Source organism: Mycobacterium palustre (genome assembly GCF_002101785.1).
In the GTDB taxonomy this organism is placed as follows: domain Bacteria; phylum Actinomycetota; class Actinomycetes; order Mycobacteriales; family Mycobacteriaceae; genus Mycobacterium; species Mycobacterium palustre.
This window is the reverse complement of the sequence record NZ_LQPJ01000130.1, coordinates 55823-171056: the sequence shown is the minus strand read 5'-3', so window position 1 is coordinate 171056 and position 115234 is coordinate 55823. Positions and strand designations below refer to the sequence as shown.

General features: G+C 70.6%; 98 protein-coding genes, 9 pseudogenes and 2 riboswitches (1 of these 109 only partly in view). Of the genes and pseudogenes, 48 read left to right on the top strand and 59 right to left on the bottom strand.

Annotation, left to right across the window (positions count from 1 at the left end):
• The 3 genes from AWC19_RS22490 to AWC19_RS22480 form a co-directional block, all read right to left on the bottom strand.
• Positions 1-408, bottom strand: a 408-nt coding sequence (locus AWC19_RS22490; RefSeq protein ID WP_142281353.1) for an FHA domain-containing protein, incomplete at its 3' end; no start/stop codon positions are given.
• A gap of 19 nt (positions 409-427) precedes the next feature.
• Positions 428-2965 (bottom strand): FHA domain-containing protein, encoded by a 2538-nt coding sequence (locus AWC19_RS22485; RefSeq protein ID WP_085080296.1) that lies wholly within the window; start codon positions 2963-2965, stop codon positions 428-430.
• 29 nt (positions 2966-2994) lie between these two features.
• A complete protein-coding gene (locus tag AWC19_RS22480; RefSeq protein WP_085080295.1) occupies positions 2995-4209 on the bottom strand; it encodes an NADH:flavin oxidoreductase in 1215 nt (404 codons plus the stop codon).
• 85 nt (positions 4210-4294) lie between these two features.
• Between AWC19_RS22480 and AWC19_RS22475 the strand changes: the two genes are divergently transcribed.
• Both AWC19_RS22475 and AWC19_RS22470 read left to right on the top strand, forming a co-directional pair.
• Positions 4295-5140 (top strand): bifunctional methylenetetrahydrofolate dehydrogenase/methenyltetrahydrofolate cyclohydrolase, encoded by an 846-nt coding sequence (locus AWC19_RS22475; protein WP_085080294.1) that lies wholly within the window; start codon positions 4295-4297, stop codon positions 5138-5140.
• Complete coding sequence (locus AWC19_RS22470) at positions 5137-5418, top strand: DUF3017 domain-containing protein (protein WP_085080293.1); 282 nt, start codon at positions 5137-5139, stop codon at positions 5416-5418. The genes AWC19_RS22475 and AWC19_RS22470 overlap by 4 nt, the downstream gene beginning before the upstream one ends.
• A 48-nt stretch (positions 5419-5466) precedes the next feature.
• Here AWC19_RS22470 and AWC19_RS22465 read toward each other — a convergent pair whose 3' ends face one another.
• Entirely contained in the window at positions 5467-5958 is a 492-nt protein-coding gene (locus AWC19_RS22465; RefSeq protein WP_085080292.1) for a DUF732 domain-containing protein, read from the bottom strand.
• Positions 5959-6229: 271 nt separating this feature from the next.
• Between AWC19_RS22465 and AWC19_RS22460 the strand changes: the two genes are divergently transcribed.
• Both AWC19_RS22460 and AWC19_RS22455 read left to right on the top strand, forming a co-directional pair.
• Positions 6230-7702 carry an FAD-dependent oxidoreductase gene (locus AWC19_RS22460; protein WP_085080291.1) on the top strand — a complete coding sequence of 491 codons (1473 nt, stop codon included), beginning with the start codon at positions 6230-6232 and terminating at the stop codon, positions 7700-7702.
• 78 nt (positions 7703-7780) lie between these two features.
• Positions 7781-8119, top strand: a pseudogene (locus tag AWC19_RS22455) (HNH endonuclease signature motif containing protein); the annotation flags it as partial.
• Positions 8120-8128: 9 nt separating this feature from the next.
• On the opposite strand, the gene AWC19_RS22450 reads toward AWC19_RS22455, so the two are convergent.
• Genes AWC19_RS22450 through AWC19_RS22440 form a run of 3 tightly spaced genes read right to left on the bottom strand, consistent with a single transcriptional unit; the run spans position 8129 to position 11398 of the window.
• Positions 8129-8863: a class I SAM-dependent methyltransferase gene (locus AWC19_RS22450; protein WP_085080323.1), complete on the bottom strand. Its 735-nt coding sequence runs from the start codon at positions 8861-8863 to the stop codon at positions 8129-8131.
• A complete protein-coding gene (gene metX, locus AWC19_RS22445; protein ID WP_085080290.1) occupies positions 8860-10026 on the bottom strand; it encodes a homoserine O-acetyltransferase MetX in 1167 nt (388 codons plus the stop codon). The genes AWC19_RS22450 and metX overlap by 4 nt, the downstream gene beginning before the upstream one ends.
• A 10-nt stretch (positions 10027-10036) precedes the next feature.
• Complete coding sequence (locus tag AWC19_RS22440) at positions 10037-11398, bottom strand: bifunctional o-acetylhomoserine/o-acetylserine sulfhydrylase (RefSeq protein ID WP_085080289.1); 1362 nt, start codon at positions 11396-11398, stop codon at positions 10037-10039.
• 190 nt (positions 11399-11588) lie between these two features.
• A riboswitch (SAM riboswitch) is annotated at positions 11589-11708 on the bottom strand.
• A gap of 193 nt (positions 11709-11901) precedes the next feature.
• On the opposite strand from AWC19_RS22440, the gene AWC19_RS22435 reads away from it, so the two are divergent.
• Together AWC19_RS22435 and AWC19_RS22430 are read left to right on the top strand one after the other, a co-directional pair.
• Positions 11902-14142, top strand: a complete 2241-nt coding sequence (locus tag AWC19_RS22435) for an NADP-dependent isocitrate dehydrogenase (protein ID WP_085080288.1) — start codon at positions 11902-11904, stop codon at positions 14140-14142.
• 33 nt (positions 14143-14175) lie between these two features.
• Entirely contained in the window at positions 14176-15402 is a 1227-nt protein-coding gene (locus AWC19_RS22430; RefSeq protein ID WP_085080287.1) for an NADP-dependent isocitrate dehydrogenase, read from the top strand.
• On the opposite strand, the gene AWC19_RS22425 is transcribed toward AWC19_RS22430, so the two are convergent.
• Positions 15399-16196: an alpha/beta fold hydrolase gene (locus AWC19_RS22425; RefSeq protein WP_085080322.1), complete on the bottom strand. Its 798-nt coding sequence runs from the start codon at positions 16194-16196 to the stop codon at positions 15399-15401. The genes AWC19_RS22430 and AWC19_RS22425 overlap by 4 nt on opposite strands.
• A gap of 138 nt (positions 16197-16334) precedes the next feature.
• Between AWC19_RS22425 and trpS the strand changes: the two genes are divergently transcribed.
• On the top strand, positions 16335-17366 hold the full coding sequence (gene trpS / locus AWC19_RS22420; protein ID WP_085080321.1) for a tryptophan--tRNA ligase: 1032 nt from the start codon (positions 16335-16337) through the stop codon (positions 17364-17366).
• Positions 17367-17374: 8 nt separating this feature from the next.
• Positions 17375-18403, top strand: coding sequence for an inner membrane protein YhjD (yhjD, locus tag AWC19_RS22415; RefSeq protein ID WP_085080286.1), 1029 nt, complete (start codon positions 17375-17377; stop codon positions 18401-18403).
• On the opposite strand, the gene nagA is transcribed toward yhjD, so the two are convergent.
• From nagA to dacB1, 3 genes are read right to left on the bottom strand one after another with little or no spacing between them, the layout of a single operon-like run.
• The gene (nagA, locus tag AWC19_RS22410) at positions 18400-19530 is read right to left on the bottom strand and encodes an N-acetylglucosamine-6-phosphate deacetylase (protein ID WP_085080285.1); all 1131 of its coding nucleotides are present in this window, start codon (positions 19528-19530) and stop codon (positions 18400-18402) included. The two genes, yhjD and nagA, sit on opposite strands and share 4 nt — an antisense overlap.
• Complete coding sequence (locus tag AWC19_RS22405; RefSeq protein WP_085080284.1) at positions 19521-20888, bottom strand: sugar porter family MFS transporter; 1368 nt, start codon at positions 20886-20888, stop codon at positions 19521-19523. The genes nagA and AWC19_RS22405 overlap by 10 nt, the downstream gene beginning before the upstream one ends.
• A complete protein-coding gene (dacB1, locus tag AWC19_RS22400; protein WP_085080283.1) occupies positions 20885-22117 on the bottom strand; it encodes a D-alanyl-D-alanine carboxypeptidase DacB1 in 1233 nt (410 codons plus the stop codon). Before dacB1 ends, AWC19_RS22405 begins: the two co-directional genes overlap by 4 nt.
• Positions 22118-22333: 216 nt before the next feature.
• Between dacB1 and AWC19_RS22395 the strand changes: the two genes are divergently transcribed.
• Entirely contained in the window at positions 22334-22585 is a 252-nt protein-coding gene (locus AWC19_RS22395; RefSeq protein WP_085080320.1) for a hypothetical protein, read from the top strand.
• Here AWC19_RS22395 and AWC19_RS22390 read toward each other — a convergent pair.
• Complete coding sequence (locus AWC19_RS22390; RefSeq protein ID WP_085080282.1) at positions 22560-23903, bottom strand: aspartate aminotransferase family protein; 1344 nt, start codon at positions 23901-23903, stop codon at positions 22560-22562. The genes AWC19_RS22395 and AWC19_RS22390 overlap by 26 nt on opposite strands.
• A 68-nt stretch (positions 23904-23971) precedes the next feature.
• Here AWC19_RS22390 and AWC19_RS22385 point away from each other — a divergent pair, with 68 nt between their 5' ends.
• Complete coding sequence (locus tag AWC19_RS22385) at positions 23972-24871, top strand: sigma-70 family RNA polymerase sigma factor (protein ID WP_085080281.1); 900 nt, start codon at positions 23972-23974, stop codon at positions 24869-24871.
• Here the strand turns inward: AWC19_RS22385 and AWC19_RS22380 are convergent.
• A pseudogene (locus tag AWC19_RS22380) lies at positions 24846-25506 on the bottom strand (carboxymuconolactone decarboxylase family protein); the annotation flags it as partial. The gene AWC19_RS22385 and the pseudogene AWC19_RS22380 overlap by 26 nt on opposite strands.
• 67 nt (positions 25507-25573) lie before the next feature.
• Between AWC19_RS22380 and AWC19_RS22375 the strand changes: the two are divergent.
• Positions 25574-26647, top strand: a complete 1074-nt coding sequence (locus AWC19_RS22375; RefSeq protein WP_085080279.1) for a GGDEF domain-containing protein — start codon at positions 25574-25576, stop codon at positions 26645-26647.
• A 47-nt stretch (positions 26648-26694) separates the two neighbouring features.
• On the opposite strand, the gene AWC19_RS22370 is transcribed toward AWC19_RS22375, so the two are convergent.
• From AWC19_RS22370 to sdhC, 4 genes are read right to left on the bottom strand one after another with little or no spacing between them, the layout of a single operon-like run.
• Entirely contained in the window at positions 26695-27486 is a 792-nt protein-coding gene (locus tag AWC19_RS22370; protein ID WP_085080278.1) for a succinate dehydrogenase iron-sulfur subunit, read from the bottom strand.
• A complete protein-coding gene (sdhA, locus tag AWC19_RS22365; protein WP_085080277.1) occupies positions 27486-29240 on the bottom strand; it encodes a succinate dehydrogenase flavoprotein subunit in 1755 nt (584 codons plus the stop codon). The genes AWC19_RS22370 and sdhA overlap by 1 nt, the downstream gene beginning before the upstream one ends.
• A gap of 20 nt (positions 29241-29260) precedes the next feature.
• A complete protein-coding gene (locus AWC19_RS22360) occupies positions 29261-29728 on the bottom strand; it encodes a succinate dehydrogenase hydrophobic membrane anchor subunit (protein ID WP_085080276.1) in 468 nt (155 codons plus the stop codon).
• Complete coding sequence (sdhC, locus tag AWC19_RS22355) at positions 29725-30063, bottom strand: succinate dehydrogenase, cytochrome b556 subunit (RefSeq protein WP_245849241.1); 339 nt, start codon at positions 30061-30063, stop codon at positions 29725-29727. The genes AWC19_RS22360 and sdhC overlap by 4 nt, the downstream gene beginning before the upstream one ends.
• 262 nt (positions 30064-30325) lie before the next feature.
• On the opposite strand from sdhC, the gene AWC19_RS22350 reads away from it, so the two are divergent.
• From AWC19_RS22350 to AWC19_RS22340, 3 genes are read left to right on the top strand one after another with little or no spacing between them, the layout of a single operon-like run.
• Positions 30326-30724: a cytidine deaminase gene (locus tag AWC19_RS22350; protein WP_085080275.1), complete on the top strand. Its 399-nt coding sequence runs from the start codon at positions 30326-30328 to the stop codon at positions 30722-30724.
• On the top strand, positions 30721-32019 hold the full coding sequence (locus AWC19_RS22345; protein ID WP_085080274.1) for a thymidine phosphorylase: 1299 nt from the start codon (positions 30721-30723) through the stop codon (positions 32017-32019). The genes AWC19_RS22350 and AWC19_RS22345 overlap by 4 nt, the downstream gene beginning before the upstream one ends.
• Complete coding sequence (locus tag AWC19_RS22340) at positions 32016-33104, top strand: adenosine deaminase (protein WP_085080273.1); 1089 nt, start codon at positions 32016-32018, stop codon at positions 33102-33104. The genes AWC19_RS22345 and AWC19_RS22340 overlap by 4 nt, the downstream gene beginning before the upstream one ends.
• 67 nt (positions 33105-33171) lie before the next feature.
• On the opposite strand, the gene AWC19_RS22335 is transcribed toward AWC19_RS22340, so the two are convergent.
• The gene (locus AWC19_RS22335) at positions 33172-33456 is read right to left on the bottom strand and encodes a GlsB/YeaQ/YmgE family stress response membrane protein (protein ID WP_085080272.1); all 285 of its coding nucleotides are present in this window, start codon (positions 33454-33456) and stop codon (positions 33172-33174) included.
• 226 nt (positions 33457-33682) lie between these two features.
• On the opposite strand from AWC19_RS22335, the gene AWC19_RS22330 reads away from it, so the two are divergent.
• Both AWC19_RS22330 and AWC19_RS22325 read left to right on the top strand, forming a co-directional pair.
• A complete protein-coding gene (locus AWC19_RS22330; RefSeq protein ID WP_085080271.1) occupies positions 33683-34714 on the top strand; it encodes a cupin domain-containing protein in 1032 nt (343 codons plus the stop codon).
• A gap of 63 nt (positions 34715-34777) precedes the next feature.
• Positions 34778-35785: a VWA domain-containing protein gene (locus AWC19_RS22325; protein WP_085080318.1), complete on the top strand. Its 1008-nt coding sequence runs from the start codon at positions 34778-34780 to the stop codon at positions 35783-35785.
• 4 nt (positions 35786-35789) lie between these two features.
• Here AWC19_RS22325 and AWC19_RS22320 read toward each other — a convergent pair whose 3' ends face one another.
• The 3 genes from AWC19_RS22320 to AWC19_RS22310 form a co-directional block, all read right to left on the bottom strand.
• Positions 35790-36773, bottom strand: a complete 984-nt coding sequence (locus AWC19_RS22320; protein ID WP_085080270.1) for a VWA domain-containing protein — start codon at positions 36771-36773, stop codon at positions 35790-35792.
• Positions 36774-36866: 93 nt separating this feature from the next.
• Positions 36867-38168 carry a protein export chaperone SatS gene (gene satS, locus AWC19_RS22315; RefSeq protein ID WP_085080269.1) on the bottom strand — a complete coding sequence of 434 codons (1302 nt, stop codon included), beginning with the start codon at positions 38166-38168 and terminating at the stop codon, positions 36867-36869.
• Between the two features lie 39 nt (positions 38169-38207).
• Complete coding sequence (locus AWC19_RS22310; protein WP_443677522.1) at positions 38208-39089, bottom strand: alkaline phosphatase family protein; 882 nt, start codon at positions 39087-39089, stop codon at positions 38208-38210.
• Positions 39090-39193: 104 nt separating this feature from the next.
• Between AWC19_RS22310 and upp the strand changes: the two genes are divergently transcribed.
• Positions 39194-39817: a uracil phosphoribosyltransferase gene (gene upp, locus AWC19_RS22305; protein WP_085080268.1), complete on the top strand. Its 624-nt coding sequence runs from the start codon at positions 39194-39196 to the stop codon at positions 39815-39817.
• Between the two features lie 71 nt (positions 39818-39888).
• Here upp and AWC19_RS22300 read toward each other — a convergent pair whose 3' ends face one another.
• From AWC19_RS22300 to AWC19_RS22290, 3 genes are all read right to left on the bottom strand, one after another.
• Entirely contained in the window at positions 39889-41469 is a 1581-nt protein-coding gene (locus AWC19_RS22300; RefSeq protein WP_085080267.1) for a phospho-sugar mutase, read from the bottom strand.
• Positions 41470-41473: 4 nt separating this feature from the next.
• Entirely contained in the window at positions 41474-42280 is an 807-nt protein-coding gene (locus AWC19_RS22295; RefSeq protein WP_085080266.1) for a purine-nucleoside phosphorylase, read from the bottom strand.
• Positions 42281-42341: 61 nt separating this feature from the next.
• Complete coding sequence (locus AWC19_RS22290) at positions 42342-43736, bottom strand: PPE family protein (protein WP_085080265.1); 1395 nt, start codon at positions 43734-43736, stop codon at positions 42342-42344.
• 183 nt (positions 43737-43919) lie between these two features.
• Here AWC19_RS22290 and AWC19_RS22285 point away from each other — a divergent pair, with 183 nt between their 5' ends.
• The 3 genes from AWC19_RS22285 to AWC19_RS22275 all read left to right on the top strand — a co-directional run bounded on the left by AWC19_RS22285 (position 43920) and on the right by AWC19_RS22275 (position 47279).
• Positions 43920-45110, top strand: coding sequence for a M20 family metallopeptidase (locus AWC19_RS22285; RefSeq protein ID WP_085080264.1), 1191 nt, complete (start codon positions 43920-43922; stop codon positions 45108-45110).
• Positions 45107-46276, top strand: coding sequence for a M20 family metallopeptidase (locus AWC19_RS22280; protein ID WP_085080263.1), 1170 nt, complete (start codon positions 45107-45109; stop codon positions 46274-46276). Before AWC19_RS22285 ends, AWC19_RS22280 begins: the two co-directional genes overlap by 4 nt.
• A gap of 121 nt (positions 46277-46397) precedes the next feature.
• On the top strand, positions 46398-47279 hold the full coding sequence (locus AWC19_RS22275) for a PDDEXK family nuclease (RefSeq protein ID WP_085080262.1): 882 nt from the start codon (positions 46398-46400) through the stop codon (positions 47277-47279).
• Between the two features lie 74 nt (positions 47280-47353).
• On the opposite strand, the gene AWC19_RS22270 is transcribed toward AWC19_RS22275, so the two are convergent.
• A complete protein-coding gene (locus tag AWC19_RS22270; RefSeq protein WP_085080316.1) occupies positions 47354-47833 on the bottom strand; it encodes a gamma-glutamylcyclotransferase family protein in 480 nt (159 codons plus the stop codon).
• 107 nt (positions 47834-47940) lie between these two features.
• Between AWC19_RS22270 and AWC19_RS22265 the strand changes: the two are divergent.
• From AWC19_RS22265 to AWC19_RS22245, 5 genes and pseudogenes are all read left to right on the top strand, one after another.
• Positions 47941-49476: pseudogene (locus AWC19_RS22265) on the top strand (NAD(P)H-quinone dehydrogenase).
• Complete coding sequence (locus tag AWC19_RS22260) at positions 49473-51227, top strand: glycerol-3-phosphate dehydrogenase/oxidase (protein WP_085080260.1); 1755 nt, start codon at positions 49473-49475, stop codon at positions 51225-51227. The pseudogene AWC19_RS22265 and the gene AWC19_RS22260 overlap by 4 nt, the downstream one beginning before the upstream one ends.
• Before the next feature lie 7 nt (positions 51228-51234).
• Positions 51235-52092 (top strand): pseudouridine synthase, encoded by an 858-nt coding sequence (locus AWC19_RS22255; protein ID WP_142281352.1) that lies wholly within the window; start codon positions 51235-51237, stop codon positions 52090-52092.
• 427 nt (positions 52093-52519) lie between these two features.
• Positions 52520-53656: a PPE family protein gene (locus AWC19_RS22250; protein WP_085080315.1), complete on the top strand. Its 1137-nt coding sequence runs from the start codon at positions 52520-52522 to the stop codon at positions 53654-53656.
• Positions 53657-53815: 159 nt separating this feature from the next.
• Positions 53816-54946 carry a PPE family protein gene (locus AWC19_RS22245; protein WP_085080258.1) on the top strand — a complete coding sequence of 377 codons (1131 nt, stop codon included), beginning with the start codon at positions 53816-53818 and terminating at the stop codon, positions 54944-54946.
• Here the strand turns inward: AWC19_RS22245 and AWC19_RS22240 are convergent.
• A complete protein-coding gene (locus AWC19_RS22240) occupies positions 54935-57214 on the bottom strand; it encodes a heavy metal translocating P-type ATPase (protein WP_276043095.1) in 2280 nt (759 codons plus the stop codon). The genes AWC19_RS22245 and AWC19_RS22240 overlap by 12 nt on opposite strands.
• Before the next feature lie 457 nt (positions 57215-57671).
• On the opposite strand from AWC19_RS22240, the pseudogene AWC19_RS30830 reads away from it, so the two are divergent.
• The 3 pseudogenes from AWC19_RS30830 to AWC19_RS31665 all read left to right on the top strand — a co-directional run.
• Positions 57672-57761 (top strand): annotated as a pseudogene (locus AWC19_RS30830) (phosphate transport system regulatory protein PhoU); the annotation flags it as partial.
• A 122-nt stretch (positions 57762-57883) separates the two neighbouring features.
• Positions 57884-60352 (top strand): annotated as a pseudogene (gene mgtA, locus AWC19_RS22235) (magnesium-translocating P-type ATPase); the annotation flags it as partial.
• Positions 60353-60520: 168 nt separating this feature from the next.
• Positions 60521-60667 (top strand): annotated as a pseudogene (locus tag AWC19_RS31665) (hypothetical protein); the annotation flags it as partial.
• 248 nt (positions 60668-60915) lie between these two features.
• Here the strand turns inward: AWC19_RS31665 and AWC19_RS22230 are convergent.
• Both AWC19_RS22230 and AWC19_RS22225 read right to left on the bottom strand, forming a co-directional pair.
• Positions 60916-61260: a DUF732 domain-containing protein gene (locus tag AWC19_RS22230; RefSeq protein ID WP_085080256.1), complete on the bottom strand. Its 345-nt coding sequence runs from the start codon at positions 61258-61260 to the stop codon at positions 60916-60918.
• A 105-nt stretch (positions 61261-61365) separates the two neighbouring features.
• Complete coding sequence (locus AWC19_RS22225; RefSeq protein WP_158090924.1) at positions 61366-61719, bottom strand: DUF732 domain-containing protein; 354 nt, start codon at positions 61717-61719, stop codon at positions 61366-61368.
• Positions 61720-61887: 168 nt separating this feature from the next.
• On the opposite strand from AWC19_RS22225, the gene AWC19_RS22220 reads away from it, so the two are divergent.
• Together AWC19_RS22220 and pstS (AWC19_RS22215) are read left to right on the top strand one after the other, a co-directional pair.
• Positions 61888-62805: an extracellular catalytic domain type 1 short-chain-length polyhydroxyalkanoate depolymerase gene (locus AWC19_RS22220; protein WP_085080254.1), complete on the top strand. Its 918-nt coding sequence runs from the start codon at positions 61888-61890 to the stop codon at positions 62803-62805.
• An 81-nt stretch (positions 62806-62886) separates the two neighbouring features.
• Positions 62887-63999: a phosphate ABC transporter substrate-binding protein PstS gene (pstS, locus tag AWC19_RS22215; protein ID WP_085080313.1), complete on the top strand. Its 1113-nt coding sequence runs from the start codon at positions 62887-62889 to the stop codon at positions 63997-63999.
• Here the strand turns inward: pstS (AWC19_RS22215) and AWC19_RS22210 are convergent.
• From AWC19_RS22210 to AWC19_RS22190, 5 genes are all read right to left on the bottom strand, one after another.
• The gene (locus tag AWC19_RS22210; RefSeq protein WP_245849231.1) at positions 63994-64317 is read right to left on the bottom strand and encodes a DUF732 domain-containing protein; all 324 of its coding nucleotides are present in this window, start codon (positions 64315-64317) and stop codon (positions 63994-63996) included. The genes pstS (AWC19_RS22215) and AWC19_RS22210 overlap by 6 nt on opposite strands.
• Before the next feature lie 31 nt (positions 64318-64348).
• On the bottom strand, positions 64349-65104 hold the full coding sequence (gene nei2 / locus AWC19_RS22205) for an endonuclease VIII Nei2 (protein ID WP_085080253.1): 756 nt from the start codon (positions 65102-65104) through the stop codon (positions 64349-64351).
• Positions 65105-65107: 3 nt separating this feature from the next.
• Positions 65108-69685, bottom strand: a complete 4578-nt coding sequence (locus AWC19_RS22200) for an ATP-dependent helicase (RefSeq protein ID WP_085080252.1) — start codon at positions 69683-69685, stop codon at positions 65108-65110.
• 33 nt (positions 69686-69718) lie between these two features.
• Complete coding sequence (locus tag AWC19_RS22195) at positions 69719-70381, bottom strand: TetR/AcrR family transcriptional regulator (protein WP_085080251.1); 663 nt, start codon at positions 70379-70381, stop codon at positions 69719-69721.
• A 94-nt stretch (positions 70382-70475) separates the two neighbouring features.
• Positions 70476-71099: a methyltransferase domain-containing protein gene (locus AWC19_RS22190; RefSeq protein WP_158090923.1), complete on the bottom strand. Its 624-nt coding sequence runs from the start codon at positions 71097-71099 to the stop codon at positions 70476-70478.
• 446 nt (positions 71100-71545) lie between these two features.
• On the opposite strand from AWC19_RS22190, the gene AWC19_RS22185 reads away from it, so the two are divergent.
• Positions 71546-71929 (top strand): hypothetical protein, encoded by a 384-nt coding sequence (locus AWC19_RS22185; RefSeq protein ID WP_085080248.1) that lies wholly within the window; start codon positions 71546-71548, stop codon positions 71927-71929.
• A gap of 26 nt (positions 71930-71955) precedes the next feature.
• On the opposite strand, the gene usfY is transcribed toward AWC19_RS22185, so the two are convergent.
• Both usfY and AWC19_RS22175 read right to left on the bottom strand, forming a co-directional pair.
• Complete coding sequence (gene usfY / locus AWC19_RS22180) at positions 71956-72282, bottom strand: protein UsfY (protein ID WP_085080246.1); 327 nt, start codon at positions 72280-72282, stop codon at positions 71956-71958.
• Between the two features lie 42 nt (positions 72283-72324).
• A complete protein-coding gene (locus AWC19_RS22175; RefSeq protein ID WP_085080244.1) occupies positions 72325-72705 on the bottom strand; it encodes a phage holin family protein in 381 nt (126 codons plus the stop codon).
• 387 nt (positions 72706-73092) lie between these two features.
• Here AWC19_RS22175 and AWC19_RS22170 point away from each other — a divergent pair, with 387 nt between their 5' ends.
• Positions 73093-73530, top strand: coding sequence for an ATP-binding protein (locus tag AWC19_RS22170; RefSeq protein ID WP_085080242.1), 438 nt, complete (start codon positions 73093-73095; stop codon positions 73528-73530).
• Positions 73527-74315, top strand: coding sequence for an RNA polymerase sigma factor SigF (locus AWC19_RS22165; RefSeq protein ID WP_085080241.1), 789 nt, complete (start codon positions 73527-73529; stop codon positions 74313-74315). The genes AWC19_RS22170 and AWC19_RS22165 overlap by 4 nt, the downstream gene beginning before the upstream one ends.
• Here the strand turns inward: AWC19_RS22165 and AWC19_RS30825 are convergent.
• The 7 genes and pseudogenes from AWC19_RS30825 to AWC19_RS22130 all read right to left on the bottom strand — a co-directional run bounded on the left by AWC19_RS30825 (position 74286) and on the right by AWC19_RS22130 (position 80635).
• Positions 74286-74644 (bottom strand): annotated as a pseudogene (locus AWC19_RS30825) (STAS domain-containing protein). The gene AWC19_RS22165 and the pseudogene AWC19_RS30825 sit on opposite strands and share 30 nt — an antisense overlap.
• A 141-nt stretch (positions 74645-74785) precedes the next feature.
• Positions 74786-76579, bottom strand: coding sequence for an acetyl/propionyl/methylcrotonyl-CoA carboxylase subunit alpha (locus AWC19_RS22155; RefSeq protein ID WP_085080239.1), 1794 nt, complete (start codon positions 76577-76579; stop codon positions 74786-74788).
• A 129-nt stretch (positions 76580-76708) separates the two neighbouring features.
• A complete protein-coding gene (locus tag AWC19_RS22150; protein ID WP_085080238.1) occupies positions 76709-77140 on the bottom strand; it encodes a SufE family protein in 432 nt (143 codons plus the stop codon).
• Complete coding sequence (locus tag AWC19_RS22145) at positions 77140-78030, bottom strand: sulfurtransferase (RefSeq protein WP_085080236.1); 891 nt, start codon at positions 78028-78030, stop codon at positions 77140-77142. Before AWC19_RS22145 ends, AWC19_RS22150 begins: the two co-directional genes overlap by 1 nt.
• Positions 78031-78096: 66 nt before the next feature.
• Positions 78097-78741, bottom strand: coding sequence for a Maf family protein (locus AWC19_RS22140; protein ID WP_085080235.1), 645 nt, complete (start codon positions 78739-78741; stop codon positions 78097-78099).
• The gene (locus tag AWC19_RS22135; protein ID WP_085080233.1) at positions 78738-78998 is read right to left on the bottom strand and encodes an acyl-CoA carboxylase subunit epsilon; all 261 of its coding nucleotides are present in this window, start codon (positions 78996-78998) and stop codon (positions 78738-78740) included. The genes AWC19_RS22140 and AWC19_RS22135 overlap by 4 nt, the downstream gene beginning before the upstream one ends.
• Entirely contained in the window at positions 78995-80635 is a 1641-nt protein-coding gene (locus AWC19_RS22130) for an acyl-CoA carboxylase subunit beta (RefSeq protein ID WP_085080231.1), read from the bottom strand. The genes AWC19_RS22135 and AWC19_RS22130 overlap by 4 nt, the downstream gene beginning before the upstream one ends.
• A gap of 195 nt (positions 80636-80830) precedes the next feature.
• Between AWC19_RS22130 and AWC19_RS22125 the strand changes: the two genes are divergently transcribed.
• Genes AWC19_RS22125 through AWC19_RS22115 form a run of 3 tightly spaced genes read left to right on the top strand, consistent with a single transcriptional unit; the run spans position 80831 to position 83775 of the window.
• Positions 80831-82411, top strand: coding sequence for an FAD-binding protein (locus AWC19_RS22125; RefSeq protein ID WP_085080230.1), 1581 nt, complete (start codon positions 80831-80833; stop codon positions 82409-82411).
• Positions 82408-83247, top strand: a complete 840-nt coding sequence (locus AWC19_RS22120; RefSeq protein ID WP_085080229.1) for a biotin--[acetyl-CoA-carboxylase] ligase — start codon at positions 82408-82410, stop codon at positions 83245-83247. Before AWC19_RS22125 ends, AWC19_RS22120 begins: the two co-directional genes overlap by 4 nt.
• A 9-nt stretch (positions 83248-83256) precedes the next feature.
• Complete coding sequence (locus AWC19_RS22115) at positions 83257-83775, top strand: PH domain-containing protein (protein ID WP_085080228.1); 519 nt, start codon at positions 83257-83259, stop codon at positions 83773-83775.
• Here the strand turns inward: AWC19_RS22115 and AWC19_RS22110 are convergent.
• Complete coding sequence (locus tag AWC19_RS22110) at positions 83730-84389, bottom strand: GtrA family protein (protein ID WP_085080226.1); 660 nt, start codon at positions 84387-84389, stop codon at positions 83730-83732. The two genes, AWC19_RS22115 and AWC19_RS22110, sit on opposite strands and share 46 nt — an antisense overlap.
• A 108-nt stretch (positions 84390-84497) precedes the next feature.
• Between AWC19_RS22110 and AWC19_RS22105 the strand changes: the two are divergent.
• The 6 genes and pseudogenes from AWC19_RS22105 to AWC19_RS22080 form a co-directional block, all read left to right on the top strand.
• Positions 84498-85722, top strand: a pseudogene (locus AWC19_RS22105) (5-(carboxyamino)imidazole ribonucleotide synthase); the annotation flags it as partial.
• Between the two features lie 3 nt (positions 85723-85725).
• Positions 85726-86208 (top strand): 5-(carboxyamino)imidazole ribonucleotide mutase, encoded by a 483-nt coding sequence (purE, locus tag AWC19_RS22100; protein ID WP_372508691.1) that lies wholly within the window; start codon positions 85726-85728, stop codon positions 86206-86208.
• An 18-nt stretch (positions 86209-86226) separates the two neighbouring features.
• Positions 86227-87396 (top strand): acyl-CoA dehydrogenase, encoded by a 1170-nt coding sequence (locus AWC19_RS22095; RefSeq protein WP_085080220.1) that lies wholly within the window; start codon positions 86227-86229, stop codon positions 87394-87396.
• A 243-nt stretch (positions 87397-87639) separates the two neighbouring features.
• Positions 87640-88785, top strand: coding sequence for a PP2C family protein-serine/threonine phosphatase (locus tag AWC19_RS22090; protein ID WP_085080312.1), 1146 nt, complete (start codon positions 87640-87642; stop codon positions 88783-88785).
• A complete protein-coding gene (locus AWC19_RS22085) occupies positions 88782-90377 on the top strand; it encodes a sensor histidine kinase (protein ID WP_372508650.1) in 1596 nt (531 codons plus the stop codon). Before AWC19_RS22090 ends, AWC19_RS22085 begins: the two co-directional genes overlap by 4 nt.
• A complete protein-coding gene (locus tag AWC19_RS22080) occupies positions 90374-90814 on the top strand; it encodes a response regulator (protein ID WP_085080219.1) in 441 nt (146 codons plus the stop codon). The genes AWC19_RS22085 and AWC19_RS22080 overlap by 4 nt, the downstream gene beginning before the upstream one ends.
• 5 nt (positions 90815-90819) lie before the next feature.
• Here the strand turns inward: AWC19_RS22080 and pstA are convergent, their stop codons facing one another.
• From pstA to AWC19_RS22055, 5 genes are all read right to left on the bottom strand, one after another.
• Positions 90820-91677, bottom strand: a complete 858-nt coding sequence (pstA, locus tag AWC19_RS22075) for a phosphate ABC transporter permease PstA (RefSeq protein WP_085080217.1) — start codon at positions 91675-91677, stop codon at positions 90820-90822.
• 1 nt (position 91678) lies between these two features.
• Positions 91679-92713 carry a phosphate ABC transporter permease subunit PstC gene (pstC, locus tag AWC19_RS22070; protein WP_085080215.1) on the bottom strand — a complete coding sequence of 345 codons (1035 nt, stop codon included), beginning with the start codon at positions 92711-92713 and terminating at the stop codon, positions 91679-91681.
• A gap of 22 nt (positions 92714-92735) precedes the next feature.
• Positions 92736-93875: a phosphate ABC transporter substrate-binding protein PstS gene (gene pstS / locus AWC19_RS22065; RefSeq protein WP_142281350.1), complete on the bottom strand. Its 1140-nt coding sequence runs from the start codon at positions 93873-93875 to the stop codon at positions 92736-92738.
• A 69-nt stretch (positions 93876-93944) separates the two neighbouring features.
• The gene (gene pstS, locus AWC19_RS22060; RefSeq protein WP_085080213.1) at positions 93945-95075 is read right to left on the bottom strand and encodes a phosphate ABC transporter substrate-binding protein PstS; all 1131 of its coding nucleotides are present in this window, start codon (positions 95073-95075) and stop codon (positions 93945-93947) included.
• A 48-nt stretch (positions 95076-95123) separates the two neighbouring features.
• Entirely contained in the window at positions 95124-95951 is an 828-nt protein-coding gene (locus tag AWC19_RS22055; protein ID WP_142281349.1) for an ATP-binding cassette domain-containing protein, read from the bottom strand.
• 185 nt (positions 95952-96136) lie between these two features.
• Between AWC19_RS22055 and pstS (AWC19_RS22050) the strand changes: the two genes are divergently transcribed.
• Together pstS (AWC19_RS22050) and AWC19_RS22045 are read left to right on the top strand one after the other, a co-directional pair.
• Positions 96137-97246, top strand: coding sequence for a phosphate ABC transporter substrate-binding protein PstS (gene pstS, locus AWC19_RS22050; RefSeq protein WP_085080211.1), 1110 nt, complete (start codon positions 96137-96139; stop codon positions 97244-97246).
• A 56-nt stretch (positions 97247-97302) separates the two neighbouring features.
• On the top strand, positions 97303-99246 hold the full coding sequence (locus AWC19_RS22045) for a serine/threonine-protein kinase PknD (RefSeq protein WP_085080209.1): 1944 nt from the start codon (positions 97303-97305) through the stop codon (positions 99244-99246).
• Here the strand turns inward: AWC19_RS22045 and AWC19_RS22040 are convergent.
• Together AWC19_RS22040 and AWC19_RS22035 are read right to left on the bottom strand one after the other, a co-directional pair.
• The gene (locus AWC19_RS22040) at positions 99230-100417 is read right to left on the bottom strand and encodes a CoA transferase (RefSeq protein ID WP_085080207.1); all 1188 of its coding nucleotides are present in this window, start codon (positions 100415-100417) and stop codon (positions 99230-99232) included. The two genes, AWC19_RS22045 and AWC19_RS22040, sit on opposite strands and share 17 nt — an antisense overlap.
• A 12-nt stretch (positions 100418-100429) precedes the next feature.
• Entirely contained in the window at positions 100430-101344 is a 915-nt protein-coding gene (locus AWC19_RS22035) for an SAM-dependent methyltransferase (RefSeq protein WP_085080205.1), read from the bottom strand.
• A 103-nt stretch (positions 101345-101447) separates the two neighbouring features.
• Here AWC19_RS22035 and AWC19_RS22030 point away from each other — a divergent pair, with 103 nt between their 5' ends.
• Positions 101448-102107 carry a cation diffusion facilitator family transporter gene (locus AWC19_RS22030; RefSeq protein WP_372508649.1) on the top strand — a complete coding sequence of 220 codons (660 nt, stop codon included), beginning with the start codon at positions 101448-101450 and terminating at the stop codon, positions 102105-102107.
• Between the two features lie 10 nt (positions 102108-102117).
• Here AWC19_RS22030 and AWC19_RS31265 read toward each other — a convergent pair.
• The 5 genes and pseudogenes from AWC19_RS31265 to AWC19_RS22005 all read right to left on the bottom strand — a co-directional run bounded on the left by AWC19_RS31265 (position 102118) and on the right by AWC19_RS22005 (position 108580).
• Positions 102118-103613 (bottom strand): annotated as a pseudogene (locus AWC19_RS31265) (PPE domain-containing protein).
• Positions 103614-103702: 89 nt separating this feature from the next.
• Positions 103703-103882, bottom strand: a riboswitch (cobalamin riboswitch).
• Complete coding sequence (gene ctpC / locus AWC19_RS22020) at positions 103882-105978, bottom strand: manganese-exporting P-type ATPase CtpC (RefSeq protein WP_142281354.1); 2097 nt, start codon at positions 105976-105978, stop codon at positions 103882-103884. (Overlaps the previous riboswitch by 1 nt.)
• A gap of 45 nt (positions 105979-106023) precedes the next feature.
• Positions 106024-106305 carry a DUF1490 family protein gene (locus AWC19_RS22015; RefSeq protein ID WP_085080202.1) on the bottom strand — a complete coding sequence of 94 codons (282 nt, stop codon included), beginning with the start codon at positions 106303-106305 and terminating at the stop codon, positions 106024-106026.
• An 80-nt stretch (positions 106306-106385) separates the two neighbouring features.
• Positions 106386-107111, bottom strand: coding sequence for a TIGR03089 family protein (locus tag AWC19_RS22010; RefSeq protein WP_211284977.1), 726 nt, complete (start codon positions 107109-107111; stop codon positions 106386-106388).
• Complete coding sequence (locus AWC19_RS22005; protein ID WP_085080200.1) at positions 107099-108580, bottom strand: LCP family protein; 1482 nt, start codon at positions 108578-108580, stop codon at positions 107099-107101. Before AWC19_RS22005 ends, AWC19_RS22010 begins: the two co-directional genes overlap by 13 nt.
• Positions 108581-108658: 78 nt before the next feature.
• Here AWC19_RS22005 and rfbD point away from each other — a divergent pair, with 78 nt between their 5' ends.
• Genes rfbD through manB form a run of 3 tightly spaced genes read left to right on the top strand, consistent with a single transcriptional unit; the run spans position 108659 to position 111553 of the window.
• Positions 108659-109582 (top strand): dTDP-4-dehydrorhamnose reductase, encoded by a 924-nt coding sequence (gene rfbD, locus AWC19_RS22000; RefSeq protein WP_085080305.1) that lies wholly within the window; start codon positions 108659-108661, stop codon positions 109580-109582.
• Complete coding sequence (locus AWC19_RS21995) at positions 109575-110474, top strand: glycosyltransferase family 2 protein (RefSeq protein ID WP_085080199.1); 900 nt, start codon at positions 109575-109577, stop codon at positions 110472-110474. Before rfbD ends, AWC19_RS21995 begins: the two co-directional genes overlap by 8 nt.
• The gene (manB, locus tag AWC19_RS21990; protein WP_085080197.1) at positions 110474-111553 is read left to right on the top strand and encodes a mannose-1-phosphate guanylyltransferase; all 1080 of its coding nucleotides are present in this window, start codon (positions 110474-110476) and stop codon (positions 111551-111553) included. Before AWC19_RS21995 ends, manB begins: the two co-directional genes overlap by 1 nt.
• On the opposite strand, the gene AWC19_RS21985 is transcribed toward manB, so the two are convergent.
• The 4 genes in view from AWC19_RS21985 to cofD are tightly spaced (at most 11 nt apart) and all read right to left on the bottom strand, a layout consistent with a single transcriptional unit that may run on beyond the window.
• Positions 111535-112104, bottom strand: a complete 570-nt coding sequence (locus AWC19_RS21985; RefSeq protein WP_085080306.1) for an NUDIX hydrolase — start codon at positions 112102-112104, stop codon at positions 111535-111537. The genes manB and AWC19_RS21985 overlap by 19 nt on opposite strands.
• On the bottom strand, positions 112101-113675 hold the full coding sequence (locus AWC19_RS21980) for an Eco57I restriction-modification methylase domain-containing protein (RefSeq protein ID WP_085080196.1): 1575 nt from the start codon (positions 113673-113675) through the stop codon (positions 112101-112103). Before AWC19_RS21980 ends, AWC19_RS21985 begins: the two co-directional genes overlap by 4 nt.
• Positions 113676-113686: 11 nt before the next feature.
• Positions 113687-115027: a coenzyme F420-0:L-glutamate ligase gene (locus AWC19_RS21975; protein WP_085080194.1), complete on the bottom strand. Its 1341-nt coding sequence runs from the start codon at positions 115025-115027 to the stop codon at positions 113687-113689.
• On the bottom strand, positions 115024-115234 hold the end of the coding sequence (gene cofD, locus AWC19_RS21970) for a 2-phospho-L-lactate transferase (RefSeq protein ID WP_085080193.1). The gene runs 785 nt beyond the window's last position; 211 of the gene's 996 nt are visible here — the last part of the coding sequence; its start codon lies beyond the right edge, outside the window — the gene reads right to left on this strand; it ends in the stop codon at positions 115024-115026. The genes AWC19_RS21975 and cofD overlap by 4 nt, the downstream gene beginning before the upstream one ends.

The following is a 115234-nucleotide window of genomic DNA, read 5'->3' as shown; positions in this document are numbered from 1 at the left end:
TGCCCGCGCCGGTCCGGCGGGCCCCGGGGGTGCGGGCTGTTCGGGCACCGGCACCGGGCCGGTGGGCGGCACGATCGTCGGGACCGAGTCCGTGGGCGGCAGCAGGCCGACCGCGCCGCGGTGCTGTCCGACGTGAAAGGTGATCCGGGGCCCGTCGGGCTTGCCGATGTTGAGGCTCCGGCCGTCGTCGATGTCGAGGGCCGCCACCCGCCGGCCGTCGACGAACACGCCGTTCATCGAGTTGTTGTCGACCGCGACCCACCGGCCGCCCTCGAAGCGCAGCAGCAGATGGGCGCGGGCGATCAGCGGGTGCGCCACCCGCAGGTCGGCACGCAGGTCGCTGCCGACGACGACGTCGCGGCCCGGCGCGAAGTTGGCCGTCGACCGGCCGGAGCGAACCGTCAGCACGGGCCGATTCACGGGCGGTTCAGCGGCGCTTGAGGCGGATCTTCCACCAGACGATGGCGGTGTAGGCCACGCACAGCACCCCGAGCATGGCCATGTCGAACAGCCACGCGCTGGCCTTGTGGTCCCAGTGCTGATCCTTCGGGTCGGTCGGGCCGGGGATCAGCCGGTGGGTGTCGATCGTCGACGCCGACGCCGCGAAGCCCCACCGGGCGGGCGTGAGCCACGACAGTTGGTCGAGCAGGATCCGGTCGGTCACCCAGATCATGCCGCCGGAAAACACCAGCTGGCTCATGATCGACACCACCAGCATCGGCATGATCTGGTCCTGCGATTGGGCCAGCGCCGACAGCGCCATGCCGAGCAGCGCCGACGCCACGCACGTCGCGGCGACCGTGACGAACAGCTCCAATCGGACGTCGCCCAGCAGCACGGGCCCGGAAAGCGGCTTGCCCCAGCCGATCACCGAGATGATGGTGGCGATCGCCGCCTGGACGATCGCGAACGCGGAGAACACCACGATCTTGGCGGCGATGTAGGCGGCCGTGGACAGGCCGACCGCCTGTTCGCGGCGGAAGATGGGGCGCTCGCCGACGAGGTCGCGGATGGTCAGCGCGGTCCCCATGAACACCGCCCCGACGTTGAGCATGACCAGGATCTGGTCGGGCTGGGCGGGGTTGTTGCCCAACGGATCCGACATGCCGTACCCGCTCTTGCCGCGGACGGTCAGGGTCAGCACACCGATGAGGAACGGCAACAGCGCCAGGAACACCGTGTACCCGCGGTCGGACACCACGAGGCGGACCTGGCGGCGGGCGACCGTCCAGAACTGGCGCCGCACGTCGGTGTGGGTCGGTTCGCCGAGGTCGGCGGCGGGGCTGTGTTCGGAGGGGGCCGGCGGCGGCCGGTGCTCGGCCAGAAAGCGACGGTTGGCCTCGTCGGGGTCGGCGCCCACCTTGGCGAAGATGTCGGCCCAGTTGGTGGTGCCCATCGCCGCACCGATCTGGCTGGGCGGCCCCAGAAACGCCGTCTTGCCGCCCGGGGCCACCAGCAGCAGCTGGTCGCACACGTCGAGGTAGGACACCGAGTGCGTGACGATCAGCACCACGCGGCCGGCGTCGGCCAGCTGGCGCAGCATCATCATCACCTGCCGGTCCAGCGCCGGGTCCAGGCCGGTGGTCGGCTCGTCGAGGATCAGCAGCGACGGCCCGGTCAGCAGCTCGAGCGCGACCGAGGCGCGCTTGCGCTGCCCGCCGGAGAGCTTGTCGACGCGGGTGTCGGCGTGCTTGGTGAGCTCGAGTTCCTCGAGCACCTGCGCGACGACCTGCTCGCGGTCGGCCTTGCTGGTGTCGGGCGGCAGCCGCAGCTCGGCGGCGTAACCCAGCGCCTGGTTCACGGTCAGCTGCCGGTGCACGACGTCGTCCTGGGGCACCATGCCGATCCTGCTGCGCAGCGAGGCGTACTCGGTGTGGATGTTGTGGCCCTCGAAGGTGACCGAGCCGGAGCTGGGGCTGGTGTAGCCGGCGACCACCCGCGACAGCGTGGTCTTGCCGGCGCCGGATCCGCCGATGATGGCGGTCAGCGTCCCGGGGCGGGCGGTCAGCGAGATGTTGTTGAGCAGCCGCTTGCCGTCGACGTCGAAGCAGACCGAGTTGACCTCCAGCCCGCCGGTGCGCGTCGCCGCCTCCGTGCGGCGCACCAGGGTCTCGCCGTTGAAGACGAGGTCGACGTTGCCGATCGTGACCACGTCGCCGGCGGTCAGCACCGCCGAGCCGACCCGCACGCCGTTGACGAACGTCCCGTTGACGCTGTGCGCGTCCCGGATCTCGGTGCCCAGCGGCGTCTGCGTCAAAAACGCGTGGTGGCGTGACGCCAGCACGTCCTGGATGACGATGTCGTTGTCGGTGGCCCGGCCGATCGTTTGCGCCTCGGCCGGCTTGGGGATGGCCCCGGACCGCGACGACCGCAGCGCCTGGAACATCTTCGTCGCCAGGTTGGCGACCTCGGGTGGCTTGGCCGAGCTGGGCGACATCTGGGTCTCTGGCGCCGCCGGCGAGGCCGCCATCTGCGGTGGTGCCTGGAAGTTAGGCGGTGGCGGCGCGCTGGGCGGATACGCCGGGGGCCGGCCGCCCCCGCTGGTCGGGTACACGGGTTGCCCCGGCGCCTGCGAGGCCGGCCACGCCGTGCCGGAGTGGGCCACCGCCGGGATGCCCATCGACTCGGTGCGCGGCGGCCGCCCGGCCAGCCCCTGGTGGCGGCCCACCTCGAAGGTCAGCTGCGGGCCGTCGGGGTTTCCGATGTTGACTCTCTGGCCGTCGTGGATCTCGACCACCGGCACCCGGCGCCCGTTGACGAAAGTGCCGTTGAGCGAGCCGTTGTCGATCGCCAGCCACCGGCCCTGGTCGTAGCGCAGCAACAGGTGGGCGCGCGAGATCAGCGGGTGCGTGATGCGCATGTCGGCCCGGAGATCGCGGCCGACGACCACGTCGTGACCCGCTGCGAAGGTGCGTTCCGACCCGTCACTACGAACGGTCAACGCCGGTGGGGCTGGTGCACTCATTGGCACAACTGTAGCTTGTAGCGCCGCCGTCACCCGGTGGCGTGGATCGCGTCCGGCGCCCCCGTCACCACGCACCGAGTGCGGCTGTAGATGGTCGCCATGCACCGGTTGCAGTGGGTGCAGGCCGAACGCACGCTGTGCCGCGCGCCGTCGGCGGCGATGCGGTTGATCAGGTCCGGCTCGGCCAGCAGGGCCCGGCCCATCGCGACGAACTCGAATCCCTCCGCCATGGCCAAATCCATCGTTTCCCGGTTGGTGATGCCGCCCAGCAGGATCAGCGGCATCGTCAGCTCGGCGCGAAACAGCTTGGCGTCGCGCAGCAGGTAGGCCTCCCGGTAGGGGTACTCGCGCATGAACTTCTTGCCCGTCATGCGGATGCCCCAGCGCAGCGGCGGGGAGAAGGCGCCGGCGAACTCCTTGACCGGCGCGTCGCCGCGGAACAGATACATCGGGTTGACCAGCGAACTGCCGGCGGTCAGTTCGATCGCGTCCAGGCCGCCGTCGTCCTGCAGCCATTTGGCGGTGGTCAGCGATTCCTCGGTGCTGATGCCGCCGCGGACGCCGTCGGCCATGTTGAGCTTGGCGGTGACCGCGATGGGCGCCCCTTCTTTGTCGACGGCGCGCCGAACGGCCATCACCAGCCCGCGGGCCACCTTGGCGCGGTTTTGCAGCGACCCGCCGAACTCGTCGTCGCGCCGGTTGATCAGCGGCGAGAGGAAGGCGCTGGCCAAATAGTTGTGGCCCAAGTGAATTTCGACCGCGTCGAAGCCGGCTTCGATGGCCAGCCGTGCGGCGTTCGCGTGCGCGGCCAGCACGTCGTCGATGTCGTCGCGGGTGGCCTTCTTGGCGAACCGCATGCCGATCGGGTTGAAGAACCGGACCGGTGCCAGCGCGGTGGCCTTGTTGGAGCGGGCGTTGGCCACCGGGCCCGCGTGCCCGATCTGGGCGCTGACCTTCGCGCCCTCGGCGTGGATGGCGTCGGTCAGCCGGCGGAACCCCGGCACCGCCTCCGGGCGCATCCAGATCCCGTTGCCCTCGGTGCGGCCGCCGGGGGACACCGCGCAGTAGGCGACGGTGGTCATGCCGACGCCGCCGGCGGCGGGGAGCCGGTGGTACTCGATCAGGTCGTCGGTCACCAGCGCATCGGGCGTACGCGCCTCGAACGTCGCCGACTTGATCGTCCGGTTGCGCAGCGTGATCGGCCCCAGCTTGGCCGGGCTGAGCACGTCGGGAGGGCTGGACATATCGGGAGCCTAATGGTGATCGCGAGCGGGCGGCCAAGCCGGGCGCGGTGGGTCACCATCATCGATCTCTGCCAGACTGTCAGCCGTGGGCGCAATCACGCTGGACGGCAAGGCCACCCGGGACGAGATCTTCGTCGACCTCAAAGAAAGGGTGGCCGCCTTGACGGCCGCCGGCCGCACACCCGGGCTGGGCACCATCCTGGTCGGCGACGACCCCGGGTCGCAGGCCTACGTCCGCGGCAAGCACGCCGACTGCGCCAAGGTGGGCATCACCTCGATCCGCCGCGACCTGCCCGCCGACATCGGCACCGAAGAGCTGCACGCCACCATCGACGAGCTGAACGCCAACCCGGAGTGCACCGGTTACATCGTGCAGTTGCCGCTACCCAAGCACCTGGATGAGAACGCGGCGCTGGAGCGCATCGACCCGGCCAAGGACGCCGACGGGCTGCACCCCACCAACCTGGGCCGGCTGGTGCTGTCCAACCCGGCGCCGCTGCCGTGCACCGCGCGCGGCATCGTGCACCTGCTGCGCCGCTACGACGTCGAGATCGCCGGCGCGCACGCCGTAATCATCGGCCGCGGTGTGACGGTGGGCCGCCCGTTGGGGCTGCTGATGACCCGGCGCTCCGAGAACGCCACGGTCACCTTGTGCCACACCGCAACCCGCGACCTCGCGTCCTTCACCAGGCAGGCCGACATCATCGTGGCCGCCGTCGGCGTCCCACACATGCTGACCGCCGACATGGTGCGTCCCGGCGCCGCCGTCGTCGACGTGGGCGTCAGCCGCACCCCGGACGGGCTCGTCGGCGACGTGCATCCCGGCGTGTGGGAGGTGGCCGGGCACGTGTCGCCGAATCCCGGCGGCGTCGGCCCCCTCACCCGCGCCTTCCTGCTGACCAACGTCGTGGAACTGGCCGAGCGGCAATGACGATGGGTGCCGCGATCCGGGCGCAGTGGCCAATCCTGTTGGTGGGGTTGACGTTTGCGGCGGCCTTTGTGCTGGCGGGGGCCAACTTCTGGCGCCGCGGTGCCCTGCTGATCGGGATCGGCGTCGGCGTGGCGGCGGTGCTGCGGTTGGTGTTATCGGACGAGCGGGCCGGGCTGCTGGTGGTCCGCGCCAAGGGCATCGACTTCGTGACCACCGCGACGGTTGCCGCGGCGATGGTCTACATCGCGTGGACCATCGACCCGCTGGGGACGCGCTAGTGGCGATCGCAAGCGCGGCGTAGCGGGGCGCGGGTCGCCACCATTGGACTAAATCCCCGGTATCCCGCCCATTCCCGGGAGCCCCGACGTCCCCGGGAGCCCGTACGTTCCCGGGAGCCCGTTGACGCCAGGCATTCCCGGGATTTGGGGCAGACCGGCGGTGGGGTTGCCGCTGGCTATGTTCGCCATCTCCTGCGGGCAGTACATCTGGATCGCGATGGTGGTGAACATCTGGGCCATCTGCGGGGACAAGCCGCGGTGGGCGACGCTCGCCGCGGCGGCGGCGAAGTTACCGCCCGGCTGGGCGAGCATCGGGCAGATGGACTGACCCACCGACATCGCGTTGCCCGGTTCGCCGAAGTCGATGCCGGCGTGGTTGAGCGCGTCGATGAAATTGTCGTCCGCGGGGTCGGCCTCGGCCGGCGCCGCGAAGGCGGCGGCCACGGTCAGCAGCCCGGCGGCCGCCGCGAGCAGGCGGATGGTCAGCGGCTGCTGGCGAAACGACCAATGCCAACCGTGTGTGCGTGCGAGTGTCTTCATGCCAGCCGCCCCTTCTGTCGAGGAGTGCACTTTTGGCACTCGAATCACGCTAAGAACTCTGATCCATAACTGTCACGTTTACAACACGGTGCGATTAAGGTTTGCGCAATAAGCGTTTCGTAAGACCGCCGCGGCCCGGGTGTCGGTTATTGGGCAACCCGGTTCGGCCACGGCTTGCCCGCGCGATCGCCAACCGATCGAGGCCACACTGTGATCTGACACTCGCGGCGAGGCCGCGCTTTTGGGTGCCGGATGGTTAAGAATCCGGCCCATGACGACGAATCACAGCCGTCCGATGGAGCTTTGCGGGCAGAGGGGGATTTCGCGCCAGGCGTTTCTTCGCGGCGCCGCCGGAATGCTAGCGGCGGGAGCGGTTTTCGGGACAACCCGCGCGGGGGCCGACGCCGGAAGCGGCTGGGCCGGGCTGGCGTCGTCGATCGGCGGTAGCGTGCTGCTTCCGTCCAGCGGTGCCCAATTCGTAAGCGAGAAGCAGGTTTTCAACTCGTTCTACAACAATTCCAATCCGGTGGCGGTGGTTACCGCGTCCTCGCAGTCGGACGTGCAGAAGGCGCTGTCCTTCGCCGCCGCCAACCAGCTCAAGGTCGCCCCGCGCGGCGGCGGGCATTCGTACATCGGGGCATCGAGCGCCAACGGGGTGATGGTGCTGGATCTGCGCCGGATGCCGGGCGGCGCCACCGTCGACGGCGCGGGCAACGTCACGGTCACGCCGGCGAGCACGCTGTACGCGGTGCACCAGGCGCTGGCGAGCGCCGGGCGGGGCGTCCCCGCGGGGAGCTGCCCGACGGTCGGCATCGCGGGCCTGGCGCTCGGCGGCGGCTTGGGGGCCGACTCCCGCCACGCCGGGCTGACGTGCGACGCGCTGCAGTCGGCCACGGTGGTGTTGCCCAGCGGCGAGGTGGTCACCGCGTCGGCCAATGATCATCCGGATCTGTTCTGGGCGCTGCGCGGCGGTGGCGGCGGCAACTTCGGGGTGACAACGTCGATGACGTTCTCCACGTTCGCAATCGGCGACACCGACCTAGTCCGGCTCGACTTCCCGCCGTCCTCGGCGGTGCAGGTGCTCGTCGGCTGGCAGTCGTGGCTGAACGCCGCGGACCGCAACCAGTGGGGCCTGGTGGACCTGTCCTTCGGGGGGAGCCAGCCGAACTGCCACGTGTTGGCCACCGCTCCGGCGGGCGCCGGCACGGCGATGACGGACGCTATCAAGTCCGCGGTTGGCGTGGCGCCCAGCGCCGTTCAGGCCAAGACGTTCGGCCGGATGGACCTGGTGATGTATTTGGCCGGTGGCAGCTCGACGCCGTCGCCGCGCGGATTCGTGGCCGGGTCCGATGTGATCTCGACCGTCAACGCCGCTGCGGCGCATGGGATTGCGACGGCCATCGGGGAATGGCCGTCGACCGCCGGGCAGGCATCGGTGCTCGTCGAGCCGTTGGGCGGTGCGGTGGGGGACATCGGCGCGGGCGACAGCGCGTTCCCGTGGCGCCAGCAGTCGGCGGTGTTGCAGTGGTATGTGGAGCCGGCGAGCAATGAGGTGGCCGCCGCGACGCAGTGGGTGAGCGCGGCACACCAAGCGGTGCAACAGTTTTCGGTCGGCGGCTACGTGAACTATCTTGAGCCCAACACGTCGGCGTCGCGTTACTTCGGTTCCAACCTCGCGCAGCTGACCACCGTGCGGCAAAAATACGACCCCAACCGGGTCATGTTCTCCGGGCTCAACTTCTGAGGCGCACCGCCGTGGAATCCCTTGCGTCACTTTTGTTTCTGTGAATCCTTGGCGGCGGTTTTGTCGGTGGGGGTGCCGCTGTATCACACCAAACGGCTGGCCTCCCCCGCCCAACGAATCGTCTTGTACGCCAAAGACCGCGGCTGCACTGCACCCGGCTGCACCGTGCCCGGCCACTGCAGCCAAGTCCACCACGTCACCGACTACGCCCAACGCGGCCACACCGACATCAACAACCCCACCTTCGCCTGCGGCGCCCAACACCACATCCTCAAACCCAACGGCCGGACCACCCGCAAAAACCCCAACGGCGACACCGAATGGATCCCACCCCCACACCTCGACCACGGCCAACCCCGCGCCAACACCTACTGGCACCCCGAAAAACTCCTCCACCACAAAGACGACGACCCGTAGCGACCCGCACTACTGCGCCAGCGCCGCCCGGATGCATACGGTGACATAGGGCAGCGCCAGGCCGGTCGAATTCGCCAGCGCCGGATGGGTGGCCAGCAACTCGCGCACCCGATCCAGCGTTCGGGTGCGCACCTCGGTCGGCGAGGTGATGCAGTAGCTCCGCGAGGCCACCAGATCGATCAACGCTTGCGGCGTAAGGTAATTCGTCCACTCGACCTGATGCCGTTCGGGTTCGGTGAAGGACGAGGAGAGCTTGACGTCGAAGCGACCGCGGTCCCCGTCCCTACCGATGATTTCGCCCAGCTCGCGCACCCAGCCGAGTCGTTCGTCGCGGGTGTTCCACACCAGGCCCAGCCGCCCGCCGGGCCGCAGCACCCGGGCCACCTCGGGAATCGCGCGCTCGGGATCCACCCAGTGCCATGCCTGCGCGACCAGCACGACGTCAACGCTGTTGTCCTCCAACGGAATTTCTTCCGCGGTGCCCAGCAGCGCGCGCGTCTCAGGCAGCGAGCTGCGCAGCACCTCGAGCATGTCGGGAATGGGGTCGACGGCCACCACATCCAGGCCGCGCTCCACCAGCCGGGTGGTCAGCTTGCCGGTGCCCGCGCCCAAATCGAGCACTTGGCGCGCGCCGCGCGGCAACAGCCAGTCGATGGCCTCCGGCGGATAGGAGGGGCGGCCGCGCTCGTAGGCAGCGGTCGCCGCGCCGAACGACAAGGAGCGGTCGTGCTTGGTGCGCGTCACCTCGGACACCTGCGCCGCGCGCCTTCCCCGCCCGCTGAGCCCGCCAAATCGAGCGTCTCGCGGATCAACTCGCCGACCGCCTCGGACTCGACCAGGAAGCCGTCGTGCCCGCAGATGGACTCGACGACGTGAAGGCCGGCGCACCCGGGCAGCAGCTCGGCCAGCTCCTGCTGCAGGCGCAGCGGATACAGCCGGTCGGAGGTGATGCCACCGACCACCACCGGCACCGGGCAGCCGCGCAGCGCCGCCTCGACCCCGCCGCGGCCGCGGCCGACGTCGTGGCTGTTGAGCGCCTCGGTCAGGATCACATAGCTGCCGGCGTCGAATCGGGACAACAGCTTGTCGCCCTGGTGCTCGAGGTAGCTCTGCACGGCGTAGCGGCCGCCGCCGAACGGGGGGACGGGGTCCTCGCCACCCTGGCGGTCGTTGGCGAAGCGGGTGTCGAGCTCCACCTCGCCCCGGTAGGTCAGGTGGGCGAAGCGGCGCGCGATCGTCAGCCCGGCGTCCGGCGTGCGCCCGGTGCCGTGGTAGTCGCCGCCCTGCCAGTTCGGGTCGGCCTTGATGGCCGCGATTTGGGTGGTCTGGGTGCCGATCTGGTCGCCGGTGGCACGGGCGCCGACCGCCAGCAGCAGCCCGGCCCGGACGCGCTCGGGATGACCGACGATCCACTCCAAAGCCCTTGCGCCGCCCATGGATCCGCCGACGACGGCGGCCACCTGGTCGATGCCAAGGGCGGCCAGCGCGGCGACGTCGGCCTCCACCTGGTCGCGCACGGTGATCAGGGGAAACCTTGAGCCCCAAGGCTTCCCGTCCCGGGCCAGCGAGCTGGGGCCGGTGGAGCCGCGGCAGCCGCCGAGCACGTTGGTGGCCACCGCGCACCAGCGGTCGGTGTCGATCGGGGCGCCCGGGCCGGCCACCCCGTCCCACCAGCCCGGCGTGGGATGCCCCGGCCCGGCCGGGCCGGTGATGTGCGAATCGCCGGTGAGGGCGTGCAGCACCACCACCACGTTGTCGCGCGTAGGCGACAGCTCGCCCCAACGCTGGACGGCGATGCAGACGTCGTCCATCACCGCGCCGCTCTCGGTGGTCAGCGACCCGATGTGCACCAAGCCGACTTCGCCCTCGGCCGGCAGCGTCTGCGTCGGAACGTCGGAGATCGTCATGTCAGCTTCCCTAGACCGCCGCCGGGACGTCAGCGGCGTCGCCGCTGAACTTGCGCGCGGCGGCCAAGCCGAGCTCCAGGTCGGCCAGGATGTCGTCGATGCCTTCGATGCCGACGGCCAGCCGGACCAGCCCCGGGCTGACCCCGGTGCTCAGTTGCTCCTCGGGGGAAAGCTGCGCGTGCGTGGTCGACGCCGGGTGGATCACCAGCGAGCGCACGTCGCCGATGTTGGCGACGTGGCTGTGCAGCTTGAGCGCGTTGACGAACGCCTTGCCGGCCTCGACGCCGCCGGCCAATTCGAACGCCAGCACCGCCCCGGTTCCCTTGGGCGCCAGCTTCTTTGCCCGCTCGTACCACGGCGAGCTGGGCAGCCCCGCGTAGTTGACCGACAGCACCCCTTGCTTGTCGTCCCGGCGTTCGGCCAAAAATTCGGCCACCCGTTGCGCGTTGGCGACGTGGCGCTCCATGCGCAGGCTCAGCGTCTCGATGCCCTGGGCCACCAGGAAGGCGTTGAACGGCGAAGCGGCCGAGCCCAGGTCGCGCAGCAGCTGCACGCGCGCCTTGAGCGCGTACGCCGGCGGCCCCAGCTCGGCGAAGACCACGCCGTGGTAGCTCGGGTCGGGCGTGGTGAACCCGGGGAAGCGGCCCTGCGTCCAGTCGAAGGTGCCGCCGTCGACGATGACGCCCGCGATCGCGGCCCCGTGCCCGCCCAGGTACTTGGTGGCCGAGTGCACGACGATGTCGGCGCGCTGGGTGAACGGCTGGATCAGGTACGGCGTGGCGATGGTGTTGTCGACGATCAGCGGCACGCCGTTGGCGTGGGCGACGCCGGAGACCCCGGGGGTGTCCAAGACGTCGATCTGGGGGTTGGAGATCGTCTCGGCGAAGAAGGCCTTGGTGTTGGGCCGCACCGCCGCCTGCCACGAATCGAGGTCGTCGGGGTCCTCGACGAAGCTGACCTCGATGCCGAGCTTGGCCAGCGAATAGTGGAAGAGGTTGTAGGTGCCGCCGTACAGCCGCGGGCTGGAGACGATGTGATCCCCGGCACTCGCGAGGTTCAATATGGCGAATGTCTCAGCGGCCTGCCCGGACGACAAGAACAGCGCGGCCACGCCGCCCTCGAGCGCGGCGATGCGTTGTTCGACGACGTCGGTGGTGGGGTTGCCGATCCGGGTGTAGATGTTGCCCGGCACCTCGAGCCCGAACAGCGCGGCGGCGTGCGCGGTGTCTTCGAAGACGTAGGAGGTGGTCTGGTAGATCGGCAGGGCGCGGGCGCTGGTGGCCGAATCCGGGCTCTGTCCGGCGTGAACCTGCTTGGTCTCGAACGACCAATGCGCGGTCGGATCGGATTCGGTGCTGTTCTCGGAGGTCACTGGCGGTGCTTTCTGCTAGAGGACGAACTAGAGCGGAAGTAGGCAAAGGGGGTGTTCGCAGCGGTCCGGGACGCCATCGCCGACGACGCCCGCCGCAGGACGGCGGCTAGCACCGGAACACGATGAGGCGCGAATGAGCTGGTTCGATGCACATCACGTTGCCCTGTCTACTCAGGGGCCCGTCATGGCGGACCCGCGCTTGCCGGATAGCCGGTTGGGGCTACTCAACCTGGTCATCACCCGGGGCACCCCACCGCGGTTGGAGGGTTGCCGGCCAGCAAGCCGGGGCTTTGCGCTGGCGCTCATGACCAATACGAAGACTATCTATTGTGCCGACTTCATGCCAACCCCGATGCCAACCCCGATGCGAGCCCCGGTAGAGCGCCCGGGCCCGCCTGCACGCGGACACCTGTCCAAACACCCTTGATAACGTGGCAGCAAGAACGCTGAGCCCCCAGACATCTGACCGATATCCGAAGATTTTCCACGCCGGGAGAGGGACCGTGAGCGCCGAAAAGCCGACCGTCATCTACACGCTGACCGACGAGGCCCCGCTGTTGGCCACCTATGCGTTCCTACCGATCCTGCGTGCCTTCGCCGAGCCGGCAGGCATCGAGATCAAGACCAGCGACATTTCCCTGGCCGCCCGGATCCTCGCCGAGTTCCCCGACCACCTCACCGAAGAGCAGCGGGTCCCGGACAACCTCAGCGAGCTGGGCCGGCTGACGCAGCTGGCCGACACCAACATCATCAAGCTGCCGAACATCAGCGCGTCGGTGCCCCAGCTGGTCGCCGCGGTCAAGGAGCTGCAGGGCAAGGGATACAAGATCCCCGACTATCCGCAGAGCCCGAAGACCGACGAAGACAAGGAGATTCGCGAGCGGTACTCCAAATGCCTTGGTAGCGCGGTCAATCCGGTGCTGCGACAGGGCAACTCGGACCGGCGGGCGCCGAAGGCCGTCAAGGAGTACGCGCGCAAGCACCCCCACAGCATGGGGGAGTGGTCGCCGGCGTCGCGCACCCATGTCGCCACCATGCGGCACGGCGACTTCTACCACGGCGAGAAGTCGATGACGCTGGACCGTGCGCGCAACGTCAAGATGGTGTTGGAGACCAAGAGCGGGCGGACCCTCGAGCTCAAGGAAAAAGTCGAGCTGGGCGACGGCGACGTGATCGACTCCATGTTCATGAGCAAAAAGGCCCTCGTCGAGTTCTACGAGGAGCAGATGCAGGACGCCTACGAGACGGGCGTGATGTTCTCGCTGCACGTCAAGGCGACGATGATGAAGGTGTCCCACCCGATCGTCTTCGGGCACGCGGTGAAGATCTTCTACAAGGACGCCTTCGCCAAACACCAGGAGCTTTTCGACGAGCTCGGCGTCAACGTCAACAACGGACTGGTGGATCTGTACAACAAGATCGAGTCGCTGCCCGCGTCGCAGCACGAGGAGATCATCCGCGACCTGCACGCCTGCCACGAGCACCGCCCCGAGCTGGCCATGGTCGATTCGGCCAAGGGCATCACCAACTTCCACTCGCCCAACGACGTGATCGTGGACGCGTCCATGCCGGCGATGATCCGCGCGGGCGGCAAGATGTGGGGCGCTGACGGGCGGCAGAAGGACACCAAGGCGGTCAACCCGGAGTCGACGTTCTCCCGGATCTACCAAGAGATCATCAACTTCTGCAAGACCCACGGCCAGTTCGATCCGACGACGATGGGCACCGTGCCCAACGTCGGCCTGATGGCCCAGCAGGCCGAGGAATACGGGTCGCACGACAAGACTTTCGAGATCCCCGAGGACGGCGTCGCCAACATCGTCGACCTCGACACCGGGGAAGTCCTGCTGACCCAGAACGTGGAGGAGGGCGACATCTGGCGCATGCCCATCGTCACCGACGCGGCGATCCGCGACTGGGTCAAGCTGGCCGTCACCCGGGCGCGCAACTCCGGCATGACGGTGGTGTTCTGGCTGGACACCGAGCGGCCGCACGAGGTCGAGCTGCGCAAGAAGGTCAAGGCGTACCTCAAGGAGCACGACACCGAGGGCCTAAAGATCCAGATCATGCCGCAGGTGTGGGCCATGAGATACACGATCGAGCGCGCGATGCGCGGTCAGGACACCATCGCCGCGACCGGAAACATCCTGCGCGACTACCTCACCGACCTGTTCCCCATCCTCGAGCTGGGCACCAGCGCCAAGATGCTGTCCATCGTGCCGTTGATGGCCGGCGGCGGCATGTACGAAACCGGCGCGGGCGGTTCGGCGCCCAAGCACGTCCACCAGCTCGTCGAGGAAAACCACTTGCGCTGGGACTCCCTCGGCGAATTTTTGGCCCTGGGCGCGTGTTTCGAAGACGTCGGCATCAAGACCGGCCACGAGCGCGCCAAGATTCTGGGCAAGACGCTGGACGCCGCGATCGGCAGGCTGCTGGAGGAGAACAAGAGCCCGTCGCGCAAGACCGGTGAGCTCGACAACCGCGGCAGCCAGTTCTATCTCGCGCTGTACTGGGCCGCCGAACTCGCCGATCAATCCGACGACGAGGAGTTGCGCAAGCACTTCGCCGCGCTTGCCGATTCGCTGCGCGAGAACGAGGACACCATCGTGGCCGAGCTCGCCGAGGCGCAGGGCCAGACGGTCGACATCGGCGGTTACTACTACCCCGACCCCGAGAAGACGACCGCGGTGATGCGGCCGAGCAAGACGTTCAACGAGGCACTGGCGGCCTCGCTAGGCTCGTGAGGTTCGGGGGCCGCGAGATAGGGAGTTGACCGCATGTCCGACGGCAAGATCAAGGTCAAAGGGCCGGTAGTAGAGCTCGACGGTGACGAGATGACCCGTGTCATCTGGAAGTTCATCAAGGACATGCTGATCCTGCCGCATCTCGACATCAACCTCGAGTACTACGACCTCGGCATCGAGCACCGCGACCGCACCGACGACCAGGTGACGATCGACGCGGCGTATGCCATCAAGAAGCACGGCGTGGGCGTCAAGTGCGCGACCATCACCCCCGACGAGGCGCGTGTCCAGGAGTTCAACCTCAAGAAGATGTGGCTGTCGCCCAACGGCACGATCCGAAACATCTTGGGCGGCACCATCTTCCGCGAGCCGATCGTGATCTCCAACGTGCCGCGGCTGGTTCCGGGCTGGACCAAGCCCATCGTCATCGGCCGTCACGCCTTCGGCGATCAGTACCGGGCGACGAACTTCAAGGTCGAGCAGGCCGGCACGGTGACGTTGACGTTCACGCCCGCCGACGGCAGCGAGCCGATGGTGCACGAGGTGGTGACCATCCCCGAAGACGGCGGCGTCGTGATGGGGATGTACAACTTCAAGGAATCGATCCGCGACTTCGCGCGCGCCTCGTTCGCCTACGGCCTGAACGCCAAGTGGCCGGTGTACCTGTCGACCAAGAACACCATCCTCAAGGCCTACGACGGCATGTTCAAAGACGAGTTCCAGCGCGTCTACGACGAGGAGTTCAAGGAGCAGTTCGAGGCCGAGGGCCTGACCTACGAGCACCGTCTGATCGACGACATGGTCGCGGCCTGCCTCAAGTGGGAGGGCGGTTATGTGTGGGCCTGCAAGAACTACGACGGCGACGTGCAGTCCGACACCGTCGCCCAGGGTTACGGCTCGCTGGGCCTGATGACGTCGGTGCTGATGACGGCCGACGGCAAGACGGTCGAGGCCGAGGCCGCGCACGGCACCGTGACCCGCCACTTCCGCCAGTACCAGGCCGGCAAGCCGACGTCGACGAACCCGATCGCCTCGATCTTCGCTTGGACCCGCGGGTTGCAGCACCGCGGCAAGCTGGACGGCACCCCCGAGGTGATCGAGTTCGCCAAGAAGCTCGAAGAGGTCGTCATCGCCACCGTCGAGGGCGGCAAGATGACCAAGGACCTCGCCATCCTGATCGGCCCCGACCAGGAGTGGCAGAACAGCGAGGAGTTCCTGAACTCCATCGCCGAGAATTTGGAAAAGGCGCTCGCCGGTTAGCCCGTCGGCTGCTCGCGGCCCGGGTCGGCCGCGACGCACTGGTCGAGGAAGCCGGTGATCACCGCGGTGACGCGTTCGGCCGCCTCGAGCATCGGGACGTGTCCGACCCCGTCGAGCGTGGTGACCTTCGTTTCCTCGGGCAAAAAGTCGGTGAAATGCCGGCTGAACCGGCGCGGCGGGAAGATTCGATCCTTGTCGCACAGCACCAGGTGAGTCGGCACGGCCGTCTCGGCCAGCTCCAGCAACCCGGGCTGCAGCAGCGCCTTGACCAGCAGCTGGAAATAGGCCGGGCAGTGTCCGGCATCGTCGACGACGCCGGACAGTTGCTGCTCGCTCAGGCCGTCCGTTGATCCGCTCAGCGGCCGGGTGGCCAGCTGACGGCTGAACGGCAGCCGCAGCGCCCGTTGCCCGAGCAATCGGGCCGCCAACAGCACCGGCATGAGCGCGATGAATTTCCCGATGACCACAAATTTGCCCGGGCTGAAGCGCGTCCATCCGCCCGCGGGTGCGATCCCGGTCACGCTGCGCGCCCGGCCGCGCCGCTCCAGCTCGAACGCGACCCAGCCGCCCAGCGAGTTGCCGACGATGTGGGCCGTCTTCCAGCCCAGCTCGTCCATCTGACGCTCGATGTGGTCGGCCAGCACCGCGGAGCTCAGCAGCCAGGTGCCCGCGTACCGGCCGCCGTTGTGGCCCGCCATCGTCGGGGCGAACACCTCGTAACGGCCGGTATCGGCCAGCCCCCGGGCGACGTCGTCCCACACCGCCTGCGACAGCAGGAACGGATGCAGCAGCAGCACCGGCTCTCCGGAGCCCAGGTGGATCGGCGTACGAGACGTCATACCCCGACACTAAAGGCGGTACCGGCGGTACCGCAAATGGCCCGGCGGGGAGAACGCCGCGAAAAAGAGCGTCGTGAAAAGATTCAGGGCATCATGAGCACCGCTACCGGATCCCGCCGGCTGTTCTCCGGCGTGCAACCCACCTCCGACTCGCTTCACCTGGGTAATGCGTTGGGCGCGGTCAGGCAGTGGGTCGCGCTGCAGGACGATCACCCCGGCGAATACGACGCGTTCTTCTGCGTGGTCGACCTGCACGCCATCACCGTTCCGCAGGACCCCGAGGCGCTGCGCCGGCGCACCCTGATCACCGCCGCGCAATACCTGGCGCTGGGCATCGACCCGGCCCGCAGCACCGTTTTCGTGCAGAGCCACGTGCCCGCGCACACCCAGCTGGCGTGGGTGCTGGGCTGCTTCACCGGCTTCGGCCAGGCGTCGCGCATGACGCAGTTCAAGGACAAGTCGGCGCGCCAGGGCAGCGACTCGGCCACCGTCGGCCTGTTCACCTACCCGGTGCTGCAGGCCGCCGACGTGCTCGCCTACGACACCGAGTTGGTGCCGGTCGGCGAGGACCAGCGCCAGCACCTGGAGCTGGCCCGCGACATCGCGCAGCGATTCAACAGCCGCTTCCCCGACACCTTCGTGGTGCCCGACGTCCTGATCCCGAGAATCACCGCCAAGGTCTACGACCTGGCCGACCCGACGTCGAAGATGAGCAAGTCCGCGGCCTCCGATGCCGGGCTGATCAACCTGCTCGACGACCCGGCGTTGTCCGCCAAGAAGATTCGCTCCGCGGTCACCGACAGCGAGCGCGAGATCCGCTACGACACCGACGCCAAGCCGGGCGTGTCGAACCTGTTGAGCATCCAGTCGGCGGTCACCGGCGTCGGGATCGACAAGCTCGTCGAGGGCTACGCCGGGCGCGGCTATGGAGACCTGAAGAAGGACACCGCCGAGGCCGTCGTCGAGTTCGTGCGGCCGATCAAGGCGCGGGTCGACGAACTGATGGGGGACCGCACCGAATTGGAGTCGGTGCTCGCCGGCGGCGCCGCCCGCGCCGACGAGGTCGCGGGCAAAACCCTTCGGCGGGTTTACGATCGGTTGGGCTTCCTTCCCCAACCGAAATAGGGTTCACCATGAGCGAGCCGGCCAAGCCGGGGATCCTGGATCGGCTGCGGGCCCGCTTTGCGCGGTTCGACCACGTGATGCGCGCTTACCAACGCTTCGATGACCGCAAGGGCGGCTTCCTGGCGGCGGGCCTGACCTACTACACGATCTTCGCGCTATTCCCTTTGCTGATGGTGGGTTTCGCCGTGTTCGGCTTTTTGCTGTCCCGCCGGCCAGACCTGTTGCGCACGATCGACGACCGCATCCGGGCCTCGGTGCCCGGCGCGCTGGGGCAGCAGCTGACGGACCTGATGGGCTCGGCGATCGACGCCCGCACCTCGGTGGGCGTCATCGGGTTGGCCACGGCGGCGTGGGCGGGGCTGGGCTGGATCTCGCACCTGAGGGCGGCGGTGACCGAGATGTGGTGGGAACAGCGCGTCGAGTCGCCGGGCTTCGTGCGCAACAAGCTGTCCGACCTGATCGCCATGCTGTGGACGTTCGCGGTGGCGCTGGCCACCATCGTGCTGTCAACGCTGGCTCAGGCCGCGCCGATGCGTGCGGTGCTGAGATGGCTTGGCGTGCCCGAACTTTCGGTGTTCGACTGGGGGTTCAGGCTGTTGTCCGTGGTGGTTTCGCTGCTGGTGTCGTGGGTGCTGTTCACCTGGCTGATCGCGCGGCTGCCCCGCGAAAAGGTCGACGTGGTCGCCTCGGCGCGGGCCGGGCTGCTCGCGGCGGTGGGGTTCGAGGCGTTCAAGCAGGTGGCGTCGCTCTACCTGCGGACGGTGTTGCGCAGCCCGGCCGGCGCGACGTTCGGGCCGGCGCTGGGGTTGATGGTGTTCTTCTACATCACGGCGTACCTGGTGCTCTTCGCCGCCGCCTGGGCCGCGACCGCGTCCACCGATCCGCGCGCCAAGCCGGTCGACCCGCCGCCGCCGGCGATCATCGCCCCGCGGGTGCGCGTCGACGAGGGGCTCGGCGCGCGCCGGACGCTGACCGCGATGGGCTTGGGCGCCGCCGGGGCGCTTGTGTTTTCGCGGCTGACCCGCCGGCCGCGCTAGTCGGCGACCCAGTCGCCGCGCGCCATGACGGCCGCGACGCGCAGCTCGCCGTCCAGCACAACGAGATTGGCGTCGTAGCCGGCCCGCAGGCTGCCCACCCGGTCGAGGCGGAGCGCCCGGGCCGGCGTCGCCGACGTCAGCCGCACGGCGGCGGCCAGCCCGACGTCGGCCGCCGCGGTGCGGAACAGCGCGTCCATGGTGGCGGTGCTGCCGGCGATCGTCGACGTCCCGCGCACCCGCGCCACGCCGGCGACGACGTCGATCGGCACGCCGCCCAGCCGAAACGCCCCGTCGTCGCGGCCGGCCGCGGCGATGGCGTCGGTGACCACGGCGACGCGCTCGGGTCCAACGGCCCGGATCACCGCGCGCGCCACCTCCGGGTGCACGTGGGCGCCGTCGGCGATCAGTTCGACGGTCACGTCCGTGCTTTGCAGCAGCGCGAGCGCCGGTCCCGGTTCCCGATGGTGCAGCGGCGGCATCGCGTTGAACAGATGGGTGCCCACCGTGGCGCCGGCGGCGACGGCCCTCTTGGTCTGCTCGTAGTTCGCATCGGTATGCCCAACGGCCACAACGACTCCCGCGTCCAGGAACCGCCGAATCGCCGCGTCGCTTCCGGGCAGTTCGGGCGCCAGCGTCACCATGCGGATCGCGCCGTCGCCGGCGGTGAGCACCGCGTCGATTTCGGCCAGGTCCGGGTCGCGCATCAGGGCGGGGTCGTGGGCCCCGCAGCGGGCCCGGCTCAGCCACGGCCCCTCCAGGTGGATGCCGGCAATGGTCGTCTGGGCGGTGCCCCGCGCGGTGGCGGCGGCGAGCGCGCGCACGCCGGCGATCAGTTCCGCCGGAGCGGCGGTGACCAGGCTGGCCAGCGTCGTGGTGGTGCCGTGGGCCAGGTGGAAATCGGCGGCCGCTCTGATGCCGTCGTGCTCGGTGTAGGAGGCGCCGCCCCCGCCGTGCACGTGCATGTCGACAAACCCCGGGACCACGGTGCAATCGGGGAAATCCCGGTCGGCCGGCACGGGCGGCGGGCCGGCGCCGCACGCCGCGATCGTTGCGCCGGACGTGCGTAACCATCCCGGCCGGCTGACCTGCCCGTCGAGGACCATCGTCCCGGCGCAAATCAGGACCATCGGCCGCCGTTTTCCCAGAAGTGCCGGATCTCCTCGAGCTGGCGCCCCTTGGTCTCCGGGGCGTAGCGGTAGACGAAGCCGAAGGCGACCGCGGCGAACACCGCGAAGACCGCGAAAGTCCCTGCGCCGCCGAGCGAGTGCAGCATCGTCAAGAAGACCGCGGCGACGATCGCGTTGGCGACCAGGTTGGAGGTCAGCATCGCGCTCGAGCCGATGGACCGCAGCCGCGACGGGAAGCTCTCGCTGGCGTACACCCAACCCAGGGAGCCGAAGCCCATCGTGTAGCCGATGATGAACACCAGCAGGCCCGCGAACCCGAAGACCAGCCCCGCGCCCCCGAGGCCCCGGTCGAACACCGCCAGCAGCGCCACGTCGGCCGCGACCATCATGGCGATGCCGGTCAACAGGATCGGCCGCCGGCCCACCCGGTCGACCAGGGCCACCGAGATGCCCACGGCGCCAAGGCCGGCCACCTGGACCAGCGCCGGCAACCCCAGCAGCGCGAAGTTGCCGGTGAAGCCCATGGCCTCGAATATCCGCGGGCTGTAGTAGATGATCCCGTTGATGCCGGTGATCTGGATCAGAAAACCCAGGGTGATCACGAAGAAGGTGGCCCGCGCGTACGGGCGACGGAGCATGCCCCGCAGCATTTCGGCGACGGCGCCCCGGAATCCGGGCGAGCCCTCGCTCAACGCGGCGCCGATCTCGGCGAGCTCGGCGTCGACGTCCGCGGTGGGCTCCACCCGCAGCAGCGCCGCCCGGGCGTCGTCGACCCGGCCCTTCAGCAGGTACCACCGGCCCGTGTCGGGCATGCGAAATACCAAGGGCAGCAACAAGATTGCGGGAACCACGGCGAGCCCCAGCATCCACCGCCAGCCGTGCGTGCCGGCCAGGGCGTAGCCGGTGAGGTAGCCGACGATGAGCCCGCTGACGATCATCAGCTGGTAGGCCGTCAGCAGCGACCCGCGCACCGCCGCCGGGGCGGATTCCGCGACGTACACCGGCACCACCACGACCGACACGCCGATCGTCAGGCCCAGCAGGAAGCGCGCCGCCAACAGCATGGGCAGCGACACCGAAAGCGCGCCCAGCAGCGCGAAGGCCGCGTACGCCACGAGGACCAGCAGCACCGACTTCCTGCGGCCGATCGCGTTGGCCAGCGCCCCCGCACCGAGGGCCCCGGGGATCTGGCCGATCACCACCATCGTGGTCAGCAGCTCCTGTTGGCGGGTGGTGAGCCCGAAGTCCTCGGTGACGAACAGCTGCGCGCCGGCGATGATCGACAGGTCGTAGCCGTAGATGAGGCCCACGCTGGCGGCGGTCAGCCCGACCAGCAGGCCCCGCGACCGGGCGGTCAACGGTGCTGCGGTCGGCGGTTCATCGAGCGTGCGACCATGATCAAACTAAACACGATGACCGTGCCGACCACGGCAACGCCCACCCGCACCGGCACCGCGTCCGCCGACGGCATGAACCCGGCGGCCTGCGCGGCGCCCGGCCGGTCGGCGGCGTCACGCTTGCCCGGCAGAAGCGACGGGTCGGGCTCGATCAGCGTGCCCACCTGGGTGCCCTGCGGGGTGGCGAACCCGTAGTCGAGCAGGTGCGCCGCCTGTTCCCACGGGGCGATCGGCTGCCGCGTGCCGTGCAGCAGCACCGCCATCAGCCGCCGGCCGTCGTGGTTGGCCGCGCCCACGAAGGTCTGGCCGGCGTCGTCGGTGTAGCCCGTCTTGCCGCCCAGCGCGCCCGGATACTTGTAGAGCAGCTGGTTGTCGTTTTCCAGCTCGTAGCCGGGGTGGTCGCCGTGGCCGGGGAAATCGAACGTCCGCGTGGCGACGATGTCGGCGAAGGTGGGGTTCTGCCAGGCGTAGCGGTAGAACAACCCGATGTCGTAGGCCGAGGTGCTCATGCCCGGCCCGTCCAGCCCCGACGGCGTGGCCACCCGGGTGTCCTTGCCGCCGAGCTTGGCGGCCAGCACGTTGATCTTCTCCAGCGCCTGCTGCATGCCGCCGAGCTGCATGGCCAGCGCGTGGGCGGCGTCGTTGCCGGAGTGCATCAGCAGGCCGTGCAGCAGCTGGTTGACCGTGAACACGCCGCCCTCCTGGACGCCCACCTTGGTGCCCTCGGCGGCCGCGTCCTCGGCGGTGCCCGGGACGGCCTTGTTGAGCGGCAGCGCGTTGATGGACGCCATCGCGATGAGCACCTTGATGACGCTGGCCGGGCGGTGCCGGCCGTGCGGGTCCTTGGCGGCGATGACGGCGCCGCTGTCCAGGTCGGCCACCAGCCACGCGTCGGCGGACACGTCCCCCGGCGGCGGCGGCGTGTTGGGGGCGGCGACGATGCCGCAGCTGCCCAGCGCCTCGCCGCCGACCGGCTTGGCGGGCACGGCCAGCGGGAGCGGCGGGTCACCGGCCGTGGGCACTTCGGAGGAGTCGACGGCGGGCGGCGTGTTCACCTGGAACGGGCAGTTCGGGGGCCCGGCGTTGGGGCCGGGGGGCGGCTCGGCGATCGCGGGCGCGGCGAGCGCCACCGGCGCGGCCATCACGAATACGGCCGCTGCCAGGCACGACGTGGGGCGGAGGAGGTCCATCGCTTGTGCAGACTAGGCGATCGGCGGCCGGATTCCGGGGAGCCGCGCTGTGACGGATGGGACGGATGTTACGAGCGACCCGGGCGAGCGGGGGTCGCGTCGAGGCACTACGCTGGCAGGCGGTCAGTGCGACACCACCTGCGGTGCAAAGGGCGTGCCATTCCAAACAACGGGTTTTGGTCAAAGCTGCGGCGCGACGGCGACGGTCCGCGCTCGCTGGAACATCTGGTCAGGCAGGTCGAGAAGGGCACCCAGGTGCGCGGCTCGGGGCTCGACCGCGTCCTGACCGAGCTGAAGGCGCATCGCGACGCCACCCCCGACGGCGACCTGCGGTCCGCGCTGACCTGGCTGTGCAACGCGCAGACGCGCATGGCGGCCAGCGCGTCGCCCGCGCACTCGCGGGAGGTGTTGCTGGCCGCCTACGAGGTCAAGCGGGTCCTGGCTACAGCCGGTCCGACTCCTCGCTGAGCACGCCGCGCAGGATCGCCTCGATGGTGTCGAATTCGGCCTGACCGCTGATCAGCGGCGGCGCCAGCTGGATCACCGAATCGCCGCGATCGTCGGTGCGGCAATACAACCCGGCCTCGAACAGCGAAGCGGACACCCGGCCCAGCAGCGCGCGGCGTTCGTCGTCGGTGAAGGTCTGCCTGGTCGCCTGGTCCTTGACCAGTTCGACGCCGTAGAAATAGCCCTCGCCGCGCACGTCGCCGACGATGGGCAGGTCGTACAGCTGCTCCAGGGTGGCGCGGAAGGCGGGGGCGTGCCGTTTGACGCGGTCGCACAGGCCCTCGCGCTCGAAGATGTCGAGGTTGGCCAGCGCGACCGCGGCCGACACCGGGTGGCCGCCGAACGTGTAGCCGTGCGGGAACATCGTTTCGCCGTCGTTGAACGGCTCGAACAGCCGGTCGCTGGCGATCATCGCGCCGATCGGCGAGTAGCCCGACGTCATGCCCTTGGCGCAGGTGATCATGTCGGGCACGTAGCCGAGGTCGCCGATGTCCGACGAGCAGGCGAACATCGACCCGATCCGGCCGAACGCACAGATCACCTCGTCGGAGACCAGCAGCACGTCGTAGGCGTCGCAGATCTCGCGCACCCGCTCGAAATAGCCTGGGGGAGGCGGGATGCTGCCGCCGGCGTTCTGCACCGGCTCGAGGAACACCGCGGCCACGGTGTCGGGGCCCTCGAACTCGATGGCCTCGGCGACCCGGTCGGCGGCCCACCTCCCGAACGCCTTCGGGTCGTCGCGCAAGGGTTCGGGCGCGCGGTAGAAGTTGGTGTTGGGCACGCGGAAGCCGCCCGGGGTCACCGGCTCGAAGGGCGCCTTGTAGCGCGGCAGCCCGGTGATCGCCAGCGCGCCCTGGGTGGTGCCGTGGTAGGCGACCGATCGCGAAATCACCTTGTGCTTACCGGGTTTGCCGGTGAGCTTGAAGTACTGCTTGGCCACCTTCCACGCGGTTTCGACGGCCTCGGTGCCGCCGGTGGTGAAAAACACCCGGTTCAAATCGCCGGGCGCGTAGCCGGCCAGCCGGTCGGCGAGCTCGATCGCGGGCGGGGTGGCGTATCCCCACAGCGGGAAGAACGCCAGGGTGCCCGCCTGCCGGGCGGCGACCTCGGCCAGCTCGGTGCGGCCGTGGCCGACCTGCACGGTGAACAGCCCGGACAGCCCGTCGAGGTAGCTCTTGCCGCGGTCGTCGTAGATGGTCACGCCCTCGCCGCGGGTGATGATCGGCGGCCTGACGCCCGGGCCGTGCCGGGCGAAGTGCAGCCACAAATGTTCGGTCATCTTGCCCGCGAGCGTAGCGCCACCGCGACTTTCGGCGCCGAAAGTGTCGGTGGGGCTACGCTCGGCGTATGACCTCCGCCCAGCAGGTCAGCGAATTCGAGGCGCTGCGGCCACATCTCATGGCGGTCGCCTACCGGCTGACCGGCACGGTGGCCGACGCGGAGGACATCGTCCAGGAGGCGTGGCTGCGCTGGCACGCCCAGCGCCAGGCGATCACCGACCTGCGGGCCTGGCTGACCACCGTGGTGAGCCGGCTGGGCCTGGACCGGCTGCGCTCGGCCGCGCATCGCCGCGAGACCTACACCGGCCACTGGCTGCCCGAGCCGGTGGTCACCGGGTTCGACCGGACCGACCCGCTGTCCGCGGTGGTCGCCAACGAGGACGCCCGGTTCGCGGCGATGGTGGTGCTCGAGCGCCTGTCCCCCGACCAGCGGGTCGCGTTCGTCCTGCACGACGGGTTCGCCGTGCCCTTCGCCGAGGTGGCCGGGGTGCTGGGCACCAGCGAGGCCGCGGCGCGGCAGCTCGCGTCGCGGGCCCGCAAGGCCGTCAGCGCCGAGCCGCCACCCGAACCCGACCCCTCGCACGACGAGGTGGTGGGCCGGCTGCTGGCCGCCATGGCCTCGGGCGACATGGCGGGCGTGGTGGCGCTGCTGCACCCGGACGTGACGTTCACCGGGGATTCGAATGGCAAGGCGCCCACCGCCGTTCAGGTCATCCACGGCCCCGACAGGGTGGTCCGGTTCATCTTCGGGCTGGCGCAGCGGTACGGGCCGGCGATGTTCAGCGCCTATCAGCTGGGGCTGGTCAACGGCGAATTGGGCATCTACACGCCCGGCTGCCCCGCGAGCGACGGGTATCGGGAGCTGATGCCGCGGATCACGGCGATGACGGTGCGCGACAAAAAGGTCTGCGCCCTATGGGATGTCGCCAACCCCGAGAAGTTCACCGGCTCCCCGCTGCGGGGCTAGCGGCCCACGGGATGCGGCACGCGTCGCCGGAATTGAAGCCCTGCTCGGTGATTCCCAGCGCGGAGTTCATCCGCGCCCGCATGTTCTCCACCCCGATCTGATAGGTCAGCTCGAACACGCCGGCGTCGCCGAAGCGGGCCCTAAGGTCGGCGACCTGCTCGTCGGTGACGGTGTGCGGGTCGGTGGTCATCGCGTCGGCGTAGGCGATGGCGGCGCGCTCGTCGTCGGTGAAGGCGGGCGAGGTGGCGTAATCGTCGATGTCCTTCAGGCGCTTGATGTCCAGGCCGTCCAGCCGCTGCAGCATCGACCCGAAGTTGACGCACCACGAGCAGCCGATGGCGCGCGCGGTCCAGTAGACGGCCAGCTCCCGCACGCTCGCCGGCAGCGTCGTGGACGCCCGGTCGAGCATGGTCTCGTGGACGGCGCCGGCGAGCAGCAGCTTGCGGTGGTGCGCGGCGACGGCGAAGGGCTCCGGCACCTGGCCGTAGCGCCGCTTGGCCACCCGATACATCACTCGGGTGAGCAGTCCGGCGCGCTGGGGTGGCAGGGGTTCGATGCGGGTTTTCTGTGTCATACCCCTTGAGACGAGACGGCCCGCAAAACTGTGACGGCTCCCCGGACCGGCGGCAATCCGCCTCGTCCGCCCCGCGCGGGCCGTAGCATGCGGATTAGCCGGGGGCGACGGGGAGCGAGCAAGAGTTCATGATGACCGGGCTGTTCAGCCGGTGGTGGCGGGCCGATCAGTACGACTGGCTTTCCGGCTACCTCGCTTCACGGGGCGTCAGCGGGGCCACTCGGGCTCTGATGGCCTTCCTTTCGGCCTCGATGGTGTTGTGCCTGGTTGCGCTGTTGGCCGGCTCGGACGGCCCGCTCGAACCGGCGGCGGTGCTGATGACCTGGGTCGCCATGGCCGCCGGGGTGGGCGGGATGGTGCTGTGGATCTGGCGGTGGCCGACGCGCTGGCAATCGATCGTCTTCGGCGTGGCGTGCAACGCCGCCGTCGCCCTGGCCTGCCTGGCGCACCCCAACCCGCTGGCCGCGCTCGTGGGTTGCGTGGCCTTCGCGACCTTCGGCGCCTACTTCGCGTTCTTTCACACTACGGGATTCGTGCTGTACAACTTCGCGGCCGCCGCCGCCGTCGGCGCCTGGGAGGCCGTGGCGCTGGTGCGGTCCGGACATCCCAGCCTCGCCGGGGTGGACCTGTGGCTGGTGATCGAGGTCAACATCGCCCTGCCGCTGGCCATCGGAATCCTGGTGCGCGCCTTGGCGGGAGACCTGTCGCGCGCCGACCGCGACCCGTTGACCGGCCTACTCAACCGGCGCGCGTTCCAGCACGAGGCGCTGGGGATGATCCTGGCCCGGCGGGGCATCGACTCCCACCTGGTGGTCATGCTGATCGACCTTGACAACTTCAAGGCGCTCAACGACAGGTGCGGCCACGCGGCGGGGGACCACGCGCTGGTGCAGGTCGCCAAGGCGCTGCTGGCCGCCGCGGACAACCAGGCGGTGGTGGCGCGCAGCGGCGGCGAGGAATTTCTTTTGGCGGGCACGGCGTCGACGTGCAACGCCGAGTCGCTGGCCGCGCGGATGTGCCGGGCCATCGCGGCCTGCGCCGCGGGGGTCACCGCCAGCATCGGCACCGCCTGCACGCATCTCGACGACGCCGCACCCGACCCCCAGTCGCTGCTCCGGGAGTTGATCTCCGCCTCCGACGCCGCGATGTATCGGGCTAAACGGTTGGGCGGCAACCGAAGTCATCATCACGAGCTTTGTTGACCCGCGAGATGGCGGCAAACCCTGACCCGCGGCGCCCGGGCTGCCATCTAGCGCGAGAACATGATCGCGCGCTTGACCTCCTGGATCGCCTTGGTGACCTCGATGCCGCGCGGGCAGGACTCGGTGCAGTTGAACGTGGTCCGGCACCGCCAGACCCCGTCGACCTCGTTGAGGATGTCGAGGCGTTCGGCGGCGGCCTCGTCGCGGCTGTCGAAGATGAAGCGGTGCGCGTTGACGATCGCCGCCGGGCCGTAGTACTTGCCCTCGTGCCAAAACACCGGGCAGCTGGTGGTGCAGGCCGCGCACAGGATGCACTTGGTGGTGTCGTCGTAGCGGGCCCGGTCGGTCGGGCTCTGGATGCGTTCCCGCGTCGGCGGATTGCCGGTGGTGATCAGGTAGGGCTTGACCGCGCGGTAGGCGTCGAAGAACGGCTCCATGTCGACGACGAGGTCCTTTTCCACCGGCAGCCCGCGGATCGGCTCCACCGTGATCGTGAGCGGCTTGCCCGGCTTCTTGGGCAGCAGGTCGCGCATCAGCACCTTGCACGCCAGCCGGTTGACGCCGTTGATGCGCATGGCGTCCGATCCGCACACGCCGTGGGCGCAGGACCGCCGGAACGTCAGCGTCCCGTCGAGGTAGCTCTTGATGTAGATCAGCAGGTTGAGCATCCGGTCGCTGGGCAGGCACGGCACCCGAAAGCTCTGCCACCCACCGGTTTCCGAGAACGCGTCGGGCTGGTCGGGGTTGAACCGGGCGATCTTGACGGTCACCATCACCGCGCCCTCCGGGACCGGCGGCAACGGCGGGTCGACGGGCAACACTTCGGGTTCAGCCGTCATCAGTACTTGCGCTCCTTGGGTTCGTAGCGCGTCTGCACGACGGGTTTGAAGTCCAGCGCGATGTCGCTCAACAATTCGCTGCCCTGCTTGTAGGCCATCGTGTGACGCATGTAGTTGACGTCGTCGCGGTTGGGGTAGTCCTCGCGGGCGTGCCCGCCGCGGGACTCCTTGCGGTTCAGCGCACCCACCACGGTGACCTCGGCCAGCTCCAGCAGGAAGCCCAGCTCGATCGCCTCCAGCAGGTCGCTGTTGTAGCGCTTTCCCTTGTCGTGCACGGTGATCCGGGAATACCGCTCCTTCAGCGCATGGATGTCGGTGAGCGCCTGCTTGAGCGTCTCCTCGGTGCGGAACACCGCGGCGTTGTTGTCCATCGACTGCTGCAGCGCGCTGCGGATGTCGGCGACGCGCTCGTTGCCGTGCTCGGAGAGGATGTCGCCGACCCAGCCGACGACCATCGCGGCCGGGTTGGGCGGCATGTCGACGAAGTCGTGCCCGTCGGCGTAGTCGGCGGCCGCGATGCCGGCCCTGCGGCCGAACACGTTGATGTCCAGCAGCGAGTTGGTGCCCAGCCGGTTGGCGCCGTGCACCGACACGCACGCGCATTCGCCGGCCGCGTACAGCCCCGGCACGGTGGAGGTGTTGTCCCGCAACACCTGTCCGGTGACGGTGGTGGGGATGCCGCCCATCACGTAGTGACAGGTGGGGTAGACCGGCACCAGCTCGTGCACCGGGTCCACGCCCAGGTAGGTGCGGGCGAACTCGGTGATGTCGGGCAGCTTGGACTCCAGCACGTCCTCGCCGAGGTGGCGGACGTCGATGTAGACGTAGTCCTTGTGCGGGCCGGCGCCGCGGCCCTCCAAAACTTCCAAAACCATTGAGCGGGCGACGATGTCGCGCGGCGCCAGGTCGACGATCGTCGGCGCGTAGCGCTCCATGAAGCGCTCGCCCTCCCCGTTGAGCAGCCGGCCGCCCTCGCCGCGCACCGCCTCGGAGATCAGGATGCCCAGGCCGGCCAGGCCGGTCGGGTGGAATTGGTGAAACTCCATGTCCTCCAAGGGAAGTCCCTTGCGGAACACGATGCCGATGCCGTCGCCGGTCAGCGTGTGCGCGTTCGACGTCGTCTTGTACATGCGGCCGGACCCGCCGGTCGCGATCACCACGGCCTTGGCGTGAAAGACGTGGATCTCGCCGCTGGCCAGCTCGTAGGCGACCACGCCGGTGGCCACCGGCCCGGTCGGGGTCTGGGTGAGCACCAGGTCCAGCGCGTAGAACTCGTTGAAGAACTGCACGTCGTGGCGGACGCAGTTCTGGTACAGCGTCTGCAGGATCATGTGGCCGGTGCGGTCGGCGGCGTAGCAGGCGCGGCGCACCGGGGCCTTGCCGTGGTCGCGGGTGTGGCCGCCGAAGCGGCGCTGGTCGATGCGGCCCTCGGGGGTGCGGTTGAACGGCATCCCCATTTTCTCCAGGTCGAGCACCGCGTCGATGGCTTCCTTGCACATGATCTCGACGGCGTCCTGGTCGGCGAGGTAGTCGCCGCCCTTGACCGTGTCGAAGGTGTGCCATTCCCAGTTGTCGTCCTCGACGTTGGCCAGCGCGGCGCACATGCCGCCCTGGGCGGCGCCGGTGTGGCTGCGGGTGGGGTAGAGCTTGGTGAGCACCGCGGTCCGCACCCGGGGGCCGGCCTCGACGGCGGCGCGCATCCCCGCACCGCCGGCGCCGACGATGACCACGTCGTATCGGTGTTGCTGGATCAACTGGCGGTCGCCTCCCTCGATCAGGAAATGTTGGGGTCGAACGTCACCAGCACGTAGGTGCCCAGCACCAGCGTGAACCCCATCGACAGCAGCAGCAGGCTGTTGAGCCAGAACCGGGTGCTGTCCTTGCGGCTGTAGTCGTCGATGATGGTGCGCAGGCCGTTGCCGCCGTGCAGCTGCGCCAGCCACAGCAGCGCCAGGTCCCAGAACTGCCAGAACGGCGACGCCCAGCGCTGCGCCACGTAGTTGAAGTCGATGCGGTACACGCCGTTGTCCCACATCAGCATGACGAACAGGTGCCCGACCGCCAAGAACACCAGCGCGACCCCGGAGAACCGCATGAACAGCCACGCGAACTTCTCGAAGTTGGGGATGCCGGCGCGGCGGCGCGGCGAGCGCGGGTTGTCCAGGCTGGCGGGGCGGTCGTGGCTCCGTTGTTTGACCGGCGCCAACTGCCCGCGCCCGAGCTGAAGGTCGGGGCCGGTCACCGGAAGTGCTCCATCATGTGGATGCCGACCACCACGCCGGCCGGGACCATGAGCAGCAAAAAGACGACGCCGACGATCCAGAACATCTGCCGCTGGTGGCGGGGGCCCTCGGCCCAGAAGTCGATCAGGATGACCCGGATCCCGTTCAGCCCGTGAAACAGCACGGCGGCGACCAGGCCGTACTCCATCAGGCCGACGATCGGGGTCTGATAGTCACCGATCACCGCGTTGTAGGTCTGCGGGCTCACCCGCAGCATCGCGGCGTCCAGGACGTGGACGAACAGGAAGAAGAAGATGGTCGCGCCGCTGATGCGGTGCAGCACCCACGACCACATGCCGGGGTCGCCCCGGTACAGGGTCCGGGGTGGCCGCCGCTTGCGGGTCTTCGCGGACGGTTGCTGGGATGCAGCCGGATCCGCGGTTGCCTGCGTAGTCACCCAGTCCTCACCGCCTTCTTGGACACCCGCACGCACTCGAGCCGGGCAGTCCAGCCTAACCCTGCCAGGTAGCTGGCCGAGTCCGACAGCCGCGGGGCGAAGTTCGTGTCAGAGGTAGGGTGTTCGCTCGGGTCGGCCCATCGGTGAGCGGGGTGGCGATATGCCTGATGTCGATTGGAATGCGCTGCGGGACAAGGCAACCCGCGCGGCGGCGGGGGCGTATGCACCCTACTCCAAGTTCGCGGTGGGGGCGGCCGCGATGGTCGACGACGGCCGGGTGGTCACCGGCTGCAATGTGGAAAACGTCTCATATGGCCTTGGTCTCTGTGCCGAGTGCGGCGTGGTGTGCGCCCTACATGCCAGCGGCGGCGGCCGGCTCGTGGCGCTGGCGTGCGTCGACGCGCGGGGGCGCCCGCTGCTGCCGTGCGGTCGATGCCGGCAGGTGCTCCACGAGCACGGCGGCCCGGAGCTGCTCGTCGACCATCCGGCGGGCCCCCGCCGGCTGGGCGAGCTGCTGCCCGACGCCTTCACCGCCGACCTGCCGCGGGGGCCGTCTTGACCCGCCCCCACCTCGACGCGGCGTTCGACGCGCCGACGGTGATCAGGACCAAGCGCGACGGCGGCCGGCTCTCCGACGCGGCCATCGACTGGGTGATCGACGCCTACACCGACGGCCGGGTGGCCGACGAGCAGATGGCGGCGCTGCTGATGGCGATCGTGTGGCGCGGCATGGACCACGGCGAGATCGCCCGGTGGACGGCGGCGATGGTGGCGTCGGGCGAGCGCCTGGACTTCACCGGCCTGGGCTTGCCGACGGTGGACAAGCACTCCACCGGCGGCGTCGGCGACAAGACCACGCTGGCGGTGGTGCCCGCCGTCGCCGCCTGCGGTGCGGCGGTGCCCAAGGCGTCGGGCCGCGGGCTCGGGCACACCGGCGGCACGCTGGACAAGCTGGACTCGATCGCCGGTTTCACGGCGGACCTGTCCGAGGGGCGGCTGCGCGACCAGCTGCGCGACGTCGGCGCCGCGATCTTCGCCGCCGGGCGCCTGGCGCCGGCCGACAAGAAGCTCTACGCCCTGCGCGACGTCACCGCGACCGTCGAGTCGCTGCCGCTGATCGCCAGCTCGGTGATGAGCAAGAAGCTGGCCGAGGGGGTCGGCGCGGTCGTGCTGGACGTCAAGGTCGGCGCCGGGGCGCTGCTCGACTCCGAGGCGGCCTGCCGCGAGCTGGCGCGCACCATGGTCGAGCTGGGCGCGGCCCACGGCGTGTCCACCCACGCGCTGCTGACCGACATGAACGCCCCGCTGGGCGCGGCCGTCGGCAACGCGCTCGAGGTCGCCGAGGCGCTCGAGGTGCTGGCCGGCGGCGGGCCGCCCGACCTGGTGGAGCTGACCGTGCGGCTGGCCTCCGAGATGCTGCGGCTGGCCGGCATCGAGGACCGCGATCCGGCCCAGGCGCTGCGCGACGGCACGGCGATGGACCGCTTTCGCCGGCTGGTCGCGGCCCAGGGCGGGGACTTGGCCGCCCCGTTGCCGATCGGTTCGTGTTCCGAGACCGTGACCGCGCCGCGGGGCGGCACAATGGGCGATATCGACGCGATGGCGGTGGGGTTGGCAGCTTGGCGGCTCGGCGCGGGCAGGTCCCGTCCGGGCCAACCGGTGCAGCCGGGCGCCGGGATCCGCATCCACCGCCGGCCGGGGGAGCCCGTGGCCGCCGGCGAAGCGCTGTTCACCCTCTACACCGACACGCCCGAGCGGTTCGGCGCCGCGGCGGCCGAGCTGGACGGCGCGTTCAGCGTCGGCGACGCCGCACCGGCTGCCCGGCCGCTGATCATCGATCGGATCACCACGTGACGACACCACTGGCGCTAGACCAGATCAAAAAGGCGCCCAAGGCCCTGCTGCACGACCACCTCGACGGCGGGCTGCGGCCGTCGACGGTGATCGACATCGCCGGCCAGGTCGGCTACGACGGGCTGCCGGCCACCGACGTCGACGAGCTGGCGACGTGGTTTCGCACCCGGTCGCACAGCGGCTCGCTGGAGCGCTACCTGGAACCGTTCTCCCACACGGTCGCGGTGATGCAGACCCCCGACGCGCTGTACCGCGTGGCCTACGAGTGCGTCGAGGACCTGGCCGCCGACTCCGTCGTCTACGCCGAGGTGCGCTTCGCCCCCGAGCTGCACATCGACCGCGGGCTGTCCTTCGACGAGATCGTCGACGCCGTGCTGGACGGCTTCGCGGCCGGGGAGAAGGCCTGCGCGGCCGCGGGGCGGCCGATCAAGGTGCGGCTGCTGGTCACCGCGATGCGGCACGCAGCGGTGTCGCGGGAGATCGCCGAACTGGCCATCCGCTTCCGCGACAAGGGCGTGGTGGGCTTCGACATCGCCGGCGCCGAGGCGGGCAACCCGCCGACGCGACACCTGGACGCGTTCGAGTACATGCGAGACCACAACGCGCGCTTCACGATCCATGCCGGTGAGGCGTTCGGGCTGCCGTCCATCCACGAGGCGATCGCGTTCTGCGGCGCCGACCGGCTGGGCCACGGGGTGCGCATCGTCGACGACATCGACGTGCTGAAGGACGGAACCGTCCGGTTGGGCCGACTCGCGTCGATCTTGCGGGACAAGCGAATTCCGTTCGAGCTGTGCCCGAGCTCCAACGTGCAGACCGGCGCGGTGAAAAGCATCGCCGAGCACCCGTTCGACCTGCTGGCGCGCACCCGCTTTCGGGTCACCGTCAACACCGACAACCGGCTGATGAGCGACACCACGATGAGCCTCGAGATGCACCGGCTGGTCGAGGCCTTCGGCTACGGGTGGAGCGATCTGGAGCGGTTCACCATCAACGCGATGAAGTCGGCGTTCATCCCGTTCGACGAGCGGCTGGCGATCATCGACGAGGTGATCAAGCCGCGGTATGCGGTGCTGATCGGCTGAGCTGATCGGCTGACGCGAGGAACTCGCCGCCGCAAAGCGAAGCGGCGGCGAGTTCGCGCCAGGGCGACTACCGGGTCAGCCGGTGGCCGGTGCGGCGACCGGTGACGGCCTCGTAGATCGCGATCAGGACGATCGCGGCGGCGACGCCGACGAAGAACGGAATCCAGGCGATTCCGCCGTTGGTGTTGTGGTAGCCGAACTGGCTGGCCACCGCCGAGCCGATCAGGCCGCCCACGGCCCCGAGCACGACCGTCATGATCATGCCGACGTTCTGCTTGCCCGGCATGACGAGGCGGGCTACCACACCGATGACCGCGCCCACGATGATCGCGAGGATTATTGATCCAATCATTGCTGCTCCCGTTTGTAGCGGCGCCCCGGGTGGGCCCCGTCTTCAACGCGGGTTCCCCGAATCGGCGGGCTTGTAACACCATTCGTCGGGCCCCCGGTCCCGACACCATCACGTTTGGCGCCTGAGGCCCGGTCGCGCGATCGGCGGTTGACGCTTAGATACAAGATAGATACATTTAAAGTGCAAGAAGCAACGTATTGAGCAACTTATCGAGGAAGGCGCTGGGATGTCCCTCGCGAACGCCACGCAGTCACTGATTCCCGACCTGGACCCGACGGTGCCCGCCCCGCCGACGAACGTGGCCGAGCGCGGGTTCGAGGGCCGGCTCGACGACTGGGCCGACTGGGAAGGCTCGGCGCGCTACTTCGAGTACTCTAAGGCGGCCAACCCCATCGGCTCGGGCCACGCTCCCCAGGTCCCGGTCAGGCGGTTCGGCCCCGAGCTGTACCTCGACGCGCCGACCGGCGCCGTCGCGCTGGACCTGTCCGACGACCTCGGCCTTGCGACCGGCCCGGCGACCAGCCCCGCGCTGCTCGCCAGCTTCGTGCGCATCCGCGCCGGCGAGCACGTCGACACCAACCCCAACGCCACCTCACAGTTGTTCTACGTGCTCTACGGCCGGGGACACGCGGACGTCGACGGCCGGCCGATGGCTTGGGAGAAGGGCGATTTCGTGACGCTGCCCGCCGCCACGCGGTCGGCGTTCTACGCCGACGCCGACGCGGCCCTGTACTGGGTGCACGACGAGCCGCTGCTGCGCTACCTGGGCGTCGAGGCGACCCGGCCGCGGTTTTGCCCCACCAAGTTCCGCCGCGCCGACGCGGTGGCCAAGCTCGAGGAGATCGCCGCGCGGCCCGGTGCCAACGAGAAGAGCCGCGTCAGCGTGCTCCTGGCCAACGCCGAGCAGGAGCAGACGCTGACGATCACCCACGTGCTGTGGGCGATGTTCGGCGTCCTGCCGCCGCACCAGGAGCAGCGCCCGCACCGGCACCAGTCGGTGGCGCTGGACCTGATCCTCGACGCCCCGCCCCACGGGTGCTACACGCTGCTGGGCACCCGCCTGGACGAGCGGGGCGACATCGTCGACCCGATCCGGGTGGACTGGCAGGCCGGCGGCGCCTTCACCACCCCGCCGGGCATGTGGCACGCCCACTACAACGAGAGCGACGAGCCGGCCCACCTGATCCCCGTCCAGGACGCCGGGCTGCACACCCACCTGCGCAGCCTCGACATCAAGTTCACGCAGCGGCGCGGCTGACCCGGCCCCGTCGGGGCGGCCGGGCCATGCAGCGTGCGGGCTCGGCGAATAGTGTGGCTGGACATGAAGTTGCCGCTGCTGGGCCCGGTGTCGCTGACCGGTTTCCAGAACGCCTGGTTCTTCTTGTTCCTGTTGGCCGTGCTGCTGGTGCTCGGCGTCTATGTGGCGGTGCAGTTCGCCCGGCGCCGCAGGGTGCTGCGGTTCGCCAACATGGAGGTGCTGGAACGGGTGGCGCCGGCGGGGGCCGGCCGGTGGCGGCACGTGCCGACGATCCTGCTCGCGGTGTCGCTGGTGCTGCTGACCACCGCGATGGCGGGGCCGACGTCGGACATCCGGATCCCGCTCAACCGCGCGGTGGTCATGCTTGTCATCGACGTCTCGGAGTCGATGGCCGCCACCGACGTGCCACCCAACCGGCTGGCCGCCGCGCAGGTGGCCGGCAAGAAGTTCGCCGACGAGCTCACGCCCGCCATCAACCTGGGCCTGGTCGAGTTCGCCGCCAACGCCTCGCTGCTGGTAGCGCCGACGACCAACCGGCAGGCCGTCAAGGCCGCGATCGACGGCCTGAAGCCGGCACCCAAGACCGCAACCGGGGAGGGCCTCTTCACCGCGCTGCAGGCGATCGCGACCGTCGGCTCGGTGATGGGCGGCGGGGACGGGCCGCCGCCCGCGCGGATCGTGCTGGAGTCCGACGGCGCCGAGAACGTGCCGCTCGACCCCAACGCTCCCGAGGGCGCGTTCACCGCGGCCCGGGCCGCCAGGAACCAGGGGGTGCAGATCTCGACGATCTCCTTCGGCACCCCGTACGGCACCGTCGAGTACCAGGGCGCCACGATCCCGGTCCCGGTGGACGACCAGACGCTGCAGGAGATCTGCAAGATCACCGACGGCCAGGCGTTCCACGCCGACAGCCTGGAGTCGCTCGAGAGCGTCTATTCGACGCTGCAGCGCCAGATCGGCTACGAGACCGTCAAGGGCGACGCCAGCCTCGCCTGGATGCTGCTCGGCGCCGTGGTGCTGGCCGGGGCCATCCTCGCCGGGCTGGTGCTGAACCGCAGGCTGCCGGCCTGACCGCTCAGGTGGGCAGGCGCCGGTTGATCAGCAGGGCCAGCGCCGTGGCGATCAGGGCGACGATGACACCCAGGCGCAGCCACCCGGCGCTGCCCGGGCCCGGCACGGTGCGGTACCCGATGTCCTTTTCGATGGCGTCATAGCTCTTGTTGAGCTCGCCGAGGTTGGTCGCGGTGTAGGACTGCCCGCCCGACAGCCGCGCGATCGTCTTCATCTGGTCCGTCGAGACCGGGACGGCGACCCGCTGGCCGTTCATCTCGATCTCGCCGCCCTTGGTGCCGAAGGAGATCGTCGAGATGGGCACGCCCTGGTCCTTGGCCAGCCGGGCCGCGGTGTAGGCGCCGTCGTGCGGATCGCTGGGGTTGGTCGGCTTGTTCTCGCCGCCGTCGGACAGCAGCACGATGCGGGCCGGGGGCGGGGTGTCGCCCCCGGTGACGGCGGTGGCGCTGACCGCGTGCAGGGCGGTGAAGATGGCCTCGCCGGTGGCGGTGCCGTCGGCGAATTCGAGTTTCTTGAGCGCTTCGAGGGTGGCCTGGTGCTGCGGCGTCGGCGGGACCAGCAGGTAGGGCGTGCCGGCGAACCCGACCAGGCCGAGGTTGATGCCCGGCGTCAGCTGACCGGCGAACTGGCTGGCCGCCTGCTCGGCGGCCTTGAGCCGGTTGGGTTCGACGTCGGTGGCGCGCATCGAGTTGGACATGTCGATGATCAGCACCACGCAGGCCCGGTTGCGCGGGATGCGCATGTCGTGGGTGGGGGTGGCCAGCGCGATGGTCAACAGGACGAGCGAGAGCAGCGAGACCGCGATCGGGACGTGCCGCCACCGCGACTGCGGGACCGCCGAGTCGGTGTAGCGGTGCAGCCGGCGCCGGCGCCGCGCCTGGACCAGGACGTAGACCGCGAGCAGGGCCAGCGGCACCAGGCCGAACAGCAGCATGCCGGGGCGCTGGAAGCCGTATAGGGGCAGCGGGCCGATGCCGGGAAGCGACACTGACCTCACCTTCCCGCTTAGGGCCCGTCGGGCCGTTGCTGCTGCCCGCCAGTAAAGAGGAGTCTGGGAAGAGCGTCAAACGCGCGGCGCGCCCTATTCGCGCCTGAGCCGCCCGTCGACGAACTGCTCCAGCTTCTCCCATTCCCGCACCGCGGTGGCGTAGGGGGGCGTGGGCTTGGCGATCGAGTCGGGGTCGAGCACGTAGGCCACCAGCTTGCCCAGCGGCCGGGCGGTGTCGAGCGCCTTGTCCACCGTGGTTTCCTCGGAGTAGTCCCCGATGTCGCGGAGCAGCTCCACGGCGAGGTCGAGCTGGTCGCGGTCCACCGCGTCCGGCCCGTCGGCGAGGTCGTCGGCGAGCCCCGACAGCACGTAGATGTTGTCGTCGGTGACCTCGACCTCCAGGGAGCCGTCGGTGGCGGCGGTGCGGATGTCGTCGTAGGTGCTCAAGTCGGCCAGGTCGTGGTCGTGCTCGTCGGCGAGGTAGCGCGCCAGCGCCCGCTCCGAGGTGAACACGCTGATCCGCCCGTTGCGGCCCAGAAAGATCGGGCGGTCGTCGAGGTAGCAGCGCAGCGTGTAGAAGGTGCCCGAACTCGTCATGATGCGAATCGGGTCGATGCCGACCTGCACCCAGAAGTCCTCGTCGCCGCCGAGCACGACGGTGTCGCCGGGCGCGCGGTCCGGCTCCTCGTCTTCGGGCTCGTCTTCGGCCTCGTCTTCGGTGCCGGCCTCCCCGGATTCGTCCCCGGGTTCGTCCTCGTCGGCCACCTCGTCGGCGGCCGGCTGCTCGCCTTCGTCGGGTTCCTCGTCGAGTTCCTCGGCGGCCTTGGCCGACAGCTTTTCGTCGACCTCCGGGGTGGCGACGACGTCGTCGATCGCGGCGAGCACGTCGTCCCAGCCTCGGCCGATCACCTCGGCGATCGCGTTCCAGCGCTTCAGGCCGGCCTTGCCGGTGAAGTGGTCGATGCCGCCGGTGACCGTGCCCAAATTGGGGTTGCCGTTGAAGAACCTCGACACCGCCGGCAGTTCGCACACCGATCCGATCGACGACACCATCGCCAGCGCGCCGGCCAGCGCGTTCACCGATTCCTCGGTCGGCTTCTCGGCCACCAGCTCCTCGACGGCCACCAGGTCGAAGCGCTTGTCCTCGGCGGGCTCGAAGCGGTGCGCGTGCGCCTCGACGAGGTTCTTCCACGCCGGGTGGTCGACGAGGTCGTTGTCGGTGTCCGACCGCACGAACGCGACCAGGTCCGCCACCGTCTCGAACGCGTACAGGTCCTCGTCCTTGCCCAGGAACGCCTCCCACTCGTCGCCGGCATCGCGCCAGCGGGGCGCCCACACGGTGTAGCGGTCACCGGCGGACAGGCTCAGGCGGATGGGCACGAGGTCAGCTGCCATGCGGCACACAATAGCGACGCGCGCCGCGGCAGACCCGAGTCAGGCCGCCCAGATGGTCGCGATCGGCGCGGCCCCGGCCGCGTAGCCCAGTTTGGGCAGGCCGTACATCTGCTCGAGCGTCGCGAGCACGCTGTAGTGGTTGATCCGTTCGTTGTAGGTGCCCGGTTGCACGTGCGCGCCGTAGATCACGGTCGGGATCTGGTTGCGGGGCCCGCCGTCGTCCTCGTCCCAGGTCAAAATCAGCAGGCTGTTGTTGGCGACCGCCCAGTTCGCGTAGCCCGACAGCTCGCGGCTCAGCCAGGCGTCGCCCTGCGCGATCGAGCCGTCGTGCATGTTGTCGTCGTTGTTGGGGATGACGAACGACACCGTCGGCAGGCTGGCGTAGTTGCCCATCGGGAAGGCCGAGAACGGCAGCGAGGTGGCGGGCGGCACGTTGGTGAAGTTGGCCCACGGCACGTGCTTCCGCGCATACTTGCCCGCGCTGCAGGCGGTCGAGCCGACCGCGGGCAGGCCTTCGGCGTAGCCGGCGAAGGTGTAGCCGGCGGCCAGCAACTCCGAGGCCAGGTTGGGGGTGGCGCCCCCGTCGACCGGGCACGCGTCCGTGGTGACCCCGAGCGTGCTGCCGGCGAACAGGGCCAGGTAATTCGGCTCGCTGGGGTGGGTCTCGGCGAACGACTGGGCCATGTTGGCGCCGTTTGCGGCCAGCGCGTTGATGAACGGCGTCGCCTTGTTGCCGATGATGTGGCTCGCGGACCGGTTCTCTTCGATCACGATCACGACGTGCGCGGGCCGGGGCAGCGCGGCCGCCGCCAGCCCCACCCGGGGGGCCAGCGGGGTGGCGACCAGCCCCGCCAGCGCGGCCGCCCCGACCACCCGGAGCGCTCGATATGCCCTGTCCGCCAACCCTCTTCGACGCCGCACGCGGGCAGCATATGGGCGGGCCTGCGGCGACGCGGCGCCGACGCGGCCGGCTGAGCGCGACATTAACCAAATGAACGCCCGATCGTTATATAGGGTCACATCCCGTGGAGGTGCGCGTCGTCGATCACCCGCTGGCGCTGGCCCGGCTGACCACGATGCGCGACGAGCGCACCGGCAACGCCGGCTTCCGCGCGGCGTTGCGGGACGTCACCGCGATGCTGGTGTACGAGGCGACCCGCGACGCCGCCCGCGAGACCTTCCCGATCCGCACGCCGCTGACCGAGACGCTCGGGGTGCGGATCGCCGATCCGCCCCTGCTGGTGCCGGTGCTGCGGGCCGGGCTGGGCATGGTCGAGGCGACGCTGGCGCTGCTGCCGGAGGCCCGGGTGGGATTCGTCGGTGTCGCCCGCGACGAGGGCACCCACCTGCCCGCCGGGTATCTCGAGTCGCTGCCCGACGACCTGACCGGCCAGCCGGTGCTGGTGCTCGACCCGATGCTGGCCACGGGTGGGTCGTTGACGCACGCGATCGAGCTGTTGCGGCGGCGCGGCGCCTCGGGCATCACCGCGTTGTGCGCCGTGGCCGCGCCGGAAGGCATTGCCGCGCTTGGGAAAGCGGCGCCCGACGCGCGGCTTTTCACCGTCGCCGTCGACGACGGGCTCAACGAGATCGCCTACATCGTGCCGGGTCTCGGCGACGCGGGCGACCGGCAATTCGGGCCGCGCTAGCCAGCCCGGCGACGATGCGCGCCGCGGCGCGGCGTGAGGAGGAGCCGGGCAATCAGGCTAGCCCGCTTGGGTCACCAGGCCCGCACTTCGGCGAGCAGCCGGTCGCGCAGCGCGCGGGCGCGGTCTCGGGCCCGCCGCAGATCGTCGACCGGCGCGCACCGAATTTCCAAGTAGCACTTCAACTTCGGCTCTGTCCCGGAGGGCCGCACCACCACCCGGGCCGACACGTCGTCGGCGCCGCCGGTGAAGATCAGCGCGTCGCCGATGTCGGCGAGGTCGGCGGCGAACCCGGCCAGCCGGCCCGGCGGGTCGGCCCGCAGCCGGCGCATCAGCTCGGCGGCCTCGCCGGCGCCGGCGACCCGGCGCGACACCGCCGCGACGTCGTGCACGCCGAAGCGGCGGGCGAGGCCGTCGAGCGCGTCGGGCACCGAACGGCCCCGCTCGGCCAGCGCCGCGACCAGGTCGCACACCAACACCGCGGCGCTGATCCCGTCCTTGTCGCGCACGGCTTGCGGGTCCACGCAGTGCCCGATCGCCTCCTCGTAGGCGTACACCAGCGTCCCCGGGACGCCGGAGTCGGCGCGCGCCAGCCACTTGAACCCGGTGCGGGTCTCGACGTGGGTGGCGCCGTGGCTTGCGGCGATCGCGGCCAGCATCCGCGAGGACACCACGCTGCTGGCCACCACGGCGGTTCCCGGCGCCGGCGCGCGCGACAGGATGTAATCGCCCAACAGCCAACCGGTTTCGTCGCCGGAGAGCATCCGCCATCCCGAGGGCGTGGGGATGCCGACCGCGCACCGGTCGGCGTCTGGGTCCAGGGCGATCGCGACGTCGGCGGTGACGTCGGCGGCAAGGGTCAGCAGCGCGTCGGCGGCCCCGGGCTCCTCGGGGTTGGGGGAGGCGACGGTGGGGAAGTCCGGGTCGGGCGCGAACTGCGCCCCGACGCCGTGCACCTCACCGAACCCGGCGCGGCGCAGCGCGTCGACGGCGACCGCGCCGCCCACCCCGTGCAGCGGGGTCAGCGCCACCCGCACCGAACCGGTACCGCGGCGCACCGCGGCCGCGCGCCGGACGTAGCGCTCGACCAGATCGGTGTCGGCGGGCGCGACGGGCGCGCGGGCGATCTCGTCGGCCGGCGGCGCCGCGGCCATCGCCGCCTCGATCTGGTGGTCGGTGGGCGAGACGATCTGGATGCCGCCCTCGAAGTAGACCTTGTAGCCGTTGTCGGCGGGCGGGTTGTGGGAGGCCGTGATCTGTATCCCGGCCGCCGCCCCGGTCTGGCGCACCGCGAACGCCACCACCGGCGTCGGCACCGCGCCGGGCAGCCACAGCACCGAAAACCCTTCGGCGGCAAGAACTTCCGCTGTGACGGTCGCGAACACCGCCGAGCCGTGCCGGGCGTCGCGCCCGACGATCACCCGCGCCCCGGCCAGGCCACGCTCACGCAGCACCCGGGCCACCGCCCACGTCGCGCGCGACACCACCGCGACGTTCATCGCGTCCGGCCCGCCGCGCACCGGGCCGCGCAGCCCGGCGGTGCCAAACCTCAGCGGGCGGGCGAACCGCGCCGCCAGCTCGTCACCACCGCACGCGGCGAGCTCGGCGGCCGTGTCGGGGTCGGGATCGTGGGCGATCCACTCCTCGGGCGTCACGTCGCTATAGCCGGGCGATGACGCCGGCCAGCAGCGCGCCCATCCGGCCCGCCGACGCGCCCCCGGCGGCGAGCACCTCGGCGTGGCTCAACGGATGCCCCGTGATGCCGGCCGCCAGGTTGGTCACCAGCGACACGCCCAGCACCTCGGCGCCGGCCGCCCGGGCCGCGATCGTCTCGTGCACCGTCGACATCCCGACCAAATCGGCGCCCAGCGTCCGCAGCATCCGCACCTCCGCGGGCGTCTCGTAGTGCGGCCCGGGCAGCCCAGCGTAGACGCCCTCGGTCAGTTCCGGGTCGGCCTGGCGGGCGAGCGCGCGCAGCCGCGGCGAGTAGGCGTCGGTGAGGTCCACAAAGTGCGGGCCGACCAGCGGCGACCGCGCGGTGAGGTTGAGGTGGTCGCTGATCAGCACCGGCTGGCCGACGGCCATGTCGGCGCGCAGGCCGCCCGCGGCGTTGGTCAGCACCACGGTGTGCGCGCCGGCCGCGCAGGCCGCCCGGACCGGGTGCACCACGTGGCACAGGTCGTGCCCCTCGTAGGCGTGCACGCGCCCGACCAGCACCAGCACCCGATGCCCGCCGACGCGCATCGACAGCAGTTCGCCGGTGTGCCCGACGGCGGTCGGCGGCGCGAAGCCGGGCAGGTCGGCCTGCGGCAGCCCGACCGTGGGGGAGCCCAGGGCCGCGACGGCGGGCGACCAGCCCGACCCGAGGACGACGGCGACGTCGTGCCGGTCGACCCCGGTGCGCTCGGCGATGGCTTGTGCCGCCCGCCGCGCGAGGTCGTCGGGATCGGACGCGGGGCGGCTCACACTGGGCGAGCTTAACGACTGCTATCGCCTCAAGGCGAAGCCGTGGGGCGCCGCTGACCCGTCAGGTGCCGGCGCGGAAGAAGCCCGAGATGTAGTCGCCGATGTTGCCCACGCCGGAGGCGTCGTCGCCGGCGTTGTCGAAGCCCGAGCTCCCGATGCCGAGGTTGCCGAAGCCCGAACTCGGGCCAGGGCCGTCGAACAGGTAGCCGACGCCGGTGTTCAGGTCGCCGGAGTTGAACAGGCCGGTGTTGATGCTGCCCGAGTTGAACAACCCGGTGTTGTAGTTGCCCGCGTTGAAGGCGCCGGTGTTGTAGTCGCCCGAGTTGAACGCACCGGTGCTGTGGGATCCCGAGTTGAACAACCCCGCGCTGAGGATGCCCGAGTTGGCGATGCCCGAGTTGAACTGGCCTGAGTTGAAGATGCCGACGTTGCCGTTGCCGGAGTTGAAGAAGCCGATGTTGCCCGTGCCCGAGTTGCCGAATCCGATGTTGCCGATGCCGGAGTTCAGCGCGCCCGCGAGGTTCACGCCGATCTGGTGGTCGCCGGTGAGCCCGATGCCGATGTTGCCGGTGCCGGTGTTGCCGAAACCGATGTTCAGCGAGCCCAGGTTGCCGAAGCCGAAGTTGTTGCCGCCGATGTTGCCGAGGCCGAAGTTGTAGCTGCCGTTGTTGCCGCCGCCCAGGTTGAAGCTGCCGATGTTGCCGCTGCCCAGGTTGGCGCTGCCGATGTTGCCGCTGCCCAGGTTCCAGAAGCCGAAGTTGCCGCTGCCGAGGTTGACGTCGCCGATGTTGCCGCTGCCCAGCAGGTTCAGCTCGCCCAGGTTCCCGCTGCCCAGGTTCCAGGCCAGTTGGTTGCCGATGCCCAGGGTCAGCAGTTTCTGGTTGCCGATCCCGAAGAGGTTGTATCCGGGGATGTTGTCGAGGACCCCGAAGATGCTGTCCAGCGGCTGCAGCACCGCCGGCAGCTCGGCGGCCGCCGCCGCCGCGCCGGCGTGATAGTCGACCATCGCGGCGACGTCCTGGGCCCACATCTGCTCGTATTCGGCCTCGGTGGCCGCGATCGCCGGGGCGTTCTGGCCGAACAGGTTCGAGGCGACCAGCGACACCAGATCGGTGCGATTGGCCGCGACCGCCGCCGGGTGCACCGTCGCCGCTTGGGCCGCCTCGAACACCGCGGCCACGGACTGGGCCTGGGCGGCCGCGTTCTGGGCGTGGGCGGACGCGGCGCGCAGGAAGCTCGCGTAGGGGCCGGCCGCGGCCAGCATCGCCGCCGACGCGGGGCCCTGCCAGGCGTCCGCGGCCAGGCCCGAGGTCACCGACGCGAACGACGACGCCGCGCCCGCCAGCTCGTTGGCCAGGCCGTCCCAGGCGGCGGCGGCCTCGAGCATCGGTGCTGACCCGGCGCCGACGAACATCCGTAGCGAGTTGATTTCGGGCGGCAGCACCAAAAAGCTCATGCCGGGTTCCGTCCTTCGGGGTCAAGAATTTTTGTGAATAGATGTCATATAGATAGCAGGGTTACATACCTTTAGTCCACTAAAGTGGCATATATCATGACGAATAGATTGGCGTGCCGGCATCCGGTCGCCGCGCCGGTCGGGGCGGCGACCGCGGAATCCGGGCGGTGGGATACTGCGAAGATGCCCGCAGCGACCGCATTGGACAGTGTCGAGGAAGTCGTGCGGCGACGCGGCGCCGACCTGGTCGAGTTGTCCCACGCCATTCACGCCGAGCCCGAGTTGGCCTTCGCGGAGCATCGCAGCTGCGCCAAGGCGCAGGCGCTGGTGGCCGAGCGCGGTTTCGAGATCACCGCGCGCGCCGGTGGCCTGGACACCGCGTTCCGCGCCGACTTCGGCAGCGGGCCGCTGGTGGTCGGGATCTGCGCCGAGTACGACGCGCTGCCCGAGATCGGGCACGCCTGCGGTCACAACGTCATCGCCGCCTCCGCGGTGGGCACCGCGCTCGCGCTCGCCGACGTGGCCGACGACCTCGGGCTGACCGTCGCGCTGCTCGGGACGCCCGCCGAGGAGGCCGGGGGCGGCAAGGCGCTGCTGCTGCGGGCCGGGACGTTCGACGACGTCGCCGTCGCGGTGATGGTGCATCCCGGGCCGGCCGACATCGCCGGGACGCGCTCGCTGGCGTTGTCCGAGGTGCTCGTCACCTACCGGGGCAAGGAATCCCACGCCGCCGTGGCGCCGCATCTGGGCGTCAACGCCGCCGACGCGGTGACCGTCGCGCAGGTGGCGATCGGGTTGCTGCGCCAGCAGCTGGCGCCGGGCCAGATGACCCACGGCGTCGTCACCGACGGCGGTCAGGCCGTCAACGTCATCCCCGGCCACGCCACGCTGCAGTACGCGATGCGCGCGCTCGACGCCGATTCGCTGCGTGAGCTGGAGGGCAAGATGTTCGCGTGCTTCGCGGCGGGTGCCCTGGCGACGGGCTGCGAACACGAGATCGACCATCCCGCACCGCCTTACGACGAACTCAAGCCCGACCCCTGGCTGGCCAACGTTTGCCGCGACGAGATGCGCCGGCTCGGGCGCGAGCCGCTGGCGCCCGAATACGAGACGCAGCTGCCGATGGGCAGCACCGACATGGGCAACGTGACGCAGGTGCTGCCGGGAATCCACCCGGTGATCGGGGTGGACGCCGGCGGCGCCACCGTGCACCAGCGGGCCTTCGCGGCCGCGGCCGCCGGTCCCAGCGCCGACCGCGCCGTCGTCGACGGGGCGATCATGTTGTCGCGCACGGTGGTTCACCTGGCCCAGGACCCCGGCCAACGCGACCGCGTGCTGGGCGCCCGGCAGCGCCGCGGCGAGGCGCGGTCATGAGCCTCGTCGACAGCGCCGAGTCCTGGCTGGCCGCCCACCACGACGATCTCGTCGAGTGGCGCAGGCACATCCACCGCTATCCCGAGCTGGGCCGCCAGGAGTACGCCACCACCCAGTTCGTCGCCGAGCGGTTGGCCGACGCCGGCCTGAACCCCAAGGTGCTGCCCGGCGGGACCGGGCTGATCTGCGACATGGGCCCCGAGCACGAGCCGCGGATCGCCCTGCGCGCCGACATGGACGCGCTGCCGATGGCCGAGCGGACCGGCGCCCCGTACGCCTCCACGATGCCCAACGTCGCCCACGCCTGCGGCCACGACGCCCACACCGCGATCCTGCTGGGCACCGCGCTGGCGCTGGCGACTGTGCCGGCGCTGCCGGTCGGGGTGCGGCTGATCTTCCAGGCCGCCGAGGAGCTGATGCCCGGCGGGGCGATCGACGCCATCGCCGCCGGCGCGCTGGCCGGGGTGTCGCGGATCTTCGCCCTGCACTGCGACCCGCGGCTGGAGGTCGGCAAGATCGCGGTCCGGCAGGGCCCGATCACCTCGGCCGCCGACCAGCTCGAGATCACGCTGTACTCACCCGGCGGGCACACCTCGCGGCCGCACCTGACCGCCGACCTGGTCTACGGCCTGGGCACGCTGATCACCGGGCTGCCCGGGGTGCTGTCGCGCCGCATCGACCCGCGCAACGGCACCGTGCTGGTGTGGGGCGCGGTCAACGCCGGGGTGGCGCCCAACGCGATCCCGCAGACGGGTGTGCTCGCCGGCACCGTGCGCACCGCCAGTCGGCAGACCTGGATCGCCCTGGAGGAGATCATCCGCGACACCGTGTCGGCGCTGCTGTCGCCGCTGGCGATCGAGCACACGCTGGCCTACTGGCGCGGCGTGCCGCCGGTGGTCAACGAGGACGTCTCGACGCGGATCCTCACCCACGCGATCGAGGCCGTCGGCCCCGACGCGCTGGCCGACACCCGGCAGTCGGGCGGCGGCGAGGATTTCTCCTGGTACCTCGAGGAGATCCCCGGCGCGATGGCGCGGCTGGGCGTGTGGTCGGGCGACGGGCCCCAGCTGGACCTGCACCAGCCGAACTTCGACCTCGACGAGCGGGCGCTGGACATCGGGCTGCGCGTGATGGTCAACATCGTCGAGCAGGCGGGGCTCTTCTAGCTCGGCTTTCGAGGCGCGAACGTGCGTGTTTGTACGCGACACACCGGTTCGGACCGGCATTCTGCGCACCCTCGGCAGGGGTGAATTGTGCCGGGCCTGAGACCGGCCGACGATACCCGGCGTGGATGCGCAGCTTTGCCGGCTGCTCGACGCGCAAGGCGGCGTGGTGACCTCCGCCCAGGCATTGCAGCACCTCACCCGTCGACAGCTGGAGGCCGCGCTCAAATACGGTGTGCTGCAAAAGGTTTGGTATGGCGTCTACGGTCGCGGAGCGCTGGACCGCGGCCTGCAGCTGCGCGGTCTGGATTTGGCGGCCGGCACCACGGTGGCGGTGTGCCTGAATACGGCTGCGGAGGTCCACGGCTTCGACACCGAACGGGATCCGGCCCTGCATGTGCTCAATCCGGGCGGGCGGCAGTTGCGTCCGACGCGCGGGCTGGTCGTGCACCGCCGCGCGGGGGCGCCACTGACGAGGGTCGCGGGACGGCCCATCACGACGCCGGCCTGGACGGCGATCGAGGTCGCCCGTGGGCTGCGGCGGCCGAGGGCACTGGCCACGCTGGACGCCGCGCTGCGCAGCGGCACGTGCAGCCCTGACGACCTGCAGCGGGCGGTCAACCGCCAGGCAGGCCGGCGCGGCGTCGTTCACACGCGCGAGTTGCTGCCGCTGGCCTCCCCGCTGGCCGAGTCACCGATGGAGAGCGAGGCCCGGCTGGTGATGATCGACGGTGGATTGCCACCCCCGATCCTGCAGCACGAGGTCGTGGACCTGCGGGGGCGCATCTGGCGGCTCGACTTTGCCTGGCCCGAAGCGCGTGTCGCGGCGGAGTACGACGGTGTCGACTGGCATAGCGGCCCGGAAGCGTTTCGACGGGACCGCCGGCGCTCCGGCGCGCTCCAGGAGCTGGGTTGGGCGGTCGTGCCCATCGTCGCCGAGGACGTCAGGTACCGGCCGGTCGAACTCGTCCGTCGGCTCGAGACGCAGCTGTTGGGGGCCGCATGACGTCGCGAACGTGCGCAGAATGCCGGGCCGCATCGGCGTGTCGGCGTACCAACACGCACGCTCGCGACAAGGGGTCAGGCGCTGGTTCCCGGGCCGATGTTGCGGGCGGGGCGGGTCCGCAGGTTGTGCACGTAATCCTCGGGCGCGCCGGCGATCTCGGCGGCGTCGGCCATCACCCCGAGGTAGCGCGCCGAGGGCAGGCCGCCCTCCCAGGCATCCAGCACATACAGCCAGGCCAGCACGGGATCGGTGGTGGTGTCGGAGGAGAGCCGCTCCACGCGGCAGCGGATCTTCTTGTGGACGCCGAACTCGGAGCCCTCCCACCGGTCCAGGTTCTTCTCGTCGGCCGGGGTCATGTCGTAGAGGACGACGAACACCTTCGAGTCGGGGTCCTCGACGATGGTGGCCAGCGCCCCTTCCCAGCCGATGTCCTCGCCGCCGAACGTCAACCGCCACCCGTGCAGCCAGCCGGTTCCGGCCATCGGCGAGTGCGGCGCGCGCTTCAGCATTTGCTCGGGATGCATGTTCGACCCGTACGCGGCGTAGAGCGGCACGGGGAAAAGCTTAAACGGCACCCGCTCATGCGCCATTCACCCGAGCGTTTCGCGGGGTTCGCCCCTCGCGCCGCGCCGCGGCGCGGAGGCCAATTAGGTTAGGGCGTGTGGTGACGCGCATCGTGATCCTCGGCGGTGGGCCGGCCGGTTACGAGGCCGCGCTCGTCGCCGCCACGCTGTCGGCCGAGCGGACCGACGCGACCGACATCACCGTGATCGATGCCGAGGGCGTCGGCGGGGCGGCCGTGCTGGACGACTGCGTGCCGTCCAAGACGTTCATCGCCTCGACGTGGCTGCGCACCGAGCTGCGCCGGGCGCCGCGGCTGGGCTTCGACATCGACATCGACGACGCGAAGATCTCGTTGCCGCAGATCCACGCCCGCGTCAAGCGGCTCGCCTCCGAGCAGTCGGCCGACATCGCCGCCCAGCTGCGCAGCATGGGCGTGCGCGTCGTCGCCGGCCACGGCGAGCTGATCGACCCCACGCCCGGCCTGGCCAAGCACCGGGTGCGGGCGACCCACTCCGATCCGGGGCCCGACGGCCCCGCCGCCACCGAGTTCGAGGCGGACGTGGTGCTGATCGCCACCGGCGCCAGCCCGCGGATCCTGCCGTCGGCGCGGCCCGACGGCGAGCGCATCCTGACCTGGCGCCAGCTCTACGACCTCAAGACGCTGCCCGAGCACCTCATCGTCGTCGGCTCGGGCGTCACCGGCGCCGAGTTCGTCCACGCCTACACCGAGCTCGGGGTGCCGGTGACCGTGGCGGCCAGCCGCGACCGCGTGCTGCCCTACGAGGACGCCGACGCGGCGCTGGTGCTGGAGGAGGCGTTCGCCGAACGCGGCGTCCAGCTCGTCAAGAACGCCCGCGCCGAATCGGTCACCCGCACCGACGACGGCGTCCTGGTCACCATGACCGACGGCCGCACCGTCGAGGGCAGCCACGCCCTGATGACGATCGGGTCGGTCCCCAACACCGGCGGCCTGGGCCTGGAGCGGGTCGGCATCGAGCTGGGGCCCGGCGACTACCTGCCCGTCGACCGGGTGTCGCGGACCTCGGTGCCGGGCATCTACGCCGCCGGCGACTGCACCGGCCTGCTGCTGCTGGCGTCGGTCGCCGCCATGCAGGGCCGCATCGCGATGTATCACGCGCTGGGCGAGGGCGTCAGCCCGATCCGGCTCCGCACGGTCGCGTCGACCGTGTTCACCCGGCCCGAGATCGCCGCGGTCGGGGTGCCGCAGTCGATGATCGACGACGGTTCGGTGCCCGCCCGGACCATCATGCTGCCGCTGCGCACCAACGCGCGGGCCAAGATGTCGGGCCTGCGCCAGGGTTTCGTCAAGGTCTTCTGCCGCAAGTCCACCGGCGTGGTGATCGGCGGCGTGGTGGTGGCGCCGATCGCCTCGGAGCTGATCCTGCCGATCGCGGTGGCCGTGACCAACCGCATCACCGTCAACGAGCTGGCGCAGACGCTGGCCGTGTACCCCTCGTTGTCCGGCTCGATCACCGAGGCCGCGCGCCGCCTGATGGCCCACGACGATCTGGACTGACCGGCCCGTAGAACGCGGGGCGCGCGGACCCGGCAACGGTTAGCCTTGGGTTTGCACGTCCTACCGGCGAGTAACCGACAGGAGTTTCCGCAGTGAGCGACCGGATCCACGCACCCAGCGAGCCGCGTTCGGCGGCGTCCGCGCTGGGACCGGAGCAACGCCGGGTGGCCTGGGAGCGGCTGGGCAGCGAGCAGTTCGACGTGGTGGTCATCGGCGGCGGCGTGGTGGGCTCGGGATGCGCGCTGGACGCCGCCACCCGCGGGCTCAAGGTGGCGCTGGTGGAGGCGCGCGACCTGGCGTCGGGCACGTCGAGCCGCTCGTCGAAGATGTTCCACGGCGGGCTGCGCTACCTCGAGCAACTGGAGTTCGGCCTGGTCCGCGAGGCGCTCTACGAGCGCGAGCTGTCGCTGACCAAGCTGGCGCCGCACCTGGTCAAGCCGATGCCGTTCTTGTTCCCGCTGACCCACCGGGTCTGGGAACGCCCTTACACCGCCGCGGGCATCTTCCTCTACGACCGGCTCGGCGGCGCGAAATCCGTTCCGGCGCAAAAGCATCTGACCCGCGCCGGTGCCCTGCGGCTATGCCCGGGCCTCAAGCGCACCTCGCTGATCGGCGGGATCCGCTACTACGACACCGTCGTCGACGACGCCCGGCACACCATGACCGTCGCGCGCACCGCCGCGCACTACGGCGCGGTGGTGCGGTCCTCGACCCAGGTGGTGGCGTTGCTGCGCGAGGGCGACCGGGTGACAGGCGTGCGGGTCCGCGACTCCGAGGACGGCGCGATCACCGAGGTCCGCGGCCACGTCGTGGTCAACGCGACCGGGGTGTGGACCGACGAGATCCAGGCGCTGTCCAAGCAGCGCGGCCGGTTCCAGGTGCGCGCGTCCAAGGGCGTGCACGTCGTGGTGCCGCGCGACCGCATCGTCAGCGACGTCGCGATCATCCTGCGTACCGAGAAGTCCGTGATGTTCGTGATCCCGTGGGGCAGCCACTGGATCATCGGGACCACCGACACCGACTGGGACCTCGACCTGGCGCACCCCGCGGCCACCAAGGCCGACATCGACTACATCCTGCGGACCGTCAACACCGTGCTGGCCACGCCCCTGACCCACGCCGACATCGACGGCGTCTACGCCGGGCTGCGGCCGCTGCTGGCCGGGGAGAGCGAGGAAACCTCCAAGCTGTCGCGCGAGCACGCCGTGGCGGTGCCCGCGCCCGGCCTGGTGGCGATCGCCGGCGGCAAGTACACCACCTACCGGGTGATGGCCGCCGACGCGATCGATGCCGCGGCGCAGTTCGTCCCGGCCCGGGTCGCGCCGTCGATCACCGAGAAGGTGACGCTGCTCGGCGCCGATGGGTACTTCGCGCTGGTCAACCAGGCCGAGCACGTCGCGGCGCTCAAGGGCCTGCACCCGTACCGGGTGCGCCACCTGCTGGACCGCTACGGGTCGCTGGTCGGCGACGTCCTGGCCCTGGCCGACGACGAACCCGACCTGCTGCGCCCGATCAAGGAGGCGCCGGGCTATTTGCGGGTGGAGGCGCGCTACGCCGTCACCTCCGAGGGGGCCCTGCACCTCGAGGACATCCTGGCCCGGCGGATGCGCATCTCCATCGAGTACCCGCACCGCGGCGTCGACTGCGCCCGTGAGGTGGCCGACGTGGTGGCGCCCGCGCTGGGCTGGAGCGCGGCGGACGTCGAGCGGGAGGTCGCCAACTACGCCGCGCGGGTGAAGGCCGAGATCCTCTCGCAGGCCCAGCCCGACGACGTGTCGGCCGACGAGCTGCGGGCCAGCGCGCCCGAGGCGCGCGCCGAGATCCTCGAGCCGGTGCCCCTGAAGTGACGCGGCGTTGAGGCGAGCCCCGCTGCCCGTGCGCGACGGGCTGGGCCCGGCCCGGCTGCGGCTGCGCGGCGGACCGGTCCTGGCCGAGCTGACCGCCCGGTTCGGCCCGGCGGCCCGGGCCAAGGTGCTGGGCGGGGAGGTCGTCGGCGCCGACGGCGCGGTGGTGGACCACAACACGGTGCTGCCCGCGGGGGCGGTGGTCTACCTGTATCGCGAACTGCCGCACGAGGTGCCCGTCCCGTTCGACATTCCGGTGCTTTATCGCGACGACGACATCGTCGTCGTCGACAAGCCGCACTTCCTGGCGACCATGCCCCGGGGGCGCCACGTCGCGCAGACCGCGCTGGTGCGGCTGCGCCGGGAACTGGGCTTGCCGGAGCTGAGCCCCGCGCACCGGCTGGACCGGCTGACCGCCGGGGTGCTGCTGTTCACCGCCCGGCGCGAGGTGCGCGGCGCCTACCAGACGCTGTTCGCCCGCGGCCTGGTCGCCAAGACCTACCTGGCGCGCGCCGGCGTCGACCCGGACCTCGAGCTGCCACGCGTCGTCCGCAGCCGCATCGTCAAGCGCCGGGGACACCTGCAGGCCGTCAGCGAGCCGGGCGTTCCGAACGCCCAGACGTTGGTGGAGTCGCTTTCCGACGGCCTGTATCGCCTGACGCCGCGGACCGGGCGCACCCATCAATTGCGCCTGCACATGGCCTCGCTCGGGATCCCGATCGAGGGAGACCCGTTGTACCCCAACATCATTGAGGTGCCGGCCGACGACTTCGGCACGCCGCTGCGGCTGCTGGCGCAACGCATCGAGTTCACCGATCCGCTCACCGGGGCGCGCCGGGAGTTCGTCAGTCGCCGCCCCGGGCCGTAACCCGTTGCGGCGCCGCGGCGTTTGATCGCCGCGGGCCGGGTAGCTCAGATTATGGACATCACCGTCACGTTCGTGGGCAACGCCACCACCTTGATCGCCGGTGGGCTGACCTTGCTATCCACTTCGACGACCACGGCGTCTTCGCCTCGCCGCTGGCCGATTTCGTCGATCAGACGCGGCGCCGCGGGATGGCGGACCGGATCGTCGAGTTGCGCCGCGGCGCGTCGGTCACCGTGTGAGGGCGGTGCTCACCGCGGTAAGCCGAAGCGAAGGCTATTTGACGGGCTATCGTTGTCAGCGACGGATTCGGCAACGGAAGGCGGGGATGCGCAATGTTCGACGGGTATTCCGCGATGTTCGACGTGTGTTCGCCTTGCGGTCGACGCGAGTTTGCCGGGCCGTACCCGGTATGGCGAGTGTGACGGTCATGGACTTCATGGCGTTGCCGCCGGAGCTGACGTCCGCGCTGATCCACTCGGGTCCCGGCGCGGCGTCGCTGATCGAGGCGGCCGGCGCGTGGCAAAACCTGGGCGTCGGGCTGGAGCAGACCGTGCCCACCTACGCCTCGGTGGTGTCTTCGCTCGGCGAGGCCTGGCAGGGGCCGTCCGCGGCGGCCATGACCCAGGCCGCCGAGCCGTTCCTGGCCTGGCTGCGCGCCACCGCGCAGCAATGTCAGCAGGTGGCCGCCTCGGCGGAGGCCGCCGCGGCGGCGTTCACCCAGGCCCAGTCGTCGGTGGTGCAGCCCGCACAGGTCGCGGCCAACCGGGCGCAGCTGGCGCGGTTGCTGGCGACCGACCGTCTGGGTAGCAACCTGGCCGCGATCGCCGAGAACGAGGCCCAGTACCAGGCCATGTGGGCTAGCAATTCGGCGGCGTTGACCCGCTATGAGGCCGCCGCGACCCAGGCCCTGGACCTGCCCCAGTTCTCGTCGCCGCCCTCGATCGCCGATCCCGCGTCGGCGGCCGCCGAATCCGCCGCCACGTCGGCCGCCGCCGCCACCCCGGCGCAGTCGCCCATCGGGGACCTGCTGACGAACCTGATCAGCACCCCCTTCGGGTTCGACCCCAACGCCGGCTGGTTCGGCCTGGCCAACACCTACGCGAACCAGTTCATCTCGTCGGGCTTCCCGATCAACCTGCTCAGCTATGTCGCGCAGGCCACGTCCGCGCAGGCGCTGCAGAGCGTCGGCGGCGAGGTAGGTCAGGGCATATCGGAAGGCGAGTCGGCGCTGGGAAGCGCGACGGCCGACCTGGCCGGCGCCGTGCGCGCCGTCGGGTCTGCGCCCGCGGGAGCGATGGGCGTCGGGGTGTCGCTGGGCAAGCTGACCGCGCCGCCGGCCGTGGTGGGCCTGCTGCCGGGTACGCAAACCCCGGTCCAGCTCGCGTCGGCGGCGTCGCCGCTGGATGCCGGCGACGCCGGGTTGCCGTTCCTGCCGCCGTTGATGCCCCCGCCCATCTCGGCGGGCAGCGGCTGGCGCAAACGTAAACAGCCCAAGTACGAGGACCTCCAGGTCGGCAAGGAACTCAAGGGATCGGTGATGCCCCGATCGCCGTCGGGTGGGTGAGGACCGGCGATGGTGCATCACGACCACGTACGCCGAATGCCGCCGGCCCCGGCGACAACCGGTGGGGCCGCGAAATGTCCCGGCGCGTAACGCATTTGAGGATCACCGCCGAAGTCGTCACGCCGTTTTCAGCCTACCCGGGCCCGCCGGGGTGACGTCATGGACTTTGGGATACTGCCCCCCGAGGTCAGCTCGGCGCTGATCCATTCCGGACCCGGCGCCGGCTCCTGGGTGGAGGCGGCGGGGGTGTGGCAACAGCTGGGCATCGAGATCGAGGATTCGCTTCCCGGCTACGCCTCGGTCTTGTCGTCGCTGGCCGAGGACTGGCGCGGTCCGTCGGCCGAGGCGATGGTCGAGGCCGTCGCGCCCTACCTCGCGTGGTTGGGCACCACCGCGGCGCAGTGCCAACAGCTGGCCTCCTCGGCGCGGGCCGCGGCGGCGGCCTTCGAATCGACGCGCCAGGCCGTGGTGGTGCCGGCGGCGGTCAGCGCCAACCGGGCGCGGCTGGCGCAGTTGCTGGCCACCAATTGGCTCGGAACCAACCTGGCCCCGATCGCCGAAACCGAGGCCCAGTACGAGGCGATGTGGGTGGACAATGCGGCCGCGCTCAACCGCTACCGGGCCGCCACCGCCCAGGCCCTCGAGCTGCCGCAGTTCTCCCCGCCGGCGCCGATCGTCAGCCCGACGGCGGCCGCCGCCCAGGTGGGCGCGTCGCCCGCGGCCGCCACCCCGGCGCAAACCGCGCTGGGGGACTTCTTGACGTCGCTGCTTTCCACCCCGGGCGGCTTCGACCCCCAGAAGGGCTGGTTCGGGCTGGTCAACACCTACGCGAACCAGTTCATCGCCGGCGGGATCCCCATCAACCTGCTCAGCTACCTGGCGCAGGTCTCGACGGCCCAGGGCGTTCAAAGCCTGGGCGGCGACGTGGGGCAGGGGCTCGCCGAGGGCGAGGCGGCGCTGGGCGGGGTCGCGGCCAACCTGGCCAACGCGGCGCGCGCCGTCGGATCGGCGCCCGCCGCGGCGATGGGCGTCGGCGTCTCGATCGGCAGGCTGACCATGCCGCCCGCGACGGTGGGGATGCTCGCCTCGGCCCCGGTCCAGCTCGCGTCGGCCGTATCCGAGCTTCCCGCAGGGGAATTCGGCCTGCCCTCGATCCCGATGCCGCCGTTCATGATGCCGCCGCCGGCCAAGTCGAAAAAGGGCCCCAAGCAGGGACGCGACTACGACGACATCGAGTACGGGCTGGAGATCAAGGGCACCTTCATGACCCGGCCGCCCTCAGCGGGATGACCCTTCGGCGGGTTCGTCCGCGCTCAGGGTGAAGTAGTTTTCCTCCTCCTGCAGGAAGTGCAAGCGCAGCAACGCGTACAGCCCGTACAGGCAGGCGAGCAGGTCGTCGACCTGGTCCGGCTTGACACGGCCGCCGCTTCGGGCCAGGGCCAGGTGCGCGCCGATCCGGTCCGACAGCCGTTGTATCTCGGCGTGGGTCCGGCTCATGGTGGCGGTGGCCTCGCCGGTGCCCAACGGATGGGCCAGGGCGGGGTAGAGCTGGGTTTCCTCGGCGCGTTCGTGGGGAAGGATGCGGTCCACGAGCAGGCCATGGGCGCGCGTGACCGCCTGCAGCGCAGCTTGATTAGGCGCTTCGGCCAGACGGTCGGCCGCCTCCCTCAGCAGGCCGATGGTGTCGCGCAGCTCGTCGTGTTCGGCATCGAAGCGGCGCAGCATCCGTTCGGTTTCCGCGGGCAGGTCGACGTCGAGGGACGGGTCGCCGCGCCGGGCCCGCAGCGCGTTGAGGATGACCGCCACGTCGATGCCCTCTTGCAGCAGCGCGCCGGCGGCCGGCGGCAGCCACCCGAGAGCGGCGACGGCCATCGCGGCCAGCGACAGGCCCATGCCGACGACCGCGCTCTGCACGGCGATGCGCCGCGACCACCGCGCGATGTCCATCGCGTCCGCGAGTCGCTCCAGCCGATCGGTGGTCAACACGATGTCGGCGGCAGCCGAGGAGGCGGTGGCACCGCGCGCCCCCATCGCGACGCCGACGCCGGCCGCGGCCAGCGCGGGGGCATCGTTCACCCCGTCGCCGACCATCACGGTGACCGCGCGGCCCTGTTCGGCGCGCACGGCGGCCACCTTGTCGGCCGGGCTCTGCTCGGCGTAGAAGTCGTCGAGCCCCAAGACCGCGGCGACCTCGCGGGCGGGCTCGGCGCGGTCGCCGGTAAGCATCACCAGCCGCCGCAGCCCGGCGCCGCGCAACCGGCGCACGGTGCGTGGTGCGTGGCGACGCAGCGGGTCGCGCAGCAGCACCGCGCCGGCCGGTCGCCCGTCGACGCAGACCCAGGCGATCGCGGCGGTGTCCAGCAGGGCGCGGTTCACCGCGGCGCGGGCCCACTCCGTTGACGTGTCTCCGCCGAGTTTGCCGACGTAGATGCGCTGGTCGCCTACGGTGGCGGTGACGCCCCGCCCCGGTTCCTCGACCACGTCGGTGGGAAGCGACAGCCGCAGGCCGCGGGCGAGGGCTTCGGTGACGATCGCCTCGGCGAGCACGTGCGGGGACAGCTGATCCACCGACGCCGCCAGGCGCAAAATGTCGATGGCGTCGCGCCCCGGCGCGGCCGCGACGTCGATGACGACGGGGCGCCCCATGGTCAACGTGCCCGTCTTGTCCATCACCAAAGTCGTTGCGTGGCCAAGGTTCTCGAGAGCGGCACCGCCGCGCACCACCACGCCCCGCCGCGACGCCCGCGACAGCCCGGACACGATCGCCACCGGCGCGGCAAGCAGCAGCGGGCACGGCGTCGCCACTACCAGCACGGCGACGGCCCGCACCGCCGACCCGCTGGCCAGCCATGCCCCGCCCGCGACCAACAGGGCCAACGGCAAGAACCACGCCGCGTAGCGGTCGGCCAGCCGCACCACCGGCGCGTTCTCGGCCCCGGCCCGCGCGGCCAGCCGCACGATCTGGGCGTACGTGCTGTCCTCGGCCGTGGCGGTGGCGCGCATGTCGAACGCGCCGCTGGCGTTGACCACCCCGCTACGCACCGGTTCGCCCAATCCGCGCTCTACCTGCAGTGGCTCGCCGGTCAGCACCGACTCGTCGAGCACCGCCGCGGCGCTGGCGACGCGCCCGTCCACGGGCACCACCTCGCCCGGGCCGACGACCAGCAGGTCGTCGATCGCCACGTCGGCCAGGTCGATCGTGCTGACCGTCGATCCGACGCGGCGGCGGGCGAACCGCGGGGCGTGTTCGAGCAGGGCCCGCAGGTCGTGCGACGCGCGGCGCTCGGCCGCGGCCTCCAGCGCCCGGCCACCGGCCAGCATCACGGCGATCAACGCACCGGCGAGGTACTCGCCGACCAGCAGCGTGCCGACCAGCGACAGGACCGCGATGAGGTCGACCCCGAACCGGCCGCGGCGCAGCGCCGCTAGCACCCAGACCGTCGCCGGAACCAGGGCCGCCACCGCCCCCGCGATCCAGCACCCGTCGGCGACGTCGCGCGCGCCGACCAGCCAGGCGATACCGCCCGATGCCAGCGCACCGACGCTCAGCGACACCAAAGTCGCAAATCCTCTGCCGCCCACACCGTTCCCTTCGGGAATACAGGCCTTGTCGTCAGCCTGAACCGCATTCGCCGGGCCGACTAGGGCCGGGTGTCACATCACTGGCAGGTCTTGGGCCAGCAACTGCGAATACCATCGCCACTTGAATGCGGGACTCTCGTCACGCGAAAGGCCGGGCAAGTTTTGGTGAACATTGCCGGCGGCACCGAATCGGCCGCCGCGACTTCCGCGGGTGCATTTCACTTGAACGCCGCAGGTGGCCGCAGTGTGTTTCGAGCGTGAACGGCAGGTTGCGCCAGGGCTTTCGGCGGGTTCGCGGCCTGAGGAAGAGAACTTAAGCCTCTGTCGCGTAGCCGCCGCCGCGGCGATGATTGGCGGATGCGAACCGCCTGTCACGAGGAGCTAGATGACTTGGCCGGGCGCCTGGGCGAGATGTGCGGTGGGCCGCCTTTAGGAGCGCTTCGCCGATCACGCCGTCGAAATCGGTCGCCCCGTCATCTTCATGGATAGCGGTGTGCTGCCGGCCGAGGAGGAGACCCGGTGACCAGCGTGCTGGATTCGGCGGCGCTGACGGCCAAGCAGGTCGCCGGCGCTCCGGTAGAGCAGGTTCTGGGATGGCTGGACAGTTCGGCCGCGGGGCTGTCGAGCACCTAGGCCGCCGCCCGGCTGGCGCGGCACGGCCCGAACGCGGTGCGGACCCACCACGTCAACGCGCTCGCGGTCTTGGCCGTCAGCTGCGCAGCGCGGTGCTCATCCTGCTGGCCGGCACCGCGATCGTCTCGTACTTCCTGGGCGACAGCATGCAGGCGGTCATCATCGGCGTGATTCTTGCGGCCAGCATCGGTTTGGGCTTCTTCAACGAGTATCGCGCCGAGCGGGCGCCGCCGACCTGCACGCGGGAGTGCACCACCGCGCGCTGGCGCGGCGCGACTCGAAGTTCGTCGCGGTCAACGTCACCGACCTGGTTCCGGGCGACGTGATCCGGCTGTCGCTGGGTGAGGCGGTGCCAGCCGATGTCCGGCTGATCGAGGTTAGCGGCCTGGAATGCGACGAGAGCATCCTGACCGGGGAGTCGATGGGCTCGGAGAAATCGCCGGAGGCGGTGTCCACCGGCGCCGAGTTGGCCGAGTCGACGGACCTGGCGTTCATGGGCACCATCGTCAGCGCCGGGGTGGGCACCGGGGTGGTGTACGCCACCGGTAAGGGTGCCGAATTCGGCCGCATCGCAGCGGGTTTGGACGAGCGTCAACCCGAGACCGATTTCCAGGTGGGGCTGCGCCGGTTCTCCTACTTGCTGCTGCAGGTCGCGATCGCGCTGATGGTGGTCATTTTGGCCAGCAACCTGCTGCTCGCCAAGCCGATCATCGATTCCGTGCTGTTCTCGCTGGCGATCGCGGTCGGCATCGCGCCGCAGCTGCTGCCCGCCGTGGTCAGCACCAGCCTGGCGACGGGGTCGCGGCAGCTGGCCAAGGCGAAGGTCCTCGTCAAGCGCCTGGTATGCATCGAAGACCTGGGGGACATCGACATCCTCATCACCGACAAGACCGGCACCCTGACGGAGGGCCGGATCCGCCTGATCGACGCGATCGACCCCGCCGGCGCCCCCGCCGATCCGGTCCGGCGGCTCGGGCCGCTCGCCACCGACGTCGACCCGGAATCCGGTGGCGTGAGCGCCAATCCGCTCGACGCCGCGCTCTGGGAGTCGACCCAGCCACGGCGGTTGGTGGGCGAGGCGGTGCGCCGGGTCGCGACGCTGCCGTTTGACCACGAGCGCCGCGCGTCGTCGGTGTTGGTCGACGACGACGGGACGCGCCTCCTCGTAATGAAAGGCGCGCCCGAGCAGGTGCTGGATCGTTGCCGAGCGACGCCCGCCGTCGCGCAGGAGACCCTCGCGGGTCTGTTTGGCGCCGGGCGCCGGGTGGTCGCCGTCGCCACCCGGCCTGCCGCCGAGCTCACCACCATCACCGCCGACGACGAACGCGACCTGACGCTGGCGGGCTTCCTGGTCTTCGCCGACGAACCCAAACCAGCCGCACGCCAATCCCTGTCGCAGCTGGCGGCGCTGGGCATCGAACTCAAGGTCGCCACCGGCGACAACGCGCGGGTCGCCGAAAAGGTCTGCGCGGACCTCGGTTTGGCCTCCAAGGGCACCGTCACCGGTGCCGAGCCGGAGCCCCTCGACGACGACGGGTTCGTCGATGCGGCGCAAAACCACACCATCTTCGCCCGCATCTCGCCCGAGCAGAAGGCGCGGCTGATCGTCGCGCTGCGCCGCAACGGGCGATCGGTCGGCTTCCTCGGCGACGGTGTGAACGACGCCTTGGCCCTGCACGCGGCCGACGAGGGGATTTCGGTCGACAGCGCCACCGATGTCGCCAAGGACGCGGCCGACGTGGTGCTGCTGGAAAAGGACCTGGGCGTGCTGGCCACCGGCGTCGCCGAGGCCGGCGGATCTTCGCCAACACCATCAAGTACGTGCTGATGGGCACGTCGAGCAACATCGGCAACATGTTCAGCGCCGCCGCCGCCTCGGCGCTGCTGCCGTTCCTGCCGATGCTGCCCAGCCAGATCCTGCTGAACAATCTGCTCTACGACAGCTCGCAACTGGCGATCCCGACCGACCGGGTCGACGAGGAGCAGCTGCACGCGCCGTCGCACTGGAACGTCGCGTTCATCCGCCGGTTCATGCTGATCTTCGGGCCGATCAGCTCCTTGTTCGATTTCCTGACGTTCGGGCTGATGCTGGGCGTGCTGCACGCCGGCGCCATCGAGTTCCGCACCGGCTGGTTCGTGGAATCGCTTGCGACGCAGACCCTGATCATCTTCGCCATCCGCACGCGCAAGGTGCCGTTCTTCCGCAGCCGCGCCAGCGTCCCGCTGACCATCACCAGCCTCACGGTGGTCGTTACCGGAGTCGTACTCACGATCTCGCCGCTGGCCCACACCCTCGGCTTCACCACGCTGCCGTGGCAGTTCTTCGCCGTGCTGGGCGGCTTTGTCGTCGTTTATCTGATCCTGGTGGAGCTTGCCAAGCTGATGTTCTACGCCGAGCCGATGAACCACGTCGGGCAACCGCAGCGCACGCGCGGGCACGCCCATCGCATCCGGCGCCGCGCCGCGCGCTTTCACTACATCCACGGCGTTTCGCCCCGCGGGCGCGGGTGCGGACGTAGTCCGCCGAGCCATGAGCGAAGAGCAAACGCTGGTCATCGTCGCCGGCCACCAGGATCTCGACGCGGCCCGCCGGGAATTCGAAACCCTCACCGCGGCGACCGAAGTACGGCAATCCCGTCCTGGTGCCGCTACGAGGACAAGGCGCCCTACGCGTTCACCGGGACGGTCAAGGAGGTCGTCTTCGATTTCAAACCCGTTGCGCCCGAAGCCGAGCAGGCGCGGCGGCTCAACTACTGTTCGGCCCGAACGACATTCGTGCCGGCAAGACCGGATTGAATGCCCCGATCGATCTGGTCCGCGACCGAGGACCCGCCGTTGGAGACGGTCTGCGGACAACTGCAACTGAGGTCGTTGAACACGCTGGGATCGGCGCCGGCCGGCGCCGCCATCGCGATTGCCGTCCCGACGGCAGCGGCGGCGCCGACTAAAATTCTCGATACCACTTAAATAGTCTCCAGGGTCGTTGGTACCTGAATTTTTATGCCGACACGTCACGTCTTTGCGTGCGCGACGTTTCGTTCGAGTTAAGACGCGAACTGCGGGCAGTAGGCGCGGATCGCCGCCCCGACGAAGAAACCCGCGTGGTAGCCGTCCATGTTGCTGTTGCTCTGCACCGTCGAGGCGACCTGCACCGCCGTCTTGCCGTTAGCCAGCTCGTCGCACACCTCGTGACCGGCGACGAAGGCCTTGTCCGGGGAACCGAAGTGGATGCCCTTGCCCCTCAGCGCCGACAGGAAGGCGTCGTCGGTCGCGTCGGCGTTTGCGGTCGCGGCCACCGGCGTCATGGTCGCGAGCGTCCCGGCCACTACCATGCCGGCGGCCCACACCAGCGGCGCCACGCCGCGCACGCGTGCAGGGGTGCCAGTCATCTCCGCTACTCCCACCGGGCGAACCACCTTTAGTCGCTAAGCGCGCCGTTGTGGCGCGTTTGCTGCAGGTTACAGCCTCGCGGGACGCGTGTGGCGCTCGACCCGTCAGGACGGGATGTCGGCGTATTGCGGGCAGTACGCGCGCTCGGCGAGGGCGACGAAGAACCCGGCGTTGTCGCCGTCGAGGCCGCTGCTGTTCATCACGTCGGTCGCGATCTGGTCCTGGGTCTTGCCCAGGTCGAGTTGGTGACACACCAGATGAGCGGCCGTGACCGCGGCTTTGGGCGACTCGTGCGCGAGGCCGTGGTTATGCAGCGCCGTGATGAACGCGTCGTCGGTGCCGTCGGCGTGAGCGACCGGGTCCGCGGCGACCGGGCCGAGCAGCGCGACCGCCGGGAGGAAACCCGCAGCCAACAGGGCCAGTCGCGGGCTGCGTTTGCGCGAACGCGTATTTGTCATTTCTGATACCCCTGTGGACGGACGAGTCATTGGTTAGATGGCTTCAGGTTCGGTCTACAACGTTGCCAGCAGGTTACGGCTTGGCTTTATCCAATGATCGCCGATATTGCGAACAGCGCAACACGAGTTCGTTCCGCGCCGGGCCGCGCGATCGGTAACTTGACCCCCGTGCCGTACCTTCGCTGGTTGTCGCTGGCTGTGCTGGCGGCGTGTCTGGTCGGCTGCGGCGAGCGGCACGTCTCGGCGGCCAGCGTCCGAGACGTGCCCGGCACCCTGCGTTCCGGCGGCATGGACCGGACGTACACCGTGCACGTGCCACCCGGCGATCCGGTCGGGTTGGTGCTCAGCCTGCACGGCGGCGGTGGCACCGGGGTGGGGCAGCGGGGGCTGACCGACTTCGACACGGTCGCCGATGAAAACCACCTCGTGGTGGCCTATCCCGACGGTTTCGAGAAGAGCTGGGCCGACGGGCGGGGCGCGTCGCCGGCGGACCGCCGCCACGTCGACGACGTCGGGTTCCTGGTCGCGCTGGCGGCAAAGCTGCAGGGCGACTACAACATCGCGCCCGGGCACGTGTTCGCCACCGGCATGTCCAACGGCGGCTTCATGTCCAACCGGCTGGCCTGCGAGCGCGCCGACGTCTTCGCCGCCATCGCGCCCGTCGCGGGCACGCTGGGCGCCGGGGTGGCCTGCAACCCGTCGCGACCGGTGTCGGTCCTAGAGGCGCACGGCACCGCGGACCCGCTGGTGCCGTTCAAGGGCGGCGACGTGCGCGGTCGCGGCGGGCTCAGCCATGCCATCGCGGTCACCAGCATGGTGGACAAGTGGCGCGCAGTCGATGGCTGCCACGGAGATCCGACGGTGCAGGTGCTGCCCAACGTGGGGGACGGCACCGTCGTGCACCGCTTCGATTCGGCCGGGTGCGCGGCGTCCACCGAGGTGGTGTTCTACCAGATCGACAACGGCGGCCACACCTGGCCGGGGGGCAAACAGTATCTGCCCCAGGCGATCATCGGGCGCACCTCGCGCGCGCTGGACGCCTCGGAGGTCATCGCGCAGTTCTTCGTGGCGCACGCCCGCAACTAGCCCGCAGGCGGCGACGGGCCGATCTTGTTACCATGCCTCATGGCCGCGATCGTCTCATCCGGTATTTTTGCGGGAATCCGATTGCGGCTCAATCGCTTTGGCGCCGCCACCGGCATCCTGGTCACCGGTGCGGCGCTGCTGTGCGCCTGCGGTGGCGACCATCACACCGCCGGGGGCGCTGCGACCACCAGCGCGTCGCCGGCGAAGGTCGCCTGCGGCGGCAAGCCGACGCTGCGGGCCAGCGGCTCCACCGCCCAGCAGAACGCGATGACCCGATTCGTCAAGGCCTTCGAACAGGCCTGCGCCGGGCAGTCGCTGAACTACACGCCCAACGGTTCGGGCGCGGGGATCAGCGAATTCCTGGGCAACCAGACGGATTTCGCCGGCTCGGACTCTCCGCTGAGCGCCGACGAGTATGCCAGGGCGCAGCGGCGGTGCGGCTCGCCCGCGTGGAATCTGCCGGTGGTGTTCGGTCCCATCGCGATCGCCTTGCACGTCAACGGCGTGTCGGGGTTGAGCCTCGACGGTCCCACCGCGGCCAGAATCTTCAACGGCGGCATCACAACCTGGAACGACCCGGCGATCCAGGCGCTGAATCCGGGCGTCACCCTGCCGGCCGAGCCGATTCGTGTGGTGTTCCGCAGCGACGAGTCCGGCACCACGGACAACTTCCAGCGCTACCTCGACACGGCGTCCAACGGCGCGTGGGGCAAGGGCGCCGGGAAGACGTTCAACGGCGGCGTCGGCGAGGGCGCCAAGGGCAACGACGGGGCCGCGGCGGCCGTCAAGGCCACCGAGGGCTCGATCACCTACAACGAATGGTCGTTCGCCCAGGCGCAGCACCTGACCATGGCCAAGGTCGTCACGTCGGCCGGCCCGGACCCGGTGGAAATCGGCGCGGACTCGGTGGGCAAGACGATCTCCGCCGCGTGGTTCATCAAGCAGGGCAACGACTTGGCCCTCGACACCATCTCGTTCTACCGGCCCAACCAGCCCGACGCCTATCCGATCGTGCTGGCGACCTACGAGATCGTGTGCTCGAAATATCCCGACCCGCAGGTCGGTGCGGCCGTGAAGGCGTTCCTGCGCAGCACGATCGGTGCCGGGCAGGACGGGCTGACGGACAACGGGTACATCCCCATACCGCACGACTTCAAGCCGCGGTTGTCGGCCGCGGTCGACGCCATCTCATGACGCGCGGTGCCTGGGGCAGTACGCCGCCACGCTCGCGCCGATGAAATACCCGGCGCGGTAGCCGTCCAGATTGCTGTTGGTCATCACCTCGTTGGCGACGTCGGACTTCTGCTTGCCGAGATCGAGTTCGTCGCAGACCTCGTGACCCGCGACGATCGCCGCCTGCGGTGACGCGAACTGGATGCCCTTGTTTTTGACCGCCGTCACGAACGCGTTGTCGACGGCGTCGGCGCGCGCGGCCGGGCAGGCCGCCGCCGCAATGCCGAGCAACGTGAGCACCGCGCCAAGGCCGCGCGATATCCGGGTGGTCGCTGACACCGGAAGATCATTGCATGGCGCGGCCGGAAGTTCAGCGCTGGCAGGACGGGCACCAATAGGCCACGCGCTCGCCGGTGTCGTCGAACGCGATCGGGGTGCCGCAGCGACGGCAGGGCTGCCCCGAGCGCCCGTAGACCCACAGCTGCCGGCCGGTGCGGGTGTCTCCGGTGGTGCAGCGGCTCCAGCGCGATCGGTTGAGCCACAGCATGTCCCGCGCCCGCGCGACCAGCCGGGCCGGGTCGCCGAGCGCGCCGACCGGCGCGGTGGGCAGGTGCCCGCTGACGAAACACAGTTCGTTGCAGTAGACGTTGCCGATCCCGGCCAGCACCCGCTGGTCCAGCAGCGCCTCGGCGAGCGGCCGGTCCGGGCGCGCGGTCAGGTTGGCCGCGGCGCGGGCGGGGTCCCAGTCGGGGCCGAGCAGGTCGGGTCCCAGGTGGGCGACCGCCTCGGCGTCGCGGTCGCGTTCCAGCACCTCGAGCACGCCGAGGTCCACCCCGACGGCGCGAACCTCGTTGGCTTCCAAGATGATTCGCGCCCGGTGGTCCACCCGTGCGGGCCGGTTGCCGACCCGCCAGCTGCCGTCCATCTTCAGGTGCGAGTGGATGCTGGCCGGCCCGCCCCGGATGAACAGGTGCTTGCCGCGGCTGAGCACCTCGTCCACGACGTGGCCGGTGAGGTCGACGGTGGCGAATCGGGGCACCCGGATGTCGCAGCGCGTCAGGGTGCGCCCGGCCAGGTGCTGGCGCAGCAGCGCCGCCGTGTGCCAGACCGTGTCACCCTCGGGCATCGCTCACCGCAGCCGCATTCCCCGGGGCGTGCGGACGAATCCCGCCTCCGTCAGCGCCTCGACCACCGGCCCCGGCCCGCCGGCGCGGGGCTGCAACGCCGGCGCGCCGTCGATGCGTTCCACCAGGATCGACGCGACGCGCCGGGCGGTGACCAGCTCCGCCAGGGCCAGCGCGGCGGCGTGGTCGGCCGCCGGGTCGTCGGTGAAGGTCAGCAGCGACCGCCCGCCGCGTTCGAGGAACCACGCCAGCTCGCCGTCGACCAGCACCACCAGCGCGCCCGCCTTGCGGCCGGGCCGGGCCGCGGCGCCCTGCTCGTCGTCGAGGCGGGCGGGCCAGGGCAGGGCGGCGCCGTAGGGGTTGGCCGGGTCGGTGGCGGCCAGCACGACCGCGCGGTACTGCGGCCGTTCGGGGTCGATCCCGTCGGTGAAGCCGCGCAGCCGGTCCACGGTGGAGGCGACGGCGAATTGGGCCCCGCCCAGCGACTCCACGAAGTAGCCGCGCTGGCACCGGCCGGACTCCTCGAAGGTGCTCAGCACCTTGTAGAGCATCGCGAACCCGCCCGGCACGCCCTCGGCGGTCACCGCGCCCCGGGTCAGCACGCCGTGGCGGTTCAGCAGCAGCTCGGCCTGGTAGGTGGCGCGCAGCGTGGAATCCGGTTCGGGGGCCGGCAGGGCCGACCAGCGCCCCGCCACCGTCGGGTCGGCGGCGCGGGCGGTGGGATGGGCCAGGCTGTAGCGGCTCAGCCGTGGCGGGCGGTGCGCGCGGTGCGCGGGGGCGGCGCGCTTGCGCGCGCCCGCGCCGCCGAGCATGGCGCGGATCGGCGCGAAGGTGTCGCCGGTGACCCAGCCCGCCCACACCAGTTCCCACAGCGCGGTTTTCAGCGCCGCCTCATTGATCTCGTCGTGCGCCAGCTGGCGGAAAAAGTACGCACCGCCCCCGGCCAGCGTGTCCAGGATCGCGCGGTGGGCGTCGGTGAAGTCGATGCCGGCCGGGCCGGCCAGCGTCAGCGGCGCCGAATCGCTGGGATGCAGCGCGATCCAGCCGTCGCCGCTCGAGATCGCCCCGCCGCCCGACCAGGTGACCTCGCCGCTCGCCAGCAGCTCGTCGAGCATGGCGGGGGAGTAGTCGCGGACCCGCGGCCCCAGCACCAGCGGTTCGATCGCCGAGGCCGGCATCCGCACGCCGGCCAGCTGGTCGATCACCGACATCAGGCCGTCGAGCCCCGAGAGGTTGGCGGAGTCAAAGGTGCCCACGCGGTGCCAGGCCGGCAGGAACCGACCGTACGCGGCCGTGCTGACCGGCTCCACCTGGGCGCGCAGCGCCGCCAGCGAGCGGCGCCGCAGGATGCGCAGCACCTCCGCGTCGCACCACTGCTCTCCGCCGGCCGCGACCGAGGCGGCCGCCACGAAGTCGCCGCGCACCAGCCGCCCGTCGGCGGCCAGCCGGCCCAGCACGTCGGCGGTCACCCGCAGCCCCAGCCCGAACCGGGCGGCGGCTTCGGCGGTGGTGAACGGGGTGTGCGTGCGGGCGTAGCGACCCAGCAGCTCGCCCAGCGGGTCGGCGACGGCCTCGGTGAACGCGGCCGGCACGCCCAGCGGAACCGCCGCGCCCACCCCGTCGCGGAGCCGGCCGATGTCCTCGACGGCCACCCACCAGCTGCGGCCGGCGAACGACACCGTCAGCGCGCGCCGGGCGGCGCGCAGGCCCTCCAGCCAGCCGCCGACGTCGGCCCCGCCGGCCCGGGCGGCCACCTCCTCTTCGGTCAGCGGGCCGAGCAGCCGCAGCAGGTCGGCGACCGCTTCGGCGTCGCGGGCGGCACGGTCGGCGGAAAGGTGCTGCAGCTGGCGGGCCGTCGCGGCGACCACGTCCGGGTCGAGCAGCTCGCGCAGCTCGACCCGGCCCAGCAGCTCGGCCAGCAGCGTGCTGTCCAGCGACAACGCCGCGGCCCGGCGCTCGGCCAGCGGGGTGTCGCCCTCGTACATGAACGCGCCGACATACCCGAACAAAAGGGAGGCCGCGAACGGGGAGGGACGGTCGGTCGTGACCTCAGCGACCCGCACCTTGCGCTGGGCGATGCCGGTCATCAGGGCCGTCAGGGCGGGGACGTCGTAGACGTCCTGCAGGCATTCGCGGACGGTTTCCAGCACCACCGGGAAGTCGGGGTACTTGCGGGCCACGTCGAGCAGTTGGGCCGCCCGCTGGCGCTGGTGCCACAGCGGCGAGCGCTTGCCCGGGTGGCGGCGGGGCAGCAGCAGCGCGCGGGCCGCGCATTCGCGGAACCGCGACGCGAACAGCGCCGAGCCGCCCACCTCCGCGGTGACGATCGGGTCGATCTCGTCGGCGTCGAAGACGAACAAGTCCGCCCCCGGGGGCGCGTCAACGCCGTCGTCGGAGACGGTGTCGGGCAGGCGCACCACGATGCCGTCGTCGGAGGCGGTCGGCTTTTCGTCGATGCCGTAGCGTTCCCGCAGCCGCCGGCCCACCGCCAGCGCCAGCGGCCCGTGCACCCGCAGCCCGTACGGCGAGTGCAGGATCACCCGCCAGTCGCCGAGCTCGTCGCGGAACCGCTCGACCAACAGCGTGGCGTCGGTGGGAACCACCCCCGCGGCGCTGCGCTGCTCGTCCAGCAGCCCCCACAGGTTGTCGGTGGCGTAGGCGTCGAAACCCAAACCCGCGCAACGCTTGTCGAACTCCTCCCGGTTCAGCCGGGCCAGCTCGGCGGTGAACGCGCCGAGCGCGGCGCCGAGCTCGGCCGGGCGGCCGGCGTCGTCGCCGCGCCAGAACGGCAGCCGGGCCGGCTGGCCCGGCGCGGGAATGACCAGCACCCGGTCGTGGGTGATCTCGGTGATCCGCCAGCTGGTGGCCCCCAGCGAGATGACGTCACCGGGACGCGACTCGTAGACCATCTCCTCGTCGAGTTCGCCGACCCGGGACGGCTTTTCGGCCTCGCTGGCCAGATACACGGTAAACAGCCCGCGGTCGGGGATGGCGCCGCCGGAGGTGACCGCCAGCCGCTGGGCGCCGGGGCGCGCGGTGAGTGTGCCGGTATCGCGGTCGTAGACCAATCGCGGCCGTAGCTCGGCGAATTCGGTGGACGGGTACTTGCCGCTCAACAGGTCCAGGGTGGCCTCGTACACGCTGCGCGGCAGCGTCGCGAACGGCGCGGCCCGCCGCACCGTGTCGAACCACCGGTCGGCGTCCAGCGGCTCCAGCGCCGCGGCCGCCACGGTCTGCTGGGCCAGGATGTCAAGCGGGTTGGCAGGCACCCGCATCGTCTCGATCTGGCCGGAGAGCATCCGCTGCACCGTCACCGCGCAGCCGATCAGGTCGGTGCGGTGCTTGGGGAACAGCACGCCCCGGGACACCTCGCCGACCTGGTGGCCGGCCCGCCCGATGCGTTGCAGGCCGCTGGCCACCGACGGCGGGGCCTCCACCTGGATCACCAGGTCGACGGCGCCCATGTCGATGCCCAGCTCCAGGCTCGAGGTCGCCACCACGGCCTTGAGCAGGCCGCGCTTGAGGTCCTCCTCGACCACCGCCCGCTGCTCCTTGCTGACCGACCCGTGGTGGGCGCGGGCCAGCACCGGCGGTGCGCCGTAGGTCTGGCCGCTGCCCAGCAGGTGGGCCGGCGCCCCGCCGGGCACGCCCGGGTTCGCGTCCGTTCCGAGCGGGATCCCGGCCCGTTCGGCGTGGATCTCGTTGAGCCGGGCCGTCAGCCGCTCGGCCAGGCGCCGCGAGTTGGCGAACACGATCGTCGAGCCGTGCGACTCGATCAGATCCACCAGCCGCGCCTCGACGTCGGGCCAGATGCTGTTGCCGGCCAGGTTGGCCATGTCGGGCACCGGCACCTGCACCGTGAGCTCCAGGGTCTTGGCCGACGGCGGGGCCACCACCCGCGTCCGAGCGGTGGGGCCTGCCCCGGACAAAAACCGGGCCAGCTCCTCGGGCGGGCGCACGGTGGCCGACAGCCCGATCCGCTGCGCGGGCGGGCCGCCACGCAGGTCGTCCAGCCGCTCCAGCGACAGGGCCAGGTGGGCGCCGCGCTTGCCGCCGGCGATGGCGTGGATCTCGTCGACGATCACCGTCTGGACGCCGGCCAGGGCTTCGCGCGCGGCCGAGGTCAGCATCAGAAACAGCGATTCGGGGGTGGTGATCAGCACGTCGGGCGGGTGCGCGACGAGCTGGCGGCGCGTTGCCGGCGGGGTGTCACCCGAGCGCACCCCGACGCTGATGTCCGGCGCCGGCAGGCCGTGGCGCTGCGCGACCCTGGCCAGGCCGGCCAGCGGGGTGCGCAGGTTGCGCTCGACGTCGACGGCCAGCGCCTTGAGCGGTGATATGTAGAGCACCCGCGTGCCGGCCGGCCGCCCCGGGTCGTCGGGACGGGCGGCAAGCCGGTCGATCGCCCACAAAAACGCGGCGAGCGTCTTCCCGGAACCCGTCGGCGCGATGACCAGCGTGTTGGCGCCCTCGGCGATGGCTTCCCAGGCTTCGGCCTGCGCCGTGGTGGGTGCGGCGAACGTGCTGTCGAACCACTCGCGGGTGATCGCGCTGAACGGGCCGAGCGGGTCGGGATTGCTCACCCGACCATGGTGCCAACAGCTACCGACATGCACTCACAGTCGCGCGGTGGCCATCGCCTCGGCAAGGTCGGGCGGAATGTCCGGGATCCGCACGATGGCGTCCAGCAGCGCGTGGGCGCACGCTTCGGCGAGCTTGTCGGCGTCGGTGGTCGGGTCCATGATCCGCTGCCGGCAGATTTCGAACGTCAGCGCCAGCCAGCCGTGCAGGATGACCCTGAGGTGCCGCTCCACGTCGGGCTTCAGCTTCTTGTCCGGGGACGCCGCCACCAGCTCGTCGATCCGGCTCATGATGTGTTCCATCTGGCGGTTCTTGGCGTCGTCGCTGACGCCGAGCAGGACCGGGTCGGACCGGCCCAGGCCGACATACGCCGCCCACGCGGACTCGGGATGCTGCTGCTGGTAGGCCATGTAGGCCAGCACACCCAGCTTGAGCTCTTCGAACATCGTCAGACCGGCCGGGCGCAGCTGGTTGGTGGCTTCGTGCAGCCGGTCGGCCTCGTCCTGGACCACCGCGGCGAAGAACGCCCGCTTGTCCGGGAAGTAGTGGTACATCAAAGCGCGGGACACCCCGGCCCGTTCGGCGATCTCGTCGATGCGGACGTCGTCGTACGGTCGCTTCCCAAAAACTTCCGCCCCCAAAGCGAGCAGCTCGGCTCGGCGGTCTTCAGGGGATAACCGCCTCCTGGCTGTTGCCATGTGTCAGATAGTACTCATGGGCGCCCGGCGGAATTTCAACAATGAAAATCGCAGCGGCGCGCACGCCCGGGAGGGCCGCATACGCCCTGGTAGATCAACTCGCTTTGGTCCGGCGCACGCAGAACCGGAATGCGTACCACGAAATCTCCGCGCTCAGGTCCGCCTTCTCCAAGAATCGCTGCAAATCCTCGCGGCGGAAGCCCCGGGCGATGGAGATCATTCCGTCGGTCCGGATGATGCGGTGGGAACGCATCAGGTGGGCCAGGATGGGGAAGCCGTAATACGCCAACGAATGGCGATGCAGATCCGCCAGATGCCAGCCGTGGACGGAATTCGTCTCCAACCAGGTCAGTAACTCGACGATGTCTTGGTCGCTGAGGTGGTGCGCCACCTGCGAGCTGACGATGAAATCCACCGGGCGGTCCGGTTGGTAGGAGAAGACGTCGCCCGTTCGGTAATCGATGGACATTCCCGGCGGTGTGGCCGCGCGCGCGGCGGCGGCGCTGCGGGGGTTCAAATCGATGCCGGTCAGTTCCGCTTTCAGCCCGCGTCGCCCCGCCCAGCGCGCGATCGCGCGCAGCAAATCGCCGTCCCCGTAGCCGACGTCCAGCACGGAGAATGCGGCACCGCGCGGCAATGACCTCGCCTGGCGCGCCAACCAGCGCAACGTCGGGCGATGGGTGAACGTCAGGCGATTGACGAGGGCCAATTCGGTCAAGCAGCGTTGGTAATCGGCTAGGTCGACACTCGCGTCATCCATCACTTCTGGCGCCGTGCTGCGTATCGCGAGATTCATTCACCCCTTCCCAGAACCCGAGCTCTCGATCCATTGCGGTTTTCGTCAAGCTGCGATCCTCGGCCGAAAAGTCCGACCGGCGCTGAGCAGGTCGACAAGCGGCTGCATGGTACCCGAAATGCGCCTTTTGCCGAAACCGCGGTCAGCCGAACCGGCCGGGCAGTGGCTGGCATCGTCGACGACGCCGGACAGTTGCTGCCCGCGAGATCGACTCAACGATTCCCCGCCCGCGCGCCGCCATGGCGGCCGTTTACCGGGGTTTACCGCCGGGTACCTGTCCCACTGCGCGCCGCGCGTAACTAATTCACCGCAACGAACGATGGATTAAGCGGGCAGGCCGAGCAGGACAGAGCAGGACGGGGCGACGGATGCAGACAGCCGATCAGCGGTCACCCGGTGACCACTTGGGACAGGAAGACGGCGAGGTGCACGCCGCCATCCGGTTTGCCGTCCTAACCGCCGTCGCGGGGGTCGGCTTTCTGATCCTGGCGGCCTTGTGGGTCAGCACCTGCCCGGGCACGGGCGTCGACACCGTGGCCTGCGGGGCGCCCCAGCGGACCATGCTGGCGCTGGGCGCTCCGCTGATCCTGCTGGCCGGGGGGATTTGGGCGTTCCTGCGCACCTACCGCGTCTGGAAGGCGCACGGCACCTGGTGGGGATGGCACGGCGCGGGCTGGTTCCTGCTCACGCTGATGGTGCTGACGCTGGGCCTGGGCGTGTCTCCGATCGCCGGCCCGGTGCTCGGCCTCTAGACCGGCCCGCGCCGCGGCAACCACCATTAGGACGGGGTGGGTTCCTTGCTGCGGGGCCGCGGAGCGGGGCTGTCGGCGTCGCGTCCCCACTGCTCGTCGATGCGGCTCACCCGGCGGTGCTCCACGACGAACCACAGCGCCCCGGCGAGCGTGCCCAGCACGGCGATGAGCACCGTCGTCGCGAGCCACTCGTAGTGCCGGTAGGCGGCGGCCGCCGTGGTGCTGATCATCCCGCCCATCGCCACGGCCAGCAGGATGATGCCGGGCCAGTAGAGGTTGTCCTTCATCGTGAAACCGGCGTGGGGTTGCGTGGTCCGGAAATGGTCCGTCGGATCGTGATGCCTGTCGCCCATCGCCTTTCCCTTCTCGCAAGACCCTCGCCGCCGACCGGCGGCTCAGGCCGCCCGGGCGTCGTCTCGGGCGAGCGCCTCGGGCACCGAGATCGCCCCCACCGTCGTCACCAGCCACACCACGACCGTCGTTGCGAGCCACGAGGCGAAACCGTGGATCAACAGCCCGTGGGTCAACGCCGACGCCAGCCCGAGCGCGACGATCGTCAGCACCAGGCCGGTGCCGCCCAGCAACAGCGACGCGTAGGCACGCGGCAATTTCACGATCGCCAGCGACAGCGTGGCCTGCGCGACCGAGAACAGCACCACCGCCACCACGAACCCCGACGCCGACACCGAGACGCGGGGCACCACCCAGGCCGCCACCAGCAGCCCGACCGCCCACGAGGCCAGAAGCACAACCGCCCGAAGCAGAGCCTGCTTCATGCATCAAGTGTAGGTCCGTCGCTTCGGAGTGTTAAGGATCGTTCGGCGCGCCCGCGCGGCCCGCTTCCGCTGGGTTATTCGCCGGGCCGAATGGGTATCAGGTCTACACCATGACGAGTGCCGAAAGGGTTGCGTTAGCGTGATTACCCCGTCCTGGGCGCGACATCACGACGACACCCGCCCACATGCTTGCTGCGAGAACAATCACCACGGCCGGCCTGATCACGGCGACGCGCCCGAGCCGGCGGGTGCGGATGTCGGCCATCCCGGGGCCGCCCGTCTCGCGCGGCCTACCCGGCGGTGCGCATGATTAACCCGCTGCGACCGACGGTCGACGGCGGCCTGCAACGCAGTAGTACTGACAACCAGACATTGCCGGGAGACCAGATGACCGATGCCGGATCGCGCGCGAACAAGCGCCACCGCGGCCACCGCGCCGTCGAGCTGCACGTTGCGGCGCGCCTGGAGAACCTCGCGATGCTGCGCACCCTGGTGGGCGCCATCGGCACCTTCGAGGATCTCGATTTCGACGCCGTCGCGGACCTGCGGCTCGCGGTGGACGAAGTGTGCACCCGGTTGATCCGCTCGGCCACCCCCGACGCGACGCTGGTCGTGGTGGTCGACCCGCACGAGGACAAACTGGTGGTCGAGGCCTCCGCGGCATGCGAGACCCACGACGTGGTGTCGCCCGGCAGCTTCAGCTGGCATGTGTTGACATCGCTGGCCGACGACGTCCAGACCTTCCACGACGGCCGCGAACCCGACAAAACCGGCAGTGTTTTCGGTATTACGCTGACCGCGCGACGGGCGGCCTCTAGCAGGTGACCTCGCGAACCTCCGGTAGTTCGGTCTCGCGGCCGAACGAGTACGCCGACGTCCCGGACATGTTCCGCGAGTTGGCCGGTGTCGCGGCCGACTCGACGCAGTTCCAGCGTCAGCGCGACAAGATCGTGGAGCGGTGCCTGCCGCTGGCCGATCACATCGCCCGCCGGTTCGAGGGCCGGGGCGAATCGCGCGACGACCTGGTCCAGGTGGCGCGGGTGGGCCTGGTCAACGCCGTCGTGCGCTTTGACGTCGAGGCCGGCTCGGACTTCGTGTCGTTCGCCGTGCCCACCATCATGGGGGAGGTCCGCCGTCACTTCCGGGACAACAGTTGGTCGGTCAAGGTGCCGCGGCGCCTCAAGGAGCTGCACTTGCGCCTGGGCACCGCCACGGCCGAACTGTCCCAGCGGCTCGGCCGGGCGCCGACCGCCACCGAACTCGCCGCCGAGCTGGGCATGGAACGCGAGGAGGTCGTCGAGGGGTTGGTGGCGGGCAGCTCGTACAACACGTTGTCCATCGACACCGGCGGCGGCAGCGACGACGACGACGCGCGCGCGATCGCCGACACGCTGGGCGACGTGGACTCCGGGCTGGACCGCATCGAGGATCGCGAGGCGCTGCGTCCCCTGCTCGAGGCGCTGCCCGAGCGGGAACGAATGGTGTTGGTGCTCAGGTTTTTCGAGTCGATGACTCAAACGCAGATCGCCGAGCGCGTGGGCATCTCGCAGATGCACGTGTCGCGGTTGTTGGCCAAGTCGCTAGCGCGGCTGCGGGACCAGTTGCAGTAGGGGCCGGCGCTGCCTGCGCCGCCGGGTCGGCCGCAAAAGCGGCTCCGCGCGGGGCGTCGTCACCGGCAGCATGGCGTCGGGGTCGCAGATGCGCAACAACCGCGACACCGCGGGGCTGGGCACCATGGCCCGGTGCAACCGGGCACCGGAGCACATCGTTGATTTGCAGCAGCGCCGAAAAGCCTGCCGTGCCAATGAATCCCAGGCCCCGCAGGTTGACGACCACGCGCGGCGATGGCGGCGTCGAGTTCGCCGTTGACGGTGATCAGGGCGCCCAGAGAGCTCCATTGGGCGGTCCGGCTTTGCTGCCAAGATTGGGCCACAGACATCGTGACTTTGCATGACGCTGATCGGGAGTTCGCTTTTTCCGCGTCCCCAACGTTACCCGGGCGGCTGTGAACTCAACCGGTCCTGAACGTACCCGTGCCCGGCGGGGCCGACAATCGTTAACCAGGAAAATGGTTTCCTGGTTACTTGATCTCGGCGAGCACCGTGCCCTGGGTGATCGCGGTCCCGGCCTCGACGGCAAGCCCGGTGATGACGCCGTCCTTGTGGGCGGTGACCGGGTTTTCCATCTTCATCGCCTCGAGGACCACGACCAGGTCCCCGGCGGAGACCTCCTGTCCTTCCTCCACCGCGACCTTGACCACCGTGCCCTGCATCGGCGCGGTGACGGCGTCACCGGAGGCCGCGGCCCCCGCGTGCGATCCGCGTTTGCGCGGCTTGGGCTTCTTGCGGATCACCCCGGCCGGATCGGCGGCACCGTTGGAGAGCGCCAAGTCGCCGGGCAGCGACACCTCCAGGCGGCGGCCGCCGACCTCGACGACCACCTTCTGCCGCGGGCGCGAGTCCTCCTCATCGAGGGGCTCGCCGGCGGTAAACGGCTCGATGGTGTTGTCCCACTCGGTCTCGATCCAGCGGGTGTGCACCGAAAAGCCGTTCTCGTCGCCGATGAACGCCGGGTCATTCACCACCGCGCGGTGGAACGGGATCACCGTGGCCAGGCCCTCGACCTCGAACTCGTCCAGGGCGCGCCGCGCCCGGGCCAGCGCCTCGTTGCGGTCGGCGCCGTACACGATGAGCTTGGCCAGCATCGAGTCGAACTGGCCGCCGATCACCGAGCCGGTCTCCACGCCCGAGTCCAGCCGCACGCCGGGGCCGGCCGGCGGGTGGAACCTGGTCACCGGGCCGGGGGCGGGCAGGAAGTTGCGGCCGGCGTCCTCGCCGTTGATGCGGAACTCGATGGCGTGCCCGCGCGGGGTCGGGTCCTCGGTCAGCTCGAGCCGCTCGCCGTTGGCGATCTTGAATTGTTGCAACACCAGGTCGATGCCGGCGGTCTCCTCGGTGACCGGGTGCTCGACCTGCAGGCGGGTGTTGACCTCCAGGAACGAGATCAGGCCGTCCTGGCCGACCAGGTACTCGACCGTGCCGGCGCCGTAGTAGTGCGCCTCCTTGCAGATGCGCTTGGCGGATTCGTGGATCTCCTTGCGCTGCGCGTCGGTCAAAAACGGCGCGGGCCCCTCCTCGACCAGCTTCTGGAAGCGGCGCTGCAGGGAGCAGTCGCGGGTGCCGGCGACGACGACGTTGCCGTGCTGGTCGGCGATCACCTGCGCCTCGACGTGGCGGGGCTTGTCCAGGTAGCGCTCGACGAAGCACTCGCCGCGGCCGAAGGCGGCGACGGCCTCGCGCACCGCCGACTCGTACAGGTGCGGGATCTCCTCGATGGTGCGCGCCACCTTCATGCCGCGGCCGCCGCCACCGAAGGCCGCCTTGATGGCGATCGGCACGCCGTACTCCTCGGCGAAGGCCACCACCTCGTCGGCGTCCTTCACCGGGTCCGGGGTGCCCGGCACCAGCGGGGCCTGGGCGCGGGCGGCGATGTGGCGGGCGGTGACCTTGTCGCCCAGGTCACGGATCGACTGGGGGCTGGGACCGATCCAGATCAGCCCGGCGTCGATGACCGCCTGGGCGAAATCGGCGTTCTCCGAAAGGAACCCGTAGCCGGGGTGGATGGCGTTGGCGCCCGACTTGGCGGCCGCGTCGAGGAGCTTGCCGAAGTCCAGGTAGGACTCGGCGGAGGTCTGCCCGCCCAGGGCGAACGCCTCGTCGGCCAGCCGCACGTGCGGCGCGTCGGCATCGGGCTCGGCGTAGACCGCCACGCTGGCCAGGCCCGCGTCGCGGGCCGCGCGGATCACCCGGACGGCGATCTCACCGCGATTGGCGACGAGCACCTTGGCGATCCTCGAGCTGGCGTGACTAGCCACTTCGCCTCCTGTTTGGCTGGAAGTCTCTTCTCTAAGAGGATTTCTTACAAGTCTTGTCCGGGGAAGTTTATGCGCCGCGCCGTCAGCCCCGGCACCCGGTCTGCCATCCCTTTGTCGTCAGGTATGTCATCAGGCCGCTTCGCGCAACCGGCGCTTGATGCGGGCCAGCATCGCCGACATGCCGCGCAGCCGAAGCGGGCTGATCAACGCGGCCAGGCCGAGGTCGGTGTAGAAATCCTCGGGCACCGCCAGGATGTCGGCGGCCGGTTGTTCGTCGAGCCCCGCGGCCAGGATCGAGGCGAATCCCCGTGTGGTCGGCGCCTCGGCCGGCGCGCTGAAGTGCAGCCGCACCCGGTCCGGGTCGTGGGCGTCGACGTGTAGGAACAGCGGCGACTGGCACTCGGGCACCGGCTCCATCGCCGCCTCTTCCAGCTCGGGAGGCAGGGCCGGCAGTTCATCGGCGAACTCCAGCAGCAGCTTCAGCTTGTCCTGGCCCTGCACTTCGGCGAACTCGGACACCACCTCGGCCAAGGGGGCCGGCAGGCCCTCGGAAGCGGTCATCAGACCGGCACGGCTCCCGGTTCTTCTCCGGCGACGATCGGCACCCGAACGGCGTTTCCCCACTCGGTCCACGAGCCGTCGTAGTTGCGCACGTCGGGCTTGCCCAGCAAATGCGTGAGCACGAACCAGGTGTGGCTGGACCGCTCGCCGATGCGGCAGTAGACCACCGTTTTGTCGTCGGGCCGCAGGAAGCCGTAGAGCTCCTCGAGCTCCTGGCGGCTGCGGAATCGGCCGCTCTCGTCGACGGCCTTGCCCCAGGGGATCGATCGGGCGGTGGGGATGTGCCCGGCGCGCAGCGCCCCTTCCTCGGGGTAGTCGGGCATGTGGGTGCGCTTGCCCGTGTACTCGTCGGGCGAGCGGACGTCGATCAGCGGCTGGCTGCCCAGGATCGCCAGCACGTCGTCCTTGAACGCCCGGATCGGCGCGTCGTTGCGCTGCACGATGGGGTAGCCCGTCGACGTTTGGGTCGGGACCTCCAGGGTGGTCTCGCGGCGCTCGGCCAGCCACAGGTCGCGCCCGCCGTTGAGCAGGCGCACGTCGGGGTGGCCGAAGAGCGTGAAGACCCACAGCGCGTAGGCCGCCCACCAGTTGCTCTTGTCGCCGTAGATGACCACCGTGTCGTCGCGGGCGATGCCCTTGCTGTCCATCAACTCGGCGAACTGCCCGCCGTTGATGTAGTCGCGCACGCGCGGGTCGTTGAGGTCGGTGTGCCAGTCAATCTTGACCGCGCCGGGAATGTGGCCGACGTCGTAGAGCAACACGTCCTCGTCGGATTCGACGATCACCAGGCCGGGGGCGCCCAGGTTGGCCGACAGCCAGTCGGCCGTGACCAGTCGTTCGGGGTGGGCGTATTCGGCCAGGGCGGGGCTTGGATCGGGCGGTAATGACACGCCTCCGAGCCTACCGCCAGCCCCGCACGCGCGGCCCGCGCGCGGTGGCAGGCTCGGCGCTCGGGCTCAGGTGCCGCCCGCGTGGGCCGCCCACAGCGCGGCCACCGAGAGCCCGGCGCGCGCCAGCAGCGACCGCAGCAGCGGCAGGCTCACCCCGATCACGTTCGACGGGTCGCCGTCGATGCCGTCGACGAACCAGCCGCCCAGGCCGTCGAGGGTGAACCCGCCCGCCACGTGCAGCGGCTCGCCATCGGCGACGTAGGCCCGCAGCTCGGCCTCGGTCGGCGCGGCGAAACGCACTGTGGTGCAAGCCGATTCGATTTCGCGATGGGTGACGGTGCCGTCGATCAGCCGCAGCAGGCAGTGCCCGGTGTGGAGCCGGCCGGACCGGCCGCCCATCAGCTGCCACTGGCGCACCGCGGCGTCGGGCGATCCGGGTTTGCCGCACAGCCGCCCGTCGACGTCGAGCATCGAATCACAGCCCACGACAACGCAATCCGCCGCGACGCCGCCGTCCAGCCGGCGGGCGACGTCGTCGGCCTTGGCCGCCGCCAGCGCGCACACGACCTCGGTCGGCGCGGCGTCCGGGCCCAGGCCCGCGGTGACGTGATCCTCGTCGACGCGGGACACCACGACCAGTGGGTCGGCGCCGGCCTGGCGCAGCACCCTGAGGCGACCGGCCGAGGCGGAGCCCAGCACCAGTCGCGTCACTGCTGCATGTGCACCTTGAGCTGCAAGGTGATTCGCTGATAGTTCGACACGGCGTAGCGCAGCCTGTCGACCGGAAGGCCCCAGCGGGTGCGCTCGGGTCGGGTCGGTTCGGGGGAGGCGGCGCGGACGCTGCCCAGCACCGCGATCAGCGCGGCCAGCTCCTCCTCGGTCGGCCGCCCCTTGAGGATCTGGATGTGCGGCTCGTGCGGATCCCGCTTGCCGTCGGTCACTGCGTTGGCTCCGCTCGTTTTACTCACAGGGGGATGTTCCCGTGCTTCTTGGGCGGCAGGTGCGAGATCTTGCGCTCCAGCAGGCGCAGCGCCGTCCCGATATAGCCCCGGGTGTGCGACGGCGGGATCACCGCGTCGACGTAGCCGCGCTCCGCCGCGACGTACGGGTTGACCAGGGTGTCCTCGTACTCCTGCTGCAGCTGCAGGCGCAGCGCGTCCACGTCCTCGCCGTTCTTGGCCGCCTCGGTCAGCTTCTGGCGGTACACGAACCCGACGGCGCCGGAGGCGCCCATCACCGCGATCTGGGCCGTCGGCCACGCCAGGTTGACGTCGCAGCCCATGTCCTTGGAACCCATGACGCAGTACGCGCCGCCGTAGGCCTTGCGGGTGATGACCGTGATCTTCGGCACGGTCGCCTCGCCGTAGGCGAACAGCAGCTTGGCCCCGCGCCGGATGATGCCGTTGTATTCCTGCCCGGTGCCCGGCAAAAAGCCCGGCACGTCCACCAGCATCACGATCGGGATGTTGAAGCAGTCGCAGGTCCGCACGAAGCGGGCCGCCTTCTCCGAGGCGTTGATGTCCAGGCAGCCGGCGAAGTGGGTCGGCTGGTTGGCCACGATGCCGACCGGGCGACCCTCGATGCGGCCGAACCCGACGACGATGTTCGGCGCGTACCCGGCCTGGATCTCGAGGAACTCGTCCTCGTCGAGGATGCGGGTGATCACCTCGTGCATGTCGTAGGGCTGGTTGGGCGAGTCGGGGATCAGCGTGTCCAGCTCGAGGTCCTCGGCGGTGAGGTTGTCCTCGATGGCGCCCTCGGGCACCGGCTCGGCGTAGCGGGGCGGGTCGGTGAAGTTGTTGGGCGGCAGGTAGCTGAGCAGCTCGCGCACGTAGTCGAAGGCGTCCTGCTCGCCGGAGGCGACGTAGTGCGCGGTGCCGGACTTGGCCATGTGGGTGTGCGCGCCGCCGAGCTCCTCCATGGTGACGTCCTCGCCGGTGACGGTCTTGATGACGTCGGGCCCGGTGATGAACATCTGGCTGGTCTGGTCGACCATGACGATGAAGTCGGTCAGGGCCGGGGAGTAGACGTGCCCGCCGGCGGCGGCGCCCATGATCAGCGAGATCTGGGGGATGACGCCGGAGGCCAGGATGTTGTTGCGGAAGATCCGGCTGTACAGGCCCAGCGAGACGACGCCCTCCTGGATGCGCGCGCCCGCGCCGTCGTTGATGCCGATCAGCGGCCGGCCGGTCTTGATCGCCAGCTCCTGGACCTTGACGATCTTCTCGCCGTAGACCTCGCCGAGGCTGCCGCCGAACACCGTGGCGTCCTGGCTGAAGATGCACACGTCGCGGCCGTCGATGGTGCCGTAGCCGGTGACCACGCCGTCGCCGAGGGGCCGGTTCTTCTCCAGCCCGAAGTTGGTGCTGCGGTGGCGGGCCAGCGCGTCGAGTTCGACGAACGAGTCCTCGTCGAGCAGCGCGTAGATGCGCTCGCGGGCGGTCAGCTTGCCCTTGGCGTGCACCTTCTCGATGGCGGCCTCCCCAACGGGGTGCAGCGACTTCTCGCGACGCTTGTGCAGCTCGGCCAGCTTGCCCGCGGTGGTGTGGATGTCGACGGTGTGCTCGGCGGCGGGCTCGGCGGTGTGGTCGGTAACGCTCGTCATGGCTGTCGAGCTTAGCGGCGGGGCTGGTCGCGGCCCGCATCAAGGCACTTTGGTGGCGGCATGATATTGCGGGCGTCGCTAAATTGAGCGGATGACCTCCCGGCTGGAACTGGACCCCGCCTCGATCCGCGGACCGAGGCGAACCTGGCGGTAACGGAATGACCGGGCGGCCCTAAACCGACGGGCGAAAAGACCATGGTCGACTGGAGCGAAGAGCACGACGTCTTGGTCGCGGGATCGGGCGGCGGCGGCGTGACCGGCGCCTACACCGCGGCGCGCGAGGGCCTGGACGTGCTGCTGGTCGAGGCGACCGACAAGTTCGGCGGCACCACCGCCTACTCCGGCGGGGGCGGCGTCTGGTTCCCGTGCAACCCGGTGCTGCTCAGGGCCGGTGTCGACGACACCATCGAGGACGCGCTCACCTACTACCACTCGGTGGTGGGTGACCGCACCCCGCGCGAGCTGCAAGACGCCTATGTCCGCGGCGGCGCCCGGCTGATCGAGTACCTGGAGGCCGAACCGGACCTGAAGTTCGTCCCGCTGCCCTGGCCCGACTACTACGGCATGGCCCCGAAGGCGCGGCTGGACGGTCAGCGCCACATCGCCGCGAAACCCTGGAGGGTCGCCGCCGCCCCCGAGCTGCGGGAGGTGATCCGCGGGCCGCTGGACACCGACCGGCTCGGCGCAAAACCGCCCTCCGATTACTACCTGGGAGGTCGCGCCCTGATCGCGCGGTTCCTCACGGCCATCGGCCGATACCCGAACGCGTCGCTGCGGCGCAACACCGCGTTGGTCGAGCTGGTGGTGTCCGACGGTGCGGTGGTGGGGGCCATCGTGGAGAACGACGGCCGGCGCAGGGCCGTCCGGACCCGGCTGGGCGTGCTGCTGGCCGCCGGCGGCTTCGAGAACAACGAGGAGATGCGCCGCGAGTACGGCGTGCCGGGCACGGCGCGAGACACCATGGGCGGCCCGGGAAGCCGCGGTCTGGCGCTGAAGGCCGGCATCGCCGCGGGCGCCGACACCGACCTGCTGGACCAGGCGTGGTGGTCGCCGGGCATGACCCACCCCGACGGCCGGTCCGCGTTCGCGCTGTGGTTCACCGGCGGGATCTTCGTCAACCAGGACGGCAACCGGTTCGTCAACGAGTCCCGCGCCTACGACCGGGCCGGGCGCGAGATCATCGCGCAACTGCGGGACGGCTCACTGACGTTGCCCTACTGGATGATCTACGACGACGCCGAGGGCGAGGTCCCGCCGGTGAAGGCGCCCAACGTCAGCATCGTCGAGTCGGAGAAGTACGTCGCCGCCGGCCTGTGGCACACCGCGGACACCCTAAAGGAACTGGCGGGCAAGATCGGGGTGCCGGGCGGGCGGCTGGCGGCAACGGTGGCCCGGTTCAACGGTTTCGCCGCGACCGGCGTCGACGAGGACTTCGGCAGGGGCGACGAGGCTTTCGACCGCGCGTTCTCGGGCGGCGCCTCGCCGCTGGTGCCCATCGAGCGCCCGCCGTATCACGCGGCGGCGTTCGGCATCTCGGATCTGGGCACCAAGGGCGGACTGCGCACCGACGCCGCCGCCCGGGTGCTCGACACGTCCGGCGATCCCATCCCCGGCCTCTACGCCGCCGGCAACACGATGGCCGCGCCCAGCGGCACCGCCTATCCCGGCGGCGGCAACCCGATCGGGACCAGCATGCTGTTCAGCCACCTGGCCGTCCTAGACATGCTCGACGTCATGACCCGCCGGCGGCGCGCGGTCCTAGGCTGGGCCCGGTGACAGACCGAGACCAGCTCCGAGCACCGTTGGACCAGGCCGCCTTGCGGGCCGAGCTGATCGGCGCCGGGCTGGGGTGGCGCCGGCTCGACGTCGTCGAGCAAACCGGCTCCACCAACGCCGACCTGTTGGCGCGGGCCGCGTCGGGCGACGACGTCGCCGGGGCGGTGCTGATCGCCGAGCACCAAACCGCCGGCCGCGGGCGCCACGGGCGCGGCTGGTCGGCGAGCCCGCGTGCCCAGATCACGATGTCGGTGGGTGTCAGCGTGGTCGACGTGCCGGTGGCCGGGTGGGGCTGGCTGCCGCTCGCGACCGGGGTGGCGGTCGTGGACGCGGTGGCCCCGCTGCTCGACCGGGCCGGGGCCGCCGGGGCCGCCGGGGCCGCCGGGGCCTCAGTGGGCCTCAAGTGGCCCAACGACGTGCTGGCCGGGGGTGGCAAGCTGGCGGGCATCCTGGCCGAGGTCGCCAAGCCGGTGGTGGTAATAGGCTTGGGGCTCAACGTGACTCAGGCCCCCGAGGAGGTCGACGGCCCCGGGGCGACCTCGCTGCTCGACCTCGGCGTGCCCGCCCCCGACCGCGCCCGGCTGGTCGGCGCGCTGCTGCGCGAACTCGGCAGGCGCATCGTCGCGTGGCGGGCCGCGCGGGGGGCCGACTGGCAGCTGGCCGCCGACTACCGGGAGCGGAGCCTGACGATCGGCTCGCGGGTGCACGCCCACCTGCCCGGTGGCAAGGAACTCGTCGGCACCGCGACCGGCATCGACGACCACGGCAGGCTGTGTGTGGAGAGCGGTGGGCAAACCGCGGTCATCTCGGCCGGCGACGTCGTGCATTTGCGCTAGCTTGGGGCGGTGGGCTATCCCGATAACGCGCTGGCCGCGGGCGAACAGGTGGTGCTGCACCGCCACCCGCACTGGAAGCGGCTGATCTGGCCCGTCGTGGTCCTCGTCCTCGCGACGGCGCTCGCGGCGTTCGGGTCCGGCTACCTCAACTCCACCCACTGGGAGCAGCTGGCCAAAAACATCATCTACGGCGTCATCTGGGGCGTCTGGCTGGTGATCGTCGGATGGCTGACGCTGTGGCCCTTCCTGGGCTGGCTGACCACGCATTTCGTCGTCACCAGCCGGCGGGTGATGTACCGGCACGGGGTGCTGACCCGCAGCGGCATCGACATCCCGCTGGCCCGAATCAACAGCGTGGAATTCCGCGACAAGCTGACCGAGCGGATATTTCGCACCGGGACCCTGATTGTCGAGTCGGCGTCACAAGATCCGTTGGAGTTCTACGACATTCCGCGATTGCGCGAGGTGCACTCGCTGCTGTATCACGAGGTCTTCGACACCCTGGGTTCCGAGGAGTCGCCGAGCTGAGTGAACTTGCTCGCCCGGTTGCGCCACGAGCGCAGCAGCGTGACGTTCCCGCCCTCGAGCTCGTCCTCGAAGACCTCGGCGATGCCGCCGGCGGTAAGCGCGGACTCCAGCGCCTTTTCGGGGTTGCGGGCAAACTCCTCGGGAAACACCCAGCGCCGAAACGACCAGAAGCGGAAGGCCATCTGCAGCAGGTTGCCGACGATGTAGGCCGAGATGAAGTCGGTGATGTTTTCCAACGTCAGCGACACCGTGGGCACCCGGAGCTGCAGGACGTAATGGGAGAACCACAGCGGCGCCATCGAGAGCAGCACGCCGACGCCGCTGAAGGCGAAGAACAGCAGCGCCTCGTGATGGCGTTCGCGGCCGCCGCGATCGCGGAAGCTCCACTCGCGGTTCAAGACATAGGACGCGATGACGGCGACGATGCCCGCGATCACCTTCGCGGTGACCGGCTTGGGCTCCAGGATCGTCAGCTTGAGCGTGTAGAAAATCGCCGAGTCGATGATGAAGGTGGTGCCGCCGACGATCGCGAATTTGATCAGTTCATGGTGGCGCAGCAAATACGGCCGAACGACCTGCGGCAGGCGCGCAATCATGGCATCGGCGAAGGACACAACACGTCAGTGTACGGAGGAACGCGAAAGCGGCGCAAAAGGGTCGCAAAAGGGTAATGACGGCCGGGCGTCTCGGCCGGTCAACGATCGGCCGGCCGCCGTGACACCATGAGGGCCGTGCCCAAGCCCCGTACCCCCGTCGTCGCCATGGTTGGCGGCGGCCAGCTGGCCCGCATGACACACCAGGCCGCCGTCGCGCTGGGCCAGTCGCTGCGGGTGCTGGCCGCCGCGCCCGACGAATCGGCCGCGCGGGTCAGCCCCGACGTGGTGATCGGCTCGCACACCGACCTCGAAGACCTGCGCCGCGTCGCCGCCGGGGCGACCGTGCTGACCTTCGACCACGAGCACGTGCCGACCGAGCTGCTCGAGAAGCTGGTCGCCGAGGGCGTCAACGTGGCGCCGCCGCCCGAGGCGCTGGTGCACGCGCAGGACAAGCTGGTGATGCGGCGGCGGCTGGAGGCGCTGGGCGCCGCGGTGCCGCGCTACGCCGAGATCCGCAGCGTCGACGAACTGGACGCCTTCGCGCGGCGCATCGCCGGACCCGTGGTCGTGAAAGCGATCCGCGGCGGTTACGACGGGCGCGGCGTGCGGATGGCCCGCGACCCCTCGCACGCCCGCGAGATCGCGACCAGCTTTTTGGCCGACGGGGTGCCGGTGATGGCCGAGGAACAGGTGGACCTGCGCCGCGAACTGTCGGCCCTGGTGGCGCGCTCACCGTTCGGGCAGGGGGCGGCGTGGCCCGTCGTGGAGACCGTGCAGCGCGACGGGATCTGCGTGCAGGTGATCGCCCCCGCGCCGGAGCTGGACGGCGACGTGGCCTCGGCCGCCCAGCGGCTGGCCTTGCGGCTGGCCGCCGAACTCGGCGTCGTCGGCGTGCTCGCGGTCGAGCTGTTCGAGACCACCGGGGGCGACCTGCTCGTCAACGAGCTGGCGATGCGGCCCCACAATTCGGGCCACTGGACCATGGACGGGGCGCGCACCAGCCAGTTCGAACAGCACCTGCGCGCGGTGCTGGACTATCCGCTCGGCGACACCGACGCGATCGCGCCGATCACCGTGATGGCCAACGTGATCGGCGCCCCGCACGAGCCGGCGATGAGCGTCGACGAGCGGCTGCACCATCTGTTCGGGCGGATGCCCGACGCCCGGGTCCACCTGTACGGCAAGGCCGAACGACCCGGCCGCAAGGTGGGCCACGTGAACTTCCTCGGCTCCGACGCCACCGAGCTCGCCGAGCTGCGTGACCGGGCCGAGATGGCGGCACACTGGTTGTCACACGGGCAGTGGACGGACGGATGGGACCCACATGGCTAGCGATCCTCGCGTCGGCGTGATCATGGGCAGCGACAGCGACTGGTCGGTGATGGGCGACGCCGCCGACGCGCTGGCCGAGTTCGACATACCCACCGAGGTCCGCGTGGTGTCGGCGCACCGCACGCCGCAGGTGATGTTCGACTACGCCCGCGGCGCCGCCGACCGCGGCCTCGAGGTGATCATCGCCGGCGCCGGCGGCGCCGCCCACCTGCCCGGCATGGTCGCCTCGGCGACGCCGCTGCCGGTGATCGGGGTGCCGGTCCCGCTGGCCCGGCTGGACGGCCTGGACTCGCTGCTGTCGATCGTGCAGATGCCGGCGGGGGTTCCGGTCGCGACGGTGTCCATCGGCGGCGGCCGCAACGCGGGCCTACTGGCCGTGCGCATGCTGGCCTCATCCGATCCGGCGCTGCGGGCGCGGATCGTGGCGTTCCAGGAGCGGCTGGCCGACAGCGTGCGGGCCAAGGATTCGGCGCTGCAGCAGCTGCGCGGTAAAGTTACCGGCTAGTAGCATAGGAGGCTCGAGATGGCTGGATGGGCCGGAAACCCGTCGTTTGATCTGTTCCAACTGCCCGAGGAGCACCAGGAGCTGCGGACGGCGATCCGCGCGCTGGCCGAAAAAGAGATCGCCCCGCACGCCGCCGACGTGGACCAGAACGCGCGGTTTCCCCAGGAGGCGCTGGACGCGCTGAACGCCTCGGGCTTCAACGCCGTGCACGTGCCGGAGGAGTACGGCGGGCAGGGCGCCGACTCGGTGGCGGCGTGCATCGTGATCGAGGAGGTCGCGCGGGTGGACGCGTCGGCGTCGTTGATCCCCGCGGTGAACAAGCTCGGCACGATGGGCCTGATCCTGCGCGGCTCGGAGGAGCTCAAGAAGCAGGTCTTGCCGTCGATCGCGGACGGGTCGGCGATGGCGTCCTACGCGCTGTCCGAACGCGAGGCCGGCAGCGACGCGGCCTCCATGCGGACCCGCGCCAGGGCCGACGGGGACGACTGGGTCCTCAACGGCGCCAAGTGCTGGATCACCAACGGCGGCAAGTCGAGCTGGTACACGGTGATGGCGGTGACCGACCCCGACAAGGGCGCCAACGGCATCTCGGCGTTCATGGTGCACATCGACGACGCGGGGTTCACCATCGGGCCCAAGGAGAAGAAGCTCGGGATCAAGGGTTCGCCGACCACCGAGCTGTACTTCGAGGACTGCCGCATCCCGGGGGACCGGATCATCGGCGAGCCGGGCACCGGTTTCAAGACGGCCCTGGCGACGCTGGACCACACCCGCCCGACCATCGGCGCGCAGGCCGTGGGCATCGCCCAGGGCGCGCTGGACGCGGCCATCGCCTACACCAAGGACCGCAAGCAGTTCGCGCAGTCGATCAGCAGCTTCCAGGGCGTGCAGTTCATGCTGGCCGACATGGCGATGAAGGTGGAGGCCGCGCGGCTGCTGGTGTACCAGGCGGCCGCCCGCGCCGAGCGCGGCGAACCCAACCTCGGCTTCGTCTCGGCGGCGTCGAAGTGCTTCGCCTCCGACGTGGCGATGGAGGTCACCACCGACGCCGTGCAGCTGTTCGGCGGCGCCGGTTACACCACCGACTTCCCCGTCGAGCGGATGATGCGCGACGCCAAGATCACCCAGATTTACGAGGGCACCAACCAAATTCAACGCGTGGTGATGTCGCGGGCGCTGCTGCGCTGATCGTCAGGCGCCGCCTGTTGGGAAAGCGCGGCCGTACCGCATAGGATCTCCCGCAATTGCCCTTCGGGGGTAACCGCACCTAATCAAGTCGGTAAGCAGCACCGGCCATCTAGCCCGACGATCGTCACACAGCAGGCGGTCTGACCGCCGCCAGGGAGTTTCTACGTGAACGCGCAGCCATGGACGGCTGGGAGATTGGCGCCCGTGCGTGCTCCAGTCATTCCGGCGGCGCAGTGGCGGTCGCTGTCGTTGCTGCTGGTCGAGGACGACCGCGCCGACGCCGCGCTGGTGGAGGATTTGATCTCCGACGCGGTCGCCGACATCCGGGTGATCTGGGCGCAGTCGATGGCGGACGCCGAGCGCGAGCTCGCGGCGGCCCGCCCCGACTGTGTCCTTTTGGACCTCAACCTGCCCGACGCCACCGGGATGGACGCCCTGGCCCGCATCGCCAAACGCGACGTCACCGTCCCGATCGTCGTGCTGACCGGACTCAACGACGAATACTTCGGTGCCTCGGCGGTGGCGGCCGGCGCGCAGGACTATCTGGTCAAGGGGCGCGTCGAACCCGAAATGCTGCGCCGGGCAGTGTTTTATGCGATCGAGCGCAAACGGGCCGAGCTCATCTCCGCCGACCTGCACGCCAGCAGGCTGCGGGCCCGCGAGAACGCGCTGCTCGAGCGCGGCCTGTTGCCGTTGCCGCTGCTGCTCGACGATCCCGGCGTCGACATCGTCGCCCGCTACCGGCCGGGCCGCGAGGACGCGCTGCTGTGCGGCGACTTCTACGACGTCATCCAAACGCCCGACCGGGTGGTGCACGTCCTGATCGGCGACGTCGCCGGGCACGGGCCGCACGAGGCGGCCCTGGGCGCGGCGCTGCGGATCGCGTTTCGCGCCCTGACCTTCGCCGGCGTGCACGGCGTCGACCTGATGCGGCGGCTGGAGCAGGTGCTGCACTCCGAACGGACGGACACGGGCATCTTCGCGACGGTGCTCAGCCTCGGGATCCAGCCCGGCAGCTCGCGGGTCACCGCCGTGCGGGCCGGCCATCCGGGCATGCTGCTGCAGCACGGCGCCGCCGTGGAATGGGTCGAGCCGCCCGCGGGGCCGGCGCTGGGCCTGCGCGCCGACGAGTGGCCGCGGCACGAGCTGGAATTGGGGGCGGGCCAGGGCCTGCTGCTGCTGACCGACGGCCTGTTCGAGGGGTATTCCGGCGAGGGCGCCCGGCGCCTGGGCGAGGACGGGTTGCTCGCGCTGGCCCGGTCGCACGCCCACCTGCACGGCTCCGCGTTCGTCGACGCCCTGATCGACGGCGCCCAGCGGCTCGCGGAGCCGCGCGGGGGCCTCACCGACGACATCGCCGTGCTGCGCGTCGAGAGGACCACGGCGTGACCCCGGCGCTGCGCCCGCCGCGCCTCTCGGCGCTCACGGTGCGCGGATGGCAGGCCCTGCTGCTGTCCACCATCGGCGGGATGGTGCTCGGGGGCGCCCTGATCGGCGGCCTGCTGCTGCACCACACCGACGACATGCTGCGCGGGCTCGTCGACGGCATCGAGCCGTCCCGCGTCGTCGCCTACCAGCTGCAGTCGGCGGTGCGGGACCAGGAAACCGGCGTGCGCGGCTATCTGATCACCGCCGACCGGCAATTCTTGACCCCCTACTACGACGGGCAGCACGCCGAACGGGCCGCGGCCGACGAGATTCGCCGGCGGCTGGACCGGCGCCCGGACCTGATCGCCGACCTCGACGCCGTCGAGAAGGCCGCCGCCGATTGGCGGTCCAACTACGCCGAACCGGCGATCGCGAGCGTGGCCCCGGCCGGCCGCAACGTCACCAACCGGCCTGCCACGGAGCGGGGTAAGGCCGAATTCGACCACCTGCGTACGCTTTTCGACACGCAGAACGCGAACCTGGCCGCGGCGCGCGATCGCGCCACCGACGACCTGCGGCACACCGATGCCTGGCGGGATCGGATGCTGGGGGCGATGGTGGTGCTGTTCTTCGGCACGGCGGCGTCGCTGGGGCTGTTGATGCGCGACGCGGTCACCCGGCCGTTGGCCGCGCTGGCCGCGGCGTGCCGGCGGATCACCGACGGGGACTTCGGCGAACGGATCTCACCGCCGAAGCGGCCCAAGGACATCCGCAACATGGCGATCGACGTGGAGAACATGCGCGAACGGCTCGTCGAAGAGCTCGACAAATCTCGTTCGGCGCGAACGCTTTTGGACGAACAGGCCTTGGAGTTGCGGCGCTCGAACGCCGAACTCGAGCAGTTCGCCTACGTCGCATCCCACGATCTGCAGGAGCCGCTGCGCAAGGTCGCCTCGTTCTGCCAGCTGCTCGAGAAGCGCTACGGAGACAAGCTCGACGAACGCGGCATGGAATACATCGGCTACGCCGTCGACGGGGCCAAGCGCATGCAGGTGCTGATCAACGACCTGCTCACCTTCTCGCGCGTCGGGCGGCTGGGAACCCTGCAGACCCAGGTCGACCTCGGCCAGGCCCTCGACGCCGGCCTGGCCAACCTCGCCACCGCCATCGAGGAGGCCGACGCCGAGATCGTGCGCCCGTCACAGCCCCTCCCCGAGATCATCGGCGATCCCACGCTGGTGACGATGCTATGGCAGAACCTGATCGGCAACGCGGTGAAGTTCCGCCACACCGGTCGCGCGCCCAGCGTCGTCATCGACTGCCAAGGGCGCACCGGCGACCACGGCGGCGAATGGCTATTCAGCGTGTCGGACAACGGCATCGGCATCGCCCCCGAGTTCGCCGAAAAGGTCTTCGTCATCTTCCAGCGGCTGCACGGCCGCGACATGTACTCCGGGACGGGTATGGGGCTTGCCCTGTGCAAAAAGATCGTCGAGCACCACGGCGGCACCATCTGGGTCGACACGTCCTACACCGACGGCACCCGGTTTCAGTTCACGCTGCCGATCCCCGAGGCGGTAGCGACCCCAGCCAGCGCAGAAGGAGCCCAATGACATCGGCCGGTAGAGCGATCGAGATCCTGCTCGTCGAAGACGATCCCGGCGACGAGCTCATCACCCGGGAAGCGTTCGAGCACAACAAGCTCAAAAACAACCTGCACGTCGCCCGCGACGGGCAGGAGGGCCTGGACTTCCTCTACCGGCGCGGCGCCTATCCGGACGCGCCCCGGCCCGACCTCGTCCTGCTCGACCTGAACCTGCCGAAATACGATGGCCGCCAACTGCTGGAGAAGATCAAGTCCGACCCGGACCTGTCGCGAATCCCCGTCGTCGTGCTCACCACCTCTTCGGCGGAGGAGGACATCCTGCGCAGCTACGAACTGCACGCCAACGCCTACGTCACCAAGCCCGTCGACCTCGACCAGTTCATGAGCGCGGTCCGCCAGATCGACGAGTTCTTCGTTCAGGTGGTGCGGTTGCCCGGCGTCTGAGCGGGCTAGCGGGATTCGGAGTGCCTCCGGGCGAACCAGGTGATCAACCGGCCCAGGAGGATCAGCAGCAGCACGAAGATGATCAGCAAAAACGCCGCGTCGTAGGACAGGGCGCGCGCATGCTTCGAGGGCAGGTTGTAGAACGTCCAGATCGGGTAGGTCAGGTAGCCGACCGGTGAGTTTGTGAGCTTTCCGGTCGGGGCGGAATTCGACCAGCCCGCCGTGTAGAGCATCGGCGCCGTTTCGCCGACCGCGAGCGCGAGCGCGACCAGCAGGCCGGTGACGATCCCGGGGATCGCCGACTTGAGCACGATCTTGCGCAAGGTCCAGCCGAGCGGCAACCCGAGCGCCTCGGCACCCTCCCGGTAGGACGTGGGCACCTGGGCGAGCGCGGATTCGGTGGCCTTGGCGATGTACGGGATGCTCATGGCCGATAGCGTCAGCACCCCCGCCGCCAGCGAGAAGCCCCAGTGGAACTTCACCACGAGCGCAAGATAGCCGACGTAGCCGAGCACGATTGACGGGATGCCGGACAACACCTCGTACGCGCCGCGCAGGACGGATCGCGTTCGGCCGCCGGCGAATTCGGACAGGTAGATCCCGGTCAACACGCTCACCGACCCGCCCACCAGCATGACTCCGATGCCGACGACCACGGTGCCGATGATCGCGTTGCGCAAACCGCCGCCGTTGCCGCGCGTGTTCTCGGTCAGCACGCTCCACCTGAACACCGGCAAGGCGCGGGAGACGACCTCGATCAGCATCCACAGCGTCGGCACGACCACCACCGCCAGGCAGCACACGCAGGCGGCCCAGAACAGCGCGTTGACGACCTTCCGCCGGCTGATAACCCTCGCGTTCACGTCAGACCCCCCGCCCGACGGGCAGCGCCGTGCCCGACACGCGGCGCACCATGGCGCGGGCCGCCACGTTCGTCAGCAACGTGATCACCATCAGCACCAGCGAAACCTCGGCGAGGGTCTTCACCGCGAAGTCGGTGAAGTCGGTCATCGCCGAATCCAGTTGTGACACAACCGTGGCGGCGATGGTCGTCATCGTCGCATAGATGTTGGTGGGCATCGCGCCCAACACCGCACCGGAGACCATCGCGACGGCCATCGTCTCGCCCAGCGCGCGTCCCAGCCCGAGCACCACGGCCCCGATGATGCCGCTCGACACCCACGGCAGGGTGACCCTGCGCGCGCACTCGAAGTCGGTCATTCCCAGCGCGATCGCCCCCTCGCGGGGCAGCACCGGCACCTGACGGATCAGGTCGCGGGTGGTGCTGGCGATGATCGGAATGACCATCACGGCCAGCACCAGGCCGGACACCAACATGCCCTCCCCGTTGCCGGGGTTGCCGCGGAAGTAGCCGAGCACCGGCACGTCCGGGGCGTTGCGGGCGATCACCGGCGCGACGTTGTGGGCGATGAACGGCCCGAACGTCATTGCGCCCCAAAGGCCGACGATGACGCTGGGGATGCCGGCGAGCAATTCGAGCACCATCCCGATGGTCGACGCCAGACGCCTGGGTAGCCGCTCCACGATGGCCAACGCCGCGCCGATCGACACCGGCACCGCGATGATCAGCGCGATCGCGGAGGTCGCGAGGGTCCCGACGATCAGCGGCAGCGCCCCGTAATAGGCGCCGACCGGGTGCTGGACGCCGCGGGTGACGACGGCGTCGCCGTAGGTGTTGCCCGGGTTCCAGTCGGTGGCGCTGAAAAAGTGCAGGCCGTTGAGCCGGATCGCGGGCAGCGCCTCGAAGATCAACGTCGTCAGCACGAACACGAGCGCGAGCAACGGGATCACCGCGCCCACCGCGCCCAGCCAACGCACGGCCACGCCCGGGCGGCTCACGCGGCGGAATCGCTGAATCCGGCCCGGCGCGCGCGGCATCGTGGAGGCAGTCACCGAACCCCTACTGGGCGCTGATCTTGGCGATCTGGGCGTCGGACAGCTTCACCACCGGGGCCGGCAGCGGCTGAAAGTGCACCTTGTCCAGGAACGAGGCGTTGTTGCCGTCGGTGATCGCCCAATGCAGGAAGGCCTGCAGCGTCTGGGCGGTGGCGGCGTCCTTCTGGCTGCCGTTGACGATGGCGTACTCGTAGTTGACGATCGGGTACCCGTCCGGGGCCGGGCCGTTGATCAGCGAAATGGCCTGGTTCGGCGGCGTCGTCGACGCGAAACCGGCGGCCTCGGCCTGGATGCTTTGGGCGTCCGGCATCAGATACTTGCCGGAGGCATTGGCCAGTTGCGCCTCGCCGAGTCCCTTCTGCTGCGCCTGGTCGAGGAAGCTGATGCCGATGTAGGCGACACAGCCCGGGGTTCCCGCGCAACCGGTCACCATGCCGCCGTTGCCGTTCTCGCCCAGCGCACCCGGCACCGCCGGGAAGTCGACGGTGGTGCCGAAGGCGGGCGACTTACCCCAGCCGTCCGGGTCCTGCTTGGACAGGTATTGGGTGAACAGGAAGGTGTCACCGGATCCGTCGGAGCGGTGCAGCGGGACCACCGGGGTGGGCGGCAGGTTTACGCCGGGGTTCAGCCCGCCGATCTGCGGGTCGTTCCAGGTTTTGATCGCGCCCTGGTACATGGCGGCCAGCACCTTGCCGTTCAGCTTGAGGTGTTCGGTGACACCGGGCAGGTTGTAGTTGACCTGTTGCGCCGAGATGGCCAGCGCGATGTTCATCAGGCCCTTGTGCTGGGCCATGTCGCCCTCGGACAGGTAGGCGTCGGAGGCGCCGATGTTGACCGCCCCGGCCGCCGCCTGGGAGATCCCGGTGCCGGAGCCGGTGCCCTGGGGGGTGATCGTGACGTTCGAGTACTTGCCGTGATAGGCCGGGGCCCACAGGTTGAACAGCGGATACAGCAGGGTGCTGCCGGTCTCCGACAACGTCACCGGCGAGGACGCCGGCGTCGTGGCGACCCCGCCGCCGCCGGCCCCCTGATTCGACGAGCCACCCGTCGAGTTCGGACCGCAGGCGCCCACGCTTACAGTCAGGGCCAACACCAGCGGGGCGGCCGCCGCCACAGCCAAGAACCTGCCCAAGCGCATCTTCACGATCCCTCACCTTCCTTTTCGTTCCCTTTGCGTTCCCTTTAATTCCCTTGCGTTACTGACGGTTTGGGCTCACTCGTTGATCTTGGCGATCTGGGCGACCGACAACTGCACCACCGAGTCCGGCAGCGGCTGGAAGTGAAGCTTGTTCAGGAACGAGGGGTCGTTGCCGTCGGTCACCGCCCAGTGCAGGAACGCCTGCAGCGTCTGGGCGGTGGCGGCGTCGGGTTGGTGGCTGTTGACGATGGCGTACTCGTAGTTGACGATCGGGTACCCGTCGGCGGCCGGGCCGTTGATGAGGGAGATCGCCTGGTTCTTCGGGATGTTCGAGGCGGAGCCGCCGGCGGCGGCCTGGATGGTGTTGGCCTTGGGCAGCAGGTACTTGCCCGAGGCGTTGCCCAGCTTGGCCTCGCCGAGGCCCCGCTCGTCGGCCGCGTCGAGGGAGCCCATGCTGGTGTAGGCGACACACCCAGGATTCGCCGCGCAGCCGGTCACCATGGCGCCGTCGCCGTTCTCGCCCAGCGCCCCCGGCACCGCCGGGAAGTCCACGCTGGTGCCGAAGCCCGGCGAGCGGCCCCAGCCGTCGGGGTCCTGCTTGGACAGGTACTGGGTGAACTGAAACGTGCTCCCGGACCCGTCGGAGCGGTGCAGCGGAACTACCGGCGTGTCCGGCAGTTGCAGGCCGGGGTTGAGGGCGGTCAGCCGCGGATCGTTCCAGGTTTTGATCCTGCCCTGGTACATGGCCGCGAGCACCTTGCCGTTCAGCTTGAGGTGCTGATGGACGCCCGGCAGGTTGTAGTTGACCTGCTGCGCGGAGATGGCCAGCGCGATGTTCATCAGGCCCCGGTGCGCGCTCATGTCGCCCTCGGACAGGTAGGCGTCGGAGGCGCCGATGCGCACCGCCCCCGCCGCGACCTGGGAGATGCCGGCGCCCGAACCGCTGCCCTGGGTGGTGATGGTGACGTTCGGATACTTCGCGTGATAGGCGGGGCCCCACTCGCTGAACAGGGGGTAGAGCAGCGTGCTGCCGGTCTCCGACAGCTCCGTGGTGGACGTCGCCGGCACGGTGGCGACGGCGCCGGTGTTGGGCCCGGCGCTCGGCGCGCCCCCCTTGGGGGCCGCGGCGTGCGAACCGCACGCGGCGACCCCCAGGGTCGTCACCAGGGCCGTCAGGGCGAGCCGCGCATCCAACCGAGTCTTCACGTCCTCGCTTCCTCGCACATCGCACCGGCGGGCCCCTCGTGGCCCTTGCTAGCTGTCGGTGGCCCCGACCTTTGCCGCGCCCGCCTGCGCCGGCCGGAACGGCGCGAAGTAGCGGGCGGTTTCCTCACGTTTCGGCGACAAAAACAGCTGCTCGGTAGGCCCCTCCTCGACCAGCCGGCCTTCAAAGAAGAAGGCGGTGCGGTCGCCGGTGCGGGCGGCCTGGGCCAGATCGTGGGTCACCATGACGACGGCCAGGCGGTCGGCGAGCGATCGGATGAGCCCTTCGATCTTTTCGGTCGTCGTCGGGTCCAGCGAGGAGGTGGGCTCGTCGAGCAGCAGCACCTCGGGGCCGACCGCAAGCGCGCGGGCCAGGCATAGCAACTGCTGCTGACCACCCGAGAGCCGGAACGGCGAGTCCCCGAGCCGACCCTTGACCGCGTCCCACAGGCCGACCTCGGTCAGCCGGGCCTCGGCGACGTTCTTGAACTCCTTGCGCGGCACCATTTTGTGTGCGCGCACACCGGCGATCACGTTGTCCATGATCGACATCGGGAACGGATTGGGCCGCTGGAACAGCATGCCGACGCTGCGCCGAAACTCCATCAGGTCGCGGCCGGAGAAGATGCTGCGCCCGCCCATCAGGACGTCGCCGCTGTGCCGGAAGCCGGAGACCTTGTCGTTCATCCGGTTCAGGGTCCGCAAAAAGGTCGTCTTTCCGGAACCGGTCGGCCCAAGCAGCGTCGTGACGGCGCACGCCGGGAACTCCAGGCTCACCCGATCGAGGACGGTCTTGGCGCCGAAGCCGAGGGTGAGGTCCACCGCCGCCATGGCCCGAGGGGCGACCCCCGTGTCGGCGTCGAGCTGTTCACGGACCATCAAGATCCGATGCTACTGCGCGTAACCGGCGCGACACCCGCACTTAACAGGGCTTTCAGCAACCTAGAAGCTGGCGCTAATCCCACGCCCATATCCAAGGGTTTGTATATTCACGAGTGGTTCACTTATTTGTAACCAACGTGCGTGCGTGCGCCCCACACGTTCCGACGCTACGGAGGAGCTGCGTGAGGTTAATCCGGGCCAACGCCGCGCTGAGCCTGCTCGCCGCCGGCGCGCTGGTGTTAGCCGGATGCGGCGGCAACTCGAACACGTCGTCGGGGTCCAGCGCCAAGCCGATACCGGTGGACTGCGGCGGCAAGAACCGCCTCCACGCCAGCGGCTCGACCGCGCAGCAGAACGCCGTCGAGCAGTTCGTCTACGCCTACGTGCGCGCGTGCCCGGGTCACACGCTGGACTACAACGCCAACGGCTCCGGCTCCGGCGTCGAGGAGTTCGTCAACAACGAGACCGACCTGGCGGGCTCCGACGTCCCGCTGAATCCGTCGACGGGCCAGCCCGACCGGGCGGCCGCGCGATGCGGTTCCCCGGCGTGGGACCTGCCCACGGTGTTCGGTCCGATCGCGATCACCTACAACGTCAACGGCGTCGGCTCCCTGAAGCTGGACGGACCCACCGCGGCGAAGATCTTCAACGGCGCCATCACCAAGTGGGACGACCCGGCGATCAAGGCGCTCAACGGGGGCGCCTCGTTTCCCTCGACGCCCATACACGTGGTGTTCCGCAGCGACAAATCCGGGACCACGGCCAACTTCCAGAAATATCTAGACGGCGCGTCCGACGGCGCGTGGGGCAAAGGCACCGGCGAGACGTTCAATGGCGGCGTCGGCGACGGCGCCAGCGGCAACAACGGCACGTCGGCGGCGCTGCAGAACACCGACGGGTCGATCACCTACAACGAGTGGTCGTTCGCGGTGGGCAAGCAGCTGCACATGGCCCAGATCATCACCTCGGCCGGCCCGGACCCGGTGTCGATCACGACCGACTCGGTCGGCAAGACCATTGCCGGGGCTCGGTTCCAAGGGCAGGGCAACGACCTGGTGCTGGACACGTCGTCGTTCTACAAGCCGACCCAGGCCGGCGCCTACCCGATCGTGCTGGCGACCTACGAGATCGTCTGCTCGCACTACCCGGACGCCGCGACCGGGCAGGCCGTCAAGGCGTTCATGCAGGCCGCGATAGGCCCGGGGCAAGATGGATTGGAGCAGTACGGATCGATCCCGATGCCGAGTTCGTTCCAGTCCAAACTGGCGAGCGCTGTGAACGCTATCGCGTGAACAGACGAACGCTTGCTTAGAAGGGAGCCTCCACGGTGAGCGCGCCGGGTTCGCGAATGGGGTCGCAGTTTGGGCCCTACCGATTGCTGCGGCTGCTCGGCCGCGGCGGGATGGGCGAGGTCTACGAGGCCGAGGACACCCGCAAGCACCGCGTGGTGGCGTTGAAGCTGATTTCCGAGCAATTCTCCGGCGACCCGATGTTTCGCGCGCGGATGCAGCGCGAATCCGATGCCGCGGGCCGGCTGACCGAGCCGCACGTGGTCCCGATCCACGACTACGGCGAGATCGACGGGCGCCTCTATCTGGACATGCGCCTGATCGACGGCGCCGACCTGGCCACCATGCTGAGACGCTCCGGGCCGCTGAGCCCGCCGCGGGCGGTGGCCATCGTGAGCCAGGTGGCGGCGGCGCTGGACGCCGCGCACGCCAGCGGCGTGACGCACCGCGACATCAAACCGGAAAACGTCCTCGTCACCAACAGCGACTTCGCCTACCTGGTGGACTTCGGGATCGCTCGCGCCGCCGCCGACCCGGCGCTGACCCAGACCGGGACCGCGATGGGCACCTGCAAGTACATGGCGCCCGAGCGGTTCACCAGCGACGACGTCACCTACCGCGCCGACATCTATTCGCTGGCTTGCGTGTTGGAGGAGTGCTTGACCGGGTCGCCCCCGTTCCGGGCGGACCTTATGGAGCGGTTGATCGCCGCGCACCTGTTCGACGCGCCCCCGCGGCCCAGCCAGCTCATGCCCGGGCGGGTTCCGGCGGCCCTGGATCAGGTGATCGCCCGGGGCATGGCCAAAAACCCCGAGGAGCGTTATCGCACCGCCGGCGAGCTGGCCGCCGCGGCCCACGATGCTCTTTCCACCTCCGAGCAGCACCAGGCCGTCGCGATCTTGCAGCACGGGCAGCCGATCGCCGCCGCCGAGACCATGGCCCGTCCGGTGACGCCCAACGGCGGCGTCAGCTGGCCGGCGGCGCCGGCCGCCGACGGCGGTGGTGGCAGGGTCTCGCCGCCCGACGGCGTCACCGGTTGGCGCAGCCAATCCGTGCCCGCGTCGTATCCGCCGCCGCGGGCCGCACAGTCCGACTATTGGGGCGGGCCCTCGGCGGACCGAAGGCGCAAATGGTGGATCGTCGGCGCCATCGTCGCGGTCGTGGTCGTGGCCGTCGTCGCGATCGTCACGGTCATCTTGCGCGCGTCGCACTCCGAACCGAAGGAGGCGTCCGGGCAGAGCGTGTTGCCGTTCAACGGCATCGATTTCCGTCTCTCCCCGGGCGGGGTGGCCCTGGACAAGGCCGGCAACGTCTACGTGACCAGTCAGGGCATGTACGGCCGGGTGGTGGAGTTGCCGGCTGGGACGAGCGCCCCCAGGGTGCTGCCGTTCAACGGGCTATACCAGCCGCAGGGGCTGGCGGTGGACGACGCCGGCACGGTATATGTCACCGACTTCAACAACCGGGTGGTGAAGTTGACGACCGGCTCGAACAACCAGACGGTGCTGCCCTTCAACGGCCTCAACTACCCCGAGGGTGTGGCGGTGGATTCCCAGGGCGCCGTGTATGTCGCCGACCGGGGCGGCAGCCGGGTGCTGAAGTTGGCGGCCCGGTCGAACGCCCAGACGGTGCTGCCGTTCGACGGGCTGAAGAACCCGGACGGCGTGGCGGTGGATCCCGCCGGCAACGTCTTCGTCGCCGACACCGACAACAACAGGGTGCTCAAGCTCGAGGTCGGGACGAACGCCCAAATCGAGCTGCCACTCAGCGGCGTCTCGGTACCGTGGGGCATCGCGGTGAACCCCGCGGGCGACGTCTTCGTCACCGAGCACGACAGCAGCCAGGTCAAGAAGCTGCCGGCGGGATCGAACGTCCCGACCGTGCTGCCGTTCACCGGCCTCAACACCCCGCTGGCGGTGGCGGTGGACACCAGCGGCCAGGGCAAGGGAAACGTCTACGTGGCCGACCGCGGCAACGACCGGGTGGTCAAGCTGGTTCCCTGACCAGGAACGCGTCGTTGTGCTGGCCGACGGCCGGCGGGGGATCGGTGACCGCGGCGTCGAAGCTCGAGTACCGCGCCGGCATCCGGACCACGGTGATCTTGTCGTCGCCGCCGCCCACCTGCAGCGCCAGCTCGTTTTCGGCGAACAGCGGGGTGTCAACCACCTGCTTCCAGGTGTAAGCGAGGCAGGCCATCAGGCCGCCCTCCTGCAGCAGCTCGACCCATTCGGCGGCGGTCTTGGCCGCCAGCGCCGACTCCAGCTCCTCGGTCAGCTCCGGGTAATTCATTGCGCGCGAACGCTGGTCGGCGAATCGCTCGTCGTCGATCAGGTCGGGCCGGCCGATGATTTGGCACAGCTTGGCCCAGTGCTTGGGCACGTACGCGCTGATCACCAGGTAACCGTCGGCGGCGCGGAACGCGTCCGACGGCTGGGTGGCGAATCCAACGCCCTTGCGCTTCTTGGGATTTGGCGCGGAGTCGGGCTTGCCCGCCGCGCTCGGCTTGTTCAGGTGGATGGTGAGCTGGCTGGCCTGCAGGTTGACCGCGACGTCATACATCGCGACCCGCACCACGTCGGCCACCCCGTGGCGCTCGCGGTTGAGCAGCGCGGCCAGCACCGCCTGGGCCAGCACGTGGCCGCTGGCGGCGTCGACCAGCTGGAACGGGATGATCTGCGGCTTGCCGGTCGGCGTGGGCATTCCGGTGGTCATCCCCGACTCGGCGGCCACCATCAGGTCGACGCCCGGCCGGCTGCCGTGCGGGCCGTTGCCGCCGTAGGCCGAAAGCCGCGCATAGACGAGTTTGGGGTTGCGCACGCGCAGGTCGTCGGGGCCCAGGCCGAGGCGTTCCATCACCCCGGGACGAAACCCTTCCAGCACGACGTCGGCGGTGTCGGCGAGCCGCAGTATTTGTTTTCTGGCCTCGTCGGTGGTCAGGTCCACCGCGAGCGACTTCTTGCCGCGGTTGTGGGGCAAAAACAGCGTGGGCAGCGGCGGGCGCCCCGGCAGGACCGCGGTGATCTGCCGGGCCGCCTCCCCGCCGGGCGCCTCGACCTTGATCACCTCGGCGCCCAGGTCGGCCAGCACCTGCCCGGCCAGCGGCCCGGCGATGTTCTGGGTGAAGTCGAGCACCCGGTAGCCGTCAAGGGGCTTGGGCGCCTGGGTGTTTGGCATGTCGGCCTTCCTTTATCCCGCCTTGTGCAGCACGGCGGTGCAGTAGTGGTTCCGCGCGAACGGCGCGTCGGGGCCTTCGGGTTGCAACGGTAATCCGTTGTCGGCCAACAGCCGATTCAGCGGGGTGCGGACCGGCCGCCAGCCGCGGTCGGCCAGGTAGGTCGCCACGTCGTTGCGCTCGCCGGGGAAGCCCAGGTCGCCCAGCGCGATGTCGAGGCCGTTGTCCCGCCACTTCTCGCTGGCGGCGTTGAGCGCGTCCCCGCTGACCCCCGTGTTGAAAAACACCTCGGCCACCAGTCGGCTGCCGTCGGCGCTGAGCTCGGTGACCTGGTCCAGCATCCGATCCTGCGCCTCGGCCGGCAGGAACCCGAGCAGGCCCTCGGCGGCCCAGGCGGCCGGGCGGCCCGTGTCGAACCCGGCCTGCAGTAGCGCGGCCGGCCAGTCGTGGCGCAGGTCGATCGGCACGTTGCGCACCTCGGCCGCGGGCGCGGCGCCGAGCTCGGCGATGGTGGCGGTCTTGAACGCGATGACCTCGGGCTGGTCGACCTCGAACACCGTGGTGCCGGTCGCCCACGCCAGCCGGTAGGCGCGCGCGTCCAGTCCAGACGCCAGGATGACGACCTGGCGAATTCCCGCAGCGCCCGCCTCCGCGAAGAACGCGTCGATCAAGCGGGTGCGGGCCGCCATCATGTCGGTCATGCGCTGCATGCCCCACGGGGCACCGGGGACGTCGACGTCCGCGGCGCTCAATTCGCCTGTGGCCCAACGGGTCATGAAATCGACGCCCACGGCCCGCACGAGGGGCTCGGCGAACGGGTCGTCGATCAGCCCGTCACGGGTGGCGCGGGCCCTTCCGGCGGCCACCATGGTGGCGGTGGCGCCCACGCTGGTCGCCAGGTCCCAGGTGTCGTTTTCGGTCCGCGTCATCGAAACAGTCCCCTCTCCTCGACTGGTTAGCAACAATAACGATACGGTTTCCGTCCGGTCCGGCATCCCGACCGCCGGCCTACCTCGCCGCTAGCATCGCCGGATGCAGACGATGACGCCGACCGTCGGGCCGCCGCGCCGAACGGCGGTTGCGAGGGACGCGGGCTGGCGGCGAAGCGCGCAGTGGGCGCGGCGGCTGGCCTGGGTCAGCCTGACAGTGGTGCTCGTCGAGGGCGCCGTCGGGCTGTGGCAGGGGCTGGCGGTCGGGTCCGTCGCGCTGACCGGATGGGCGCTGGGCGGCGGGGCCGAGGCGCTGGGCAGCGGGATGGTGGTGTGGCGCTTTTCCGGCTCCCGCACCCTGTCCGAGACGGCCGAGCGGCGCGCCCAGCGCGGTGTGGCGGTGTCCTTTTGGCTGACGGCCCCGTACATCGCCGCCGAATCCGCCCGTGGCCTGGCGGACGGGCACCGCGCCGAGACCTCGGTGATCGGCATCGGCTTGACGGCGCTCGCCCTGGTGGCGATGCCGATCCTCGGCCGGGCCGACCGCGTGCTCGGGAAGCGGCTGGGCTCGGAGGCCACCGAGGGCGCGGGCAACCAGAACTACCTGTGCGCCGCGCAGGCCGCCGCGGTGCTGGGTGGCCTTGCCGTCACGGCCGTTTGGGCCGGCGGCTGGTGGGTCGACCCGGCGATCGGGCTGGGGATTGCCGGCATCGCGGTGTGGGAGGGGATCCACGCCTGGCGCGGCCACGCCTGCGGCTGCTGACGCGCGGCGGTCAGTCCGGGTCGGCTTCCCACGTGCCGGGCATCATCGGTAGGCGCGTCGCCAGCGTCGTCAGCCCCGCCGCGGTCCCGGCCCCGTCCCTCGCCGCGGTCCCGGCGAAGCCCGGGGCTCCCGCGCCGCTGTCCGAGGGGGCGGGCTCGGTTCCGAGGTCCATGTATTCGTAGCCGCGGCCCAGCTGGGTGACCTTGGCCCGGCGGCGGCGCTGCGATGCGGCCCGTTCCTCGGGCACCGCCGCGACCGCCGCGGCGTCGGCGCCGTCCGGTTCCGCCGCCGGCTTGCGGGCGCCGGCGGCCGCCGCCCTGCGGGCGTCCGCGCCCAGGGCGCCGACCAGGTAGGCGTGGCCGCCCATGCCCGCGGTCAGTGCCGCGCCGCCACCACTGGCGGCATGCTGGCCGGCGGCGCCGGGGGCACCGCGATGATCAGGCCCTTGATGCCGGCCAGGCCGGACAGGCCGCCCAGCGTCGCGGGGATGGCGGCCAGCGGCGCCAGGGACGCGGTGATCAGCGGCAGCATGACCACGAGCAGCGCAATGTTTTGTTCCAGCAACGTCTTGAGCAGGGCGATGGTGTCGGTGATGACGGTGCCGATGGCTTCGACGGTGACGAACACCAGGGTCCAGCCGATGATCGTGGGGTTGCCCGAGGCGAACGCCGCGGTGACATCCAACGAGATGAACCCGAAGGTCTCCGAGAGGAACAGGGAATACGAAGCGAAATCCATCGGGTAGCCGAGGGCGAACGCGATGTTGAAGGGGCTGAGGAAGCTCAGGGGATTGCCGACCAGGGGCAGCCAGGGGTCGAACCCCGATAACAGCGCCGCGAAGAACGGGTCGTTGGCCACCGAGTCGATCAGCGGCTGCAGGTAGGTGTAGTAGAAGTCGGTAAACCCGTTGCGCTGCAACCAATCCAAGATGTCGTTCTGCCGGTCGGGGGGCAACTCGGCGGCCGCGGCCCTCATGATCTGCGGCGCCGTGGTCGTCTGCGGTGCGGCCGTCACCGCCGCCGTGGCGACGCTTTGGTAGGTGCTCATCACCGTGGCGGCCTGGATCCACGTACGCGCGTAGTCGGCCTCGTTGAGCGCGATCGGGATCGCGTTGACGCCAAAGAAATTCGTCGCGACGAGCACCGCGTGCGTGGCGTGGTTGGCCGCCAGCTCCGCCAGGGTCGGCATCGCGGCCAGCGCTGCGGTGTAGGCGCCCGCGGCGGTCTCGTGCTGGGCGGCCGTCGCGGCGCTGTTGGCGCCGGCCTGCTCCAGCCACGCGAGGTGCGGGGCGTGGGCGGCCACGTAGGCGTCGGCGGTCGGGCCGTCCCACGACCCCGCCCGCGCCGCCGCCAGCAGCTCCCCGAGTTCGTGGGCCGCCGCGGCGTATTCGGTGCCCAGCGACCGCCACGCCGCCGCGGCGGCCAGCAGCGCGCCCGGCCCGGGGCCGGCGCTCAGCAGCGCCGAATGCACCTCCGGCGGCGACGCCATCCAGATCGGCGCGGTCACGATGCGTGGGTCGGTTCGGGCGCCGGGGCGGCGCGATGCCAGGACGGACGTGGCATGGGGGCCAGCTCTCTCGGGGTACACCGCCCCGGGTCGCAGGATGCGACGACGCGAGTGTCCTGGCTCTCGGATCGCTGCTCGCCTCGCCTTCCAACTCTGACGAGCCGTGGCTAGTGAGGGTCGCTCCCCGATGACAGTGGCGGGACCGCGCCGGATTCGCACCGGCTTCCTGCATCGTCATCGCCTTACGAGCGGTATTGTCGCACGGCTTTCAGCCCAGGCGGTAGCGGATCAGCCGGGAGCTGTTGGCCACCACCGCAACCGACGACGCGTTGTGCAGGATCGCGGCCAGCACCGGGGACAGCGCGCCGCCGGCGCCGATGATCAGCCCGGCGGCGTTGACGGCGATGGACATGCCGTAGTTTTCCCGGATGACGTCGACGGCGCGGGCGCCCAGGTCGCGGACGTCGAGCAGGCGATGCAGGTCGTCGTTGGCAAGTGCCACGTCGGCGGTCTCGACGGCGACGTCGGTCCCGGCCAGCCCCATGGCGATCCCGATGTCCGCGGCGGCCAGCGCCGGGGCGTCGTTGATGCCGTCGCCGACCATCCCGACGACGAAGCCGTCGCTTTGCAGCTCGCGCACCAGCTCGAGCTTGTCCTCCGGCATCACCTCGGCGCGCCACTCGTCGATCCCGAGCTCGCCGGCGACCACCTCGGCGATGTCGGGATGGTCGCCGGTTAGCATCACGATGCGGCGAATCCCGTTGGCGCGCAACTTCTTCAGCACCTCGGCGGCTTCGGGCCGGACCTCGTCGCGCAGGCTGATCAACCCCACCAGCGTGCCGTCGACGGCCAGCAGCAGCGGCGTCTCGGCCTGGCGGCGCAGCCTGTCGACCCACTCCGACGCCTTCTTGGACACTTTCACCTTCTCGGCGCGCAGCAGCGACGGGCTGCCCAGCAACAGGGTCCGGCCGTCGGCCCAGGTCCGCATGCCCAGGCCCACCAGCACCTCGCACTCCTCGTGCGGCGGGATGCTGATGTGGCGCTCCTCGGTGGAGCGGATCACCGCCTCGGCCAGCGGGTGGCGGGAGTGGATCTCGGAGCTGGCCGCGTACGCCAGCACCCGTTCGGGCTCCCAGTCCTTGTGCAGCGCAATGATATTGGTGACCACCGGGCGCCCGACGGTCAGCGTGCCGGTCTTGTCGAAGACGATCGCGTCGACCCGGCCGGCCTGTTCGAGGTGCGAACCGCCCTTGATCAGGATGCCGCGGCGCGCGCCGTTGCCGATCGCGGCGCTGATCGCGGTCGGGGTGGCCAGACCCACCGCGCAGGGGCACGCGATCAGCAGCATCGTCATCGCCCGGCGGACGTCGCCGGTGATCGCCAGGGTGATGGCCGAAACGACAAACGACGTGGGAACGAAACGGCGGGAAAAGGTTTCGCCGACCGTCTGGATCGGCGCCCGGTCGTGCTGGGCCTCCTCGACCCGGGCGATGATGCGCCCGATGGCGGTCTGGTTGCCCACGGCGCCGGCCCGCACCACCACCCGCCCGCGCACCACCACCGACCCGGCGTGCACGCGCGAGCCCACCATCACGCTGACGGGCAGGGTTTCGCCGGTGATCGCGGACTGGTCGACGATCGCCTCGCCGTCGACGACCTCGCCGTCCACCGGGATCGCGACGTGGTCGTGCACCACCACCTGATCGCCGATCTGCACGGTGTCGATCGGCACCTGGACTTCGTTGCCGTCGTCGAGCCGGATCCAGGCCGTGTCCTGGCTGCCGCGCAACAGCTCGGAGATGGCGCGCCGGGTGCGTCGCAGCGTCAGGTCCTGCAGGTACTCGCCGATGTTGAGCAGCCACAGCACCGTGAGCGCGACGACGTTCTCCCGCAGCACCAGGCTGGCCACCGTCGCCGCCGAGACCAAAGCGTCGGTGCCGGCCCGCCCCGAGCGCAGCGACCGCAGCGCCCCGCGCAGGAACGGGTAGCCGGTGAAGACGGTGACGCCGGTGGCGAACAACCGGCCGCTCGGCCCCAGCAGCGGCGGCCGCGCGAACGCGTAGCGGCGCACCCCCAGCAGCGCCAGCGCCGCGCCGCCGATGACCATGCGGAGCACGTCGGCGTTGCGGATCTCCGACGAGTGCGGGGCGCGGGCCGGGATCAGCTCGGCGGCGACCCGCGCGGCGCCGTCGATGGCCGCCAGCACCGCGGCGCGGTCGCAGCGCCGGGGTGAGTACCACACGACGACGGAGCCGGTCCGGGGGTAGGCGTGCACCACGCGCACCCCGTCCTGCTTGGCGACGGCCTCTTCGACCGCGACCGCCCGGCGGGAGTCGGCGCGCACCCAGTCGACCGAGACCCGCATGCGCCCGGCGGCGTCCGAAATGACTTGCAAAGCAGCGACTTCGGGTCAGTGCTCGTGTTGATGGGCGTCGGCGATCGACGGCGTGGGCGCCTCCTCGCCGATGCGTTCGCGGGCCTCGGCCATGACGTCGGCCAGCTTGAGCCGCGCGGACTCGGCGGCCTCCTCGGCCTTGCGGGTGCCGCGCAGCCCGAGCTCGGCCGCCGACACCGCGGTCTCGTGCAGCGGGGCCTTGGCCAGCGCCTTGCGCACCACTTCGTAGGCCGTCACCCCGACCAGGCCGGTGACCACCGTCGATGCCGCCTTAGCGAAGAGCCCGTACGCCGCCATTGACCAAACCTTCCGTGTTGCCACCGCGCGTTAGAGCGACGTTAACATCGAAATATTGCGATATCAATATGGATTCGCGCTTACAGGACCCGCGTCACCTTCTCGGTCTCGATCCTTCGGTGCAGCAACGCGGGGTCGGGGTTGGCGACCTGCACCAGCGACGCCCCGGCGGCCAAGATCGACAGCAGGCCGTCCACCAGCGCGCCGGCGTCGGTCCACGGCGCGCTGGAAAGCACCTGGTCACCCGGCGTGATTCCCCTTGCGGCGGCCGCACTTTGGCACTCGGCCAGGATCTCCTCGGCCGAGCGCCCGGCCAGCGCCGGGCCCGGATGCCGTTCGGGGACGACCTGGTCGCCATGGACCCGCACCGCGGTGGCGTAGTCGGTGACGCCGATCGGCAGGTCGGGGACGGGCCGGCCGAACGGGTCCAGCGACAGCACGGCCACCTCCGCGGCGCCCGTCCCGTCGGCCTCGTCGAGGCGCTCGGCGGTGCACAGCGCCAGGTCGGCGGCGGCCGCCGTCCCCGGTTCGAGCACCGCCTCGGCCCCGATCCACCACACCCCGAACAGCACCGCCGCCGTCTGCCAGTGCGCCGGCAGCAGGATCGCGACCCGGCTGGCCGGCCCCGCGCCCAGCTCGTCGCGCAGCAGGTTGGCGGTCTTGGCGGCCCAGTTGGCCAGGGTCACCGCCGACAGCTCGATGCGCTCGCCGGTGGCATCGTCGTAGTAGGTGATGCGCGGCCCGACCGGATCCGCGCGCAGCATCGGATCCAGGATGGCCCCGGACAGCGTGCTCAGTTGATGCACTCCGGCTTGTCGGAGCCGGCGGTCAGGATCGGCGACGGCGGCGGAACGTTGGGGTCGGCCCCCTGTCCCGGAGACGCTCCGGCGTTGGACACCCGCCCGGGCAACACCGTGCGGTCGCCGGAGAGGCCCGAGCCCGGGCCGGTGTAGTCGTTGGCCAGCACCACCCGCACGGAGCCGGGCGCCAGCGACGGGTCGGCGACGACGGGCAGCCCGCCGAGCTCCTTGGCGACCTGCTGCGCGCCCAGGTCGTCGGTCTTGGCGGCGCGCACCTGGCTGGCCTTGACGTGGCCGCCCTCGTTGTTGCCGATGCCGCCGGTGGTGAAGCCCTTGGCGCTCAACACATCCGACACCGCGGCCGCCAGCCCGTTGATGTCGGTGTCGTTGACGACGCTGGCGGTGGTCTTGGCCGGCGTGTAGGCCAGCTCCTCGGTCTTGCCCTGCTCCTGTTCGTGCAGCAGGCTGCCGACCCAGTCGGCGACCTGGTGCGGGTCCACCCGCACCACGCTCTGCATCCCGTCGTCGCTCCAGCCGGCGCCGTCGAGCACCGGGATCGTGGCGAAGGCGATGTTGCCGCCGGCCAGCTTCTGCATCTGCTGCACGAAATCCATGACGTCCCAGCCGGAGGAGATCACCACCGACCGCTGCACGGCGGCCTCCAGCCGCTTGACCGTGGCCGGGCTGGACAGCGTGTGCCCGGAGATGACGCGGTGGGCCAGCGACGCCATCACCGCCTGCTGGCGCACCACCCGGTCCAGGTCGCCGCGCGGCAGCTCGTGGCGCTGCCGGACGAAGCTGAGCGCCTCCGGGCCGTCGAGCCGTTGCGGGCCCGCCGGAAAGTCGGCACCCGAAAGTGGTTCGTACACCGGCTCTTTGAGGCAGACGTCGACGCCGCCGAGCGCGTCGGTGATCAGCGCGAAGCCCAGCAGCCCGATCTCGGCGTAGTGGTCGACGGTGACGCCGGTGAGGTCGGCGACGGTCTTGATCAGGGCCTCGCGGCCGGCCTCGGTGCCCTGCGCCGCCGCCTCCTGCGCGGACGCGCCGGCCTTGACCAGGCTGGCGCGCTTGGCCTCGCGGGTCTGCCCGTAGACGCCGTTGATCTTGGTCTTGCCCAGGCCCGGGGCCGCGACGTAGGAGTCCCGCGGGATCGAGATCGCCGTCGCCGACCGCCCGTTGTTGGGGATCCGGATCAGGATGATCGTGTCGGTGTTGGTCGCTTCCTCGTCGCCGGCCCTCAGGGTGGCCAGCTCCTCGGCCGACAGCGGGTTGCCGTGCGCGTCGGTGCGGCTGTCCAGGCCGACCAGCAGGATGTCGATCGCGCCGTCGTCGCCGCCCTTGCCCAGCGACGGTGCGGACATGTGGAAGATGCCGTCCTCGAACGAGCGGACGTTGCTCCACGCGATCCCGGTGCCGAACACGACCGCGACGGTCAGCACAGTGGCAATCACACGAATCACACGCTGCACAGGCATCACAACAGACTACTTGCGACACAGCCGCTTCTCGGGTAGCCGGCGGCGGCGCGCCCGGGCCGTGCCAAACTCATGGGCATGTCGGGCAGGTCAGAACGACTCGTGATCGCGGGCGCCGGGGGGCAATTGGGCGGGTGTCTGGCGCGGCTGGCCGCGGGTCGGGGCCGCGACGTCCTGGCGCTGACGTCGTCGCAGTGGGACATCACCGACCCCGCCGCGGCCGAGCGCGTCGTCGAAGCCGGCGACGTGGTGATCAACTGCGCGGCATACACCAACGTCGACGGCGCCGAGAGCGACGAGGCGGCCGCCTACGCGGTCAACGCCGAGGGCCCGCGGCACCTCGCCCGCGCCTGCGCCCGCGCCAACGCCCGGCTGATCCACGTCTCCACCGACTTCGTCTTCAGCGGCGACTTCGCCGGTGCCGACCCGCGGCCCTACGAGCCCAGCGACGACACCGACGCGCGCGGCGTCTACGCGCTCAGCAAGCTGGCCGGCGAGCGCGCCGTCGTCGAGGAGTTGCCGGGCGCGTCGGACGGCGTCGTCGTCCGCACCGCGTGGGTCTACACCGGCGGCACCGGCAAGGACTTCGTCGCGGTGATGCGCCGGCTGGCCGCCGGCGACGGCCCGGTCAACGTGGTCGACGACCAGACCGGGTCGCCCACCTACGTCGCCGACCTGGCCGCCGCGCTGCTGCAGGTCGCCGACGACCGCGTGCCCGGCCCCATCCTGCACGCCGCCAACGAGGGGGCGGTGTCGCGCTTCGCGCAGACCCGGGCGATCTTCGAGGAGTGCGGCGCCGACCCCGAGCGGGTGCGACCGGTCAGCACCGCGGAGTTTCCCCGCCCGGCGCCGCGCCCGACCTATTCGGCGCTGGGCAGCCGGGAGTCCGCCGCCGCGGGCCTGACGCCGTTAAGGCCGTGGCGCACTGCGCTTGTCGCGGCTTTGGCCGCCGCCGTTGCCGATTCCGAAACGCTTCGACCGTTACCCTCTACGCGTGAGTGACGTCCTGCCGGTCGTGACGGTGACCTACTCGCCGGGCCCGCATTTGGAGCGGTTCCTGGCCTCCTTGACGATGGCTACCGACCGCCCGGTCGGCGTGCTGCTGGCCGACAACGGCTCCACCGACGGGACGCCGCAGGCGGCCGTGGAGCGCTACCCGAACGTGCGGCTGTTCGACACCGGGGCCAACCTGGGCTACGGCACCGCGGTGAACCGCGCGATCGCGCAGCTCTCCGAAACCGGGGGAGTGGACGACGACTGGGTCGTCATCGCCAACCCCGACGTGCAGTGGGGACCGGGCAGCATCGACGCCCTGCTCGACGCCGCCGGCCGCTGGCCCAACGCCGGCGCGCTGGGCCCGCTGATCCGGGATCCCGACGGGTCGGTGTACCCCTCGGCGCGCCACCTGCCCAGCCTGATCCGCGGCGGCATGCACGCGGTCGTCGGCCCGTTCTGGAAGCGCAACCCGTGGACCGCCGCCTACCGCCAGGAGCGGCTGGAGCCCAGCGAACGCGTGGTGGGCTGGCTGTCGGGCTCGTGCCTGCTGGTGCGCCGCTCGGCGTTCAGCCAGATCGGCGGGTTCGACGAGCGCTACTTCATGTACATGGAGGACGTCGACCTCGGCGACCGGCTGGGCAAGGCCGGCTGGCTGAGCGTCTATGTCCCGACGGCCGAAGTCCTGCACCACCGGGGCCACTCCACCGGGCACGACCCGGCCAGCCACCTGGCCGCCCACCACAAGAGCACCTACATCTTCTTGGCCGACCGCAACCGCGGGTGGTGGCGGGCGCCGCTGCGCTGGACGCTGTGGGCCTCGCTGGCGGTGCGCTCGCGGCTGATGGTGCGCAGCGCGCAGCGCGCTCGCCGGCGCCACCCGGCAGAAGGGCGGCGCTGATGGCAACTCCCCAAGTCGACGCGGTGATCCTGGTCGGCGGCAAGGGCACCCGGCTGCGGCCGCTGACGCTCTCGGCGCCCAAGCCCATGCTGCCCACCGCCGGGCTGCCGTTTTTGACCCATCTGCTGTCGCGCATCGCCGCGGCCGGCATCGAGCACGTGATCCTGGGCACCTCGTACCGGGCCGGGGTGTTCGAGGCCGAGTTCGGCGACGGCTCCAAGCTGGGCCTGCAGATCGAGTACGTGACCGAGGAGAGCCCGCTGGGGACGGGCGGCGGCATCGCCAACGTCGCCGGGCACCTGCGGCACGACACCGCGATGGTGTTCAACGGCGACGTGCTGTCGGGCGCCGACCTCGGCGAGTTGCTTCAGTTTCACCACGCGCACCGGGCCGACGTCACCCTGCACCTGGTGCGGGTGGGCGACCCGCGCGCCTTCGGCTGCGTGCCGACCGACGAAAAGAACCGCGTCGTCGCCTTTTTGGAGAAGACGCAGGACCCGCCGACCGACCAGATCAACGCCGGCTGCTACGTGTTCAAGCGCGACGTCATCGACCGGATCCCGCGGGGCCGCGAGGTGTCGGTGGAACGCGAGGTGTTCCCGGCGCTGCTGTCGGACGCCAACGTCAAGGTGTGCGGCTACGTCGACGCCACCTACTGGCGCGACATGGGCACCCCGGAGGACTTCGTGCGCGGGTCGGCGGACCTGGTGCGCGGCATCGCCCCGTCGCCGGCGCTGCGCGGCCACCGCGGCGAGCAGCTCGTGCACGACGGCGCGGCGGTGTCGCCCGGCGCGGTGCTGATCGGCGGGACGGTCGTCGGGCGCGGCGCCGAGATCGGGCCCGGCGTGCGGCTGGACGGCGCGGTCGTCTTCGACGGCGTCAAGATCGAGGCGGGCAGCGTGATCGAGCGCTCGATCATCGGCTTCGGCGTGCGCATCGGGCCGCGGGCGCTGATCCGCGACGGCGTGATCGGCGACGGCGCCGACATCGGCGCGCGATGCGAGCTGCTGCGCGGCGCCCGGGTGTGGCCCGGGGTGTCGATTCCCGACGGCGGGATCCGCTACTCGAGCGACGTGTGACCCTCGCCGGTGCGTTCGCGGGGCGCCGCGCGGGCGACCAGGTAGGCCAGCGCGTGATCGGTGCCCGGCGGCAGCGCGCCGACCGGCCACCACCGCAGGTCGTCGGACTCGTCGCTGATCGCGATCCGCGCGCCGGCCGGCGCGCGCGCCACGAACTGCAGGTCGAGGTGGCGGGTCGGCACGCCCAGCGAGCAGGTGACCGGGTGGACGTGCACGGCGGCGAGTTCGGGCGCCATGCGCAGGCCTTCGATGCCGGACTCCTCGGTCGCCTCGCGCAGCGCCGCCGCCACGATGTCGGGGTCGCCGTCGTCGCAGTGCCCGCCGAGCTGCACCCAGCGCCCCACCCGCGGGTGCAGCGTGAGCAGCACCCGGCCGCCGGTGTCGTCGAGCACCAGCGCCGAGGCGGTGACGTGGCCCGCCGCGCACTCGCGCAGGCACGCGTCCGGGCGGGCCTGCACGAAGGCCAGCACGGCGTGGCGCAACGCGTCCTGGCACGGGTCGGGGGCCCGCCACTCGGTCAGGATCGCAAGGGCGGAGTCGCGCAGGCTCACCGGGATCCGCGCCTCGTCCGGCGGCCCCGCAGCGACGCCCAGGCCACGCGGCACGCCGCGACCGCGTCGCCGGACAGACCGAGCCGATCGATCAGGACGTGGCGGTCGACGAGGTCGAGCGCCTTGTCGGTTTCGCCCGCCTTCAACAACAGGTCGACGTCGCCGGCGAGCTCGGCGTCGGCGTGCGCCGGCGGGGGAATGGGCAGCTGCTCGGCCTCGGCGGGTTCGAGCTCCAAGATGCCGCCGCCGTAGCTGCGGCCGAGGATCTCGGCGAAGGCGAACGTCACGCTGTTGTGGAACACCACGGCCAGCGCGGCCGGGTCGACCCCGGCGGCGACGCGCACGCGGTGCACGGTGTCGGTGCTGGTTGCCGCGGCGGCGTTGACGGTCAGCCGCGGCGCCAGGTGGATCTGGCGCAGCATGAACAGCTCGGGGACCCACAGCGACGGCGTGGTCCACCACGGCTTGCGCAGCGCGCACTTGTAGCCGAGGTGCACGCCGGCGGCCTCGCCGGCGTCGATGTGCGCGACGAGCGCCGCGTCGGTCGGGTCGGGCGGCGCGTCGAGCAGCCAGGTGCGCCGGCCGGCGGCCAGATCGGCGGCGCGGCAATCGGAGTCGTAGACCAGGCCGGACAGCTGGGCGCTGCGCGCGACGAGCGGGACGCAGTGCCGCCGCAGCCGCAGCGCCTCGGCCTGCGCGTCGGTGAGCGTGAAGAAGCTGTTGCGTCCGGTCACGATCCCGACGTCCACGCCGGCGACCGAACCCAACCGGGTCAGGGCGGGCGACCGCTTGAGCCCGCGCAGCAGCCGGATCGCGGCGGGATCCAGGAAGTACTTGGTCCACTTCTCGTTTTCGTGCAGCAGCCCGGGCGCCGCTTCGACGTCTAGGTCCGAGCCGCCCAACGCGTCGGCGTCGGCGAGGTGCACGGTGCGGATCCGGGCGGGGCCGGCGCCGACCACGCCGCAGAACAACACGACCTCCTGCAGCACCCCGTCGAACAGCAAGCGCCGGAAGGTCACCAGCGTGATGTCGCGGAACCGGGCCAGCAGGAACTCGCGCAGCTGCGCGGCGTAGCCGACCTGGAGCAGCTCGGCCGGCAGCACCAGGCCCACGCGCCCGCCGTCGCGCACCGCCAAGGTGCTGGCGACGACGAACGGGACCCAGGCGTTGGTCAGCCGGCTGGGCCGCAGGCCCGCGCGCCGCATCAGCTGCAGCGCCGGGTCGCGCTGCTCGGGCGGCCAGTTGCCGAAGCGGATGTAGGGCGGGTTGCCCGCCACCCCGTCCCAGCCGCCGGGGTCGACCCCGGCCAGCCAGGCGAACAGGTCCGCGGCGTCGACGGGGGCGAAGCGGCGCGCCTTGGCGGCTTCGCCCGCAAGGAGTTCCACGCCCCGGACGTCGCCGCCGAGCTCGGCCAGCTCGCGCAGGATCCGGCCGTCGCCGCAGGACGGCTCGAGGATCCGCGGGCCGGCGTCGCGGACCCAGCGGGCCAGGAACCGGGCCACCGGGGCGGGCGTGTAGTAGCCGCCGCGGACCTTGTCGGCCGAGGCCGCGGCCTTGCCCGCGAAGTCCATGCGCCCCAGTATCACTTGCGGATCAACAAATCCCCGGCGTCGGCGGGGTCGCGCGGCGCGGGCGGCTCCTCGGCGTAGCCGATCGCAATGGCGCCCAACGGTTCCCAGTCGAAGGGCAGGCCCAGCTCGGCGCGGACCAGGTCGGCGGCGAAGATCGTCGAGCCGATCCAGCAGCTGCCGACGCCGCGCACCGCCAGCGCGACAAGCAGGGCCTGCACCGCCGCCCCGACGGCGACGGTGAACATCGTGTGCTCGGCGTCGGTGCGCGCGGCGTCGGGGTAGGCGTGGGCGCCCTCGGGCACCAGGAAGGGGACGACGACCTCCGGTGCGTCGTAGAGGATCTGGCCGCGCGCCACCCGGCGTTCGATCGAGTCGGCGGGCCGGCCGTCGGCGGCGAGGTCGCTGCGCCACTTGTCCTTCATGCGGTCCAGCAGCCGGGTCCTTGCGGACGGGTCCTGCAGCCACACGAACCGGACCGGTCGGGTGTGGTGCGGGGCCGGGGCGGTGAGGGCCTCGGCGACGGCGGCCTCGACCAGCTCGGGCGGCACCGGCTCGGCGCTGAACCGGCGCACCGAGCGGCGCAGCAGCTGGGCCTGCCGGCGGCCCAGGTCGATGGCCTCGGCGGTGCCGAGCCAGAACAGGTCTTCCTCGCCGGGCCGCAGCAGCTGCCGGGCGGTCGAGCCGTCGTCGACCACGGTGAGGCCGCGCACCACGGCCACCGGCATGGCGGTCAGCTTGCCCTTCACCAAATCGGCCGCCGCCGCCACCTCGTCGGCCACCGCGATCTCGGTGACCACCAGCTCGTTGCCGTGCCGGTCGACGGCCCCCGAATACCCATGCAGCACAGCCAGACCCGACGAGCCCACCGCCGCGTCGATCTGGCCGTTGCGCCAGGCGCGGCCCATCGTGTCGGTGATGACCACGGCGACGTCGACCCCCAGCCGCTCGCGAAGCCCGGCCCGCAGCGCCGCGGCGCTGGCGTCGGGGTCGACCGGCAGCAGCGCCAGCTCGTCGCGGCCCACGTTGGACCCGTCCACGCCCGCGGCGGCCTGGATCAGGCCGAGCCGGTTCTCGGTGATCAGCGTGCGGCCCTTGCGCGCCAGCACGCGCACCGCCTCGTCGTCGACCAGCTTGCGGCGCAGCGCGTCGCGCTCCTGCCCATCCAGCGGCGCCGGCACCAGCCGGCCCTCGCACTTGGACACCACCTTGCTGGTGACCACCACGACGTCGCCGTCGCGCAGCCAGGGCGCGGCCGCCGCCACGGCCGCCCCCAGGTCGTCGCCGGGCCGGAACTCGGGGAGCCCGGCGACCGGCAGGATCTCGACGGGGGAGGCGGTTCCGTGCTCGGTCACGGTTTCACCCCCGCGAGCTCGAGCCCGGCGCGCACCATCTCGGCCGTCGCCTTCGGGTCGCTCATCAGCAGCGGGATCGCGCGCACCGCGAGGCCCTCGACGTCGGCCTTGTCGCCCTCGTCGATCAGCCAGCAGTCCAGGATCCCCGTCGCCTCGCGGGCGCCGAAGTGCCGGCCGACCGCCTCCGCGGTGGACTCGACGCCGATC

Excerpts from the sequence above, each read along its gene's own strand:
- dacB1 (WP_085080283.1), bottom strand. The coding sequence starts at position 22,117 with ATGGACCTCCTCCGCCCCACGTCGTGCCTGGCAGCGGCCGTATTCGTG.
- AWC19_RS22175 (WP_085080244.1), bottom strand. The coding sequence starts at position 72,705 with ATGAAGCAGGCTCTGCTTCGGGCGGTTGTGCTTCTGGCCTCGTGGGCG.
- AWC19_RS22015 (WP_085080202.1), bottom strand. The coding sequence starts at position 106,305 with ATGGCGGCGTACGGGCTCTTCGCTAAGGCGGCATCGACGGTGGTCACC.
- trpS (WP_085080321.1), top strand. The coding sequence starts at position 16,335 with ATGAGCACCGCTACCGGATCCCGCCGGCTGTTCTCCGGCGTGCAACCC.
- satS (WP_085080269.1), bottom strand. The coding sequence starts at position 38,168 with ATGGCAGCTGACCTCGTGCCCATCCGCCTGAGCCTGTCCGCCGGTGAC.
- AWC19_RS22035 (WP_085080205.1), bottom strand. The coding sequence starts at position 101,344 with ATGACGCGGACCGAAAACGACACCTGGGACCTGGCGACCAGCGTGGGC.
- ctpC (WP_142281354.1), bottom strand. The coding sequence starts at position 105,978 with ATGCGGGTCTCGGTCGACTGGGTGCGCGCCGACTCCCGCCGGGCGGTC.
- AWC19_RS22225 (WP_158090924.1), bottom strand. The coding sequence starts at position 61,719 with ATGACAAATACGCGTTCGCGCAAACGCAGCCCGCGACTGGCCCTGTTG.
- AWC19_RS22460 (WP_085080291.1), top strand. The coding sequence starts at position 6,230 with ATGACGACGAATCACAGCCGTCCGATGGAGCTTTGCGGGCAGAGGGGG.
- AWC19_RS22250 (WP_085080315.1), top strand. The coding sequence starts at position 52,520 with ATGGACTTCATGGCGTTGCCGCCGGAGCTGACGTCCGCGCTGATCCAC.
- usfY (WP_085080246.1), bottom strand. The coding sequence starts at position 72,282 with ATGGGCGACAGGCATCACGATCCGACGGACCATTTCCGGACCACGCAA.
- AWC19_RS22150 (WP_085080238.1), bottom strand. The coding sequence starts at position 77,140 with ATGACCGCTTCCGAGGGCCTGCCGGCCCCCTTGGCCGAGGTGGTGTCC.
- AWC19_RS22125 (WP_085080230.1), top strand. The coding sequence starts at position 80,831 with ATGGTCGACTGGAGCGAAGAGCACGACGTCTTGGTCGCGGGATCGGGC.
- AWC19_RS21980 (WP_085080196.1), bottom strand. The coding sequence starts at position 113,675 with ATGGACTTCGCGGGCAAGGCCGCGGCCTCGGCCGACAAGGTCCGCGGC.
- nei2 (WP_085080253.1), bottom strand. The coding sequence starts at position 65,104 with ATGCCCGAGGGTGACACGGTCTGGCACACGGCGGCGCTGCTGCGCCAG.
- AWC19_RS22030 (WP_372508649.1), top strand. The coding sequence starts at position 101,448 with ATGCAGACGATGACGCCGACCGTCGGGCCGCCGCGCCGAACGGCGGTT.
- AWC19_RS22245 (WP_085080258.1), top strand. The coding sequence starts at position 53,816 with ATGGACTTTGGGATACTGCCCCCCGAGGTCAGCTCGGCGCTGATCCAT.
- AWC19_RS22465 (WP_085080292.1), bottom strand. The coding sequence starts at position 5,958 with ATGAAGACACTCGCACGCACACACGGTTGGCATTGGTCGTTTCGCCAG.
- AWC19_RS22005 (WP_085080200.1), bottom strand. The coding sequence starts at position 108,580 with ATGCCTGTGCAGCGTGTGATTCGTGTGATTGCCACTGTGCTGACCGTC.
- AWC19_RS22170 (WP_085080242.1), top strand. The coding sequence starts at position 73,093 with ATGACCGATGCCGGATCGCGCGCGAACAAGCGCCACCGCGGCCACCGC.
- AWC19_RS22370 (WP_085080278.1), bottom strand. The coding sequence starts at position 27,486 with ATGACGGCTGAACCCGAAGTGTTGCCCGTCGACCCGCCGTTGCCGCCG.
- AWC19_RS22430 (WP_085080287.1), top strand. The coding sequence starts at position 14,176 with ATGTCCGACGGCAAGATCAAGGTCAAAGGGCCGGTAGTAGAGCTCGAC.
- metX (WP_085080290.1), bottom strand. The coding sequence starts at position 10,026 with ATGACGATCTCCGACGTTCCGACGCAGACGCTGCCGGCCGAGGGCGAA.
- AWC19_RS22055 (WP_142281349.1), bottom strand. The coding sequence starts at position 95,951 with ATGGTCCGTGAACAGCTCGACGCCGACACGGGGGTCGCCCCTCGGGCC.
- AWC19_RS22330 (WP_085080271.1), top strand. The coding sequence starts at position 33,683 with ATGTCCCTCGCGAACGCCACGCAGTCACTGATTCCCGACCTGGACCCG.
- AWC19_RS22045 (WP_085080209.1), top strand. The coding sequence starts at position 97,303 with ATGGGGTCGCAGTTTGGGCCCTACCGATTGCTGCGGCTGCTCGGCCGC.
- AWC19_RS22390 (WP_085080282.1), bottom strand. The coding sequence starts at position 23,903 with ATGACCGAACATTTGTGGCTGCACTTCGCCCGGCACGGCCCGGGCGTC.
- AWC19_RS22080 (WP_085080219.1), top strand. The coding sequence starts at position 90,374 with ATGACATCGGCCGGTAGAGCGATCGAGATCCTGCTCGTCGAAGACGAT.
- AWC19_RS22040 (WP_085080207.1), bottom strand. The coding sequence starts at position 100,417 with ATGCCAAACACCCAGGCGCCCAAGCCCCTTGACGGCTACCGGGTGCTC.
- manB (WP_085080197.1), top strand. The coding sequence starts at position 110,474 with ATGGCAACTCCCCAAGTCGACGCGGTGATCCTGGTCGGCGGCAAGGGC.
- AWC19_RS22185 (WP_085080248.1), top strand. The coding sequence starts at position 71,546 with ATGCAGACAGCCGATCAGCGGTCACCCGGTGACCACTTGGGACAGGAA.
- purE (WP_372508691.1), top strand. The coding sequence starts at position 85,726 with ATGGGCAGCGACAGCGACTGGTCGGTGATGGGCGACGCCGCCGACGCG.
- rfbD (WP_085080305.1), top strand. The coding sequence starts at position 108,659 with ATGTCGGGCAGGTCAGAACGACTCGTGATCGCGGGCGCCGGGGGGCAA.
- AWC19_RS22130 (WP_085080231.1), bottom strand. The coding sequence starts at position 80,635 with ATGACGAGCGTTACCGACCACACCGCCGAGCCCGCCGCCGAGCACACC.
- AWC19_RS22325 (WP_085080318.1), top strand. The coding sequence starts at position 34,778 with ATGAAGTTGCCGCTGCTGGGCCCGGTGTCGCTGACCGGTTTCCAGAAC.
- AWC19_RS22480 (WP_085080295.1), bottom strand. The coding sequence starts at position 4,209 with ATGTCCAGCCCTCCCGACGTGCTCAGCCCGGCCAAGCTGGGGCCGATC.
- AWC19_RS22485 (WP_085080296.1), bottom strand. The coding sequence starts at position 2,965 with ATGAGTGCACCAGCCCCACCGGCGTTGACCGTTCGTAGTGACGGGTCG.
- AWC19_RS22290 (WP_085080265.1), bottom strand. The coding sequence starts at position 43,736 with ATGAGCTTTTTGGTGCTGCCGCCCGAAATCAACTCGCTACGGATGTTC.
- AWC19_RS22470 (WP_085080293.1), top strand. The coding sequence starts at position 5,137 with ATGACGATGGGTGCCGCGATCCGGGCGCAGTGGCCAATCCTGTTGGTG.
- AWC19_RS22230 (WP_085080256.1), bottom strand. The coding sequence starts at position 61,260 with ATGACTGGCACCCCTGCACGCGTGCGCGGCGTGGCGCCGCTGGTGTGG.
- AWC19_RS22350 (WP_085080275.1), top strand. The coding sequence starts at position 30,326 with ATGCCTGATGTCGATTGGAATGCGCTGCGGGACAAGGCAACCCGCGCG.
- AWC19_RS22195 (WP_085080251.1), bottom strand. The coding sequence starts at position 70,381 with ATGGCAACAGCCAGGAGGCGGTTATCCCCTGAAGACCGCCGAGCCGAG.
- yhjD (WP_085080286.1), top strand. The coding sequence starts at position 17,375 with ATGAGCGAGCCGGCCAAGCCGGGGATCCTGGATCGGCTGCGGGCCCGC.
- AWC19_RS22385 (WP_085080281.1), top strand. The coding sequence starts at position 23,972 with ATGACCTCCGCCCAGCAGGTCAGCGAATTCGAGGCGCTGCGGCCACAT.
- sdhC (WP_245849241.1), bottom strand. The coding sequence starts at position 30,063 with ATGTGGTCGTGGGTGCTGCACCGCATCAGCGGCGCGACCATCTTCTTC.
- AWC19_RS22375 (WP_085080279.1), top strand. The coding sequence starts at position 25,574 with ATGATGACCGGGCTGTTCAGCCGGTGGTGGCGGGCCGATCAGTACGAC.
- AWC19_RS22280 (WP_085080263.1), top strand. The coding sequence starts at position 45,107 with ATGAGCCTCGTCGACAGCGCCGAGTCCTGGCTGGCCGCCCACCACGAC.
- pstC (WP_085080215.1), bottom strand. The coding sequence starts at position 92,713 with ATGCCGCGCGCGCCGGGCCGGATTCAGCGATTCCGCCGCGTGAGCCGC.
- AWC19_RS22095 (WP_085080220.1), top strand. The coding sequence starts at position 86,227 with ATGGCTGGATGGGCCGGAAACCCGTCGTTTGATCTGTTCCAACTGCCC.
- AWC19_RS22285 (WP_085080264.1), top strand. The coding sequence starts at position 43,920 with ATGCCCGCAGCGACCGCATTGGACAGTGTCGAGGAAGTCGTGCGGCGA.
- AWC19_RS22335 (WP_085080272.1), bottom strand. The coding sequence starts at position 33,456 with ATGATTGGATCAATAATCCTCGCGATCATCGTGGGCGCGGTCATCGGT.
- nagA (WP_085080285.1), bottom strand. The coding sequence starts at position 19,530 with ATGGTCCTGATTTGCGCCGGGACGATGGTCCTCGACGGGCAGGTCAGC.